This is a genomic window from Mesorhizobium sp. B1-1-6, assembly GCF_006443035.1.
GTDB lineage: Bacteria > Pseudomonadota > Alphaproteobacteria > Rhizobiales > Rhizobiaceae > Mesorhizobium.
Map to the genome: position 1 here is coordinate 1 of NZ_VFWR01000011.1, position 104626 is coordinate 104626.

143 protein-coding genes and 2 tRNA genes (1 of these 145 cut by a window edge) are annotated in these 104626 nt (G+C 62.5%); 75 read left to right on the forward strand and 70 right to left on the reverse strand.

All coding sequences use genetic code 11. The features are described from left to right. From ssb to FJ979_RS21365, 3 genes are all read right to left on the reverse strand, one after another. The coding region (gene ssb / locus FJ979_RS21355; RefSeq protein ID WP_140583529.1) for a single-stranded DNA-binding protein at window positions 1–454 on the reverse strand (454 nt) is incomplete at its 3' end. Next, the gene (locus FJ979_RS21360; protein ID WP_140583532.1) at window positions 454–1023 is read right to left on the reverse strand and encodes a hypothetical protein; all 570 of its coding nucleotides are present in this window, start codon (window positions 1021–1023) and stop codon (window positions 454–456) included. The genes FJ979_RS21360 and ssb, both read right to left, overlap by 1 nt. Further along, a tRNA-Gln gene (locus FJ979_RS21365) sits at window positions 990–1063 on the reverse strand. Before FJ979_RS21365 ends, FJ979_RS21360 begins: the two co-directional genes overlap by 34 nt. A 101-nt stretch (window positions 1064–1164) precedes the next feature. Between FJ979_RS21365 and FJ979_RS21370 the strand changes: the two genes are divergently transcribed. Beyond that, window positions 1165–1689 (forward strand): hypothetical protein, encoded by a 525-nt coding sequence (locus FJ979_RS21370; RefSeq protein ID WP_140583534.1) that lies wholly within the window; start codon window positions 1165–1167, stop codon window positions 1687–1689. A 459-nt stretch (window positions 1690–2148) separates the two neighbouring features. Here FJ979_RS21370 and FJ979_RS21380 read toward each other — a convergent pair whose 3' ends face one another. From FJ979_RS21380 to FJ979_RS32635, 22 genes are all read right to left on the reverse strand, one after another. Then, the gene (locus FJ979_RS21380; RefSeq protein ID WP_140547354.1) at window positions 2149–2340 is read right to left on the reverse strand and encodes a hypothetical protein; all 192 of its coding nucleotides are present in this window, start codon (window positions 2338–2340) and stop codon (window positions 2149–2151) included. A gap of 45 nt (window positions 2341–2385) precedes the next feature. After that, entirely contained in the window at window positions 2386–3513 is a 1128-nt protein-coding gene (locus FJ979_RS21385; protein WP_140583537.1) for an AAA family ATPase, read from the reverse strand. Further along, window positions 3506–3721, reverse strand: a complete 216-nt coding sequence (locus FJ979_RS21390; protein WP_140583539.1) for a helix-turn-helix domain-containing protein — start codon at window positions 3719–3721, stop codon at window positions 3506–3508. The genes FJ979_RS21385 and FJ979_RS21390 overlap by 8 nt, the downstream gene beginning before the upstream one ends. Before the next feature lie 2 nt (window positions 3722–3723). Continuing rightward, window positions 3724–4122, reverse strand: coding sequence for a hypothetical protein (locus tag FJ979_RS21395; protein WP_181175169.1), 399 nt, complete (start codon window positions 4120–4122; stop codon window positions 3724–3726). After that, window positions 4122–4913 (reverse strand): exodeoxyribonuclease X, encoded by a 792-nt coding sequence (locus FJ979_RS21400; protein ID WP_140583542.1) that lies wholly within the window; start codon window positions 4911–4913, stop codon window positions 4122–4124. The genes FJ979_RS21395 and FJ979_RS21400 overlap by 1 nt, the downstream gene beginning before the upstream one ends. Continuing rightward, entirely contained in the window at window positions 4906–5121 is a 216-nt protein-coding gene (locus tag FJ979_RS21405; RefSeq protein ID WP_140583544.1) for a hypothetical protein, read from the reverse strand. The genes FJ979_RS21400 and FJ979_RS21405 overlap by 8 nt, the downstream gene beginning before the upstream one ends. Continuing rightward, entirely contained in the window at window positions 5121–5354 is a 234-nt protein-coding gene (locus tag FJ979_RS21410) for an acyl carrier protein (RefSeq protein WP_140583547.1), read from the reverse strand. The genes FJ979_RS21405 and FJ979_RS21410 overlap by 1 nt, the downstream gene beginning before the upstream one ends. A gap of 16 nt (window positions 5355–5370) precedes the next feature. Next, window positions 5371–5724, reverse strand: a complete 354-nt coding sequence (locus FJ979_RS21415) for a hypothetical protein (protein WP_140583550.1) — start codon at window positions 5722–5724, stop codon at window positions 5371–5373. After that, window positions 5721–6071, reverse strand: a complete 351-nt coding sequence (locus FJ979_RS21420) for a hypothetical protein (RefSeq protein ID WP_140583553.1) — start codon at window positions 6069–6071, stop codon at window positions 5721–5723. The genes FJ979_RS21415 and FJ979_RS21420 overlap by 4 nt, the downstream gene beginning before the upstream one ends. A gap of 3 nt (window positions 6072–6074) precedes the next feature. Continuing rightward, the gene (locus tag FJ979_RS21425) at window positions 6075–7274 is read right to left on the reverse strand and encodes a hypothetical protein (protein ID WP_140583556.1); all 1200 of its coding nucleotides are present in this window, start codon (window positions 7272–7274) and stop codon (window positions 6075–6077) included. 29 nt (window positions 7275–7303) lie between these two features. Beyond that, on the reverse strand, window positions 7304–8074 hold the full coding sequence (locus FJ979_RS21430) for a hypothetical protein (RefSeq protein ID WP_140583558.1): 771 nt from the start codon (window positions 8072–8074) through the stop codon (window positions 7304–7306). Next, window positions 8061–8999, reverse strand: coding sequence for a YqaJ viral recombinase family protein (locus FJ979_RS21435; RefSeq protein WP_140583561.1), 939 nt, complete (start codon window positions 8997–8999; stop codon window positions 8061–8063). Before FJ979_RS21435 ends, FJ979_RS21430 begins: the two co-directional genes overlap by 14 nt. Continuing rightward, the gene (locus tag FJ979_RS21440) at window positions 8996–9412 is read right to left on the reverse strand and encodes a hypothetical protein (RefSeq protein WP_140583564.1); all 417 of its coding nucleotides are present in this window, start codon (window positions 9410–9412) and stop codon (window positions 8996–8998) included. The genes FJ979_RS21435 and FJ979_RS21440 overlap by 4 nt, the downstream gene beginning before the upstream one ends. Then, window positions 9409–9639, reverse strand: a complete 231-nt coding sequence (locus FJ979_RS21445; RefSeq protein ID WP_140583567.1) for a hypothetical protein — start codon at window positions 9637–9639, stop codon at window positions 9409–9411. The genes FJ979_RS21440 and FJ979_RS21445 overlap by 4 nt, the downstream gene beginning before the upstream one ends. Beyond that, window positions 9636–9782: a hypothetical protein gene (locus tag FJ979_RS32630; protein ID WP_181175027.1), complete on the reverse strand. Its 147-nt coding sequence runs from the start codon at window positions 9780–9782 to the stop codon at window positions 9636–9638. The genes FJ979_RS21445 and FJ979_RS32630 overlap by 4 nt, the downstream gene beginning before the upstream one ends. Continuing rightward, window positions 9779–9970 carry a hypothetical protein gene (locus FJ979_RS21450; protein WP_140583570.1) on the reverse strand — a complete coding sequence of 64 codons (192 nt, stop codon included), beginning with the start codon at window positions 9968–9970 and terminating at the stop codon, window positions 9779–9781. The genes FJ979_RS32630 and FJ979_RS21450 overlap by 4 nt, the downstream gene beginning before the upstream one ends. After that, a complete protein-coding gene (locus FJ979_RS21455) occupies window positions 9967–10284 on the reverse strand; it encodes a hypothetical protein (protein WP_140583573.1) in 318 nt (105 codons plus the stop codon). Before FJ979_RS21455 ends, FJ979_RS21450 begins: the two co-directional genes overlap by 4 nt. After that, window positions 10284–10478, reverse strand: coding sequence for a hypothetical protein (locus tag FJ979_RS21460; RefSeq protein ID WP_140583576.1), 195 nt, complete (start codon window positions 10476–10478; stop codon window positions 10284–10286). Before FJ979_RS21460 ends, FJ979_RS21455 begins: the two co-directional genes overlap by 1 nt. A gap of 3 nt (window positions 10479–10481) precedes the next feature. Then, complete coding sequence (locus FJ979_RS21465) at window positions 10482–10754, reverse strand: hypothetical protein (protein ID WP_140583578.1); 273 nt, start codon at window positions 10752–10754, stop codon at window positions 10482–10484. Window positions 10755–10845: 91 nt separating this feature from the next. Continuing rightward, complete coding sequence (locus FJ979_RS33380; protein ID WP_281406008.1) at window positions 10846–10971, reverse strand: hypothetical protein; 126 nt, start codon at window positions 10969–10971, stop codon at window positions 10846–10848. A gap of 359 nt (window positions 10972–11330) precedes the next feature. Continuing rightward, the gene (locus FJ979_RS21470) at window positions 11331–11747 is read right to left on the reverse strand and encodes a hypothetical protein (RefSeq protein ID WP_140583581.1); all 417 of its coding nucleotides are present in this window, start codon (window positions 11745–11747) and stop codon (window positions 11331–11333) included. Next, window positions 11744–12418: a LexA family transcriptional regulator gene (locus FJ979_RS32635; RefSeq protein ID WP_181181806.1), complete on the reverse strand. Its 675-nt coding sequence runs from the start codon at window positions 12416–12418 to the stop codon at window positions 11744–11746. The genes FJ979_RS21470 and FJ979_RS32635 overlap by 4 nt, the downstream gene beginning before the upstream one ends. A gap of 72 nt (window positions 12419–12490) precedes the next feature. Between FJ979_RS32635 and FJ979_RS21480 the strand changes: the two genes are divergently transcribed. From FJ979_RS21480 to FJ979_RS21600, 25 genes are all read left to right on the forward strand, one after another. Beyond that, a complete protein-coding gene (locus tag FJ979_RS21480) occupies window positions 12491–12763 on the forward strand; it encodes a hypothetical protein (protein ID WP_140583583.1) in 273 nt (90 codons plus the stop codon). Beyond that, window positions 12760–13602: a hypothetical protein gene (locus FJ979_RS21485; protein ID WP_140583586.1), complete on the forward strand. Its 843-nt coding sequence runs from the start codon at window positions 12760–12762 to the stop codon at window positions 13600–13602. The genes FJ979_RS21480 and FJ979_RS21485 overlap by 4 nt, the downstream gene beginning before the upstream one ends. Beyond that, window positions 13595–13984: a hypothetical protein gene (locus FJ979_RS21490; RefSeq protein WP_140583588.1), complete on the forward strand. Its 390-nt coding sequence runs from the start codon at window positions 13595–13597 to the stop codon at window positions 13982–13984. Before FJ979_RS21485 ends, FJ979_RS21490 begins: the two co-directional genes overlap by 8 nt. Then, window positions 13981–14574 carry a GcrA family cell cycle regulator gene (locus FJ979_RS21495; protein WP_140583591.1) on the forward strand — a complete coding sequence of 198 codons (594 nt, stop codon included), beginning with the start codon at window positions 13981–13983 and terminating at the stop codon, window positions 14572–14574. The genes FJ979_RS21490 and FJ979_RS21495 overlap by 4 nt, the downstream gene beginning before the upstream one ends. Then, complete coding sequence (locus FJ979_RS21500; protein WP_140583594.1) at window positions 14574–15080, forward strand: hypothetical protein; 507 nt, start codon at window positions 14574–14576, stop codon at window positions 15078–15080. The genes FJ979_RS21495 and FJ979_RS21500 overlap by 1 nt, the downstream gene beginning before the upstream one ends. Window positions 15081–15223: 143 nt before the next feature. Next, window positions 15224–15832 carry a hypothetical protein gene (locus FJ979_RS21505; protein ID WP_140583598.1) on the forward strand — a complete coding sequence of 203 codons (609 nt, stop codon included), beginning with the start codon at window positions 15224–15226 and terminating at the stop codon, window positions 15830–15832. 1 nt (window position 15833) lies between these two features. Next, a complete protein-coding gene (locus FJ979_RS21510; protein WP_140583600.1) occupies window positions 15834–16148 on the forward strand; it encodes a hypothetical protein in 315 nt (104 codons plus the stop codon). 50 nt (window positions 16149–16198) lie between these two features. Beyond that, window positions 16199–16396, forward strand: coding sequence for a hypothetical protein (locus FJ979_RS21515; protein ID WP_140583603.1), 198 nt, complete (start codon window positions 16199–16201; stop codon window positions 16394–16396). A gap of 118 nt (window positions 16397–16514) precedes the next feature. Then, the gene (locus tag FJ979_RS21520; protein WP_140583606.1) at window positions 16515–17234 is read left to right on the forward strand and encodes a response regulator transcription factor; all 720 of its coding nucleotides are present in this window, start codon (window positions 16515–16517) and stop codon (window positions 17232–17234) included. Then, on the forward strand, window positions 17231–17698 hold the full coding sequence (locus FJ979_RS21525; protein WP_140583609.1) for a hypothetical protein: 468 nt from the start codon (window positions 17231–17233) through the stop codon (window positions 17696–17698). The genes FJ979_RS21520 and FJ979_RS21525 overlap by 4 nt, the downstream gene beginning before the upstream one ends. Then, window positions 17695–17886, forward strand: a complete 192-nt coding sequence (locus FJ979_RS21530; RefSeq protein ID WP_140583612.1) for a hypothetical protein — start codon at window positions 17695–17697, stop codon at window positions 17884–17886. Before FJ979_RS21525 ends, FJ979_RS21530 begins: the two co-directional genes overlap by 4 nt. Beyond that, window positions 17883–18134 carry a hypothetical protein gene (locus FJ979_RS21535; RefSeq protein ID WP_140583614.1) on the forward strand — a complete coding sequence of 84 codons (252 nt, stop codon included), beginning with the start codon at window positions 17883–17885 and terminating at the stop codon, window positions 18132–18134. Before FJ979_RS21530 ends, FJ979_RS21535 begins: the two co-directional genes overlap by 4 nt. After that, window positions 18131–18772: an HNH endonuclease gene (locus FJ979_RS21540; protein WP_140583617.1), complete on the forward strand. Its 642-nt coding sequence runs from the start codon at window positions 18131–18133 to the stop codon at window positions 18770–18772. The genes FJ979_RS21535 and FJ979_RS21540 overlap by 4 nt, the downstream gene beginning before the upstream one ends. Beyond that, complete coding sequence (locus FJ979_RS21545) at window positions 18769–19599, forward strand: hypothetical protein (protein ID WP_210241478.1); 831 nt, start codon at window positions 18769–18771, stop codon at window positions 19597–19599. The genes FJ979_RS21540 and FJ979_RS21545 overlap by 4 nt, the downstream gene beginning before the upstream one ends. After that, on the forward strand, window positions 19596–21440 hold the full coding sequence (locus FJ979_RS21550) for a ParB N-terminal domain-containing protein (protein WP_140583620.1): 1845 nt from the start codon (window positions 19596–19598) through the stop codon (window positions 21438–21440). The genes FJ979_RS21545 and FJ979_RS21550 overlap by 4 nt, the downstream gene beginning before the upstream one ends. Window positions 21441–21444: 4 nt before the next feature. After that, window positions 21445–22506: a phosphoadenosine phosphosulfate reductase family protein gene (locus FJ979_RS21555; RefSeq protein WP_140583622.1), complete on the forward strand. Its 1062-nt coding sequence runs from the start codon at window positions 21445–21447 to the stop codon at window positions 22504–22506. Continuing rightward, window positions 22503–22793 carry a hypothetical protein gene (locus tag FJ979_RS21560; protein ID WP_140583625.1) on the forward strand — a complete coding sequence of 97 codons (291 nt, stop codon included), beginning with the start codon at window positions 22503–22505 and terminating at the stop codon, window positions 22791–22793. Before FJ979_RS21555 ends, FJ979_RS21560 begins: the two co-directional genes overlap by 4 nt. After that, on the forward strand, window positions 22790–23557 hold the full coding sequence (locus tag FJ979_RS21565) for a hypothetical protein (RefSeq protein WP_140583628.1): 768 nt from the start codon (window positions 22790–22792) through the stop codon (window positions 23555–23557). Before FJ979_RS21560 ends, FJ979_RS21565 begins: the two co-directional genes overlap by 4 nt. A gap of 28 nt (window positions 23558–23585) precedes the next feature. After that, window positions 23586–25826: an AAA family ATPase gene (locus FJ979_RS21570; protein WP_181181807.1), complete on the forward strand. Its 2241-nt coding sequence runs from the start codon at window positions 23586–23588 to the stop codon at window positions 25824–25826. Further along, window positions 25823–26329, forward strand: coding sequence for a GIY-YIG nuclease family protein (locus FJ979_RS21575; RefSeq protein WP_140583632.1), 507 nt, complete (start codon window positions 25823–25825; stop codon window positions 26327–26329). The genes FJ979_RS21570 and FJ979_RS21575 overlap by 4 nt, the downstream gene beginning before the upstream one ends. Beyond that, on the forward strand, window positions 26326–26640 hold the full coding sequence (locus FJ979_RS21580; RefSeq protein ID WP_140583635.1) for a hypothetical protein: 315 nt from the start codon (window positions 26326–26328) through the stop codon (window positions 26638–26640). Before FJ979_RS21575 ends, FJ979_RS21580 begins: the two co-directional genes overlap by 4 nt. Next, the gene (locus FJ979_RS21585) at window positions 26637–27377 is read left to right on the forward strand and encodes a site-specific DNA-methyltransferase (RefSeq protein WP_140583637.1); all 741 of its coding nucleotides are present in this window, start codon (window positions 26637–26639) and stop codon (window positions 27375–27377) included. Before FJ979_RS21580 ends, FJ979_RS21585 begins: the two co-directional genes overlap by 4 nt. Then, the gene (locus tag FJ979_RS21590) at window positions 27374–27802 is read left to right on the forward strand and encodes a hypothetical protein (protein ID WP_140583640.1); all 429 of its coding nucleotides are present in this window, start codon (window positions 27374–27376) and stop codon (window positions 27800–27802) included. The genes FJ979_RS21585 and FJ979_RS21590 overlap by 4 nt, the downstream gene beginning before the upstream one ends. A 280-nt stretch (window positions 27803–28082) precedes the next feature. Beyond that, entirely contained in the window at window positions 28083–28688 is a 606-nt protein-coding gene (locus FJ979_RS21595; RefSeq protein ID WP_140583642.1) for a DUF6362 family protein, read from the forward strand. Window positions 28689–29094: 406 nt separating this feature from the next. Next, on the forward strand, window positions 29095–29424 hold the full coding sequence (locus tag FJ979_RS21600; RefSeq protein WP_140583645.1) for an HNH endonuclease signature motif containing protein: 330 nt from the start codon (window positions 29095–29097) through the stop codon (window positions 29422–29424). Here FJ979_RS21600 and FJ979_RS21605 read toward each other — a convergent pair. Further along, window positions 29421–29615 carry a hypothetical protein gene (locus FJ979_RS21605; RefSeq protein ID WP_140583647.1) on the reverse strand — a complete coding sequence of 65 codons (195 nt, stop codon included), beginning with the start codon at window positions 29613–29615 and terminating at the stop codon, window positions 29421–29423. The two genes, FJ979_RS21600 and FJ979_RS21605, sit on opposite strands and share 4 nt — an antisense overlap. Before the next feature lie 177 nt (window positions 29616–29792). Here FJ979_RS21605 and FJ979_RS21610 point away from each other — a divergent pair, with 177 nt between their 5' ends. The 27 genes from FJ979_RS21610 (at window position 29793) to FJ979_RS21735 (ending at window position 56196) form a co-directional block, all read left to right on the forward strand. Further along, window positions 29793–30239, forward strand: coding sequence for a hypothetical protein (locus tag FJ979_RS21610; protein ID WP_140583650.1), 447 nt, complete (start codon window positions 29793–29795; stop codon window positions 30237–30239). After that, the gene (locus FJ979_RS32640) at window positions 30239–30400 is read left to right on the forward strand and encodes a hypothetical protein (RefSeq protein WP_181181808.1); all 162 of its coding nucleotides are present in this window, start codon (window positions 30239–30241) and stop codon (window positions 30398–30400) included. The genes FJ979_RS21610 and FJ979_RS32640 overlap by 1 nt, the downstream gene beginning before the upstream one ends. Next, window positions 30401–32176 (forward strand): terminase large subunit, encoded by a 1776-nt coding sequence (locus FJ979_RS21615; protein ID WP_140583651.1) that lies wholly within the window; start codon window positions 30401–30403, stop codon window positions 32174–32176. It abuts the gene before it with no gap. 15 nt (window positions 32177–32191) lie between these two features. After that, complete coding sequence (locus FJ979_RS21620) at window positions 32192–32425, forward strand: hypothetical protein (RefSeq protein WP_140583654.1); 234 nt, start codon at window positions 32192–32194, stop codon at window positions 32423–32425. Continuing rightward, window positions 32425–33729, forward strand: coding sequence for a phage portal protein (locus tag FJ979_RS21625; protein WP_140583656.1), 1305 nt, complete (start codon window positions 32425–32427; stop codon window positions 33727–33729). The genes FJ979_RS21620 and FJ979_RS21625 overlap by 1 nt, the downstream gene beginning before the upstream one ends. Window positions 33730–33731: 2 nt before the next feature. After that, window positions 33732–34442: an HK97 family phage prohead protease gene (locus tag FJ979_RS21630; protein WP_181181809.1), complete on the forward strand. Its 711-nt coding sequence runs from the start codon at window positions 33732–33734 to the stop codon at window positions 34440–34442. A gap of 10 nt (window positions 34443–34452) precedes the next feature. Beyond that, entirely contained in the window at window positions 34453–35835 is a 1383-nt protein-coding gene (locus tag FJ979_RS21635; RefSeq protein WP_140583660.1) for a phage major capsid protein, read from the forward strand. Window positions 35836–35935: 100 nt separating this feature from the next. Then, on the forward strand, window positions 35936–36361 hold the full coding sequence (locus FJ979_RS21640) for a hypothetical protein (protein WP_140583662.1): 426 nt from the start codon (window positions 35936–35938) through the stop codon (window positions 36359–36361). A 94-nt stretch (window positions 36362–36455) separates the two neighbouring features. Continuing rightward, complete coding sequence (locus tag FJ979_RS21645; RefSeq protein ID WP_140583664.1) at window positions 36456–37142, forward strand: Rho termination factor N-terminal domain-containing protein; 687 nt, start codon at window positions 36456–36458, stop codon at window positions 37140–37142. Between the two features lie 23 nt (window positions 37143–37165). Then, window positions 37166–37819, forward strand: a complete 654-nt coding sequence (locus tag FJ979_RS21650) for a hypothetical protein (RefSeq protein WP_140583666.1) — start codon at window positions 37166–37168, stop codon at window positions 37817–37819. Beyond that, window positions 37819–38166 carry a hypothetical protein gene (locus FJ979_RS21655; protein ID WP_140583668.1) on the forward strand — a complete coding sequence of 116 codons (348 nt, stop codon included), beginning with the start codon at window positions 37819–37821 and terminating at the stop codon, window positions 38164–38166. Before FJ979_RS21650 ends, FJ979_RS21655 begins: the two co-directional genes overlap by 1 nt. Beyond that, window positions 38166–38786: a hypothetical protein gene (locus FJ979_RS21660; RefSeq protein ID WP_140583670.1), complete on the forward strand. Its 621-nt coding sequence runs from the start codon at window positions 38166–38168 to the stop codon at window positions 38784–38786. The genes FJ979_RS21655 and FJ979_RS21660 overlap by 1 nt, the downstream gene beginning before the upstream one ends. Next, window positions 38786–39199 carry a hypothetical protein gene (locus FJ979_RS21665; RefSeq protein WP_140583672.1) on the forward strand — a complete coding sequence of 138 codons (414 nt, stop codon included), beginning with the start codon at window positions 38786–38788 and terminating at the stop codon, window positions 39197–39199. The genes FJ979_RS21660 and FJ979_RS21665 overlap by 1 nt, the downstream gene beginning before the upstream one ends. After that, window positions 39196–39378, forward strand: a complete 183-nt coding sequence (locus tag FJ979_RS21670; RefSeq protein WP_140583674.1) for a hypothetical protein — start codon at window positions 39196–39198, stop codon at window positions 39376–39378. Before FJ979_RS21665 ends, FJ979_RS21670 begins: the two co-directional genes overlap by 4 nt. 74 nt (window positions 39379–39452) lie before the next feature. Beyond that, window positions 39453–40916 carry a phage tail tube protein gene (locus FJ979_RS21675; RefSeq protein WP_140583676.1) on the forward strand — a complete coding sequence of 488 codons (1464 nt, stop codon included), beginning with the start codon at window positions 39453–39455 and terminating at the stop codon, window positions 40914–40916. A 98-nt stretch (window positions 40917–41014) separates the two neighbouring features. Next, complete coding sequence (locus FJ979_RS21680; RefSeq protein ID WP_140583678.1) at window positions 41015–41452, forward strand: hypothetical protein; 438 nt, start codon at window positions 41015–41017, stop codon at window positions 41450–41452. After that, entirely contained in the window at window positions 41392–41817 is a 426-nt protein-coding gene (locus FJ979_RS21685; protein ID WP_140583679.1) for a hypothetical protein, read from the forward strand. The genes FJ979_RS21680 and FJ979_RS21685 overlap by 61 nt, the downstream gene beginning before the upstream one ends. Beyond that, the gene (locus tag FJ979_RS21690) at window positions 41810–45670 is read left to right on the forward strand and encodes a hypothetical protein (protein WP_140583681.1); all 3861 of its coding nucleotides are present in this window, start codon (window positions 41810–41812) and stop codon (window positions 45668–45670) included. The genes FJ979_RS21685 and FJ979_RS21690 overlap by 8 nt, the downstream gene beginning before the upstream one ends. Before the next feature lie 3 nt (window positions 45671–45673). After that, window positions 45674–46429 carry a hypothetical protein gene (locus FJ979_RS21695; RefSeq protein WP_140583683.1) on the forward strand — a complete coding sequence of 252 codons (756 nt, stop codon included), beginning with the start codon at window positions 45674–45676 and terminating at the stop codon, window positions 46427–46429. 3 nt (window positions 46430–46432) lie between these two features. Continuing rightward, on the forward strand, window positions 46433–47065 hold the full coding sequence (locus tag FJ979_RS21700) for a hypothetical protein (protein WP_140583684.1): 633 nt from the start codon (window positions 46433–46435) through the stop codon (window positions 47063–47065). Between the two features lie 7 nt (window positions 47066–47072). Further along, entirely contained in the window at window positions 47073–47480 is a 408-nt protein-coding gene (locus FJ979_RS21705; protein ID WP_140583686.1) for a hypothetical protein, read from the forward strand. After that, window positions 47465–49750 carry a hypothetical protein gene (locus FJ979_RS21710; protein WP_140583688.1) on the forward strand — a complete coding sequence of 762 codons (2286 nt, stop codon included), beginning with the start codon at window positions 47465–47467 and terminating at the stop codon, window positions 49748–49750. The genes FJ979_RS21705 and FJ979_RS21710 overlap by 16 nt, the downstream gene beginning before the upstream one ends. Window positions 49751–49826: 76 nt before the next feature. Then, entirely contained in the window at window positions 49827–51812 is a 1986-nt protein-coding gene (locus tag FJ979_RS21715) for a hypothetical protein (protein ID WP_140583689.1), read from the forward strand. A 112-nt stretch (window positions 51813–51924) separates the two neighbouring features. Further along, on the forward strand, window positions 51925–53157 hold the full coding sequence (locus tag FJ979_RS21720; RefSeq protein WP_140583691.1) for a glycosyltransferase family 4 protein: 1233 nt from the start codon (window positions 51925–51927) through the stop codon (window positions 53155–53157). Further along, the gene (locus FJ979_RS21725) at window positions 53154–54728 is read left to right on the forward strand and encodes a glycosyltransferase (protein ID WP_140583693.1); all 1575 of its coding nucleotides are present in this window, start codon (window positions 53154–53156) and stop codon (window positions 54726–54728) included. Before FJ979_RS21720 ends, FJ979_RS21725 begins: the two co-directional genes overlap by 4 nt. Beyond that, window positions 54725–55018, forward strand: coding sequence for a hypothetical protein (locus tag FJ979_RS21730; protein WP_140583694.1), 294 nt, complete (start codon window positions 54725–54727; stop codon window positions 55016–55018). The genes FJ979_RS21725 and FJ979_RS21730 overlap by 4 nt, the downstream gene beginning before the upstream one ends. Window positions 55019–55047: 29 nt before the next feature. Then, window positions 55048–56196, forward strand: a complete 1149-nt coding sequence (locus FJ979_RS21735) for an acyltransferase (RefSeq protein ID WP_140583696.1) — start codon at window positions 55048–55050, stop codon at window positions 56194–56196. A 15-nt stretch (window positions 56197–56211) separates the two neighbouring features. Here FJ979_RS21735 and FJ979_RS32645 read toward each other — a convergent pair whose 3' ends face one another. Both FJ979_RS32645 and FJ979_RS21740 read right to left on the reverse strand, forming a co-directional pair. Further along, window positions 56212–56364, reverse strand: coding sequence for a hypothetical protein (locus FJ979_RS32645; RefSeq protein ID WP_181181810.1), 153 nt, complete (start codon window positions 56362–56364; stop codon window positions 56212–56214). A 13-nt stretch (window positions 56365–56377) separates the two neighbouring features. Then, entirely contained in the window at window positions 56378–56596 is a 219-nt protein-coding gene (locus FJ979_RS21740) for a hypothetical protein (RefSeq protein WP_140583697.1), read from the reverse strand. A gap of 56 nt (window positions 56597–56652) precedes the next feature. On the opposite strand from FJ979_RS21740, the gene FJ979_RS32650 reads away from it, so the two are divergent. From FJ979_RS32650 to FJ979_RS21760, 4 genes are all read left to right on the forward strand, one after another. Further along, complete coding sequence (locus FJ979_RS32650; protein ID WP_181181811.1) at window positions 56653–57837, forward strand: N-acetylmuramidase domain-containing protein; 1185 nt, start codon at window positions 56653–56655, stop codon at window positions 57835–57837. Continuing rightward, on the forward strand, window positions 57834–58130 hold the full coding sequence (locus FJ979_RS21750; protein WP_140583699.1) for a DUF6527 family protein: 297 nt from the start codon (window positions 57834–57836) through the stop codon (window positions 58128–58130). The genes FJ979_RS32650 and FJ979_RS21750 overlap by 4 nt, the downstream gene beginning before the upstream one ends. Beyond that, the gene (locus FJ979_RS21755) at window positions 58130–58429 is read left to right on the forward strand and encodes a hypothetical protein (RefSeq protein WP_140583700.1); all 300 of its coding nucleotides are present in this window, start codon (window positions 58130–58132) and stop codon (window positions 58427–58429) included. The genes FJ979_RS21750 and FJ979_RS21755 overlap by 1 nt, the downstream gene beginning before the upstream one ends. 149 nt (window positions 58430–58578) lie before the next feature. Beyond that, on the forward strand, window positions 58579–58974 hold the full coding sequence (locus FJ979_RS21760; protein WP_140583702.1) for a hypothetical protein: 396 nt from the start codon (window positions 58579–58581) through the stop codon (window positions 58972–58974). A gap of 207 nt (window positions 58975–59181) precedes the next feature. On the opposite strand, the gene FJ979_RS21765 is transcribed toward FJ979_RS21760, so the two are convergent. Continuing rightward, window positions 59182–59409 (reverse strand): hypothetical protein, encoded by a 228-nt coding sequence (locus FJ979_RS21765; RefSeq protein ID WP_140583704.1) that lies wholly within the window; start codon window positions 59407–59409, stop codon window positions 59182–59184. Window positions 59410–59486: 77 nt separating this feature from the next. On the opposite strand from FJ979_RS21765, the gene FJ979_RS21770 reads away from it, so the two are divergent. Further along, window positions 59487–60365: an ATP-dependent DNA ligase gene (locus FJ979_RS21770; protein ID WP_140583705.1), complete on the forward strand. Its 879-nt coding sequence runs from the start codon at window positions 59487–59489 to the stop codon at window positions 60363–60365. Beyond that, the gene (locus tag FJ979_RS21775; protein ID WP_140583823.1) at window positions 60365–60586 is read left to right on the forward strand and encodes a hypothetical protein; all 222 of its coding nucleotides are present in this window, start codon (window positions 60365–60367) and stop codon (window positions 60584–60586) included. Before FJ979_RS21770 ends, FJ979_RS21775 begins: the two co-directional genes overlap by 1 nt. Here the strand turns inward: FJ979_RS21775 and FJ979_RS21780 are convergent. The 6 genes from FJ979_RS21780 to FJ979_RS21810 form a co-directional block, all read right to left on the reverse strand. Next, window positions 60583–60828 (reverse strand): hypothetical protein, encoded by a 246-nt coding sequence (locus FJ979_RS21780; protein ID WP_140583707.1) that lies wholly within the window; start codon window positions 60826–60828, stop codon window positions 60583–60585. The genes FJ979_RS21775 and FJ979_RS21780 overlap by 4 nt on opposite strands. Before the next feature lie 3 nt (window positions 60829–60831). Beyond that, window positions 60832–61095, reverse strand: a complete 264-nt coding sequence (locus tag FJ979_RS21785) for a hypothetical protein (protein WP_140583709.1) — start codon at window positions 61093–61095, stop codon at window positions 60832–60834. A gap of 193 nt (window positions 61096–61288) precedes the next feature. Further along, window positions 61289–61477: a hypothetical protein gene (locus FJ979_RS32655; protein WP_181175116.1), complete on the reverse strand. Its 189-nt coding sequence runs from the start codon at window positions 61475–61477 to the stop codon at window positions 61289–61291. Between the two features lie 18 nt (window positions 61478–61495). Beyond that, window positions 61496–62200, reverse strand: a complete 705-nt coding sequence (locus tag FJ979_RS21800; RefSeq protein WP_140583713.1) for an SOS response-associated peptidase — start codon at window positions 62198–62200, stop codon at window positions 61496–61498. Between the two features lie 9 nt (window positions 62201–62209). After that, window positions 62210–62590, reverse strand: coding sequence for a hypothetical protein (locus FJ979_RS21805; RefSeq protein ID WP_140583714.1), 381 nt, complete (start codon window positions 62588–62590; stop codon window positions 62210–62212). Continuing rightward, the gene (locus tag FJ979_RS21810) at window positions 62590–63177 is read right to left on the reverse strand and encodes a hypothetical protein (RefSeq protein WP_140583716.1); all 588 of its coding nucleotides are present in this window, start codon (window positions 63175–63177) and stop codon (window positions 62590–62592) included. The genes FJ979_RS21805 and FJ979_RS21810 overlap by 1 nt, the downstream gene beginning before the upstream one ends. Window positions 63178–63337: 160 nt before the next feature. Between FJ979_RS21810 and FJ979_RS21815 the strand changes: the two genes are divergently transcribed. Continuing rightward, window positions 63338–63598: a hypothetical protein gene (locus FJ979_RS21815; protein WP_140583718.1), complete on the forward strand. Its 261-nt coding sequence runs from the start codon at window positions 63338–63340 to the stop codon at window positions 63596–63598. Window positions 63599–63800: 202 nt separating this feature from the next. After that, window positions 63801–63877 (forward strand) — tRNA-Pro (locus tag FJ979_RS21820). A 46-nt stretch (window positions 63878–63923) separates the two neighbouring features. On the opposite strand, the gene FJ979_RS21825 is transcribed toward FJ979_RS21820, so the two are convergent. Next, the gene (locus FJ979_RS21825; protein WP_140515717.1) at window positions 63924–64385 is read right to left on the reverse strand and encodes a YbaK/EbsC family protein; all 462 of its coding nucleotides are present in this window, start codon (window positions 64383–64385) and stop codon (window positions 63924–63926) included. Window positions 64386–64523: 138 nt separating this feature from the next. Further along, window positions 64524–64808 carry a helix-turn-helix transcriptional regulator gene (locus FJ979_RS21830; RefSeq protein ID WP_140493999.1) on the reverse strand — a complete coding sequence of 95 codons (285 nt, stop codon included), beginning with the start codon at window positions 64806–64808 and terminating at the stop codon, window positions 64524–64526. A gap of 285 nt (window positions 64809–65093) precedes the next feature. On the opposite strand from FJ979_RS21830, the gene FJ979_RS21835 reads away from it, so the two are divergent. Both FJ979_RS21835 and FJ979_RS21840 read left to right on the forward strand, forming a co-directional pair. Continuing rightward, window positions 65094–65705: a hypothetical protein gene (locus FJ979_RS21835; RefSeq protein ID WP_140583720.1), complete on the forward strand. Its 612-nt coding sequence runs from the start codon at window positions 65094–65096 to the stop codon at window positions 65703–65705. Between the two features lie 220 nt (window positions 65706–65925). Further along, a complete protein-coding gene (locus FJ979_RS21840) occupies window positions 65926–66111 on the forward strand; it encodes a hypothetical protein (RefSeq protein ID WP_140494001.1) in 186 nt (61 codons plus the stop codon). Window positions 66112–66394: 283 nt separating this feature from the next. Here the strand turns inward: FJ979_RS21840 and FJ979_RS21845 are convergent, their stop codons facing one another. The 7 genes from FJ979_RS21845 to FJ979_RS21875 all read right to left on the reverse strand — a co-directional run bounded on the left by FJ979_RS21845 (window position 66395) and on the right by FJ979_RS21875 (window position 71250). Next, window positions 66395–66697 (reverse strand): hypothetical protein, encoded by a 303-nt coding sequence (locus FJ979_RS21845; RefSeq protein ID WP_140494003.1) that lies wholly within the window; start codon window positions 66695–66697, stop codon window positions 66395–66397. Between the two features lie 100 nt (window positions 66698–66797). Beyond that, on the reverse strand, window positions 66798–67337 hold the full coding sequence (locus tag FJ979_RS21850) for a MerR family transcriptional regulator (RefSeq protein ID WP_140494005.1): 540 nt from the start codon (window positions 67335–67337) through the stop codon (window positions 66798–66800). A 224-nt stretch (window positions 67338–67561) separates the two neighbouring features. Continuing rightward, on the reverse strand, window positions 67562–67885 hold the full coding sequence (locus tag FJ979_RS21855) for an integration host factor subunit alpha (RefSeq protein ID WP_140494007.1): 324 nt from the start codon (window positions 67883–67885) through the stop codon (window positions 67562–67564). Window positions 67886–67985: 100 nt separating this feature from the next. Next, window positions 67986–68957: a beta-ketoacyl-ACP synthase III gene (locus tag FJ979_RS21860; protein WP_140494008.1), complete on the reverse strand. Its 972-nt coding sequence runs from the start codon at window positions 68955–68957 to the stop codon at window positions 67986–67988. A gap of 9 nt (window positions 68958–68966) precedes the next feature. Continuing rightward, complete coding sequence (gene plsX, locus FJ979_RS21865; protein ID WP_140494009.1) at window positions 68967–70037, reverse strand: phosphate acyltransferase PlsX; 1071 nt, start codon at window positions 70035–70037, stop codon at window positions 68967–68969. Window positions 70038–70156: 119 nt separating this feature from the next. Further along, a complete protein-coding gene (locus FJ979_RS21870) occupies window positions 70157–70705 on the reverse strand; it encodes a DUF177 domain-containing protein (protein WP_140515709.1) in 549 nt (182 codons plus the stop codon). Continuing rightward, window positions 70702–71250 carry a ubiquinol-cytochrome C chaperone family protein gene (locus FJ979_RS21875; RefSeq protein WP_140494013.1) on the reverse strand — a complete coding sequence of 183 codons (549 nt, stop codon included), beginning with the start codon at window positions 71248–71250 and terminating at the stop codon, window positions 70702–70704. The genes FJ979_RS21870 and FJ979_RS21875 overlap by 4 nt, the downstream gene beginning before the upstream one ends. Window positions 71251–71364: 114 nt before the next feature. Between FJ979_RS21875 and FJ979_RS21880 the strand changes: the two genes are divergently transcribed. Further along, a complete protein-coding gene (locus FJ979_RS21880; protein ID WP_140494015.1) occupies window positions 71365–71880 on the forward strand; it encodes an outer membrane protein assembly factor BamE in 516 nt (171 codons plus the stop codon). A 243-nt stretch (window positions 71881–72123) separates the two neighbouring features. On the opposite strand, the gene FJ979_RS21885 is transcribed toward FJ979_RS21880, so the two are convergent. Then, window positions 72124–74265, reverse strand: a complete 2142-nt coding sequence (locus tag FJ979_RS21885; RefSeq protein WP_140521791.1) for a sodium-translocating pyrophosphatase — start codon at window positions 74263–74265, stop codon at window positions 72124–72126. Between the two features lie 230 nt (window positions 74266–74495). Further along, complete coding sequence (locus tag FJ979_RS21890; protein ID WP_140494019.1) at window positions 74496–74996, reverse strand: DUF2165 domain-containing protein; 501 nt, start codon at window positions 74994–74996, stop codon at window positions 74496–74498. Between FJ979_RS21890 and FJ979_RS21895 the strand changes: the two genes are divergently transcribed. Continuing rightward, the gene (locus tag FJ979_RS21895) at window positions 74968–75309 is read left to right on the forward strand and encodes a hypothetical protein (RefSeq protein WP_224519177.1); all 342 of its coding nucleotides are present in this window, start codon (window positions 74968–74970) and stop codon (window positions 75307–75309) included. The two genes, FJ979_RS21890 and FJ979_RS21895, sit on opposite strands and share 29 nt — an antisense overlap. A gap of 25 nt (window positions 75310–75334) precedes the next feature. On the opposite strand, the gene FJ979_RS21900 is transcribed toward FJ979_RS21895, so the two are convergent. From FJ979_RS21900 to FJ979_RS32660, 5 genes are all read right to left on the reverse strand, one after another. Next, a complete protein-coding gene (locus tag FJ979_RS21900) occupies window positions 75335–76084 on the reverse strand; it encodes an ABC transporter permease (protein ID WP_140583722.1) in 750 nt (249 codons plus the stop codon). Then, a complete protein-coding gene (locus FJ979_RS21905; RefSeq protein WP_140583723.1) occupies window positions 76081–77019 on the reverse strand; it encodes an ABC transporter ATP-binding protein in 939 nt (312 codons plus the stop codon). Before FJ979_RS21905 ends, FJ979_RS21900 begins: the two co-directional genes overlap by 4 nt. Then, complete coding sequence (locus tag FJ979_RS21910) at window positions 77016–78179, reverse strand: ABC transporter permease (protein ID WP_140583725.1); 1164 nt, start codon at window positions 78177–78179, stop codon at window positions 77016–77018. The genes FJ979_RS21905 and FJ979_RS21910 overlap by 4 nt, the downstream gene beginning before the upstream one ends. A 316-nt stretch (window positions 78180–78495) precedes the next feature. Then, window positions 78496–79407 (reverse strand): ABC transporter substrate-binding protein, encoded by a 912-nt coding sequence (locus tag FJ979_RS21920; RefSeq protein ID WP_140515701.1) that lies wholly within the window; start codon window positions 79405–79407, stop codon window positions 78496–78498. Window positions 79408–79486: 79 nt separating this feature from the next. Continuing rightward, window positions 79487–79696 carry a hypothetical protein gene (locus FJ979_RS32660; protein WP_181165181.1) on the reverse strand — a complete coding sequence of 70 codons (210 nt, stop codon included), beginning with the start codon at window positions 79694–79696 and terminating at the stop codon, window positions 79487–79489. Here FJ979_RS32660 and FJ979_RS21925 point away from each other — a divergent pair. Then, the gene (locus FJ979_RS21925) at window positions 79613–80185 is read left to right on the forward strand and encodes an NADPH-dependent FMN reductase (RefSeq protein WP_140494031.1); all 573 of its coding nucleotides are present in this window, start codon (window positions 79613–79615) and stop codon (window positions 80183–80185) included. The genes FJ979_RS32660 and FJ979_RS21925 overlap by 84 nt on opposite strands. A 14-nt stretch (window positions 80186–80199) precedes the next feature. Here the strand turns inward: FJ979_RS21925 and FJ979_RS21930 are convergent, their stop codons facing one another. The 13 genes from FJ979_RS21930 to FJ979_RS21990 all read right to left on the reverse strand — a co-directional run bounded on the left by FJ979_RS21930 (window position 80200) and on the right by FJ979_RS21990 (window position 92798). Then, window positions 80200–81414 (reverse strand): MFS transporter, encoded by a 1215-nt coding sequence (locus FJ979_RS21930; protein WP_140494033.1) that lies wholly within the window; start codon window positions 81412–81414, stop codon window positions 80200–80202. Then, window positions 81411–81911: a transcription antitermination factor NusB gene (gene nusB / locus FJ979_RS21935; RefSeq protein WP_140494035.1), complete on the reverse strand. Its 501-nt coding sequence runs from the start codon at window positions 81909–81911 to the stop codon at window positions 81411–81413. Before nusB ends, FJ979_RS21930 begins: the two co-directional genes overlap by 4 nt. Then, entirely contained in the window at window positions 81908–82402 is a 495-nt protein-coding gene (ribH, locus tag FJ979_RS21940; protein WP_140494037.1) for a 6,7-dimethyl-8-ribityllumazine synthase, read from the reverse strand. Before ribH ends, nusB begins: the two co-directional genes overlap by 4 nt. A gap of 237 nt (window positions 82403–82639) precedes the next feature. Beyond that, a complete protein-coding gene (locus FJ979_RS21945) occupies window positions 82640–83257 on the reverse strand; it encodes a riboflavin synthase (protein ID WP_140494039.1) in 618 nt (205 codons plus the stop codon). Window positions 83258–83268: 11 nt separating this feature from the next. Then, window positions 83269–84399 (reverse strand): bifunctional diaminohydroxyphosphoribosylaminopyrimidine deaminase/5-amino-6-(5-phosphoribosylamino)uracil reductase RibD, encoded by a 1131-nt coding sequence (ribD, locus tag FJ979_RS21950; RefSeq protein ID WP_181165168.1) that lies wholly within the window; start codon window positions 84397–84399, stop codon window positions 83269–83271. Beyond that, window positions 84396–84875, reverse strand: coding sequence for a transcriptional regulator NrdR (gene nrdR, locus FJ979_RS21955; protein ID WP_010915593.1), 480 nt, complete (start codon window positions 84873–84875; stop codon window positions 84396–84398). The genes ribD and nrdR overlap by 4 nt, the downstream gene beginning before the upstream one ends. Window positions 84876–85014: 139 nt before the next feature. Next, entirely contained in the window at window positions 85015–85599 is a 585-nt protein-coding gene (locus tag FJ979_RS21960) for a hypothetical protein (protein ID WP_140494043.1), read from the reverse strand. An 81-nt stretch (window positions 85600–85680) separates the two neighbouring features. Further along, the gene (gene glyA, locus FJ979_RS21965) at window positions 85681–86994 is read right to left on the reverse strand and encodes a serine hydroxymethyltransferase (protein WP_140494046.1); all 1314 of its coding nucleotides are present in this window, start codon (window positions 86992–86994) and stop codon (window positions 85681–85683) included. A 181-nt stretch (window positions 86995–87175) separates the two neighbouring features. Further along, window positions 87176–88816, reverse strand: coding sequence for a Na+/H+ antiporter (locus tag FJ979_RS21970; protein ID WP_140583727.1), 1641 nt, complete (start codon window positions 88814–88816; stop codon window positions 87176–87178). A 163-nt stretch (window positions 88817–88979) separates the two neighbouring features. Further along, on the reverse strand, window positions 88980–90233 hold the full coding sequence (locus tag FJ979_RS21975; RefSeq protein WP_140494050.1) for a murein L,D-transpeptidase: 1254 nt from the start codon (window positions 90231–90233) through the stop codon (window positions 88980–88982). Between the two features lie 349 nt (window positions 90234–90582). Continuing rightward, window positions 90583–91098, reverse strand: a complete 516-nt coding sequence (locus FJ979_RS21980) for a winged helix DNA-binding protein (protein WP_013896002.1) — start codon at window positions 91096–91098, stop codon at window positions 90583–90585. Between the two features lie 237 nt (window positions 91099–91335). Further along, on the reverse strand, window positions 91336–91758 hold the full coding sequence (locus tag FJ979_RS21985; RefSeq protein ID WP_140515691.1) for a DUF6163 family protein: 423 nt from the start codon (window positions 91756–91758) through the stop codon (window positions 91336–91338). After that, a complete protein-coding gene (locus tag FJ979_RS21990) occupies window positions 91755–92798 on the reverse strand; it encodes an enoyl-CoA hydratase/isomerase family protein (RefSeq protein ID WP_140515689.1) in 1044 nt (347 codons plus the stop codon). The genes FJ979_RS21985 and FJ979_RS21990 overlap by 4 nt, the downstream gene beginning before the upstream one ends. Before the next feature lie 220 nt (window positions 92799–93018). Between FJ979_RS21990 and FJ979_RS21995 the strand changes: the two genes are divergently transcribed. From FJ979_RS21995 to FJ979_RS22005, 3 genes are all read left to right on the forward strand, one after another. Continuing rightward, on the forward strand, window positions 93019–93849 hold the full coding sequence (locus FJ979_RS21995; protein ID WP_140515687.1) for a DUF2066 domain-containing protein: 831 nt from the start codon (window positions 93019–93021) through the stop codon (window positions 93847–93849). A gap of 88 nt (window positions 93850–93937) precedes the next feature. After that, entirely contained in the window at window positions 93938–94969 is a 1032-nt protein-coding gene (gene hemB / locus FJ979_RS22000; protein ID WP_140515685.1) for a porphobilinogen synthase, read from the forward strand. A 243-nt stretch (window positions 94970–95212) separates the two neighbouring features. Further along, entirely contained in the window at window positions 95213–95860 is a 648-nt protein-coding gene (locus FJ979_RS22005; protein WP_140515683.1) for a dihydrofolate reductase family protein, read from the forward strand. 90 nt (window positions 95861–95950) lie between these two features. On the opposite strand, the gene ppk2 is transcribed toward FJ979_RS22005, so the two are convergent. Further along, window positions 95951–96871: a polyphosphate kinase 2 gene (ppk2, locus tag FJ979_RS22010; protein ID WP_140583728.1), complete on the reverse strand. Its 921-nt coding sequence runs from the start codon at window positions 96869–96871 to the stop codon at window positions 95951–95953. 240 nt (window positions 96872–97111) lie between these two features. Here ppk2 and FJ979_RS22015 point away from each other — a divergent pair, with 240 nt between their 5' ends. Further along, entirely contained in the window at window positions 97112–98155 is a 1044-nt protein-coding gene (locus tag FJ979_RS22015) for an aldo/keto reductase (protein ID WP_140583730.1), read from the forward strand. An 80-nt stretch (window positions 98156–98235) separates the two neighbouring features. Next, on the forward strand, window positions 98236–98382 hold the full coding sequence (locus tag FJ979_RS22020; protein WP_140494066.1) for a hypothetical protein: 147 nt from the start codon (window positions 98236–98238) through the stop codon (window positions 98380–98382). Window positions 98383–98409: 27 nt separating this feature from the next. Here the strand turns inward: FJ979_RS22020 and FJ979_RS22025 are convergent, their stop codons facing one another. Next, window positions 98410–98643, reverse strand: coding sequence for a DUF982 domain-containing protein (locus tag FJ979_RS22025; RefSeq protein WP_246670991.1), 234 nt, complete (start codon window positions 98641–98643; stop codon window positions 98410–98412). Between the two features lie 130 nt (window positions 98644–98773). Continuing rightward, window positions 98774–99439, reverse strand: a complete 666-nt coding sequence (locus FJ979_RS22030; protein WP_140494070.1) for a GntR family transcriptional regulator — start codon at window positions 99437–99439, stop codon at window positions 98774–98776. A 118-nt stretch (window positions 99440–99557) separates the two neighbouring features. On the opposite strand from FJ979_RS22030, the gene FJ979_RS22035 reads away from it, so the two are divergent. After that, the gene (locus tag FJ979_RS22035; protein WP_140583731.1) at window positions 99558–100811 is read left to right on the forward strand and encodes a multidrug efflux MFS transporter; all 1254 of its coding nucleotides are present in this window, start codon (window positions 99558–99560) and stop codon (window positions 100809–100811) included. A gap of 36 nt (window positions 100812–100847) precedes the next feature. Beyond that, window positions 100848–101213, forward strand: a complete 366-nt coding sequence (locus FJ979_RS22040; RefSeq protein WP_140583733.1) for a DUF423 domain-containing protein — start codon at window positions 100848–100850, stop codon at window positions 101211–101213. 15 nt (window positions 101214–101228) lie between these two features. Here the strand turns inward: FJ979_RS22040 and FJ979_RS32665 are convergent, their stop codons facing one another. Further along, window positions 101229–101369, reverse strand: a complete 141-nt coding sequence (locus FJ979_RS32665) for a hypothetical protein (RefSeq protein WP_181167406.1) — start codon at window positions 101367–101369, stop codon at window positions 101229–101231. Between the two features lie 73 nt (window positions 101370–101442). Further along, window positions 101443–101586, reverse strand: a complete 144-nt coding sequence (locus FJ979_RS22045; RefSeq protein ID WP_140583734.1) for a hypothetical protein — start codon at window positions 101584–101586, stop codon at window positions 101443–101445. Between the two features lie 164 nt (window positions 101587–101750). Between FJ979_RS22045 and FJ979_RS22050 the strand changes: the two genes are divergently transcribed. After that, window positions 101751–102827 (forward strand): LacI family DNA-binding transcriptional regulator, encoded by a 1077-nt coding sequence (locus FJ979_RS22050; RefSeq protein WP_140583736.1) that lies wholly within the window; start codon window positions 101751–101753, stop codon window positions 102825–102827. 18 nt (window positions 102828–102845) lie between these two features. Here the strand turns inward: FJ979_RS22050 and FJ979_RS22055 are convergent, their stop codons facing one another. Continuing rightward, window positions 102846–104024 carry an OpgC family protein gene (locus FJ979_RS22055; protein ID WP_140583738.1) on the reverse strand — a complete coding sequence of 393 codons (1179 nt, stop codon included), beginning with the start codon at window positions 104022–104024 and terminating at the stop codon, window positions 102846–102848. A 201-nt stretch (window positions 104025–104225) separates the two neighbouring features. Here FJ979_RS22055 and FJ979_RS22060 point away from each other — a divergent pair, with 201 nt between their 5' ends. Continuing rightward, window positions 104226–104626 carry the 5' portion of an alpha/beta hydrolase gene (locus FJ979_RS22060; RefSeq protein WP_140583740.1) on the forward strand. Its footprint extends 259 nt past the window's final position, so only the first 401 of its 660 coding nucleotides appear in the window; it begins with the start codon at window positions 104226–104228; its stop codon lies off the right edge, out of view.

The following is a 104626-nucleotide window of genomic DNA, read 5'->3' on the forward strand; positions in this document are numbered from 1 at the left end:
ACCCTCCCCCACCGAAGTCGCTCGATCGACCTCCGCCTCCGCCACCACCATTGGATCTGCTGTATCCGCTGCGATCATCACCGCGATCGCCGTCTCCACCATTCTTGGTATCGAGCATCTGCAGTTCGCCCCGGAACTTCTGCAGCACGATTTCCGTGGTGTAGCGGTCCGCTCCGGATTGGTCCTGCCACTTCCGGGTTTGCAGCTGGCCCTCGACGTAAACCTTGGCGCCCTTCTTCAGGTATTGCTCCGCGACCTTGGCGAGATTGTCGTTGAAAATTACAACGTTATGCCATTCCGTTTTCTCCTTGCGTTCACCGGAATTCTTGTCGCGCCAGGACTCCGAGGTCGCTATGCGGATGTTGACGACCGGATCGCCGCTGTTTAGGCGGCGGATCTCGGGGTCGGCGCCCAAATTGCCCACCAAAATGACTTTGTTGACGGAACCGGCCATCAGATATCTCCCATGATTGCAGATGAAAGTCGGTAGAAGCCGCGCTCTGGCTCCTCGATGAGGTCGTTGCTGCGGACGCGCGATAGATAGGTACCGAAAGTGCCGCCGCCGGGCGCCAGGCCAAGTCTGAATGCAAGGTCAGTGCGGCTGATCAAGTGTGGATAGTGATTGCGCAGCGCATCGAGCATCGGTCCGACGCCGGCGATCTTGCCCTTCCACATCGCGAGGCGTTCATCCGGGGTGCGCGGCATCGTCGGCACATCACCGCCGATCGCGTCGACGCCGGCTTGCGTCGCGAACCACAGATCACCGCGTTGCTCGATCGCCGCCTTGGTCCGGAGCCGGCTCTTGTAGGTCGACCAGGTACCGCCGGTCCGCTTGAAGCCAGCCAGGCTCGCCCATTGCGCCTCCGTGTAGCCGGCCGGATAGGCAGCGGCGAGCAGCGCCAGAGGCTTCCGTTCCGCGCCGAGGCCGATCGACGCTTCAATTTTCGGGACGATTGTGCACGGGCGCTTGAGTTGATTGTCGGGTGAAGTGGTTCCCTCCCGTGGATTCGAACCACGATTCACGGCGTCAAAGGCCGATGTCCTACCGTTAGACGAAGAGGGAAAAGCAGTCGAAGCAACATCGACGACCATATCGGGTATGCGAAGCGCTTCCAATGCGTTTCGAACTGCAGCGAGCGCAACGGCGGCGCCGACGCTCTTACCGTGGTCGATGCCTTCGTTCCTGCCTTGGGCCAAGCCGCGTTCAAAGGCCCGCTTTTCAGCCGCCTCGATCTCGGCCGGCGTCGTTCCGCTACTCAAATTCGAGGCGTCTTCAATGCGCGGCGCCGCCTTCAGGGCGGTGCGCAGCGCGTCGACGTCAACAGCGGTCAGCGCCGGCGCAACCACGCTTTCGCCGTCGCCAGGGGTCCGACTGGAATCGAAGGTGCGGATCGCGGGGAACTCGACACGCTCGAGCAGATCGTCCGCCGGCGACCACACCCACCCTTCACCGCGCTTCAGAGTCGGCAGGCTCGACATCACAGCGCGAGCCTGGCCGGCGTCGGCGTTTCCCTTCACCCACTCCTCGATCGCCTTGCGGTCCTGTGGACTGGTCAGCTTCATCGCGATCAGGGTGCCGATCTGCGAGAGCACGTTCTTGTGAATCACCGCCGGCCGCTGCGAGATCATCAGCGGGCGAAAGCCTTTGATGCGGCCGCGACGGACGATCTTGTCAAAGGCACCGAATAGCCGCTGTTCTCCGTCGGCGAGGCGCTGCGCGGCGACCTCGTCGGCTTCGTCGACGACGAGATGGAGCGCCGCCTTGTTGCGGGCGTAGAGGTGCTCCAGGAAAGGCGTGAGGAATCGGTTCTTCTCGCCGCCGGTCATCTCCGATGTATCGATGATGGCTTGGACGTCACGTTCTGCGAGTGCCAGAGCGAGAGCCTTACCGGCCTCGCCGGTCGGGTCGATCGGGATATCAGCGTGGTCGCCGCCGAAGATCAAGACGGGAAAGCCGCCCTCGGCGCCACCATCGGCCCCGGCGCGCAGCCCGTACCATGCGCCGGTTGGATCCAGGATGATGACGCGGCGGCCGAGCTCGAGCAGCCGTTCAACCGCGCCCTTCGCGGCAAAAGTTTTACCGGCGCCGGTTGTGCCGACGATGGCGGTGGGCTTGTCCAGGAAGGGCGCGATATCCATCGTGGTCCCTCAGCTCGAAACCAGTTCGAAGCGGGTGCCGGTCTTGTCGGTGACGACAGGACCCTTTCCCTTCTTGCCGGCTTCAATGATGGGAACACCGGTGATCTTCAGCACTTCACCTTTGGCGTTGAAGCCGTTGATCGTGATCGATGCGCTGGCCCGCTTTGCCGACCAGTTCATGACCTTCTTCGGTACTGCCATTTCCATGCTCCTCATGCTCACCGCCGGCGTCATGCCGGTCGGGATTCACATCACAACGGTGATTTTCTCGGCCGCGCGGGTCAGGCCGGTGTAAAGCCAGCGCGCGCGGTCGGATTGGAAGTTGGGGCTTTCGTCGAACAGGCAGACGGTCTCCCATTGGGAACCCTGCGCCTTGTGCACTGTCAGCGCGTAGCCGTAGTCGAACTGCTGGGTTCCGTTGAGCTCGCGCCACGGGATCTCATTACCGGCGCCCTCGAAGAACTCCTTCCGCACTTTGATCTCCACGGGCTCTGTCGAATCGAAATCGAGCGAGGAGACATGCATGCGGATGCAGTGGTCATTGAGGTGACCCTTGCGGCGCTTCAGCAGTTCGATGACGCGCCAGAGACCGCCGTTGAAGATGCCCTTGTTGCGGTCATTCTTCAGACACACCAGCTGGTCGCCGGGCTCCGGCATCGTACTGGAGCGGCCGTGGAGCGCCCGCATCCTGGTATTGTAGCTCGCTCGTGTCTTGTTCAGGCCGACGAGGACCTGGCCGGCCTTCATGACGTGATCCTGCGTCAATGCGGAACGGCGGATCACCTCGCTGATGCCGTAGACGCCATAATCGAGCCGACCGCCCTCGCGGATCGTCGTCGCCATCCTGACGATAGGATTCTCCGCGGCTTGCCGGTGGATCTCGGTCAGCATGATGTCGGGGTCGGCGTTCGTGAAGAAGCCGCCGCCCTTTACCGGCGGTAGCTGGGCGGGATCCCCCAGCACCAGCACGGGGACACCGAACGAGAGGAGGTCCTTGCCGATCTCCTCGTCGACCATGGAACACTCGTCGACCACGAAGAGTGCGACGTCGGCGAGCTCGTCGACATCCTTGACGACGAACTTCTTGACGCCGGTCTCGTGGTTGAATTCGACATCGTAGATCGAGGCATGGATCGTCATGGCGTTGCGGCAACCGTTCTTGCGCATCACCATCGCGGCCTTGCCGGTATAGGCCATGTACATGACGGCACCCTTCAGGGCGTCGGCGAAATGGCGGGCCAGTGTCGTCTTGCCGGTGCCGGCGTACCCGAAGACGCGGAAAACTTGACGTCGCGCCAAGCCGCTCCCGTACCAAGCGGCGACTGCCTTCAGCGCGCCATCCTGTTGCGGCGACCAAATCGGGGCGTCAGCCACGGCTCGCCTCCGCCTTGCGCTTCAGCATGTATCCCATCCCGGCCTCGGACAGGATAGGTGCGCCGGCGGCGCGCAGCTGGCGGATATAGCGATAGATCGTCCGCTCGCTGACTTTCACGTGCGCCGCCAGCTTGTCAGCCGTCGTGACCTGGTAGTCGCCAAGCGCGGCGAGAACCTCGTCTTTCTTGGCTTCGCGGAGGCCGGGCATCGTCACCACCTCGGCCCGTCGTCGTCACGATCAATGAAGGGATCGTCATCCGAGGGAGCCGGCGGCGGCTCTTCCTCATCCGGCGGCGCCAGATACAGGGCAGGCTTCGCGTACGGCGCATTACGGACCAGGACGGTCCGCTCGTCCGTCAGGGTGTTGGAGAAGATCGAGGCGCCGCCATAGAAATGCGTCACCCAGCCTGTGGCGATCGGCTCCGGCGCCGGCTTCTCCTCGGTCGGAGTCGTCCACTCCACCTGCGGGACATCGATGCGCAGCATCTTGGCGCCGAAGCGTTCCACCTCGATTCCTCGACCCCAGTGGGTGCGGTGACCGAAGATCTCCACCAGCATCCATTCGAACGGCTGCTCGTCTGCCTGCACAGTTTCAGCGACAGTTTCCATCAGAAGGCCTTCCCTATGTCTTTGCGCCACGCATCTGGGTCGACGACTTCGAACTGTGGCCGTGGCTGTTGCGGTTGGGGATCGGAGGTCCGCTTCACCCATTCCAGACGAGCGGTATGGACGACATCGACCCGCTTTGGGTCCTTCGGCATGTCCGATTTGTGCAGGATCCAATCGAGATACGAGGTCGGGATCTCGGAGAACCGCTTTCCCTGATGCTCACCGAAATCCATCTTCAGTAGCAGCACCGGTTTCGCCGAGATCTCGATCAGGGTTTCCGGCGGATAGAGCTTGAGGAGATCGAGCAAGATATGGGCGGTGACCCAGGTGTCAGGGCCGGCGCGATGCGACGGCTCCGTCCTCGGATCGTCGAGGCAGAGCCCCCGCTCGTACCGGATCGAACCGTTCTTATGACTCTGGAGCTCCGGCCAAGCGGTGCGCGCCGCTTTGAATGAGCAAATCCACGGCAGATCGTGACCGCGAATGAAGCGGCTGTCGAACTCGACGTTGTGAGCGCAGAGGGTATCGGCGCCGGCGACTACATCCTTCCGCGCCAGGTCAGGGTCCATACCCCCGCCCGCTACCGCGTCGGTGATGTGGTGCACCGCCATCGCGGGGAAGCTGATCGGCATACCCGGGTTGACGAGGCGGGAATGCGGCCCGGTCTCGATGGCCCAGCCGGTCGGGAAGAGGCGGACATCGGTCCAGCCCACTTCGACCATCTCGGCAGGATCTTCCATCGATGTTGTTTCGACGTCGACGACGCGGATGAGGGTGAGCGGCTCAGTCATCGGACTTGCTCCCGAAGGCCGATCCATCGCCGTGGGTTACTCTGACCTGGTCGATCTTGCGCTCCAAATCGACGATGAACTCCTCGCGGAGATCGTCGACATGCGTGTCGATCAAGCGCGCCAAGAGGCGGTGCAGACGCTCTCCCGGCTCGATCGTGATGTATGTGTCGAGATGCTCTGGATCGATGGGCAGGAGTTCGTCGGCCATCAGCCGATCGCCTTCTCGACGTAGGTGACGGCGTCACCAACGGTTAACCAGGTCTCGGCCTCGGCATCCGAGATCTCGATCCCGAATTCCTCCTCGCAATCCATCACGAGTTGGACGAGATCCAGGCTGTCGGCGTTGAGGCCGTCGATGAAACCGGCTTCCTTCGTCACCCGATCGGCGGCGACACCCAAGGTCTCGACGATGATCTTCTTCACGCGGTCTGCAATGGTCATTGCTTTTCCTCGGGGTTCAGGTCGCTACGGCGACGGCTTCAACGGGTTCAGGCGTAGGCTCCGGTGCCACCACCTGCGCGGCGAACCCAATTACTGCGGTCGCCAGCGCGCGCAGAGAATGGCTGTCGGTCACCGCGCCGGAGTGGCCCTCGATGACGGCCCGAGCGAGGTCGGTGGCGCCGGCGAAGCTAAGCGGCGTCACGATCGCGCGACCTCCGGCTTCAACGAGCATGACGTCGCCGACATTGAACGGCTGATCGATTGGGCCGGTATTGCTTGGCACCTTCATGGTGCCGGGCCGGGTCACGCTGACGACTTTGCGGCCGTTCGCGAACTTGGCGACAGCGGCGGCGTGAACCTCGACCGTCATGCCCGGATGTCCTTATGGACTTGGACGACGGTGTCCGCTGCATTGGGGACGGCACGCGGGACCAGCCTGCCGACCTTCTTCGACGCCGATTCCTGCACGGGCCGCTTGCCGCCCTCGATGATGGCACCGGCGGCATCAAAGGCGGTGATGGCAACACGAGTCTGGCGAAGCCGCTCGGTCATATCGGCGATGTCGCGTTCAAGCGCGACCTCATCCGCCCGAAATCGGTCCAGCATGTTGGTGACCGAATTCGCGCTTCTATCGAGAAGCGAGACGAGCAGCGTGTCCGGCTTCAGGTCGGCCTCGGTGAGCTCGACCTCGCGCATGGCTTTGCGGAGCTTGAACATGGCTCACTCCTCCTCCACCGAACCGGGCTCCGGCGCCTCGGCGTCCTCCTCGGCGGCGAAGCCGTCGAGCCAGGCCTGCCGCTCCGCCTCCCTGCCCTCAGTCTTGAAGTCGACCGGGATAGCCTTCTTCGACATGTTGCGGCGGTAAGCGGCGCGGCCCATGCGGGTCGCCTTCGCGATCGGGTCGCCGTCGTCCGGGTCTTGGGAGGGTTTCTGGCCGGACGACGGCTGGTTTCCGGTAGCAGTCGCCTTCGGCGTGGAGGCCTGCTTGCCGGACTGCTCGGAGCCGGCCGGAGAGGAACCGGCATCCGATTTTGTCGCCGCTTTGTCTGCGGCGGGCTTCTTGTCGGTGGCATCGCCGGCGAGCTGGTCGAGCTTGCCTTTGAGGCCGGCGGGCTGATCTCCGGTTTTCTTGACGGCCGGGAAGACCTCGTCGACGTCGGTCTCCTTGCTTTTCACACCCTGGTACATCGCATAGAGATCGGTGAGCTCATCGAGACCGATCTCCTCGATCCCGGCGACGCCGACTGCAGCAAACACGCGCTCCGGAGTGACGCCGATGCCGGCGAGCGCCTTCATGGCGTCCTCGCGGCGCTCCACGAGCGTGGTGACATCCCCCCTGATGACGTTCTCCGCATGCTCGAAGGCCTGCCGCCAGACCGCCTTAGGGACGCCCTTCAGGATAGCTTCGCGCATGCCGATCGAGGCCGCCGCGTTACCAGCCGTCATGATCATGTCCTGCGAATATAGGCCGCCGTCGCGCTTCGAGATATTCTTGCGGGTCCGCGCGGTGCGCTTCAGGCCGGTCTCGAGGTCGTGGAAGATACCTTCCGATTCGACGTACTTCTCGATCTTGTCGACGTGAACCACGCGGGAGGCGCAGTGGCAGTTCCCCCATTGAGACGCGATGATCTCGGCAAGGCGAATCGAAGGTCCGCGGATCGTCTTGCCGTCGCGCGGCACCGCATAGACGCATTCCTTGGCGGTCTGCTCGTCGAGCATGACGAGCTCGGTGATATTGCGCATCACTGCGGCGACGGACCGCGGGAACGCGCGGGCCGTGGTGACATCCTGATTGAGCTCCGCCATCGCCAGCTGGACGGCGAGGCTTTGATTGCTGCCCGACATGCCTGGTGGCAGCGTGGTGAGTTCGCCGGTGGCGCGGTCGACTGTCTCGACGGCCTTGCCTGCTTGGGTGTTCATGGTGTCGGTCTCCTGTTGGCCGCCGGCGATCAGCCGCGGAATGAGGTCTTCTGATCCTGGAAGATTTCGACGCCGGGCAATGGCGCCGTGTTCTTGTTGGCGCGGACATAGGCCCGGACGAACTTGTCGATGTCGTCGATACTCATGTACGGCCGAAGCCTTTCGAGCGGGATCTTCGACGGCTCCGTGATGCGGTGCGTCCATTTCGCTGTTGCCGACACCGTGCCGACTTCGGTGCGGGTCGGGCCCGATCCCGCGGTGATCGCTTCGTTGACGAGCACGGCCGCCTTGTGCTCCGCATCGACAGCTTCCTGCATCAGGACGTCGCCGAGGACGCTATGGCTCGATGAAGCGGCCTCCTCGAGCTTGCGCTTGGCTTCCTCCTGGGCGCGCTGCGCTTCCGCGGCGGCGGCGATCCTGGCCTCCTCCCGCTTCTTGGAGTCGTACTTGCCGACGATCGTCTCGAAGGCGCTCTGGATGGCCTCCGGCCGGACAATGACTGTATCGAAGAACCGGTTTGTTTCGGTGACCTCATCGCGAAGTGGCTTTGTCGTCGCCAGCTTGGTTTCGGCGAGACGCTTTGCCAGTTTTCGGGCCTCGATGCCGAGCGCAATGAGGGGGTCGCGCTCGTTGTCATTGGCGATGGCACCGTCGGTCAGGGCGTTTTTTGCCGCGGTGGCGCGCTTCGCGAGATCCTCGACCTCATCGAGCACCGGCTTGAAACGATCGCGGAGGATATCGGCCGTCGTCGCCAGATTGTGCCCTGGTCCAACGATCGATGGGGCTTCAGAAACTTCCATTGAGATCTCTCCGTGGTTTGACGCGCAGCACGCGCGATTGCGATCCCGACCGGAACGTCGTCCTCGCGGAGACCTCCCAGTTGGCGGTCAGGCCGATTTCGGCGTTGCCTAGCGAGTGGATGATGTGCGGCCGCAGTTGGTCGACCACCGCCTTCGCGCCGGCGGCTTCAACCCGGGCGCGGTTGTACTGATGGATCAGCATGTCGAGCTCGCGGTCAGCGCTGAGATCGCGCCGCTCCGGCATGCTGTCGCGGTAGACGTCCGTGACGACGTCGCCGTCGCGCTGCCAGTCCGGGGAAGGCTCCTCGCCGCTCGCCACCATCGCCCAGAACTCGTCGACCTTGGTGACGAGGCGATTCCAGAGACGGAGGTGGATCGGGATGTCGATGATGTGCAGCTGGAAGGTGCCGCGCCAGGTGATCACCACCAGTGCGACGCAGGCCCACGCGCAGCCGGTCAGCTGTGCTTCCGTGATCGCCTGGACGGCGATCCATGTTGGGGGGACGACCTCGTCGGTGTCCGGGTCAAGCCAGAACTGCTTGAAGGCGTCTTCCGAACAGGTCTTGATCTGGCAGTTCCCGGTACCGGCGCGGTCGGCGCGCACGATGAAGGCGTCCGGGGTGGCGCCGATGCGCCGGTCGGGATCACGAAAGTAGGCGCGGTCGTTCTCATAAGTGACCAGCCACACTGGGAACCGCTTCCGGATCATCGCGACGACGACCGGCTCCATCAGGTTGCCGCGCTCCATCGCCTCGGTTTCTTCATCGTCAGGCGAGAGACGGCCGGTCTTTTCGGCCCAGAGGGCATAGGGCGTCGTGTAGGGGTGTGCGCCGAGGACCGCGGCCACGACTGAGGCGGTAACGTCATACTGCCGGGCGGCAAGCCAAGCCTGGCGGTCGGCTGGTCGGATAATTTCGATGGTCATAGCTGCGCATCCAGCGCTGAGCGTCCGACGTCGGTGCGACGGCACCGGCCTTTCTGCCACTCGACCGCGCCCTTGTTGCGGACGCTGTCGGCAACGTGGATGTCCATCGTCTTTCTGACGTCGAGGTCGGGATCGTATTCGTTGGGGACGGAGGCGATGAACGCCAGTTCCTCAGCGGAAAAAACCGGTGGGGTATTCAGTCGATCAATCGCCTCGGCAAAGGTCGGTACATCCTCGCCATCCACGCGCCATGTGCTCGTGCTCGAGCGTGTTGCTCGCAGGTACTTATCGAAGCGCGACAGCCGGGGTTGTTCAACACAGCGATGCAAATAGGCGAAGAACACCTTGCCGCCATTGTAGTGCGCGGCCTCTTGCATGTGCCAGCCGCCGGCCTGTTCGAGGGTTATGCTCATGGCCGCGCCTCCGCATACTTGCCGTAGCTGTCCATCTCGGCGATGCGCAGCTGGCAGCTATCGAAGCCGGAGTAGCTCTGCCATGCGGTCTGGTTGCGGCGGGCATCATCGAGGGCGCGTTCCCGGTATCTGACGCGATCGCGCTCGGTCTTGCCGTCATCGATCGGAACCGAGGTTACGTTCAGCCAGTCTCTTCCGCGCAGGACCTGGACGTAAAGCTTCGTCATTTTCTGGTCCTCCGGCGGATATGGCAGCAACCAAGCCGGCGCCAGAACGCGACGTAATCGTCGGCATCGATCGGCCGCGCGAACTCGCGGCGGAACATCGGCGCCGGCGGCATGCTGAGTGAGAAGATGGTGACCACGGTCATTCGGCGGCCTCCGCTGGGCGGACAGGCTCGCGATATCCAAGACGAACCTCGAAGGTCCGGACGAGCTCGGCGACCTGGGCATCCTTCCTGAGGCCGTTGCGCTTCGCCCAATTCAGGACATCAAACGCATCGTCGGCGAGCTCGAGCAACTGCGCGCCGGTCAGGCGGTCTTGGGGATCCACCCTCATGGCCAAACCACCCAGAGCGCGATGGCCGCAACCGAAGCCGCCGCGATGGCGAGGAGCCAAACCACGCGTGGTGGTGGTGGCATCGGGCCGATCGGGTCATCGTTGAAGTCCGACAGATCGAGATCCAGGGAGTTGTCGTGATGGAGAAAGGGGATCGCGAGATCGTCGTCGAGCGCGTAGTCGAGCGGCGGGGCGTCGACTGTGGCGCGACAGGCTCGGCGCTCCATTTCCTCGACGAACCGAGCGGACGATATCGCCCTGCAGTCCGCCATCGCACGAAGATCGCCTTCTGGGATTTCTGAGAGCGAGGCCATTAGTTCCGGCCCTCCGCGTCGTGGAGAACGGCTATCTGCGTCTTGATGGCGTCACGCCGGCGACGCGCCTCATTCATCTCGATCTGCCGACGTTGCCCGTTGTCGATCATGTCCGCGCAGACGAGGTCACGTTCGGCGCGGGCGAGTTCGCTGCGGAGGTCGTCGAGGTTGGGGACGAGGGGCGGCGTTTCCATCGGTCAGCCCTCCGCCTTGGCGATGGCGGCGCGAACGGTTGCCAGCGCGGCGACCTCCTGTCGCACTTCGGGGGCCCAGCCGTCCGTCGCGGAGCCCGCCTCATATCCGCGAGCCTTCAAGGTGCCGGTGAGCGCGTCAGCGGCGATCTTGAGCGTCGCCAGCATGCCTGGCGCTGCGTCGATCAGCCTGAAGTTCGCCGCCTGCTCCTCCTCGCTTGGAAGGCGAAACTCAGCTGGGTCGCCGTCGATTCTGCGTGGCCGAATCGCGATAATCATCGTGCCGCCTCCACCGAAGGTCCGCACTCCGAGCTGGCGCAAGCTGTTGAAGGAACACCATGGGGCGGGCGTGTGCTTGGGAGTACCCATCTCAGCGCACCATCTGCGCGAGGCAGTACGCCGCGACGGTCAGCGTCGGCGGCAGCACAAAGAACACGACGAGGCATTTCGCGAATTCGGAAATATTCTCGGCGATGACGCGGGATGGTTTTGGCATCGGATGTCTCCTACTGCCATAACGATAAGTGGGTTTATTCCTACTCGTCAAGCGGAAAATAGGAATGATCCTACTTTTTCGAAAAGCTTGGAAAGCCTCGCGCGCGCAGCGCTAAGTTCTGATTCGTAGGGCGCGGCACAGTGATTGCGTCAAGCAATCACCCTGAATCGCTGCGGGACACGGGATCGTTTCAGGATGTAGCGGGAGACAGAATCGTAGAGCTCAACCTGAAACGGTGAATCGTAGAGCTCTATGATCTAAGGTTAGAGTTAATCTCCAACCGGGCGCGAGGACGCGCGCGGTTAGACCGCGCGCTCGGCGCTTGTCAACAACGCCGATTTCAATCTCGACGGAGAAATTCAGGCGATCGGAATGCCAGCTGCTCGGCAGGATCCGGCTACCATCAACGCCGCATTCGGCGTTTCGTCCCCCATGGCGATCAGGTCGAAGTCACCGTTCAAATCATAGACCTTGCCGATGTAAGGTACGGCTCCGGTGTAGCCGCCAAATGAATTTTTCGAATTGATGAAACCACAGACCACGATCTCTTTTCGACTATTCCAGACCCGGCCGGACGCCCGGATTGGCCCGAACTTGGCCGAATCAGGATCTTTCATCCGACGCCTCATGCCTTGCTCAACCTGGGCGGCAAGCCCAGGAGTGATACCTATTTCGACGCCTGGAGCTGCTGGCGCGACCTGCGAACCGGCCGATTGACAACCCTCCAGGCCGATGAGCGACGCGGTGAGAACCGCCCAAATAGCTGCCTGCCTCATTCCCGGCTTACCGCGTATACGACCCGTCCGACGACACGCACGGTGTCGTCCTCGCCGCCTTCGATCGGAATCGGCTCCTGAAACCGGGGATCGTTTGATTCGGGGAGAAGCCAGACCTTGCCACCCTCATCTCGCCAGAGCGTCTTGACCGTGGCTTCGCGAAGACCGTCGGCCCGCTCACGTTCGACGATGTAGCGTTTCCCGAGATCGAGCGACGCCCCTGTCTCGACCACGTCGGTGAACACCAAGACGGTGCGTTCCGGGTACCTCTTGTCCATCGACGGCCCGCGCGTCTCCGCGGCGTGGAGCATGAAGGGGCGCAGCGCGGGATCATTAGGCACCGGAACGGAATAGACGTCGTCGTCGCCCCACTCCCAGGTCTCCGCCCAATGGCCGGCCTGGACGAAGCCTTTGACCGTCACGTTGCGGACAGTGCTATCCACCGCAGTCGATTTCGAGTGGCTTAGATCAGCGGCGTCGAGCTGCAATGCGCGCGCCAACGATTCGAGCTTGTCGGTTCGCACCGAAAGCTTCTTCCCTTGGACGATATCGCGGATATAGGTGCGCTCAAGCCCTGCCTTTGTGGCAGCCTCGACAGGCCCAAGACCGAGCTCATCTAGCCGTCGCACAACGATTTTTTGTAACTCATTCTCCATGTAGGAATTATCCAACTCACGCTCCTGACACGCGAGGGGGAAGTTTCCTATTGACGAAGTGGGATTGTTCCTACTATCGTTTCCCCTATGGAAGCCGAACTCATTCGCCATCTTCTGACACTTCTCGATCGGTTCCGGGCCCACCGGGACCGCGAGGAATCGACAATCGGCCGACACTGCGCCGCTGATGGCGCATTCTTTTCCCGTCTTCGCGAAGGGAAAACGCTGACCGCGCGCAAGTACGATTCAGTCGTTGGCTGGTTTTCCGAGAACTGGCCAGAAGGCGCGGAATGGCCGGCCGATGTCGCGCGGCCGGCGAAGGCGGAAAGCGCGCCGGTCGCGAATGAGGCAGCAGAATGAGCGCCTCAGTGCCCACCCCTCGCCAAGCTGACTCGACCTTCGACGAGCAGCTTCCGGAAGGCCTCGTTGCTCATGACAAGATGAGCAGCCGGATGTCGATCGGATTTCCGGTCTCCGTCCTCTGTCGCGAAGCCGACGAGGTGGACAAGCCCTTCATCCAGCACCAACTTTATCTCTCGAACAAAAAGCGCTGGCTGCATGATTTCCTCCCCGTGATGCACTCGGCCCGAAAGAGCCAGTCAGATCACGGGAAGAATCGGCGTGAAACAATCCGTAAAGCGGTTTGCACAGCTTTTTTCGAGGATAGTTTCCAAGCTCTTTCAGTTCCGGCTTCTCCCGATCTTGCGACCGTCAGAGACGAACCGCCGGAAGATCTTCTCCGGCATCGCCATTCGTGCTTGAAGCCGGGCCTGATGCTCCTGCCCACCTATGGCGGGCAGCTCGGTCCAGAACAGCAGCCGGACAATATTTTCTTCGACGACCTGGATCGCATATCCGCTCACAAAGAGACTGGGGAGCGGTTCCGGTTCCGTCAATGTCGGCGTGTCGCCGTGGCCGTCGGTCTTCATCTGCTGCAATCCTTATTCTCGATTTCGCGCGTGTCCCAAACCCTGGCGCGCGATCGCCGGCGCCACCCCGCCGGCATGGTGGCCCTGTCTGTCCCGTCTGACATGGGCCACCGCTCTTTTTCGCTCGTCCGGCCATTGGTGAAGTCTCCGTGTGTTTCCGTCGCTGGAAATGGAGATAGCAATGTTCGGTTCTGGAAACTCGGAACAGCCTTCCAAGGTCTCAGAATTCCATTCAGAGGCCCAGAAGCGCCGCGGTGGTCTCATGTCTAGCGTGGCCACCGCCCAGTCGCTCACCAAAGAGATCGGCGACATTCTTGCCCCTGGTGAGAAATGGAAACGGCAGATCAGTGCAGTGCATCGGGCACTGACCTCAGATCACTTCGAGCATGCGCTTACCGGCCTCACTTGGAGCCGCGTGAAGACATGGTTCTATGGCGAGGCCAGGCGTGTAAACTATGAAGAGGTTGTGGCCCTGCGAGAGCTGCGGGCCATTGAGGAGGCTAGACGTGCAAGGCTCAAACTCGCCGCCACGGCGAACATTCTGGCAGCTCATCTTGCCGCGGAGGGTGCGCCTCTGGATAGCCACCAGATGCGTGCTCTGGGCCGACTCGCTGGCGCGGTGGATCTATCCGGAAGCGGAGCCGCCAGATGAGTGGGCTCCCAGACTGGACGAAGATCCCACGGGATGAACGCAAGCAGCTGCTCGCCGCCTACTGCGATGAGGGCCTGACCGCCCAGAAGATCGCCGATAAGTTTTTCAACTGCACCCGATCCGCCATAATCGGCCAGGTCCAGCGCCTCGGACTTCAGCTGAACAACGGCAAGCCTCGCAAGGGTAAGGTCGGCAGACGAGCGAAGCCAGGCACCGAAGCCGCGCCAAATGTCGCGAAGCCAGCGATACGCCGCGCCTCCAAGCTCGTCCAGCAAACCAGTTCCTGGCGCGGCGCCAACAATCCACCGGCGATGGATTTCAAAGCACGTGCCGAACAGCGCGCCGCTTCGCCGGGCATCGTGATCAAGCGCGAAGACGCCTTCCAGCCCATTCCCGGTGTTGACCCCGTCGCCTTCGGCTCCGCCGGTTGCCGTTGGCCGGTGGATGGCACCAACGGTCAAGGTCTTCTCGCCTGCGGCGCCACGAAGGAGCCTGAGCGCTCCTACTGCGAAGCGCATCGGCGGCTCTCCTACACCCCACCAACCATCCGTCAGCACGCCGGTCTTCGATCGGCGGAAAGGATCTCCTGATGACGAAAGTGCATGAGCGCCCTAACCGCGCATCCCCTTCTGAGGCGGGTTCCTTCGTCGAGGAGTTCGATCGCCTCGAGCAGGAGCGCGAGGAGAAGCTCCGCGTTCTCGACGCCGAATTCAAGGTCAAGAAGCGAGCGATCCAGAAGGCGACCGACACGGATCAGAAAGAGATCCTGTCCGACGCGAAAAAGCACGGCGTCAACAAGGGCGTCATCCGGGCGATCGTCGACGCGCAGAAGCTGAAGCGCAAGGCCGAAGCCATGATCGAGCGCGCCGACGGCAAGGTCGACGGTCTGGAAGACGACGATCGCGAGTTCGCAACGGATATCCGCACCGCCTTAGGCGACAACTTCGCCAGCTTTGGCCTCGGCGCCGCCGCGGTGCAGCGCGAGGGAGCCGATGAAGAGCCGGACGAGACCACATCGGCCGTCGTCAATGCCGTCAAGGGCAGCATGACCGATGACGAGTGGAACAAAGCCGGCGGTGCCGGCGCGCCACACTGAATTCAGAGGCAGCGGGAAGACGTCGTGTTCCCAGCGTGAGGGTCAAAGCTCTTAGGAGCCTCCCGAGCAACAGCGCAACACCATCGGCGTAACAGGGCGGAGAGACGCCCACCAATCAGCCCGAACGGGCACGAGGACCTGGGATGACGGCTCCACGCATTCTCGCGATCGACGCGGCCAGACGCCTTGGCTTCGCATATGGCGCCGCTGGCTCGAAGCCGACGTCGGGCTCGATCGAGTGCGCCAGCGAAGGTGCTTCACGCGGTGCGATCTTCTCCGGCGCCGGTCGCTGGATCACCGGCTTCATCTCGGCGAACCCGGTCGATGTTCTCGCCATCGAGGCGCCGCTGCCGGGTTCATTCGTCCAAGGCCAGACCAACATCAGCACGGCCACCATCCTGCTCGGCCTTCCTGCTGTCCTGGAATTCATGGCGTACCAGCTGAAGGTCTATCGCCATATCCGTATCAACCAGTCCTCGGTGAAGAAGCATTTCGCCGGCCACGGCCAAGGCGACCAGAAAGCGGCGATCATGGCGAAATGCAGGGCGCTTGGCTGGATCGACAAGGACGATGCCGACCAGTCGTTCGATCGTAGCGACGCCCTCGCGGTCTGGTCGTTCGTCGAGGCCGACGTCGCGCCGAAATTCACGCAAAGCGTTGACGATCTCTTCATCGCTTCGGAGCGCCGCAAGCGCGAAGCCGAGGAACTCAGCCGCCGATATGCCCCTGCCCAAATCCCGGAAAGGTTCTGAAGTGGACTACCAGGTCAGCAAGCTCGTCGCCTGCATCGACGATGATTTCAGGTTCACGCGGGAATGCGAGCCCGGCATGGTGATCCCGCACAAAGGGACTGTTTACCGCGTCCGGACCGTCGATCTGTTCCGGGTGCGCGGTGTCGACAAGGCCCTGACGTTCCTGCGGTTCGACGAGATCCACAATCCAAGGTACCCGAGCATCGTGGGGCCCTACGAACCCGTCTTCGACGCCCGATCTTTCCTGCCGCTTGACGATCGGCGGCTCGACGCCCTCCGTCGGCATCTCGCACCAGTCGATCGGGTGCCAGCATGAACCTCCGACATCGCCTAATCAGATACCTATCATTTGGCGACCTCATATTGATGAACGCCGAAATCAGCCTAGCCGGCGTGCTCAGGACGCGAGAGGCGGGCGGTTTCCTGATCGACAATGTACGTATCGATCACCAGCGTACCGCAGCGATCGGGTTCAACTATCCGGACGCCGGTCTTGCACTCGAGATGACGCAGACGCAGCAGTTCGTCGCGCGTGAGTGCTTATTTAGGTCGGTGCCATCGTGAGCACGCGCCCATCGAACGGTCGTATGCGCGGCAACCATTCCCTCAGCATGGCTCTGGCTCTCAGCATGCTGTTGGCCTCGGTCGCGTTCATCGTCTTCGTGATGTGCGGTGGCGCCTGATGCGCGTGCTCGTCTCCGCCCCATCTCGCGAGATCGAGCGCGCGCTGCGGACCGCCGCGGAAAGCGCCGGTTTCGAAACCGCCGGCGAAACCCTTCCTCAGGATCTCTGCAGCGCCCTCTTCCGCGATCCCGATGGCATCGGCGTCATCCGTGCGCTGAACAGCGCCTATGCCGCGGTGGTCTGCCGGGATTTCCGTCGCGCCGACGTCAAGAACATCCTGTTCGTGCTGCTCGACGCCGGCGAGTTCAACAGTGGCGCGGCGTCATTGATCCTGCGTTGCGGTGCCGATGATGTGCAGCCCGCCCCGATCCACACCGACGAGTTCATCGCCAGGCTGAAGGCGCTGGTGCGGCGTGGCAGCTACAACGACCATCTCTTTATCAAGATGCCGGGGTGTGTCTACGACGCCGAGACCGGCCTTGTCGAAGGCGGTGACAGGAAGAGCCGGCTGGCGCCGGCCGAGGCAAAGCTGCTCACCACACTGGCGCTCGATCCCGGCAAGGTGTTTTCCAAGGCCGACCTGATGGATCACATCTACGGTGGCGAAGAGGAGCCGATGGAGAAGATCATCGACGTCTTCGTCTGCAAACTTCGCGCCAAGCTGCTCGAAATGAATGATGGCCTCGATGTCGTCCGCACCGTATGGGGTCGCGGCTATCAGTTCGAGCCGAAGGGCTTCGAGCCAGTGTTCCGCCATCGCGTGAGGGTGCCGCGATGAGAGCGGTCCGCGACATCCTCGCCGAAGGGATGCGACGTGAGCGCTACGGCCTCATTCGGCCTTTGTGGGCAGACGCCGACGACGACAGCCGTGAGGAGGTCCGCCGCCGCGCCGATCACCTTATGCGCATACTTTCCGATTACGGCGTCCAGCTTGTGCGGACCGGAGAGCCCGCCCCGATCGCGGCACCAACATCTCCCACGATCGTCGCCAACCAGATCTATGCGCAGCCCGACACGATGCGGGAGGTCCGGGCTGAGGCCGGCAAGTTCTCGATCGTCACCGTCAAAGGCGGCGACGCCACCGTAGAGCAGACCTTCTCCCTCAACGACGTGATGCTCAACGCCGGCCTGGTGCTGACCGGCGATCCCGTAGCCAAGACGATCAAGGATCTCGGCAAGCAGCTCGCCGCCGCGGTCGAGATATTCAGGCTGAACGCCGCCGGCCTGGGTGGCGGCAAATGACAGGCCCACTCTCCACCGCCAGCCGACAGCTCGAGGAACTCGTCGACGTCACCGCCGACTGGTCGTCTGAACTGCTGCGTCGCGCCGCCGACGACATGGTGACCGCCCTCGACCGCTCGGCGATGCGAGACGTGGAGGGTGCCGAGGAATGGCGAAATCTCACAGCCGATAGGAGTTACCCATTATGAAAAACCGCATCACCGACCTCAACGATCATCTCTTCGTCCAGATCGAGCGGCTGTCCGTTGAAGGTCTATCCGGCGAGCAGCTGGAAGCCGAGGTCCAGCGCACCGACGCGATGGTCAAGGTTGCCGATATGATCGTCGACAACGCCCGCCTCGGCATCCAGGCCGCAACGCTTGTGGCAAACCACGGCGATCGTTTCCGCAAGGACCTCCCGATGCTCTCCGCGCCGAAGGAGATCGAAGGCAAGTGAAGGGCCGGCAGATCCGCTATAATGACGAGGAGCTCTCGTTCATCGAATGGCGACAGGCGATGAGCCGCCGCGCGCTTCATGCCGCTTTCGTCGTGCAGTTCGGTCGCCCCGAAGTCACGCTCGACCATATCAAGGCGCTGTGCTCTCGCAAACGTTGGAACACCGGTCGCGATGGCTGCTTCGTCAAAGGCCAGACGCCTTTGAACAAGGGGAAGGCCTGCCCGCCCGGGAAGGGCGGTCGGCACCCGAACGCACGGAGGACGCAGTTCAAAAAGGGCGGCATGGCTGGCGCAGCAGCCGCCAAATATAAGCCGATCGGCACCGAGCGTTTCAACAAGGATGGCTATCTGGAGCGCAAGATCCACGATGGCATGCCTCCCCAGTCGCGGTGGCGACTGGTGCACGTCCTCCGCTGGGAAGAGTTGAACGGCCCCCTTCCTGGAGGGGAGGCCCTCAAATGCCTGGACGGCAATCGCCGAAATACGGAGCCATCCAACTGGCGTCCGGTCCCTAGGGCTCTGCTTGCCCGCCTGGCTGGACGCTACGGCCGCGATTATGACGCCGCACCATCGGAGCTCAAACCTACAATCCTGGCGATCGCCGAATTGGAACATGCCGCCCGGGAGCGGGCGTCATGAGGCGGAGCCGCATCGCTTACAGCGCCGCTGAGATGGCATGGCTCGAAACCAACCAGGACATGGTGATCAGCGACTACCACCGCGCCTTCCAGGCAGAGTTCAGCCGCCCTGATGTGCTGCAACAGAACCTTCACGGCCTCCGCAAACGGCTGGGCTGGAAGGTCGGCCGCGACCACGCCCGTTATAAGGGCCGCCGCTTGAAATATACCGAAGCCGAGATTGCGTGGTTACGCGACAACTCCACGATGGAAATCAATGTTTGGTGCGCAGCTTTCCGAGCGGAGTTCGGACACGAGGATACGACGCCCGCCAAGCTGCACAGTCTACGTAAACGCGAGGGCTGGAAGACAGGGCGGACCGGGCAGTTCGAAAAAGGTTCGGTGCCTTCGACCAAGGGCAAGAAGATGCCCTTCAACCCGAACAGCGCAGTTACCCAGTTCAAGAAGGGGCAGCTGCCACACAACCATCGTGGCCCCGGCCACGAGTCGGTCGGTGACGATGGATATATCTGGATCGTCACCGACCAACGGAACCCATGGACCGGCGCGTCGACGTGGCGTGTCCACAAGCACCGATGGCTATGGGAGCAGGCCAACGGCCCGGTGCCGCAAGGCATGGTGCTGAAATGCCTTGGCGAGAAGTCGAACCCTGATCCGTCGAATTGGGCGCCGGTCCCGATTGGGCTTCTGCCCCGCCTGAACGGCAAATCCAACCGCGACTACGACCGCGCGCCGGCAGAGCTGAAGCCGGTCATCATGGCTGTGGCCAAGCTTGAGCACGCCGCAGCAGCGCGCCGCAAAACCAAATCAGAAAGGACCCCGACATGACCTCTCGCGTTATCCCGCTCGACCAGCTCCGCTTCGGCCACGAGGCGGAACCGCCGATCAACGCCCGGCGCGTCGGTCGCGACGACAGCATCGCAGAGTTGGCCGCTTCGATCGCGGCCCACGGTCTACAAACGCCGCTGAAGGTCAAGGAAGGTCACGATAGCGATGGCGTCGTCGGCGTCTTCGTCGGCACCGGCAACCGCCGCCTCGCCGCGCTGCGCCTTCTCGTCGAGCAGGGCCAGACCGCACCGGATGCTCCGATCGAGTGCGGGGAGTTCGATATTTCGGTCGACGCCAGGGAAGCCGCATTGGCGGAGCAGATCCACCGCGTCGAATTTCACCCCGCCGACGAATATATCGAGTTCCGTGAGCTCGCCGACCATGGGCTCGACGAAACCGCGATCGCCACCAGGTTCGGCATCGATCCGAAGCGCGTGAAGCGCATCCTAGCGCTGGGTCGTTTGTCGCCGGTCATCATCGAATGGTGGCGCGGCGAAGCACAGAGCAACGAGGTCTTCGCGACCGTCTGCGCCTTCACGCTGGCGCCGTCGATCGAGGACCAGGAGAAGCTTTTCAAGAAGCTCGAGAAGCAACGAGATCTCCGCGCGTGGGCGGTCAAGGACGCCCTCGGTGCCGGCAACCAGAAGGCAGCTCGGCACATCAAGATTGCCGGCCTCGAAGCCTACAAGGCCGCCGGCGGGCACATGACGACGGATCTCTTCGGTGACAATCACGTCATCGCCGATCCCGACATCGCGGAGAAGGTCGCCGAGGAGAAGATCGCGGCGGTCATCACAGGGCTGAAGGCTGAGGGCTGGTCTTGGGTGAGCATGGGCGCCGACCTCGACTATTACTGGGAGCATGGCTGGAAGCGCGAGAAGGCCGGCGACGGAAAGGCGACCGCCGACGAGAAAAAGCTGATCAAGAAACTCGAAAAGGCAGCTGCCAAGAACACAGCCGGCGCCGCCGCTGAACTCGCCAGCCTTCAGAAGTCGATCGCCGATCGGCAATGGACACCGGACCAGCTCGGCAAGTCCGGCGCCGTCGTCAAGATCGGCCACCACGGCGACGTCGATATCGTTCGTGGCGTCGTGAAACCGCAGGCGGAGAAGAAGGCGGCGTCGGCGTCTGGCGCGCCGAAGGAGAAGGGCCCGCCGACGATCTCGAATGCGCTTCATCAGCGTCTGAGCGCGCAGGCCACGCTCGCGGTTCGGCAAGCTCTTAAACAAGAGCCCCACGTCGGCCTCGTCGCGCTGCTGGCGGGCTTCTTCGTGCACCGCCATCTGCATACCGACAGCCCTGTCAGGGTCTACCACGACGGTTTCGGCAAGACGCACAGCCAGGAGAAGGAAAGCTTCGCCTCGGTGTTTGCGCGGCTGATGGACATGACGGATGAGGAATTGTTCCAGGTCGCCGCCGACTGTGCCGCCGAAGCCGTGCACATGGAGCGCGGTCATATCGGGCGGCCGCCGTTCGATGCCGACGCCGCACCTCTGGCCGCCGCGATCGATGCCGATCATTTGACGTTAGCTCTGGCCGAAAATTTTGACACCGCCGATTACTTCGGCGGCGCCTCGAAGCCCTTCGTCATCGCCGCGATCCGCGAGGCGCTCAACGACGATGAGGCGCGCAAGGCCGAGAAGCTGAAGAAGGCGGAGCTCACCGCCTTCGCCCTCGCCAACGTGCCGCAGACCGGCTGGCTGCCCCCAGAACTGCGCGCGCCAACCTACAGCGGGCCAGGTGCGATACCGGCCCTGGCCGAGGCGCCTCCAACGGAGCCCGACCCCGACTTCGACGAGATCGAAGGCTTCGAAGACGAAGACGAGATGGAGGACGCCTGACCTCATGCCAGTCATCGCTTCAGTCCCCGCGATCGACGAGTTGATCGCCGCCGGCTCTCCGGTGGCGATCGGCGTTTCAGGCGGCAAAGACAGCCAGGCCGCCGCCCTGGCGACGGTTGCACACCTCGACCGCATCGGCCATGCCGGTCCCCGACTTCTGATCCATAGCGACCTCGGTATCGTCGAGTGGAGCGATTCGCACCCGATGTGCGACAAGCTGGCCGACCACATCGGCATCGACCTTGTCGTGGTGCGGCGCAAGGCCGGCGGCCTAATGGAGCGTTGGGAATCGCGGTGGGAGAGCAGCCGCGTTCGCTACGAGACGCTTTCCACGGTGACCTTGGTCCCATGCTGGTCGACACCGGACATGCGGTTCTGCACATCGGAGATGAAGACGCACATCATCGTCGCCGAGCTTCATCGTCGATTCAAAGGTCAGACCGTCATCAATGTGACCGGCATTCGTCGTCAAGAAAGCCGGAAGCGAGCGATGGCAACTGTCGCGACCCGTCAGAAAGACGGCCGGATGTGGGATTGGCGGCCTATCATTGATTGGACAGTTGACGAGGTGTTCGCTGAAATTGATCGCCACGGACTCCATCCGCATCCTGCATATCGTGGTTTCGGCATGAGTCGTGTCTCCTGCCGGTTCTGCATCATGTCGAACTTGGCAGATATAGCGGCGGCAGCAGCTCAACCCGAAGCGCACGACCTCTACCGCCGCATGGTCGGGCTCGAGTCGACCAGCAGTTTCGGTTTTCAAGGCGCTCGATGGCTGGGCGATATCGCACCACATCTCCTTGATGCTGGTGCCTTGCAGCGTTTTGCGGATGGCAAGATCAAGGCCCTGCATCGCATCGCCGCAGAAGCCAGGATCGCACCAGGCATGCTCTATGTGAAGGGTTGGCCGACCCGGATGCTGACCGATGCCGAGGCCGACATCCTGGCAGAGACACGTAGCAGGATCACCAACCTTTTCGGCTTCAGCTCCGCATGCCTCGATCGCGCCAGTATCCACCATCGATATTCCGAGTTGCTCGCAGAGCATGAAAGGCGGGCAGCATGAACGGCGTCAACGCACGTGCAGTCCCGATCTTCGGCGGCTACGAAGGCCAGTTCCGCAAGGTCCACAAGGCGGACTGGGAGCCGGTCCAGGTCAACGGCATCCCTCAACTCTACGATACCGCCGACGCCGCCGAATGCGCGGCCTGGCGCGCGCTGCTCGCCCACCTACAGGGTGACATCGTCGGCAGTGGCGACCGCGCCTCGATCGAGCGTACCCAGGCGGAGGAGCGCTTCGGCAAGATCTTCCTCGGTCACGGCAAGAAGCCGGTGGTGGTGGAGCGCAAATGACGAAGGAGAACTTCTTCAAGACCGAGGCAGAGCTCTGCGCGGCATTCGTCGCCGCGTTGCCGGCGGGCTGGACAGCCTACGCGGAGACCGCCGGCTACGACATCCTGCTGGTGCGCGCCGACGGCGTGCAGGTCGGTGTCGAGGCGAAACTGCGCCTCAACGCCGAGGTCGTCGTTCAAGCGGCGAAGGAGTGGGGTCACCATCCCCATGCCGAGGGTCCTGATTTCTGCGCCGCCTTGGTGCCCGCCGGTCACGTGCAAAACCATATGGCCGCGATCTGCGCCATGCTTGGCATCACCGTCATCACGGTCGCACATCCAGACGATCAAACGGAAGAACGCTACGGCTGGAGGTCGCCACCTTTCCGGCCCGATCTGCCGAACCTCGATTCCCGCATGTATTGGAGCGGCCGCGAGCACGACTGGTATGATCGTTGCCCCGCCTCGCGCTGCGGCCTCCCGGAGTATGTCCCGGATGTCGGTGCCGGCCACTCCGCGCCGGTAGCCCTCACGAACTGGAAGATCCAGGCGATCAAGCTGCTCATCATCATGGAGCGGCGCGGCTTCGTCACCAAGGGGGACTTCAAGCATGTCAAGATCGATCCGAGCCGCTGGACGCGCGACTGGCTGGAGCGTGGTGCCTCCCGCGGCCAGTTCATCACGGGGCGATACACTCCAGACCTGAAGGCGCAGCATCCCGTGAACTGGGCACAGATCGAGGCCGACTTCGACAAATGGAAGCCGGCAGACGAGGTGCTTGCCTAGCATGTCAGGATTCGATTTCGGAGCATTGATGCCAGAGGTCGCCAGCATGTTGCTGGGCGCGCCGAACCCACACCACAGCAAGGGCAACGATCATCGCTACGGGACCAACGGGTCCCTTTCCGTTGATCTCGAAAAGAACACCGCCTTCGACCACGAGAACAGCGAGGGTGGCGGCGTCCTCTGGCTGGTCTCCAAGCTGACCGGCTGCGGTGATGACGGCGCCGTGGACTGGCTGAAGGCCAACGGTTTCGAAATCCCCGACACCCGAGCCGCCCCGGGCTCAAACCAGAACGCCGGCCCCGGCAAAAAGGAAATCGTCGCCACCTACGACTATGCGGACGCAGACGGCAACCTCGTCTTCCAGGTCGCCCGGATGCAGTACAAGCAGCCCGGTGGGTCCTGGCGGCTCAACAAGCACGGCAAGATCGACAAGACCTTCGCGCAGCGTCGCCGTTTCACCGAGGAGAAGGACGTCTGGATCAACGGCCTCCTCGATGGCGAATACATGCGCAAGGGTCCCGGCCAGAACTGGACCCGATACGATTCCAAGACCTTCGACAAATGGGGGATGAAGGAGCGCCGCGAGTTCGATGGTATCTCGCAGCTGCCGCTATACCGCTGGCCGGAGGTCGCCGAGGCGATCAGCATGGGTCAAGCGATCTACCTCGTCGAGGGCGAGAAAAAGGCCGATGCCCTTTGGCAAGCCGGGATCGCGGCGACCTGCAACGCCGGTGGCGCCAAGAAGTGGACGCCCTATCATGCGGAGCAGCTGCGCGGGGCCCACATCATCCAGATCCCGGACAACGATGACGCCGGCAGGATGCACATGCAGATCGTCGGTTCCCGAATGAAGGAGATCGCGGCGTCGGTCATGATGCTCGATATCCGGTCGTTTTGGCCCGAGGTTCCGGAAAAAGGCGATATCTGGGATTGGGTGCAGGCTGGTGGTGACGCCTCCGATCTGTTCGATCTCGTCGACCAGCACGCCCGACCATGGACGAAGGAACCGCCGAAGTCGCGGTTCGGCGCCGTCACCTGGGACCGGCTCGATGAAGTCGGCCAGGAGCATGAGTACCTCATCGAGGACATCCTGACCCGGCATGAGGTCGCTGTGATCTACGGTGAATCCGGATCCGGGAAAAGCTTCGAGGCCATCGACATGGCGATGGCGGTGGACCGCGGCGTCCCCTTCAACGGCAAGGAGGTCAGACGAGGTGGCGTCATCTACCAGGCCGGCGAAGGTGGCATCGGTGTAAAACAGCGCCTCCGCGCCTACCGGCAGACCTACATGGAGCCCGGCGAACGTGTCGACTTTGTCCTGCTGCCATCCCGCGTCGATCTCTTCGCCAAACCCGGGGAGCAGGATGTCGAAACCAGCCGCGGCACCGATGCCCTTATCGCCGAGATCAAGGCGTGGTCGGAGACCTTCACCGTTCCGCTCGAGCTCGTCGTCATCGACACCCTGGCGACGGCGACGCCCGGCGCCAACGAGAACGCCTCCACCGACATGTCCGTGGTGCTCACCAACCTGGAGAGGATCCGCGACGAATGCCGGTGCACCGTGCTGATGGTCCACCACAAGCCCAGGAACGGCAACAACCCGCGCGGGCATTCCAGCTTGTTCGCCAACGTCGACAACGCGATCGAGTTGGAGATCACGCCCCGGCTCGACGTCGCCTTCCGCGAGGACGGCACCCAACTCGCCCGCCAGATCCACAGGGCCACGATCCAAAAGAACAAGGATGGTGAGCGTGGTCACGGCTGGGATTTCATCCTGAAGCAGGTTGTCCTCGGCACGCGACCAAACGGGAAACCGCTGACCTCGGTGGTTTGCGCCGCACCAGGCGGTCAGGGCCCGGAGGTCACCGACGACAAGAGGCTTAGCGATCAGCAGGCCATCGCGATGCAGGCGCTGATCAACGCGCTGGAACGGCATGGTGAGGACACCCCGGAGATGCTCAAGCTGCCGCGCAGCATCAAGACCGTGGTGCGCATGGGCCACTGGCGCATCGAATATGCGGCACTCTCGATGCAGGACGACGAGGATCCGAAGAAGAAGCAGGAGCGCATCAAGAAGGCGTTGCAGCGTGCCGGCGAACGGTTCTTCGGCGCGAAGTGGATCGGGCGCGCCGAACCGTATGTGTGGCTCACCGGCAGACCGGTGCCCGGGTTCAAGCGCGATACCGCGATCGACTTCAGCCAGCTTTCGAGGCCCGAGCCAATGAGTGATGGCATGGCCGAGGTCATTGATGGAGATATCCAGTTTTGAGCCCCTACACTCCCGAGCAGGTCAGCAGGATCGACAAGCTGATCCGAGCCAATGGCATCGGTGTCGTCTACATCATCGCTCATGACCTCTGTGGGCCGGTCAAGATCGGCAAATCGACCTTTCTGGGTACGAGGTTGGACGGCCTGCAGACCGGTAATCCGAATAAACTGCACGTCTTCGCCGCGTTCCTTGCCCTTGGATCGGCCCACATTATGGAAGCCCGGATCCATGCCGCACTCAGGGATGTTCGTCTCAATGGCGAGTGGTTTGCGATCCCTGTTGACGAGGCAAAACGCTCGTGTCGTGCGGCGATCAGAAAGCCAGCCTATACGGCACCGAAAAACCAGATTGAGGGACAAGGCGGGACATCGGAGCCAAAACCGAAGAAATCCACCTCCCACGCGGCTTTGAAGGCGATTTACAAGAAGAGGATTGCGGAATGGTCCCGCAATGTCCCCTCAAGTCCCGCCGATCGGTCCCGCAATTCCTTGGTGCGGAAATGACCGAAACCCGCATCGAAGCAATCGGCTTCGGCGCCTACTATTGCGCCGCGTACCGGCGTGACGGCGCCCCTGACGTCCTGCTCGACGACGCGGATGGAAAGCCGCAGCGCTTCGCCTCCGCAACGGCGGCCATCAAGGCCGCCGAGCTCGCCTTGCACTTCAGGCCTGAACAGCCGGTTGAGCCGGATATCCTCGGCGCCGGCTCGTTTCATGAGGTCCGCGCCGCCACTGAAGCCGCGCTTCAGATCGAGGCGCTTGGTGGCGTCGTCGTCGACGGCCGCGTCGTCCCGGTGGAGGTCCGCCGGCGATGAGCATCACCCTGATCACCGGCGACTGCATGAAGGTGCTGCCCTCGTTCTCCGACGAGAGCTTCGATTGTGCCGTGCTCGACCCGCCCTACAACGAGACCGCGCTAACCTGGGATCGGTGGCCGCCCGGCTGGCCTACGGCCGTCCGGCGCGTCCTGAAGCGAACCGGATCGATGTGGGTGTTTGGTTCGCAGCGGATGTTCCTGGAGCGGATCGGCGAGTTCGCGGGCTGGCGCTTCGCCCAAGATGTGATCTGGGAGAAGCACAACGGATCCAGTTTCAAGGCCGACCGATTCAAGCGGGTGCACGAATGCGCGCTGCAGTTCTGGCGTGATGATGCCCCTTGGGCAGGTGTCTATCGGAAGCCGCAGTTCACCAACGATGCGACAGCACGAACCATCAAAACGCGCGGGCAGACGCCGCACACCGGCCGGATCGGTAACGACGTCAACTATCGCACCGTCGAAGGCGGCCCTCGCCTGCAGCGCAGCGTCATCTTTGCCCGCTCGGAGCACGGCCGCGCCGTTCACCCCACCCAGAAACCGATCGAGATAGTCGAGCCGCTTCTGCTCTATTCGTGCCCAATCGGCGGTGCCGTGCTGGATTGCTTCGCCGGTTCAGGGACTGTCGGCGTGGTCGCGCAGCGCCACGGCATCGATGCGACACTGATCGAAGGTGACCAAAAGTTTGTCGCCATCGCCTGCCAACGGCTTGGCCTCGATCGAGGTGCCGCCGCATGAAGCACCGCTGCGACATCTGGCGCGTCGCCGAACAATGCGGGGTCCGCCTCGTCGATCCCGATGCCCATGCCTGGCGCCAGCGGCGGCCGCGGGAGTGCTTCGCGAAGAAAACGCTGAAGAAGATTGGGCAACGGCATGGCGAAGCCCATCTTGCGCTGACGCTCCGTCTCATCGTGGAAACCTACGGCAACGCGGCGGAGCTCTACTCGGAGACCATCCAGGCGGTTTCCGCCATGGTGGCGAACCCAGCGATCGAGGCGCGTGGCGGCCACTTGTTCGAGCAGTTCGACAGGATCAGCCTCGCCGAGATCCGGCATCAGGCCAGGGTTCTTGACGTCGGGCTGCCCTTGGCGCACGTCATGCGCGTGCTGCTGGCGGTGCGGTTGAGCGATGGTATAGTTCGGGATGACAGGAGGGCAGCGTGAAACAGCGATCAGCGATGTGTGTTGGTGGCCCACTGGACGGCGAGTGGTGGCCGCTAGATGGAGGCATAGCCCCTGTGTCCGCCGTTCGCGAACCTGCTTCTTTCGAATGGACGCCGGGAAAGCCGCAGGCCAGCAGCTGGATTGTCCACTATCGCAGGGAACACATGACCCACCAGACGTCTGGCACTACAGCGGTGTTCTTCGTGGCCGAGGATGTCTCTTTCGAGGACGCAATCAAGATTGTCGACGAGCGGTTCCCGGCTGGAGCACCTCAGTCAGCATGAGCGCATGGACCGCCAAAGCCGTCGAATACCGCGTCCTCGAAGCCGCGGAAACCCTCATGCTGACCCCGAATGTCGGTGGTGGTACGGGCTCCGCCTGGCCGGAATACATCCCGCATTACCCCAGGGCGATGAAGATCAGGATCCGCCCCTCCCCGGGTGCGCTGACCAGAATGCTTGCAACCTGGGCATGGATAAACGCGTTGCAATCCGAGAAGGATCGGCGTCTCCTCTACGCTTGGGCCTGGACGAAGACCCGCAAGGGCCGCTTCCTCAACGATTTCGCCTCCCGGGAAGGCGTCAATTCCCGAACGCTCCGCTGGACGATAACCCGTATCTGCCAAGACATTGCGGATCAATTGGAGCAAGCGAAAGTTCCCTGCTTCGACCAAGCCGTTGACGACGTTGCCGAAATCGAGCCAGAACCCGCATCACAAACGGTATCTTCCGAGACGTCTGCAAGGGTCGAAGTCGATGGCATCGTGAGCTCGATCGAACCCGGCGCCCGCCCTCGCTACCCCACCCGAGAAGAGATCGCCGCCTTGGTGCGGCGCCTCGAGAAGGCGAACAAGCTGAGGCGAAGGAAGGCCAAGGTCAGCGTGTGAAGTAGCTGATCAGCTATCGATTAGTTACTGATTCGCGGGCCCTCTGCCGGAACCGGTCAAGCTAAATCGCTCTCGATAAGCGGGACCGATCGAGGGACGGAGCGGGACCACCTCACCGCAGCCACGCGGTCTGCGGCATGTCCCCCGGGACATCGGGCGGAGTGCGAAAAACGTGATTGGACTTCCCGCCTCGAATTCGTGCATCTCTTCGCGTCTCCCTCCCCTCGCGTAGACGCCAAGTCCTGGTGAGTGCAGCCTGACGGCGAGCGCGAAAGCGCGCAGCCGCCGTCGTAGAGCTCTACGTTCTCAAGGCTGGCTCTACATCAAGAACCGTAGAAGAGAAGAGCGCTCGCTTGCGCGAGCTCCTGCCCGTCAGGGGATCGCTACCGGAGAGGCCACCACCAGTATGGCGAAGCAGATCGGCCCCCAGGTCCGGCAGCTCGACATGCGGACCGCGATGCCCGCAGCGAAGAAGGCGGACGCCGAGCTGCTCACTCCTCAGCATAGGGCATGGCGAGACCAGGTCCTGCGTCGTGCCAACCATAGATGCGAAGCCATCGATGATGGACGTCGCTGCGCTACATCGGCACCATCACGCCTCTTCGCCGACCACATCATCGAGCGCAAGGATGGTGGCGCCCCCCTCGACGTCGCCAATGGGCAGTGCCTCTGCGGTAAGCACCACACCTTGAAGACCGCGGCAGCTCGGGCGGGACGTATGAAAGAGCGATACTAACTCTCCCACTGTTCCGTACTGCGATCGTATCGGACCGTTCGCATCTCTACCGTGGACTGGCGCGGATAGCAGTCGATTGCCACCTCGGCCGCGGTCGATACGATGTGCTCATCGGCCCTTGCTTTCGCCGCCTCAAGCGCGTCGAAAGGGGGTGCGATCATATGGCCGTCCAGCGTAATGAAATATTGCATTTGGTCCGATCTCCTTCAGCCCCGCCGATCTTCCGGCCAGGTGATCCTCGCCGTCAAGGGCGGGGGTATCGAATCTCTAGGGCCTTTCGGGGGTCGAACCGCTCGGGGCTCATGTTCACGAAATTTTTTCCGCCGCCCATAAAATCCGGCTGATTTGCCGAAAGTGACCGAAAAAGCATGGCGAAACGAGGAAGGCCGCAGTGGAAGCCGACGGCGGCGATCCGGCGCACCGTGGAAGAGATGCGGTCATGCGGCGAGAGCGAGGCCACCATTGCGCGGTCGCTGGGCATCGACGCCGACACGTTGCGCAAGCATTGCGCCGATGAACTCGACAATGGATTCTCTCACCGCCGACGCGAGGTCATCGGACTGCTCTACAAAAGTGCGCGCGGCGGGAACGTCACCGCGCAGAAGCGCCTCGAAGAGATGACGCGCCTCGCCGGCGCCGCGGCCGAGTTCGACGACAAGCAGAAGCAGGCTGGTCCCACGGCACCCCAACCGGTCGCCACGAGGTCGCCGAAGCGCGGCAAGAAGGAAGTCCAGCGTGACGAAGCCTTCACCGCCGGCGCGAATTCGGAATGGGGCGAGGATCTCGCCCCGATACCGGGCACGAAGCCGAACTGATGGAACAGCCCTCTCCGGCGCCGATCTGCTGCATGTGCGAGCAGGAGCCGGCCGATCTCGATATCGGGCCATCCGAGAACGGCGATCCGCTGCCGGTCTGCGAGCACTGCCTAAAGGCCACGTTCGAACAGATGTTTGCCCCCGCTCCCGCGGTGAACTGAATGCAATGGTCGACGGCGTGTCTGGACTGGGAGACCCGCATTGTCGCCGGTAGGAGCCTTATCCCGGACGGCCTACCGATTGATATCGCGCGCGCCGAGAAGGCGCTGCGCATCTTCAAGCGGCTGAAGGTGAAGGACATCATCGGGAAGCCGACGCTCGGCGAGGTCTGCCCGCAGTGGATCTTCGATCTCGTCTGGGTGGTGTTTGGTGCCCACGACAGCGCCGCGAAACGCCAGCTGATCCGGGAATTCCTCGTTCTGATCAGCAAGAAGAACGCGAAATCGACGATCGCCGCCGGCATCATGGTCACCGCGCTGATCATGAACCAGCGCGCCATGGGTGAGTATCTGATCCTAGCGCCGACGAAGGACGTCGCGGATAACAGCTTCCTGCCGGCGCACGGCATGATCACGGAGGACGACGCGCTCTTCAAGCGCTTTAAACCGAGCGATTCGACGCGGGAAATCACGAACCGGCTCGATGGCGCCGTGCTCGCTGTGAAGTCCGCTGACGCCGATGTTGTCGGCGGACAGAAGGCGATCAGCTCGTTCATCGACGAGCTCTGGCTCTTCGGCAAGAAGGCATCATCGGCAAACGTCCTGTCTGAGGTCACCGGCTCGCAGGCGTCACGGCCGGAAGGCTTCACTATTTACGCGACAACGCAGAGTGACGATCCCCCCACAGGAGTGTTTGCTCAGAAACTGCTCTACCACCGCAGCATTCGCGACGGAAAGATCGAAGATCCAACCTCCCTGCCGCTGATCTACGAATATCCGGAACGGATGGTTAAGGCGCAGGCTTGGCGCGATCCGAAAACATGGCACATCCCGAACCCCAGCCTCGGCTACTCCGTCGACAAGCAGTGGCTGACCACTGAAGTCAAGAAGAAGGAGCTTGAGGGGCAGGATGCCCTCAGCCTCTTCGTTGCCAAACACTTCAACATTCAAGCCGGTCTCGGGCTGAAGGATGAAAATTGGGCAGGAGCCCAGTTCTGGACCGCGGCGGCCAACAGGCGATTGACCCTCCAGGAGGTCATACGGCGATCTGATGTGATCGTGATCGGAATCGATGGCGGCGGCCTCGACGATCTCCTCGGCCTCGCCATGATGGGCAGATGCAAGATCACCCGCAAGAATCTGCTTTGGTCCCACGCTTGGGCCCATGAAATCGTGAAGAAGCGCCGCACCGAGATCGCGACGAGGCTCGACCAATTCGCCGGGCTTAAGCAGCTGACGTTCGTTAAGCTGCCAGGCGAGGACGTCAACCAGCTCGCGGACATCGTGATGGAGGTTGAAGCCTCGGGCTTGCTGGCGGCTGAAAACGCGATCGGCGTCGACTCCTTCGGCGTCGCCGCGATCACCAAAGCGCTGACCGGCGAGGACCGCGGGATCGCTAAGGAGCGGATCGTTGGCATCTCGCAGGGCTGGAAGTTGAACGGCGCCATCAAGGACATGGAGCGAGATCTCGCTGGCGGCCAGCTTGTCCATTCCGGACTCGAGCTCATGGATTTCGCAGTCGGCAACGCCAAGATCGTTCCGCGAGGCAACGCGATCTCAATCGACAAGCAGGTCAGCGGGTCGGCAAAAATCGACCCGCTGATGGCAGGTCTGCATGCGCAGGTTCTCATGGGCCTGAACCCTATCGCCTCCGGTGCCTCGGGCTGGGACACTGATGATCTCGATGCTCTCGAGGCGAAGATCGAGGCGGAAGTTGCCAGAGCTGAAGCGGATGGGCTGGCGCAAGCCAAGGCCGACGCAGTTTCCCACGTTTACTGACCGCTGGAGCAGCAGATGCGCTTTGTTTCCGCCGCCGCGCGCGGTATCGGCCGCGCGGCCGCCGTGGCGATCGCGGTGGTCCCGGCGCTGCTGCGCGATCTCGTCGGCATCGCTGGCGCCGGATCGATCGTGTACGGGATCTGGCAGATCTACGCTCCCGCCGCCTTCATCGCCGGCGGCATCATGTTGACCGGTGCCGCTCTAGTGCTGGCGCGCCGTGCATCGCCGCGGCCGCAGGATAACGCTTGATGCGCGGCCTCTTCGGGGCTCTCGCTGGCGGGGAGCGAAAGGACCAGGGCGGAAGTCGATATGGCTTGGTCGACGAGATGTGGGCGGATTTCTTCGGTGGGTACCGGTCATCGAAATCCGGTATCTCGGTAAACTGGAAATCCTCTCTGTCGAACACGACGGTCCTGGCGGCTTGCCGCGTTCGTGCTGATGGCCACGCCACGGTGCCATGGAAACTCTACCAGCGCACCGAAAAGACGAAAAACGGGCGCGTTGTTGTGGGCCGCCGTGAAGCTCGCGACCATCCGCTCTATGATTTGCTGGCGACGGCGCCTAACGAATGGATGACAAGCCTCGAGTTCCGGGAAACGCAGAGTTTTCACGTCGATCTGGTTGGTCGCTCTTACGCCTTCAAGAACATCGTACGCGGCGAGATTGTGGAGTTGATCCTCCTCGATCCGGGCCGTGTCACCAAGCGCACCAATAGCGACTACTCACGCGTGTATACGCTTCACGGCCTCGACGGCACCACGGAAACCGTGACTGGCGACCAGATTTGGGAGGTGAAGGGCCCATCCTGGGATACGATCGACGGGCTCGATGTTGTCCGTCTCGCCGCGGAGGCCATCGGCCTGGCTCTGGCAACTGAGGAGAGCCATGCCGCGTTCCATCGCAATGGGGTGAGGCCAAGCGGCATGCTGTCGGTCGAAGGCAACATGAATGAGGCCGGTTTGATCCGCCTCGCCGCATGGGTTCGTCGGAACTTTGGCGGCGCCAACAACACCGGGCGGATGATGGTGGTCGATCGGAACGCCAAGTTCCTTCCGATGCAGATGACCGGCGTCGACAGCCAGCACATCGAGACCAGAAAATTCCAGGTGGAGCGGATCTGCGAAGTTCTGCGGGTAATGCCGATCATGATCGGCTTCTCCGGCGACAAAAATGCAACCTTTGCCTCAGCGGAACAGATGTTTCTCGCCCATCTCGTCCATTGCGTCCGGCCGATCCATCGTCGCTTCGGCGGGTCCGCAGATCTGCATCTGCTGACGAAAAAGGAACGGCAGCAAGGTTTCTACACCGGATTCGTGGATTCCGATTTCCTCAGCCCCAGCGTCGAGGCGAAGGCAAAATACAACCAGATCGCACTCGGCGGACCGAATAACGCGGGTTGGGTAACGCAGAACGATGTCCGTGGCTGGGACGAGATGGACGCCGTCGACGGTGCCGACACCTTGTTCGTGCCCGCCGGCATGGCCGCGCTGGACGAGAACGGCAAACTTGTTCCGATCACCGCGCCGGCGAAACCGGCGCCATCTGGAGAATGAAGATGGAACATTTCACCTCCGATCTCTGCGAGGTCAAATTCGCCAACGGCGCGCAGGACGGCACGTTCTCCGGCTATGGGTCCATTTTCGGAAACGTCGACAGCCACGGCGACGTCATCGAAAAAGGTGCCTTTAAGGAATCGCTGCGGGCGTGGGAGGCCAAAGGCAAGCTCCCGCCGATGCTCCTGCAGCACGGCGGTTTCTTCGGTCCCGTCGACGATATGCTGCCGATCGGCAAGTGGAACTCGATGGAGGAAAACTCCAAGGGTCTGAAGGTTGAAGGCCAGCTCTTCGCCCTTGGTACCGACCGCGGTCAGCTGATCTACGAAGGCATGAAGGCGGGGTCGCTTGACGGTCTTTCGATAGGCTATCGTGCCAAGAAATACACTGTCGGCACGAAGCCGACCGATCCGTCACGTACCTTGCACGAAATCGACCTGGTCGAGCTCAGCGTCGTCACCTTCCCCTCCAATGACAAGGCCACGGTTGGCGCGGTGAAATCCGCTGACATCGATGCCTTGAAAACCCTTTCGGACTTCGAGGACTTCTTGCGCGAGGCAGGCGGGCCGCGATGGACGAAGAACACGGCCCGCGATTTTGTCGGCCGTCTGACCAAGATCGCACGGCGCGAGGCTGGGGGCGATCTGGACGTAACTGGCTTGCTGGAAGGACTTCGGTCCACGCGCAAGCTGATCTCCCCCAACCAGGCATAAGGAGGGCGACATGCCCGAACTGAAAGACGTGCTGGAAGATGTCCAGCGCGAGGTAAAGAAGTTTGGCGACGACGTCGGCACGCTGAAGACCTCGATGGAAAAGGACCTCAAGGAGGTCCGCGAACTGGCCGAGAAGGCCGGCAGGGCCGCAGGCGAAGGAACTCAGCTCAAGAAGGACCTCGAAGCGCTCACCGCCGGCGTGACCGCGAAACACGAGGCCATCGAAAAGCAGGTTAAGGACATCATGGACAAGGCCGCCAAAGAGGCGGACGCGATCCTCGAGATCCAGAAGAAGCTCGGCCGCCCCGGTCTCGGCGGCAACGTTGACGACCAGGCGAAGTTCCTGAGAGAAGCCACCGAGTTCAAGCGCGTCGCGATGTCTCGTCGGGGCGAACTGAAGGCGACCACGATCCTGAAGCCGGAAGACGTCAATCCGGACGAGTACAAGGCCTATCAGGAGGCATTCAAGCAGTCGTTGCGCCGGGAAGTGAATTTCCTGTCGCCTGACGAGCAGAAGGCCATGCTTGTCGGCTCCGATCCCGACGGCGGCTACCTGGTGCCAACGCAGACCTCTTCGCGTATCATCACCAAGGTCTACGAAACCAGCCCGATCGACGAACTCGCATACCATGAGACCGTCTCGACGGACGCGCTGGAGATCGCCGTCGACACCGATGAGGCCGGCGCCGGCTGGGTTGGTGAAACGGAGGCGAGACCGGAGACCAGCACACCGCAGGTCGGCGTGCAGCGCATCCCCGTCTTCGAGATCTATGCGAAGCCGAAGGCGACGCAGCAGCTGCTCGAGGACGCCGGGATCGACATCGAGGCATGGCTTGCCAACAAGGTGTCGGAAAAGTTCGCCCGCATGCGCGCCCTGGCCTTCGTTTCCGGCAACGGCATCAAGAAGCCCCGGGGCATCCTGACCTACCCGTCCGGCTCCAACGGCGTCCGCGGCACCATCCTGCAGGTTGCATCCGGCAATGCGACCGCTCTGACGGCGGATGGTCTCGTCACGATGACCTTCTCCCTGAAGGACAAGTATCTCGCCAACGCGACCTGGCTGATGAAGCGCCAGACGGTTGGCGCCGTGATGCTCTTCAAGGATCTAAACGGCCAGTACATGTGGAGGCCCGGCCTGGAGGCGGGCAAGCCCTCGATGCTGCTCGGCTACAACATCCGTCGCGCCGACGACATGCCCACCGTCGGCGCCGGTACGCTGCCGGTCGCCTTCGGTGACTTCCGAGCCGGCTATACGGTTGTCGATCGCCTCGGCATCCGCACGTTGCGCGACCCGTATTCCTCGAAGCCGTTCGTCGAATTCTACACGCGACAGCGTGTTGGCGGCGATGTCGTCGACTTCGAGGCCTACGCACTTCAGGTCGTCTCGGCCTGATCCCTCACCGAACCCCTGCGAGGCGCGACGCCGCGCCTCGCTTTCCGAAACTCTCGACCGGGCGCGTAGCGTTTCCGGCGAAACCTTAATGGAGGTTCCCGTGCGGGACATCATTTCACATATCAACCCAAAGCGCGGCATCTCGCCGGCCGCCGCGGTAGTCGATAACACTGCGATCGTTTCGCAGATCAACAACAGGCTCGGCGCCGAATCCGTGGCCTTCCTGCTCCTCATGGGCTCGATCGCCGATGCCGATGTGACATTCACGTTCCTAATGGAACATGGCGACGCCGCAGATTTGTCCGACGCCGCTGCGGTTCCTGACGACATGCTGAACGGCACCGAACAGCTGGCGACACCTCTCTTTTCGAGCGACGATAAGGTGTTCAAGATCGGGTACACCGGTGGCAAGCAGTATCAGCGGGTCACGCTGACTCCCGCGGCGAATGCCGGCAACATCTTCGCCGCCGGCGCCTGGATCAATGGCTTGCTCAACCAGGGTCCAGCGGCGAACCCGCCGGCATAAGTCGAGCGCCGTTCTTTTTGAGGGGCGATCAGCCGGTCGGCGTTCCATCTGAACGCCGGCCTTTCATCCATTGCAACCATGAGGATTGACCGCCATGAAAACCGGCAAGGTCACAAAGACATTTCCGTTCGCATTCGACGGTATCAATGTGCAGCATCTCCCGGAGGGCTCCGATTTCCCACCGGCAGGCTATTCCGTCACCGATTCCGCTTTCGGCGGCTTGGTTGCTTCAGGGTATATCGAAGAGAGCAAGAGCGGTGTTCCCGAAGCTGAGCAGCTGAACCGGGACATCATCGAGGCTTTCGATCGAAAGATCTCCGCCGTTTCCGACGAGGAACTGAAGGCCATCATCGCCCGCTCCGGCAAACCGTACAGCGGTAACCTCGTTCATGCTCACCTTGTCTTCGCGGCGAAACAGCAAATGCTCCGAGAGCTCCAGGGGGCCACACCCATCTTTTCAATCGATCCCAACGCAGGTGTCACCGAACAGCCGTTAGCGAAACCAGGTGAGGCAACGCCCCCCTCTGCCGCGGCCGCGGTCGAGAAACAGAAGGCCGAAGTCGAAGCCGCCAACGCGGCCGGGGAGAACAAGGCGACCAATCAATTCGGCGATCCGCTGCCGGCCGGCGGCGCTAAGCCGACAGCCGAAGCCGAAGTCGACCTCGAGAGCCTGAAGAAGGATGAACTCGAGAAGCTCGCAGCCGATCGCGGTGTCGATATCAGCTCCGCGAAGACGAAAGCCGACATCATCGAAGCGATTAACGCCGGCAAGTCGGCCTGATCGAAGATTCCGGAGCGGGCCGCATGCGTTCGACATTCACCGTGGTTACGCCTGCGGCCAATTATTCCTTGCTGACTATCGAACAGCTGCGCGTCGCCGCAGGTCTCACCGCCGGCGACGCGAGCCGTGATGGCGAGCTGACGGAACTCGGAGCCAGGGTGTCGGCCGACATCGCATCGGCCTGCCAGGTTCGAGGCGACGGGGTGCACGTCCCTACCCTCAGAAGCGAGACCGTCCGCGAAACCTTCCGGCAGGGCGGGTGCGACGACATGCTCTTTCTTGCTCGTCGGTTCGTCTCTGATTTGGTTTCGGTCAGCGACGCCGGGACGACACTGATCACGGATGACACGGACTTGGACGCCGAGGCTGGGCTGCTCCAGAGAATATGCGGTACTCGTACGCTTGTGTGGACCCGCGGAGACGCGATCATCGAGTACACCGCAGGTCTCACAGACGTTCCGGCCGACCTCGCCGGCGCCGCGATGGATCTCGCTCGATTGCGCCTCTCCACCGATGCCCGGGATCCGCTCGTCAAGAGCGAGAGCGTCGAAATCCCGGATGTGCGAACCGTCAGGCAGGACTTCTGGGTGGGCGCCATCCCCGGTTCATCGGCGGGCCCTGTGCCCGCCGACATTCTCGCTAAGCTGTCGCGGTACATAAATGTTGCGGTTGTGTAATGACGAATCCCGCATCGCTCATCGCCGACCTCGACGCCGCGCTTGCAGATGCCGGCGAGACCGTCACGATCCGGCGCTATACCGCACCGACGGGGACACCGCGGCCGAAGATCGACGTCGCGGCCGTTCCGGCCGCTGTTCGTCCGGTGAAGCCAGATGAGCTCGTCGGCGACGTCCAGCAATCGGATCGTGTCGTCGTCGTCAGTCCGATCATGATCGAGGCGCTGTTACCGCTGAAGATTGGCGACAAGGTGCTGATCGCCGGCGCCGAAGCGAACGTGCAGTTCGCCGGGCATATCCGGGTCCAAGACGTCGTCGTCCGCCTTAAGCTGATGGTGCGGGGCTGATGGCCAGCTTCGCCACCTTCGAGCGCGACCTCAAGGTTGCCACAGCCCGCCTGGAGCCGGCTGCAATCAATGCAGCCGTCGCCAAGTTTGCTCGCGAGGAGATCGCACGCGTAGTCGCGTCCGGCGAGGGTAGCGCGAATTTCGACCGCTTCGTCAACGGCCGCGCCGGCGCCGCCGAGGAATCGGTGCAGGCGCCAGGACCGATCCTTTATGTCTTCAACTGGTGGGCGGACATAATCACCGCAGCGATCGAGGAGCTCGTGAAGCGAAGCCCACGGAAATCGGGGCGCTACGCCCGCTCGTTCCTGGTTGTCGTCGGCGGCAGGAACGTCGTCACCGATTTCACCAAGCTTCGCAGCGACGCCGAGGTCGTCATCTTCAATCCGCAGCCGTACACACGCCGCATCGAAACCGGATCGATGTCGCTATCGGTGCCGGCACGTCATTTCGAAACGGCCAGAGGCGCGCTGCGCCGGCGCTTCGGCAATTCGTACCGCGTCGAGATGAAGTTCGTTGACGTACCAAGCGGGATCTCCACCATGGCGCCCTACCGGCTTCGAACGGGCAAGCGAGCCGGCGCCATGCTGACCTATCCCGCACTCGTGATGAACGCGCTCTGATGTCCAGTCCCGAAGCCTTTGACGGCATCCACGACTACCTGTTGGCGGCCTGGGCCGGCCGGACGCCGATGGTGTTTGAAAACGAGCCCTCCCCGATCGGCGACACCCCGGAGGCATGGGTGCTCGTCGAGATCTTCGGCGACTTCTTCGATCTCGCCTCGATCGGCGCCGAACCCGTGCTTGCGAATCGCTGGCGCGAAGGCGGCCAGGTTCTCATGCATGTTCTCACTCCGAACGAAACCGGCTCCCGGGCCGGCCGCGTCTACGCCAAGCAGCTGGTCGATCTCTTCCGCGGCCAGGAAATCGCCGGCATCCGCTTCCGCGACGCCTCGATCGGCGCCGGCGAGCGGGGAACGCAGGATGGAAACTACTACCGCATGACCGCAACAATCGACTGGGAGCTCGACCAATGAACAATGTTCTGAAGCCCTTCAACTCGACGTCACGCCGGTTTGCTGTTGGCGATCCGGTCCGCGAAACCGACGATCTCTCGCCACACTCCTTCGATGACCTGAAGGCGCGTAAATTCATCGGTACGCCGAAGCCCGCCTCGGCCGAGAAGGCCGCCGCGCCATCCTCAAAGGACAAATAGTCCGCCTCACCTTCCTAACCACCAGAACCGCCCGCTCGGCCCCGCCGTAGCGGGGTTTTTCATGGAGAAACCCAGTGACAGATTCCAATCGTCTGCGCCTTACCACCGTGCGGGAATCCTCGCTCGGCGTCACTCCCGTTACCCCACGCATGCGCACCATGCGCATCACCGGCGAGGGTTTGAAGTACGAGCCTCAGTTCGTGCAATCCGCCGAGCTGCGGTCCGACCGCATGAATGCCGACCCGATCAAGATCAACGAGCAGAACTCGGGTCCCGTGAATTTCGAATTCTCCTACCCCGTGCAGGATGGATCGCTTGCCGACTTCATGCAGTCCATGATGTTCAATCCTTGGGTCAACACCCCGACGCGTGACAACGACGGCACCGCCGACAGCGTCATCACGGCGCTCACCGGCACCACGGATGTGGTGACCTGCACGAGTGGCCCCGCCTTTGCCGCGGGACAGATCGCTAGGTTCTCCGGGTTTGCTACCGGGGCGAACAACGGTGTCTTCAAGTGCACCACTGGCGGCGCCACCGCTCCGGCGTTCCTCGGCGCCGGCTTCGTCACGGAAGCGGCGCCGCCGGCGCCGGCACGCATCAAGGTGGTTGGCTTCCAGGGTGCCTCTGGAGACGTCACCGCGCTGGCCGATGGTCTGGGATCGACCGCGCTCGATTTCACCACTCTCGGGCTGGTGCCCGGTCAGTGGGTCAAGATCGGGGGCAGCGCGGCAGGCGATAAGTTTGCGGCTGCGGTCTGCAACGGATGGGCCCGGATTTCCGGAGCCATCACGGCGACCAAAATCCCGCTCGACAACCTGCCCGTGGGCTGGACCACAGATGACGGCTCCGGAAAGACGATCAAGGTGTGGTTCGGCGATCAGATCAAGAACGGCGTCACGATGACGTCGCAGACGATCGAGCGTGGCTTCATGGGCCAGGCCGTGCCGACCTATATCGCGCAGCGCGGCATGGTCGTTGGCCAGGCCTCCTTCAACTGGACCACGGAACAGGTGATCTCGGGTTCGTTCACGATGAACGGTCTCACCGGCGAGCAAGGTACCACGCCGCTCGATGCCTCCCCGGATGCAGAAACCACCAATCGCATCATGGCCGCCAATGTCGACGTCGGCCGCATCGCTGAATCCGGGGCATCTGTGGTTTCACCGAACTGGATCCGGGCGTTGACGATGAACGTCAACAACAATCTCCGCATGAAGACGGCGGTTGGCAACATCGGCTCCGTCGATATCGGCGTCGGCGAACTCGCGATCGACGTCACGCTGGAGACCTACTTCGGCGACAACGCGCTTCTCACCAAGCTGCTCGCCGGCACCGTCGGCAACCTGAACTGCCGCACCGCCAAGGACGGCCAGGCCGTCGTCATGGCGCTGCCGCGGCTGACCTTCACCGGCGGCGCCCCGTCTGCCGGCGGCAAGAACCAGGATGTCACCATGGCGCTCGCCGGCATGGTGTCGAAGGATGCCCTGACGGCTGCCAGCCTCATCTGGGACCGGTTTGAGTATTTCGAGGCCTGATCCCAAATCCCGGCCCGACACCGGGGAACGTTTGCGCGCGAAGGCGGGCGGCGCTGTCGGGGCGTCGCCCGTTTCCTCCCGACAAAGGATCCACCGACATGACCATCAAGCTAGGCAGCCTTGCTGCTGATCTCAAAAAAGAACGCGAGGGCGACTGGATCGAGCCCAGGGAATGGGGCGGTCTAAACCCGGAGAAGCCTTATGAGCAGACAGCGCTGCCGGGTCTGGCTTTCTTGGTGCGCTCGACAAACTATCCGCCCTACACAACGGCACGACAGGCCGCGCTGGAGGATCTGAAAAAGAACTATCCGGACGACAAGGTGCCGCCGGAGGTGCAGGCTCGGATTGAGGGAGAGCTATCGGTCCAGCATCTTCTGCTTGGCTGGAAAGGTCTCGATATCGAGTATTCAACCGAGTTCGCAGGCACGATTCTTGTCGCCGAGGAGCATCGCGTCATGCGCGGCATGATCTTCTGGTGTGCCGGCCAGGTCGGCAAAAAGAAGGTCGAATTCGTCGAGGCCGCCACAAAAAACTAACGGCGGCCTTCCGCTACGATCTGAAGCGGAAAGGCCTTGATACCTGGCTGCTGAAACTGGCGGCCCAGTATCCGAACGAATTCCCGCAATCGCAGCTGCCGTCGCGTCCCTCCGAAGCGAAAGCCGAGGCTTGGCACAGCTTCTACTGGCGAGCCTGGGAAGCGCTTCGGTTCGACCGCCAGTACGGCGCCTTCGGTGGTGAAAGCCCGATCAGCTTCGTCACCCTTGATACCTATGCGCGTCGCTACGGGATCGAGGGCGAAGCCTTCGAGAACTTCCATCGGTTCATGACTGCCATCGATACGGAATGGCTGCTCTATAGGGCAGAAAAAGACAAGGAAGAGGAGGCTGCACGAAATGAGTAACGTTCAGCTCTCCAGCCTTCGTGTCTCCGCCGATATGGACGCCGGCAAATACAAGGCCGGCGCCGACCAGAAAGTGGCGGCCGATGCGGCGATGGTGGCGTCGTCGCGCGCGGTCGGCGAGGCCATCGCACAGACCGACACGAAAATCAGTGCCTCCGGCAATGTGGTTTCCCTCCTCAGCCGAAAATACGTCGATGGCCAGAAGGAAGCACAAGCCTTCGAGCGGGACCTGCGCGGTCTCAACAAGCAGCTTGAGACCGGCAAGGTGTCCGTTGAGCAGGCCGCTACAATCCTTGTCGGCATGAACCAGAAGCTCGGCATCACAGCCGATCAGTCAGAGATCGCAGCAAGGGGCCAGGTGCAGCTTGCCGCGGCTGTGGGGGCCGCCAACGCCCAGATACAGGGGCAGACCGCCGCACTGACGCGGGCTTCGGCAGCCCATCAGGCGTTCATCGCCCAGGCCCGGGCTGACCAGCAGGCCGAGAACAGCCGGCAGAGCGGTGCCGCCAACCAGAGCCGGTTCAACAGCTTACTCGGCGTCCAGACCACGCCGTCATCCGGCGCGCGCTCGTCGGCATCGGTCTTCGAGGCTCAATTCGCGCAGATCGAGCAGATGGCGCAGTTGCGGGCTCAGCACGCCGGGGCACTGTTCGCCGACAATTTCAACTCCTCGCTCATGATGAATTCGGGGAAATCGGCGAGAGCCTCCGCATCGGTTTTCGAGGAGGCCGGACGCGAGGCCGACCAGATGGCGGCGAAAGTCGCCGCGCTGCGCGCCGAGCTGAACCCGCTTGGTGCCGCCCAGGACCGCGTCAACGCCGAACTCGCGGAATACTCCGCGTTGGCCGCAAAAGGAGCGATTTCCGCAGAAGAGCTGGCGCGCGCCCAGAACTTGGCCAAAGGACGTCTTGCCGCCAATCAGAACGGCCATGGCGCCGGCAACTTTGCCGCATTCAATTCAGGGCAGCAGCTGCAGGACATCGCCGTCACCGCCAGCATGGGCCAAGGTATCGGCACCATTGCGCTCCAGCAGGGTCTGCAACTCGGCACCGCCTGGCAGATGTCGATGGGGGAAAAGGGCGCGACCGGCGTCGTGAAGACACTCGCCGGCGGCATCACGAGTCTCTTCTCTCCTCTCAATCTTGCTGCAGTTGGCTTCACTGCGGTTCTCGCCGCCGGCATCCAGTTTGGATCTAAGCTTCTGCCGCAGGTGAAGTCGGTCGACGATGCGATTCAGGCTCAGAAGAAGTCGGTCACCGAATTGGGAGAAGCCTACGGTGTCACGGGGCTGAAGGCGGACGATTTTGGCAAAAAGTCCGTTATCGCAGCGGAAGCGGCGGCAAGGCGTGACACCGCTGCGCTGCGTCTGTCCGCTGCCGCGGCCGACAAGGCAGCGCTGTCGCAGCTCACAACCTTTGTTACCCCGGGTCGCAGCGCCGGCGGCTTCTTCGGTCCAACCGAACCTGAGTTCCGCGCCTTCGATTCTGCGATCCAGACGTTACGAAAAAGCAGCCATGATTTCGCGGCTTTCGAACAGTTCGAGAGGTCGGTCACTGGCGTCGTAGCCAACAATCCCGGCCTTCAAACTACAGGCGACAAAATCCTCGGCATCGTTGCGGCTGCCACCGAGGCGGCTAAGCAGCTGCAAAAGACCAACGAGATCATCAAGGACATCAATCGCGGCTCCGTGGGCGGTCCCGCCGCGATGGATCGCGCTCAACAGGCCGGCCGTGACGAATTGGAACGCCGCCGCCGCGTAGGGACAGATCCCTTCGCGACGATCCGGATTGACCCCGCCGCCGATCAAGCCGGCATCGCGCAGCGCCGCGAGGCAGCGGCGGCCCAGCTGCAAAGCCTGGTCGCTAAATCGCCAGCGGAAAAAGAGATGGCAGCACGCGCTGAAGCCGCGGCACAATACGTCAAGGGCGAAAGTGAGGTCGCTCGAGCAGACCGTATCGATCTCGCCGGCAAGATTGCGCTGGCCCAAGCAACGAACGCGCTGTCTGAGGCCCAGAAGGAGCGCGGCCGCTCACTCGAAAACACGCTGGCATCGGGCAAGCTCGATATCGACCTGATCGGCAAGACTACTGCGCAAGTCGAAGCCTTGCAAATGGCATTCCAGTTGGAGCAGCAGGTCCGCGACGAGGCCGCCCGAAACAATGTCGCCGTCGACCAGGCCGAACTGGCAGCCATAAAGGCCAAAGCGGCCGAATACGGCAAATTGCGCGCGCTGCAACAGGCTCGTGACACCATTTTCACCCAAAGCCAGGATATCGACCTGCAAAGGGCCGAACTCGGTCTCATCGGTCAGAACACGCTCGCGCACGACCGCGCCATCGCCAGCTTTAAGGCTGAGCAGCAAATCCGCCAGCTTGGCATCCCGCTCTATGGTGCCGAGGCCGAAGCCATCCGCAAAAACACCGCCGAGCTGGCGGCGATGGCGGAAGCCTCCGCAAAGGCGAAGCTAGCGCAAGACCTGATGTTTGAACGCGACCAGCTCGGCCGCACCTCGCAGGAGCAGGACATCGCGTCCCGTCTGCGCGGCGCCGGCTTGCCCGTCGATCTCAACTCGCCCGAAGCGCAGCGGATGCGTTCCAACCAGGTGCTCTCCGACAACAAGGAGATGGCAACCGGCTTCCTCAACGACTTCAAGAGCGAGCTTCTCAATAGCGGCGGCAACATCGGCAAAGCGCTTGGAACCTCGATCCTTAACGCCCTGACGCATTCGATGGATAAGCAGTGGGAAGCCATCTTCGACAGGCTCGGCACCGCCTTTGCCAACTGGATGAGTGGCGGCAAGGGCGCCGGCGGCGCACTCGGTGCGGGGTCGAGCATCGTCGGTGCCGTGCTCGGTGGTGCCAACGATAACTATGCGCCTGGCGCCGTCACGCGCGCGCCGCTGGGCGCGATCGGCGGCAGCATGGCGCAATATGCCGCCGCGATCCGCTCGATCGAGAGCGCCGGCAGCGGTGGATATTCAGCGCTGGGGCCAGTCCTGAAGAACGGCAACCAGGCGCTCGGCGCCTATCAGGTCATGAAGAGCAACCTGCCGTCGTGGTCGCAGGATGCCCTTGGCAAGACCCTGTCGCCGAGCCAGTTCCTCGCCGACTCCGGCGCGCAGGACGCGATCTTCGCGAAGCAGTTCGGCAAATACCTGTCGAAGTACGGAAATCCGCAAGATGCGGCATCAGCCTGGTTCACCGGCCGGCCGCTATCGAGCGGCGCCGGTGCCAAGGATGTCCTCGGCACCACCGGATCCGTCTATGTCGACAAATTCAACGCCGCGGTGGACAAGGCCGCCGGAAGCCTTGGTGGCCTGGATAGCAGCGTCACCAACACAGTGCAGGCGCTCGCCGGCGGGATTGGCGGCAAAGGCGGTCTCGCCTCCATCCTGGACGGCCTGAAGCCTTCGAATTTCCAGGCCAACACGACGCTGTCGGACATTCTGGGATATTCGGGAGGCGGCGCCGCGGCACCTAGCGGCGGTGGCGGTGGCTTCCTAAGCTCGATCTTCAGCTTCATCCCGAAGTTGTTCGGTTTCGCCGATGGCACCGAATCGGCACCAGAGGGCTGGGCATGGGTTGGCGAGCGCGGTCCGGAACTCCGCAGGCTTCGCGCCGGCGACACCATCCGCAGCAATGCGAGGTCGATGCAGATGGCCTCTGCCGGCAACTCGAACAGGCAGCAGCCCAACGTCGAGCTGCACGTCCACGTCAACGGCGCCAGCGGCGATGACCATATCCGTACGCTGTCCAAGCAAGGCGCCCAAGAGGCGATCGGCGAGTATCATCAGGGCCAGGTGAATGGTGGGTTCGGTGACACGCAGCGCCGCTACACTTCGCAGAAGGGGTGAGGCATGGGGTACATAAATCTCCCCACGCTCGATATCGACTTTCTTCGGCCATCCAAGATGTCCTTCGACACCAAAGGCGGCGGCCTGGAAGGCGGCCGCAACGGGCTGGGCGAATCGATCACGATCGAAACCAGCGGCGGCGGTGTCCTCATCGGCTCCTACGAGGAGTGCTTCGTACAGGCCAGAGAATCGCACGAATACATCAACTGGGTGGCGGCCCGCATGAACAGCTCGGTCCGGTTCATGAACGTGCCGATCAAATCAGATTGGATGGGGCCTTTCCCGGTCGATACGAGGAGCATCCCGCGGCCGATCATCGACGGCATCCCGCATTCGGATACCTCGCTGTTTTCCGACGGCGCCGGCTACAGCCAATTCTCCGTATTCGGCACTATGGGGGCCGACGCGGCTCTCAACGCGGGGCAGATCACGCTCAACCTGTATGGCGCCGAGCGCAACCTGCGTTGGTCGGACTGGTTCTCGATCTATCATCCAATCAAGGGCTGGCGGGCCTATCGCTACTGGGAGACCACCGACCCGGTTCCGATTACCGAAACGGTTGAGGGTGTCGTCTACACCGGTTCGCAATACGTGCTGTCGCTCGACAGGCCGTTGCGGGAAGCGGTACCGGCGGGGACCCGCATCGAGTTTGCGAGGCCGCGCTGCGTCATGAAATTCCCGTCAGGTTTCACCCTGCCGTGGGATGCACAAGGGTTCTGGCAGTCTTCGCCGACCATCCAATTCGTCGAAGGTTTCTAATCGATGGCCTGGCAGGATCTGATTGGCTCCTACAGCCTCGAGTATGTGCCGCAATCGGTGCTCGATCGCATGGCGTCGAGCCATATCCTGGGGATCTTCTTCCGGCTCGACAGCGATCCCGGCCTGCATATCTGGGCAGGCGTCAACGACATTCCGGCCGGCTTCGACAGCCTCGACGAGGATGGCACCGTCTATCTCGGCGGCGGCAGGCTGCTCAACATCCCGACGCTCGAGGTGCTCGTCAACGGCCAGAGCTCCAGCGTGGAGTTCGGGATTTCGGGCATCGACCCGGATACCGCAGCCAATGTTCTTGACACCATGCCCGACATCCGCGGCAAGGATTTGAAGATCGGCTTCACCACGCTGGATGACTATTACCAGCCGACGACGCCGATCATCGCGCTCTGGACCGGAACGGCGTCGCATCCCACCGAATCCATGCCGCCAGTCTCAGGCACGGACAACCCGACCACGACCCTGACGCTTGCCGTGGTTTCCGGGTCGAACACCAGGTCGCGCGCCTCGCTGGTGCTTTGGTCGGGACCACACCAGAAGGCGATGTATCCGACCGACAAGTTCTGCGATGGCACCGCGCGTCTGGCGCGAGGCGTCGCACCGGCCTGGCCGAACTACTGAGGCACCAATGACGCTGGAACAGTATATCCGGCTGCCGCACCGCTGGCAGTGGGGGTTCACCGACTGCACGCTGTTCGCGGCCGACTGGGTGGTCGAGGCGACTGGCAAGGACCCGGGCGCCGATCTGCGCGGCACCTATTTCGACGCCGATGGTGCGGAAGCCATCCTGCGGGCCGCTGGCGGGTGCGAAGCCCTTGTCGGGGCAAAGCTCGGTGCCCTCGGCTTCCAGCGCGTCCAGCAGCCGCAGGACGGCGATATCGGCATCATCAGCACCATGACCGGATTCGACGCCGGCGGTGTCGCCATCAAGGACATCCCGGCGATCAGGTTCGGCCCGCTCTGGGCGGTGATGTCGGCGCGCGGGGCGATGGTGAAGCATCTAGACTGGACCGGCGTGGCATGGCGCATAGCGTGAACCCGTTCGACGATGCCTTGCGCCAGGCGCTGGCCAAGGTTTCGCGAGCGCGCACCTATAATCCCGTCATCGGCGCTTTCGAGACAGCGTCGACGCAGGAGATCATCGCAGAGGGCTGGCACGGCACATATCGCTGGCCTGTCCGCAAGGATCCGATCTTCACGCCGATCTTCACCGCCATTCTTGGCTCTGGCGGGTTCACGCTTTTCGGCACGACTGTCTCCTATGCGGCGATCGCCTCGGCTATTGCCACCACGGCGATCGTCGCCGGCGTGCAGTACCTGCTGACACCCAAACCGCCGAAGCCGGAGGACGGCCGGGCGCCACTGACGCAGCCGATCCCGTATAGGTTCTGGGGGGTCGGCGAGGCCAGGCTTGCCGGCGCAATGATGCTTTGGGAAGCGGTCGACAACCGGATGTATTCGGTGCAGGCCATCGTCGGCCATCGGATCAATGCCTACACCGGCTACTACCTGAATGACGACAAGGTCGAGCTCGACGGCGACACCGTCATCAGTCCTGACGGCGACAGATACGCTAGTGCCGATCCGGTGCGCATTTACCGGCGCCTGGGGCTGACACCGGAAACCGCGATCGCCGAGATCGTCGCCGATCTTGGCGCCGAAGGCGTTTGGACGTCGGATCATCGCGGCGACGGCCAGGCGTCGGTCGGCATGACATGCCGCGCGCCTGGTGCAGAAAACTTCCAGAAGCGCTATCCGTACGGCAAGCCTGCTCTGTCAGTCGTCGCCGAGCTTGCGCTGTGCTGGGATTTCCGCGATCCGGCGCAGGACCCGGAAAACCCGGAGACATGGCTCTTCACCAAGAATTCGGCCCTGGTTTTGGCCTGGCATGAATGTTTCAATCCGTTCGGCACCAAGCGAGATTTTCGCAAGGCGCTGCTTCCGGTTCTCGACATGTGGCAGGAAGAGGCCGACGTCTGCGATGAGGACGTGCCCCGGGCCGCTGGCGGCACGGAGAAGCGCTATGAGTGCGGCGGCTTCGATACCACTGACCATGATCCGAAAAGCGGCACAAATGCCATCCTCGCCTCCTGCGACGGCTGGATGTGCGAGCGCGGCGATGGCGCGCTGCTATTCGTCGCCGGCAAGTTCAGGGAAAAGTATGTCGCCACGCTGACTGATGCCGATATCGTGGGCCACACCGTGCAGCACGATGTCCTGTTTGAGGAAGAGGTCAATCAGTTCATCCCGAAATTCACCTATCCGGCCACGGATTTCACGACGACCGACACCGACTTTTTCGAAGATACGCCGGCACAGATCGAGGCCGGTCGCGTCTTGCCACAAGACGGCAACTATATCTGGGTGCAGCAATGGCGGCAGGCTCGCCGACTCGGCAAGCGGGAGTTCGCGCGTCTGCGGGAGAAGAAGCGCGGCACGTTCGACGTCCGCTTCACCGGCATCAACGCCGTTTACGCGCCATGGGTCAGGCTGGCGACACCGCGGCGGCTGCCTTCGATGGATGGCAAGCTGATCGCCAACCGCCGGTCGGCCCTGTCGGTCTCGCGCGGCGGTTTTCAGATGACATGGATCAAGATGCCGGGTTCCGGACCGGAGATCGACGACTGGAACCCGGCGGTCGATGAAGGGGCTGCGCCACCCGTGCCGGCGAAGCCGGTTTCGGACGGCATCCCGAAGCCGATCATCGATACCGCGGCGGCAATATCCGGCAGCGGGACCGTCTACATCCGCCTCGCCTTGGTTGATCCGAACCGAAGTGATCTCACGCCGGCCCTGCGCTATCGCGTCGCCGATGTGGGCGGCGGTGTTCCTGGGGCCTGGATCGAGCAGAAATTCCCCGGGATCGCACCGGATGCCGGTCTCATCGTGCTGAACACCAATCCGGTTCCCGCCGACACATCGATCAACATCGAGGCCGTCTATATCGGGTCGAACGGCAGCTATGGCGATTACTCCGATAGCGAAACGGTGGTCTCCACCGTCGACAACACACCGCCGGCCGCCGTTTCGGGTGTGGTCGCCACTGGCGGCGTCGGCCAGGTTGCCTTGACCTGGAATACCCCGAACTCCGGCAATTATGTCGCCACCAACATCCGTCGAAACACCGTCAATAACGAAGGCGCCGCAACCGTGGTCCGCACCGAATATGGCGCGCCGTCGTCGTCCGATGCCTGGACCAATACCCCGCTCGCCGCCGGCACATATTACTACTGGCTGCGCTCGGTGAACGGCTCTGGCGTGGAAAGCACGTCCAGCGTCGCCACCGGCCCGAAAGTCGTCACCTAACCCCCGGCCCATCTACCCGTTTCCACGAATTTCACCCTTGCCGTTCCGGTGGGGTCTCCAGCCCTGGAGCTTTCGCATGCCCGAACTGATGAATACGATCATGGCCGATGGGCCGTCCTCCAATCCGTCTCAGCCGGTCAAGGCGCTGTTGCGGGCATGGGGTACCTGGGTCGAGAGCATCATCACCGCCTTCCTGTCGAATGGCGGTTTGATCTATGACACCAAGGCGCACATGGATGCCGATCTCGCCCACGGCGCCAATTCGTCGGCATGGGTGGTGGGTGATGCGACGGTCGCCAACAACGGCATCTATCGCAAGCTCGGCGCCTCCGGGGTGGGGTCCTGGACTCGCGTTGCTGACCTGCCCTACAGCTTCATCGCGGCGACCGATGCCGGGGCCGGCACGGCTAACGCGATCGTGGCGACAACAAGCATTCCGTTGCCATCGGCGAACGGTGCGGCGCTCATCTCGCTCAACATCTTCGAGAACAACACCGGACCTGCGACCGTATCCTTCAACGGTGGCGCCGCGCTGGCCATCAAGACCAATGCCGGCAATGACGTGCAGGCCAACTATCTGGTGGCCGGCATGATCGTTGCCGGCTACGTGTCCGGCTCGACATTCCGGCTCATCTCGGAAATCGGCACCGCGGCAGATCGGGCCGCCGCTGAAGCTGCTGCTGCCGCTGCCGCTGCGTCTGCGGCGAGCATCAACCTGCCAGCGATTTCAGTGGCGGATGCCGGCAAGACGCTTTTCATCAATGCAGCCGGCGATGGCTATGACGTGGACGAGATCAACGCAGATCGCGTCACACAGACTTCCACCGATGAACTCCGCATCACGATCGGCAATCTGGCGTATCCTGCCAAATATGGAACGTACGATCCTACAGGCGTGGCGCTCAGCACGGCAGCTTTACAAGCAGCGGTGAACAGCAAGAAATATGTTGAGGTGGGTGAAGGCACCTTCAAGATCGACGCCACCATCGCCTTGCGCAGCGGCTCCAAGCTCATCGGCTATGGTCGTGGTACAAGCAAGATCAACATCGCCTCCACGACGCTGCCCGCGATAACCCTTCCTTCAGCCGGCATCGAAATCGACATCAAGGACCTGTCGATCACACGAACCGGCACGCCGGTCGCCGGGGCCCATGGCATCCTATGTGTTGATGCCGTCAGCCTATGCAAGCTGAACAACCTCTATGTGCAGGGCCACTATAATGGGCTCCACTTGCGGACCACCGGCTACTCCGAGGCGGCGGATATCATCACCACGAACAATCTGAACAACGGCCTCTATATGCAGAATACAGCCGGCCAGAATGCCATTCAGTGGTATCTGGACCGCATCCTGGCGCAGGTTAACGGCAACCATGGCCTCTATGCTGAGGCGCTCAATGGGGGCGGGACACAGGTTGCGCTCGGGGATTGGGCAAACATCCGATCTTTTGCCAATAGCGGCGCTGGCGTCGCCGTAAAGGGATACGTTGGGGCAGAGGTTAATGCACTTCGTCTCCGTGGTGGCTTCCTCGGGGAAGATGGCCTCGCTTGCATATTCCTGGATAGCCGGGGCTTCGGCCACAAGATCGAGAACATGTTCCTCGAAATCGCAGGTACTCGCACCACCGGACCAAACCTTACAACACCTGCGACAGGCACGGCGCCGGGAATTCAGATAAATGTCAATGAACAAGACGTGAAAGTCGCGGACTGCTATGTTTCAGGGAACTCCGCGCATGGCATCGTATCGAACGTTACGACATTGCTCCGGGTTGCGACCACCACGTTCAAGTCCAATACGGGGTTCGGCGTCGTTGCGGCCGACGGTGCGAAATACGCCGAGACTGGCTGCGATTTCATTACCAACACGACGGGCGCTCGGTCTTTCACGGCCAATAGTCAATCGGCGCTCATCGTCGGCAGCACCCCGGCCACCACTAGCCCGACGCAAATCCCAGGCGGCGTCGCTGTCGGTGCGCCTACCGGTGGGACGCCGTCCGCCGGACTGATAAACGTGTCAGCCGGGTTGCTGAAAAACAACACTGCCTACACGAACCCATAGGGAGCGATGGCCGTCTGTGGTTCGTGGCGTCGTTGCCCACAGCAAAAGGTTGTGTGTTCAATCTTCCTCGCGCTATAGAGCCACATCATCTTAGGGGGCGAGACGGCAGACATTGCTCAAGCACATCACGATCTTTCTGCCGATCCCGTATCGGGGCGGCTCTCTGCGTGTCACCAAAACCATTGCGCGCATGATCAGCAAAGGCAGCCAACATGCCGGGACGCCGTGCCGCGTCAGAGTGGCGGTGCTGGCGGGAGAATATGACCTAGACGCTGCGTTCGCCGATCTCGCAGACGACGGCATTGAGGTTCGAGAGTTCTCGTGGCGAACAATCCCGCGAAAAGAAGCGGAAGCAATTAAGCGCAATCAGAATGAAAGCGCCGTTTTAGAGTTCGATCAATACCAACTTCCAGAAGACGGTATCGACAATTTCTGCGATTCCGATTGCTGGTTTGTCGTTTCAGATCGTCTGGCGCTGCCGCTGGCGCCTGTGAAGCCTTACCTCGTGTTCGCGACCGACTACATACAGCGTTATTTTCCAGGCATTTTTCCGAAGTCGGGGTGGGGGAAGATTGATCATTCGTTTCTTCAAGCCGCTCGCCTTGCCACCGCAGTGATCGCCACAACTCCCCAAACAATGCAGGATGCCATTACATATGCTGGCGTTCCGGCTTCGAAGGTGCATCTGGCGCCGATGGATTTCGACCCGACTTGGATGTCGGTTGTGCACTCCGCCCAGGAACCAAAACGGCCGTACATTGTTTGGCCGACCAATCCAGCGCAGCACAAAAACCATGTCAGAGCATTTGACGCGCTGGTCCGCTACTACGAGGAACTGGAAGGTGCTCTGGATGTCAAAATCCTAGGTCCGAACAGCCGATGGCTTGACCCTAAATTTGGCGTCAATCCCCAGGTGATGGCTATAGACTATGTCAGAGATCTCCGAACCAAAATCGCAGATTCGCAGGTCATCAGAAAACATGTGCAATTCCTCGGGGAGCTATCCGACGACCGTTATGCGGCTACGCTGTCTGGAGCCGCATTCCTGTGGCACCCAACGCTGATCGATAATGGAACGTTTGTCGTTGCCGAGGCTGCATGGTGTGGTTGCCCGTCTCTAGCAAGCGGCTATCCGCAGATGCGATACATCGGCGAGAGGTTTGCTATCCCAATGGAGTTTTTCAATGCGTCTTCAGTACAGGCTATGGCGAACGCTCTAAAATATATGGAGAGCAAGGCCGATGAAATCAGGCAGAGTCTCCCGAGCCGAGAGTCTCTTGCAAGGCATTCCTGGCAAAACTACGCCTCCGAATATTGGGACATACTTCACAGGATTTTCGCGTGAAAAGGCTTGGTGTTTTCCTTGGCTTCACTCCCAAGCAACTCGCTCCACATGAAGGGATATCAAGGCTAATTGCCTTCATTGTGAAAGGTGCGGTTCAGTCGAAAGGCATTTCAGTCACGATCGCGGGTCCGTCTTGGTTGAAGGGCGAGATCATCGCGTTGCTGGAAGACGCAGGGATCGACCGCAAGAGCGTTGACATCGTCACCACCGCGAGCGAGCCCTACATTGTTAAGATCTGGCGGTTATGGGCGTACCTCCGAGCGTCACCTGATAAACCACGGCCGCGGCGGTTTCGACTTAAGCGCCTCTTGAAGAAATCGCTTTATCTAGTGGTATCGTGGCTCTCCACGACATCAACTGTCTTGTTCGTCCTGGGCGCTTTTCTTCTGGCAGCTTTGGCTATCGCATTCGCTGTACCTGGCATTGTCGTCGCCTTGTCTTTGGCGGCGGTTTTTCTGGCAAAGCGAGGCAGTGGGCGCGTCATGCGCCATCCGCTCGCCTACCGATTATTGCGGAAATATCGGGCGACAAAGAAGAGAGCGATAGTGGCCATGGGCATCGTCGACCGTGTCCGCGAGGCGGAGCTATCGCGATTGATACGCAAACTGAATCGTCGCAAAGGCATCGATGTCTGGTATGTGCCCTCGATGTTTTGGCCCGAGGTTGCTGCGCTTGACGGCAGGGTGGTTATGGCGGCGCCCGATATTGTCTTCTACGAGCACCCAGCTCAGTACACCGGGGAGGACTTTGAGGGTTCCCTTGAGCGAATTACTGCGAGCTTGGCGGCGGCCGATCATCTGATCAGCTATAGCGACTACGTGAAGCAGCATCACATCGTAGAACAACAAGGCATCCCAGCCGACAGGGTATCAGTAATACGCCATGGAATCATCGATACGCGCGACATTGAGGGGGACAAGGGGAGCAAAGAAGGAGCTCTCGATGTGCTTCACGGCTACCTAGATGAAAAAAAGAACGTCCTGCCAGAATATTTGGACGGTTTTCGGTTCGACGATGTGCCCTTCCTGTTCTATTCCTCGCAGGTGAGGCCTCACAAAAACATTGAGGGTCTGGTCGCCGCGTATGAGAAAATCCTTCGGGAGCACTATCGCCCTATCAAACTTGTACTCACTGCCAAAATCGCTGGGAATGAGCGCATCAGAGACTTCATTGCGGATCGTGGGTTGCAGCGGGACGTCATCTCGCTTCCTTCGGTGCCAAACCCCGTGCTGGCAGCGCTGTATCGGCTAGCTGCATTGTCGGTGACTCCAACCATGTTCGAAGGTGGCTTCCCGTTCACGTTCTCTGAGGCTTACTCGGTGGGTACACCCTCCGTCATGAGCCGGATACCAGCGGTGAGCGAAGTCATCCTTGACGAGAAGCTGCTCGATCTCATGACCTTTGACCCGCGCAATCGGAAGGATATGCTGAGCAAGATATTGTGGGGTCTGGACAACAGGGAAGCACTTTTTCAGGCGCAGCGCCCGCTATTTGAAATCCTCTCAGCTCGAACCTGGTCGAAGGTGGCCGACGAGTATTTGGACCTGATGCGGTCTGTCGAGGCAACATGAAGGGCAGCGACAAAGCGCCCGAGAACGACGAGATCAAGGCAGCGCTAGCCGCGCACCATCAGCAGATGGTCAGTATGCAGGCGGAATTGATGGCCATTCAGCTAGTCATGACCGGCCTGCTGAGCGAGCTGAAAAAGCGGCAAGATGGAAAACAGGCCATTTCCGCTGCATTCGACTTTGCCGCCGATGTCGCCGTTGCGGCTGCAAGCGGCCCGCAGAAACCCGTCACCCAGAAAAATGCGCTCGCGCTGAAAATGCTGGATCACTGGCGAAAGATGTTCCAAGCTTAGCAAGCAGTGTTTACGGCAATGAGGCTATCATGGACCAGACTACATCGCGGGTCGACTTCGCAAACACGTTGCGAGGCATTGCGGCCGTCTGTGTCCTAATAGCGCATTATACCTACAATTTCTGGACGTTGCGCGAAGCTGTCGCAAGCCTGGCCCACGCGCCAGTGCTGCCGGAGCACTTTGCATTTCCGATGTACCTGCGCTGGCTTCATGAGACAATTCCACAGTTCAATTGGGGTGCATTCGGCGTATCAGTCTTCTTTCTGGTGAGTGGCTTCGTCATCCCCTTTTCGCTTCGCAACATGACCTGGCAGGGATTTCTCGTCGGGCGCCTTTTTCGAATCATCCCGCTCTACATGGCCGGGTTTTCGATAACCATTCTTTCGATCTGGCTGGTCGGGCGATATTTCGGTGTTCAATGGCCGTTCAGCATCAGCGGAATCGCCATTCTGTATCTGCCAGGGCTTCGTGAGTTCTTCGGGATGCCGAGCATCGACGGGATCGTCTGGACGCTAGAGATCGAGATCAAATTCTATCTGGTCTGCGCTCTTGGCATTGCGCTGTTTCGGCGTGGCTCGATCTGGGTGTTTGCGATCCCAGCGGCGCTTGCGGCGTGTGAGTTCTACATGATCAGCAGTGGCTTCGGGCAGACCGCGATCCTGCCCATTCCATTCCTAATCTTCATGTTCATCGGCGTTGTTTTCCACTATCTGCACGTTGGTGCGCTCACCGCCGAACGGGCATTATTTCTCAATGCAAGTTTGTTCTTCGGGTTCTCGATCCTGCTCGGGCAGGCGATGCCCGGCCTTGCTTCGATGGCGTGGACCTATGGTTTCGCTGTGTTGGTTTTCGCCTTTGCCGCCAGCTTCCCGCAACTTTTCCAACGGACCCGTATCGGCAATTTCTTCGCCGACATCAGCTATCCGCTCTATGTGATTCATGGCGTCGCCGGCTATGCCGGCCTGCGGGTCTTGATCGATCTTGGCGTAAAGGCGTGGCTGAGCCTGATCATCATCACGGCCGGCGCAACCGGATTGGCGTGGGTGCTCCATGTAGTTGTTGAGACGCCCAGCCATAATCTCGGCAAGCGCCTGGCCGCGCATTTGCGCCTGCCGATCGTTTCGCAGTTGCCAGACATCGAGCCGGTTCCCGCCAGTGCTCTTCCTGCTGCTGCTTAATTTGGCTTGCGCGCTTCAGTACCCCAATAGGTGTCTCAATCCCACGATCGGCAGGTAGGCCGTCCAGACCAGGCAGACCAGGATGGCGGTAACGACGCCCGTGGCGGGCGCCCATTCCTGCCATAGTTTCAGCAGCCGGCCGCTCCAGACTTCCAGTTGAGTTTCCATCGCTATCCAGCCTTCAGTTCGGCCTGCGCAGCGCGTTGAGAACGACGGCGGCGTCGTTGTAATCGCCGCTCGTCAGCACTTCCCATAGGCCGTCGACCAGCATCAGACGCCCGCCGTCATAGGTGTGGATTTCGCCGGCTGACGCGGCGACGTCTTCGCGCATGACCTGCCGTAGCTCCAGCCACGGTTTCGGCAGCGATACCCAATCCCCTCGGGGTTCGTCGTATTTCATCCCCCTGGCCCTCCCGGGGCCGACAATAGCCAATCATCATCCCGAAAGGAAACCCCATGGACACCTTGTTCAAGGGCGCGGCCGTGCGCCTGAAAGACATCGACATTCCGCGCATCGGCGCCGAGATCGGCGTGGGCGAGGACGAGCTGCACGCGTTCATGGATGTCGAGGCGGCCGGATCCGGCTTCGACGGCGCCGGCCGGCCCAAGATGCTGTTCGAGCCGCACGTCTTCTATCGGCTGCTTGGCAAGGGCGCGAAGCGCGACGCCGCGGTGAAGGCCGGCCTTGCTTACCCAAAATGGGGCATGAAGCCATATCCGAAGGACAGCTATCCGCGCCTGGTCAAGGCGATGGCGGTCGACGAGGCGACAGCGCTGATGGCGGCATCCTGGGGCCTGACCCAGATCCTCGGTGAAAACCACCGCGACGCCGGCTACACCTCGCCGCAGGCGCTGGTGACGGCCTTCATGGCGTCGGAAGCCAATCACCTCGAGGCGACGGTGCGGCTGCTCGTCGCCTGGAAGGTCGACGACGATCTGCGCGCGCACCGCTGGCCGGTTATCGCCCGCACCTGGAACGGGCCGGGCTACAAGCAGAACCTCTACGATACGAAGATGGCCGCCGCCTTCGCCAAATGGCAGAAGATCAGGGACACGCCGTTTGCGCCTTCGGCTGCGGTTGGTCCGGCAGTTGCAGCCCTTTCGGCGACGATCGACACGGCTGCCTCTGCCGACAAGGACACGATCGAGCGCGTGCAGCTGCAGCTAAAAGGTCTCGGCTATACCGAGGTCGGCAGCGTTGACGGCAAGGTCGGCACCATGACCGCCACCGCCATTCGCGCCTTCCGCGCCGAAAACGGCTTGCCGGCCGCCGACGTCATTGATGACGAGCTGCTGCTGGCCCTCCAGAAGGCGAAGCCGCGCCAGATCGCGCCGGAGCGCAGCAACGCTCCGGCTGACGTGGTGCGCGACAAGGTGCCGGAAGTGAAGGCCAACTGGCTGTCCAAGGTAGGAGGCTACATCTTCGGCATTCCGGCGGCGATCGGGGCGCTGGTCAAGCCGACGCTCGACAACATTCCGGCCGCCAAGGAATACATCGACCCGCTGACCTCGATCGCCAGCGACGTGCCTGGCTGGGTGTGGCTCGCCGGCGTTGCCGGCATTGCCGGCGCCCTGGTGCTGGTCGCGCGTCATGGCGAGCAGAAGGGCGTCGAGGCGTTCCAGACGGGGGCGCGGCGATGAGCGAGGTAAGGACGCAGCCGGTTGTCGCCCAACTGGTCGACACCATCATCGACGGCCCTGCCGGCAGCATCAAGTTCTATGACGCCGAGGGCCACTCGCCATCGGGCTTCCACTTCCAATGTCCTTGCGGATGCGGCGACATCGGCGCGGTGAAGTTGGCTGGCGCTGGCGCTTGGACGTTCTGGAACGGCTCCCGCGACAAACCGACCGTCAGGGAATCGGTGGCTCTCACGACGAATGGCGGGCCGCATTGGCATGGCTATCTCACCGATGGCGTCTGGGAGAGTTGCTGATGCTCGAGCTCCTCACCGTTGCACTGAAGAACTGGAAGCTGATCGCGCTCGGCGCGCTCATTGCCGCGGTGCCCGCAAGCTACCTGGTCGGGCACTGGAAGGGCGATTCCCAGGGTTATAGCCGCCGCGTCGCGGAAGTCGCGGCGGCGGATGTCAAAGCCGAACTCGAAAGGAAGGGCGACAATGCGAAGCTCGCTGGTATGTCTGACTATGATCTTTGCGTTTCTGGCCTGCGCGGGAGCGGCATGCCAGTCGACGCCTGCGACCAGCTGCGCGGGGTTCCTCAAAGCAAGCCTTAGCCCGGCCGGCACGGTGGCGCTGATCGGCGCCGACCGGCCTGGTTACGAGCGCGTGCTGGGCAACGACCGCAACGGCCAGCGCCGCGGCTGCTGGAAATAACGACAACAGTGCATCAAGGGGCTTGGGAACGTTGAGCGAGGATAACCAGATGCCGAACACTTCGGAGAAGATTGCAGACAACGTCCTTCTTCTTGCAATAGCGCGCGTATCGATGGCGCTCGCGATGCCGACGCTCGGTCTCATCGTCTTTTTCGGATCGCAATGGCTGGACGGGCGTATAGACGCCGTCACCAAGACGGCCAATCAGGCGAACGTTGCGGCCGACAAGGCCAACGATGTCGCCGCCAAAGTGAATGACCGGCTGATCGCGGTCGAGACAAAGCAGGTGCAGGACATGGCCGCCAACGAGCGTTTCCAGAACGGGACGCTGACCAGGCTGGACCGGGTGCAGGATAGCATTGTCGGCCTCTCAAACGCCGTTGCGGCGCTTACCGCCACGCTCCAGGCTGTGGCGGAGGAGCGCGCCAGGAGCAAGCCGCCGTAGCGCCCGACCATTTTCCCGACGCCAGCAATATGATCGCCCGTCTCGGCTCACGCCGGGGCGGGCTTTTTGCGTTTTAGCGCGGAACAAACCGGCTGTGTGCTAGGTTTTGAGCGTCGGAAGCTTCGCAGCGATGACAACTCCCCAGGCTTCCGCAGCCCGTCTCGCTCCACGGCAATGGCTTCGAGACGGGCTGTTTTTGCGTTCAGGCTATGCCTTGATATTCGGCGCCGGCGGCTTCATGGTCGCTTGCAATTGCAATCTCTCTACCGTCGCCACGATTGCCGCTGAGATCGCCTCGGCCTCGCCCAGCAAATCGGGACCAAAGAGGCCGTTGACCGTCTCTTCGCTTGGCAGCACGCCCGGCGGGCAGTGTTCCTCGATCGTTCGCCGGATCATCGTCAGCGCCAACCGGCAATCGTCCACTTCGATATTCATTTTTCCCACATTCAATTTCGCTAAAATGCAACCAAAACGCCCCGCGCGCCTTGTGTCGCGGTTGGAGTAACAAGTGCATGCGTAACGCCGGAGAGCGGCTGAAGTTCATCCCGCCAATGGAGCCGGAGCTTGTCGACACCCCGCCCGAGGGCGACGACTGGCTGCACGAGGTCAAATTCGACGGCTACCGCACACAGGTCATCAAGGACGCCGGCGGCATCCGCCTGCTCACCAGGCGAGGGCACGACTGGACGGGGCGCTACAAGGTCCTCGCCGAAGAGGCCGCGGCGATCGAGGCCGATACCTTCATCATCGAGGGTGAAGCCATCATGACCAACGAGGCCGGCCTGTCGGACTTCCATGCCTTGCAGGCTGCCGTCAGCAAGCGCACCCCCTCGCGCGACCTCTACCTCGTCGCCTTCGATCTGCTCTATCTCAACGGCCACGACCTGCGAGATATGCCGGTGGAAGACCGCCGCGAGATCCTGCATGCGATGATCCCGGCCGGGGGCCGCATCCAGTTCAGCGAGGCGCTGCCGGGAACCGGCGATGCCGCCTATCACCTTGCCTGCGAGGCGAACATCGAAGGGATCGTCTCGAAGCGAAAAACCAGCGCCTACCGCAGTGGGCCGACGATGAACTGGCGCAAGATCAAATGCTTCGACGAAAAGGAGATGGACATCATCGGCGTGCAGCGAGAGACCGGGAAGCCGGCCATGGTGCTGATGGCCGACAAGGGCCACTACAAAGGCGGTGCCTTCGTCACCTTCAAGGCCGACAAGCGCCAGCGCCTGTGGGATCGCGTGCAGGGCAAGGTCGGCGGGCCGGTGCCAAAGGGCCTCAAGAAGGAAAAGGCCGAATGGCTTAAGCCTGGTCTTGTCGGCCGGGTGAAATTCCTCAAGGGTGAGGAAAAGCTGCGGCATGCGAAGCTGCTGGACTACAGGGAGAGTAAATGATGGCGGTAGCCAAGAAAGACCAGGAGCGCGTCACTTACGCCTGGATGTATGGTGCCCAGGCTCAAAAGGACGGCAAGGAGCGCGCGGTGCCGGCCTATTGGCAGGAGCACGCCGACGCCTGGCTACAGGGCTATGACGGGACCCCTCTGAACGGCGGGCCGAAGCCGATCAGTGATCAGATGGAAGCAGAGATCGACGAGGCCGGCGTCGAGAAAAGCTAAATCGACTTGCCGGCACGGATCATGGCGCGCGCTATTGCCAACTGTGCCTCCGTCTTGGCGTTCTCCTTCTGGGTCATATTGTCGGCCGCGATGAGCCGTCGCAGTGATTGCATGATTTCGCCTCGTGTCCATCCCACCTCGAGCATGCAATCTACGATGGCTTGAAATTCCGGCTCCATAGCCTCTTGGCAATCGATCGATCGGTCCGAATAGTCTTCCTGGCGCTTGGGCGGATTGATCATCGTTCATTCCATGTCCGGCACTTCGCCGCTGGTGAAAAGCACATTCGGCGGGCCGTAGTCACCCACCGCCGGGTCTGCATCTCGGCTCCAGGCTATGACACCGGCATGTTGTGCGGCAAGCGCCTTGGCCGTTCGAATGGCGCGCTCTTCACTCTGCTGATCTGTTGGGCCGTATGCGGTGAACAACTCACCGTCTTCGCCACGATCGAACGCGACGACAACAATCAGTTTTGGTTTCTTCTGGTTAGGCAGAACTTGATCGGACATTGCCGCCCCTAAAGGTAATGATCGCCATCAGCTCGATGCGCCAGACAGAACCAGTGTGGCTCTCGTCGCGGCCGAGCAAAGCCGAACGGCGCCCGCAGGCCGCACCCGGCATGTTCGCAGACGTGGTTCTCAATTCGTACCCGCTCGCGGGGTACCGCGGTCATGCCATCAGCAACTCTGGCCGGTTCGTCGCTCATCCGAAGCGCTTGCCGAGAGGAGAAGCCTCGAGCGCGTCGAGCTGATCCTGAAGGCGGCCGTTCAGCACGATCATTTCCTTCAGAGCCTTCATCGTATCGCCCTTGTGCTGGGCAACGAACTTGTCGGCTACGGCTTGCAAGGCTGCTTCCTGACGGCTGTCGAGTGTAATGATGCGGTCTGCCATGAGCGGAACCTCCACTGCTTAGAACAATGAGCCCTGCTGCGGCGCCTGTTGCGGAAACTTGATCTGGGTCGCTGGCTTGTCGACGATCACGAGGGCATCGTCAGGCGCGGGGCGCTGCAACTTCTTCGCCTCCGACCAGGGCGCGGTAAGCCAGGTCTCGATCTCTTCCTGGCTGGTCAGGATCACCGGCATGGCCTTCTCGTGGATCGGCTTGATCAGCGCGTTGGGCGCGGTTGTCATGAAGCCGTAGAGCTCGAAGTCTCCCGGGCCATCCTTGACCTTGCGCACGCCATGCCAAGGCGTCCAGAGGCCTGCGAAGAAGAACAAGGGACGCTCCTCGTTCAGCGCGAACCAGTAATTCCGCTGGATACCGGTTTCGGGGTCTTTGTCGCCGGGCGTTGGGGACGGCTCGGCAAAGCTGGTTACAGGAACCACGCAGCGATGCTCGATCCCGACATATTGCTGCCAGTGTCCATACTGTGGATTGCGAATGTTCGTGGTGCCGTAGTCGGCGGCGCCTTTCACGCGCTCGGCAGGCGTCGGCATGCCCCAGAGAAGGTTAGCGACCTCCCGCTGCCCATCTTGAGCGTTCCGAACCACCGGGCCCGGCCTGTTCGGGTAGATGTCGAGCGACGGTTCCAGGTTGCCGAGGACGTCGCGCAGCGCGCTCGTCCACTGGCGTATGGCCTCCTGGCTGGTCGTGAGATTGTAGAGATTGCACATGTCTTGCCCCTAGTTGCGCAGAATCTCGGGAACGCTCAAAGGCCCAAGGTCGAGGATGCGCTTGTATTCGCCCGTGCGGCGCCAGACACCCCGGATCTTCCCACCCTCTCGATCGCGTTTGGGATCGAACACGTCGCCGCCAAAATGGTCAAGGAAGGCCTTCGCCGCGGCGGGGTCGGCGAAGCAGTGGATGCGATAGTCCTCATATTTGCCGCTCGGCCATATCGCCTGCACCCGCCTTATCTGAGGCTTGACGCCGATGTCCTGGCAGAACCGCGTGATCATGGTCAGGTTCCGATCCGTGCAGATGTCATCCGGCAAGGCGACCTGGTACGGCCAATCCCGGTCGATGACCGATGGCGCCGGCGTGACGCGATTGCGTTTAGGCATCAGTGTAACGACGGCTTCTCGGTAGCTGCCTCCAGCGCATTGATTGCGTCGCGCACAGCCCGGCGCTTCGGCTCGATCGGTTCATCCGGGCGACGATGCGCAAGGGCTAGGACGGTGAAGGCCATAGACAGGTCGCCAATAAGGTCGCGCATTGAAAGCTGGCCAACGACCTCGGCAGCAACCCGCCAAGCCAAAACAGCGTCCTCCCCGTTCAACGTGTCCTTGCCATCTTGCTCGAGATGTTCGCGAAGCATCGCCAGCGCTGCCGAACGATCGGCGAGTTGCGTCTCCGCATCGGTCAGCAACTCCAGGCTGACCGAGATGGGCTTGCGGTTCTCCGGCCAGCCGTCACAACAGGCCTCCAATGCTGCAGCATGAGCTTGCGCCCAAGCACTTGCGGCGCGGGATGCCGAATGGTCAGGACCATCTTCGGGCGGACCGTTGATGTCCCAACCTTCAACGGTAAAGGCACCGTAAGCTGCTTCCTCGGCAGTGAAGCCAGCGCGCGCCAGGGCTTCCTCTGCTGCCGCTAGGCCTCGCGAAATTTCCTCGGGCGATGCGCCCGGAACTGACAGAACGAGGTCCATGTCATCCTCCTGTGGCTATCCTGCCGATAGTGAACGAAATGAGAACATTTGAGTCAAGCCCCCTCTTGACGAGTCAGGAATACGTTCCTCATTTCTGGGTATGCCAGAGACCTACGCGCCCAAAAGACGAGACTATCCGCTGTCAAATTTGAACGACGGCATGCGTCTGGTGCGCATCCGCTGTCGCTACTGCAAGCGGACCCACTGCTACTACCCCTCGGATCTCATCCAGATATTCGGGGACGTCGATGTCGATTCCCTGATGGAAAGAATGAAGTGCGAAAATGATCCAAGCCACGGCCGGCTCGATGTCGAGGCGTTCGCGCCGACGGGCAGAGAGGCCGTCGGGCTTCGGATCCGGCGCCTTGTTGCTCTCAAGATCCAGCGCGTTCCTGTCTGGCGAGAGGAGCCGCCGCGGTGACCGATCGCCTGACCGTCCGCCTAGCCTAGGCGGTTTGGCCCCGCTAGTTATCCACAGAACGACTCGCGAACGTCCGTGGGACTTCCCGTGGGACTTTTCGTCGGGTTCCCCCGATATCTGCCCAGATTGATCGGCTTCTGTTCTCATCGCGCTTTTTTGCTCTTGCACCGCAACGCCTGAGAATATAGGGCTTTGCGCGGTCCGGAGTGTAGCGCAGCCCGGTAGCGCACTTGACTGGGGGTCAAGGGGTCGTCGGTTCGAATCCGGCCACTCCGACCATTTTAAACAAGGACTTACCCCCAAAGTCCGTCTCATCGATCGCCATCTACCCCTGGCACACATCGACCCATTCGGCGCCGGTGAGATCAGCCATGCGTTGCGGTGCGATGCGCACCGCCGCGTTGGTGGCGCCGGCGGCGGGCACCACCTCTTCGAAACCGCGCAGCGACACGTCGCAATAGACCGGCAGCGGCGCCGGCAGGCCGAACGGGCAGACACCGCCGACCGGATGGCTGGTTGCCTCGATAACCTCAGCGGCCTCCAGCATGCGCGGCTTGCTGCCGAACCGATCCTTGAACTTGCGATTGTCCAGCCTGGCGGTGCCGCTGGTCACGATCAGCATGGTGCGTTCGCCGACGCGAAGGCAGATCGTCTTTGCGATCTGCGCCGGCAACACGCCGTGCGCCTGCGCAGCCAATGCTACGGTTGCCGAACTCGCGTCAGTCACGATCACGTCGATGTCAGGCGCCTTGCTGGCAAAGAAGGCACGAACGGATTCCAAGCTCATCGAAACCCCGCGGATCGAAATGTCGAAGCAGCAAGCTAGGCCGGCGCGTCCATAAACACGTGCCGAAGCCTTCAGTCACGGCAAACAGAAAACCCGCCAAGGTCCCCGGCGGGTTTTCGAACATGCATGGCACTGGCGCTACAGCGCGGGGCGGTCTTGCGCGGCCCGCGCCTGCACGGCCGTGCCGAGCAGCGCCTCCTGAGGAAGCCGAAGCGCCGACGCAATACGGCGCAGTTGCGACGGATCGGCCGTCCTGCCGTTCTCGATATCCTCGATTTCGTCGACCGACAGACCGGTTGTCAGGGAAAGCTCCTCGACACTGTATCCCCTGGTTTCCCGAATCGTTCTGAGGGCGCTATGGCCTTGCCCGGCTTCGCTGGCAACCAGTTCCGGGAGGGGTTCGCGCTTTGCACTGTATGGCATTGGCAACTCCGTTGGCTGAAAGAGTTTGATGAAAATGGTGTTGCCTGAGACGGCGAGAACATGCCCGCTTGCGGGTGATTTGCCAAGTCACAAACTGGCCGTCACAGCATCGTGAACCATGCCTGGCGGACGCCGCTCGCAACCGCTCTCGATCAAGTTCTTTTGAACACCTGATCACCTCGTCCCTCGATGATTTTTACGACCCCGTTCGTTGGTTCAATTGCGCCGGCGCGAAACCCAAGACGTTGCCGGCGCGGCTGTCATTTTCCTGAAAGGATCGATGCGATGAAATTGCGGACAATCATGATCGTGCTCGGCACGCTTTCCAGCCTTGGCCTTGCTGCAACCAGCGCGCCGGCGGCAGACACGGTGCGGGTGCGCGGCGTCGTGGCCAGTTCCGACCAATCCCAGCTGACGGTGAAAAACCGCCAGGGTGGCATGGATAAGATCAAGCTCGCTGCCGGATGGAAGATATCGGGCGTCGCGGGCGCGTCGGTAAAGGACATCAAGCTCGGCGATTTCCTCGGCATAGCATCCGTGTCGAAGGCCGATGGCGGCAGCGGCGCGCTCGAGGTCGTGGTGTTTCCCGCAGCCTTGAAAGGCACGGGCGAAGGCGACCGCGCCTGGGACCTCAAGCCCAACAGCCGCATGACCAACGGCACCGTCGCCGACGTGACCGACGTGAATGGCCGCGCGGTGACGCTGACCTATGACAACGGCCAGACAAAGAAGATCTCAATCCCCGACAAGACGCCGGTCGTCACCTTCGCGCCGGCCACGCCGGGCGATCTCAAGCCCGGCGCGCCCGTCGTGGTCACCGCGACGCGCGGCGCCGACGGCACGCTGAGTGCCAACCGCGTCGTGGTCGGCAACAATGGCGTGGTCCCGCCCATGTAAGCCGGTTGCGTCTGCGGCCCCGTACCGAAATTTCTCCCGCTCATCGGCGCTGTGGGCTCAGCCTGTCGGCGGAGCCCACAGGCTGCGCCGCCAGACACATTCCAGAAACAAAATTCTATATTCGGGAAATACTGACGAAAAAAATCGGGAGCGTAATCCCGCTCGCGGCGAACAGGCTGTTGGCCTGATTCAGATTGCCTGCGAAAAAAGGAAGATATCCATGAAGAAGTCCCTCCTCTCGGCCCTCGGGCTTGCAGTTGCACTTGCATTCACCATGCCAATCCTCGGCGCGACCAGCGCTGATGCGGCGCCGATGCACAAGCATCATCGTCATCATCGCAAGCACCATCGCAGCCACCACTACCATCATCACCACCACCACAAGGTTATGGGCAAGAAGGCCTGAGCTTAACCGACTGCCAATGAGAAGACCGGCTTTGGCTTCTTGTTCGAAGCCGGTCTTCTCCTGGTTTCCTCCGGATACGCGCCGTATCAGCGCGATCTCGCAGCGCTACAACGAGCGCCTGCTCTGACGAAAAAACCCCTGTTCGTGCTGCAGACCGACAAGCTGGGGCTATGGCCCTTTTTTCGTGGCACCCACAGGCGCCGCTGTCCTAAACCGGGTGCACTTTCGGGCAACATGAATCTCCCGCGCACCGATCCAGCGGAACCGAGGAATAAAATAAAGGTCAGCGCCGGCTGAACAGCAGACTGGCGACCAGACCAAGCACCACAAAGCCGATCGCTGCGGCCGCCGCCGGATGCTCGCGGGCGGATTTCTCGATCGCCCTGCCCCGCTCGCGGATCGCCGGCAACGCATCGTGCAGACGTTCCGCAAGGTCGGAATACGTGTCAAGCGCCGCGTCGCGACCGTCTTCGTAATAGGCGCCGCCCCGCCTGGACGCAGCCTTCTTCAGGGCCGCCAATTCCCTGGAGAGTGCAGCGACCCGCCTGTCGAGATCGACGTCCGAGAGGGTCGAGAATAATGCCATGATGCGTTTCCTTGTCTGCTCAAGCCTTGTCTTGCTCAAGAAAACGTAACGCATCACCCAAAGGCGGGTTCCCGTTCTTCAGGCGCCGGCCGGTTGCCCGTCAGCGCACTTGGTCGAGGAGGCGCTTGCATTCGAGGAGGTCGAACAACGCTTCCTGCAACAGCGCGCGATTGTCCCGCGACAGTTTCGAAGCGTCCGGCTGGACCGGGCCTTCCTCGTCGCTCTTGCCAAGACCGAAGAAACGGCGGCTGGGCTTGACCCTCGGCTGGCCAACCAGTTCGTCATCTCCGCCGCGCGGCTGCGCTGCCGCCGTCAACGGCACCTGGTCGGCCTGCTTTCGTTGCGAGATCGCCTCGACGGCGGCCATATCGCCATTGCCGATGGCAACCAGGAAATGGTTGCCGTTTTCGCGCAACAGCTTCTGCACGCCCTTAATGGTGTAGCCCTGGTCGTAGAGCATATGGCGAATGCCCTTGATCAGTTCTACATCCTGCGGCCGGTAGTAGCGGCGGCCGCCGCCGCGTTTCATCGGCTTGATCTGGTTGAAACGCGTTTCCCAGAAGCGCAGCACGTGCTGCGGCAGATCGAGGTCTTCGGCGACCTCACTGATGGTGCGAAAGGCGTCAGGGCTCTTGTCCATGGGCGAAATCCTCACACTGGAGCATGATCCCGGGACATGGGAACCGGCGTTCGAACGAGATTCCCTCGACAGGAGGGGAGCTCATTCCGGCTGCGCGTAACGATCACGCGGAACACCAATCCGGCCATGTTGCCGAATCGGGTCTCATTTCAGCGATTTGTGAGGCAATATTCAAGCCCGGCATCATCGCAAGGCCTGTTTTCAACCGTGCATTTGCAGCGAGCCTACTTGCCGCCCTTCGCCTTGCCGCTCTGGTGGGAGCGCAAGATGCGGTTCTTCAGCACGTTCGACGACTTGAAGGTCATCACCCGGCGCGGCAGGATCGGCACCTCTTCGCCGGTCTTGGGATTGCGCCCGATGCGCTCGTTCTTGGAGCGGACGTGGAACGTCGCGAAAGACGACAGTTTCACCGTCTCGCCACGGACGATCGCCTCGCAGATCTCGTCCAGCACCGCCTCGACGAGTTCCGCCGATTCAGTGCGCGACAAACCTACCTTGCGGTAAACGGCTTCGGCAAGGTCGGCGCGCGTAAGTGTCTTTCCCCCCATGCGACCGTCCCATCAGCTCAAACATAAAATCGACACAACAGCGGCAGAGCCTAAGTAATTGATCCGGCAAGGTCAAGGACCGAACCGGACCGTTCGGCACTTACCAGCGAAGCAGAACCGCGCCCCAGGTGAAGCCGCCGCCCATCGCTTCCAGAAGCACAAGGTCGCCCTTTTTGATGCGGCCATCGGCAACAGCCACGGAAAGCGCCAGCGGCACGGAAGCAGCCGAGGTGTTACCGTGCAGATTGACCGTCACCACCACCTTTTCCTCAGCTATCCCGAGCTTCCTGGCGGAAGCGTCAATGATCCGTTTATTGGCCTGATGCGGCACGAACCAGTCGAGGTCGTCGGCGGTGATGCCGGCCTGCGAAAACGTCGCCTCGATGACGTCGGTGATCATGCCTACCGCATGTTTGAAGACCTCGCGGCCTTCCATCCTGAGGTAGCCGACCGTTCCCGTCGTCGAAGGCCCGCCGTCGACAAAGAGCTTGTCCTTGTGCGCGCCGTCGGAGCGCAGGCTCATCGCTAGCACACCGCGGTCGGCAATACTGCCGCCCCCTTCGCCGGCTTCAAGAACCAGGGCGCCGGCGCCATCGCCGAACAGTACGCAGGTCGAGCGATCGGTCCAGTCGAGGATGCGCGAGAAGGTCTCCGAGCCGATCACCAGCACGCGCTTGGCCAAGCCGCCGCGAATATAGAGGTCGGCCGTGGTTACCGCATAGACGAAGCCCGAGCATACCGCCTGCAGGTCGAAGGCAAAGCCGTGATGCATGCCGAGCCGGTTCTGGATCTCGACGGCCGTGGCCGGAAAAGTATTGTTGGGCGTCGAGGTCGCCAGCACGATCAGGTCGATGTCTCCGGGCGTCAGGCCGGCATCGGCGAGCGCTGCGCGCGCCGCCGCCTCACCCAGCGAAGCGGTGGTCTCGTCGTCGGCCGCGATATGGCGCTGGCGGATGCCGGTGCGCTGGGCGATCCACTCGTCCGAGGTTTCGACCATGCCTTCAAAGTCGGCATTCTTCATGATGCGGCGGGGCAGCGCGGCGCCCATGCCGCGCACGACTGATCTGATCAAAGTTCTTTCCTATTCCTTTGCGTCGCTGACGACGTCGGATTTCCTAGATGTCTGGGCATGCGGATTGCGCGCATGGAACAAGTCCAGGTCGGCCTCGATGCGGTCGAGCAGATTGTTGCGCACCATATCGTAGCCGAGTTCGATGGCGGCGGCGAAACCATCCGAATCGGCGCCGCCGTGGCTTTTCACCACAATGCCGTTCAGCCCCAGGAAAACGCCGCCATTGGAGCGGCCGACATCCATCTTTTCGCGCAGGCGATCGAACGCGCCCTTGGCGAAGATATAGCCGATCCTGGCCATCAGCGTACGGCTCATCGCCGCCCGCAGGTAGCCGCCAATCTGGCGCACCGTGCCTTCCGCCGTCTTCAGGGCGATGTTGCCGGCGAAGCCTTCGGTGACGACGACGTCGACCACGCCCTTGCCGATATCGTCGCCCTCGACGAAACCGTGATAGTTCATCGAGGCCATATTGGCTTCACGCAGCATGCGCCCAGCCTCCTTGACCTCTTCCTGGCCCTTGATCTCCTCGACGCCGACATTGAGCAGGCCGACACTGGGCCGCGAGACGCCGAAGACCGATCGGGCCATGCCGGTTCCAAGGATGGCAAAATCGATGAGCTGGTGCGCATCCGCGCCAATGGTGGCGCCGACGTCGAGGACCACGCTTTCGCCGCGCAGCGTCGGCCAAAGTGCCGCGATCGCCGGGCGGTCGATGGTGGCCATGGTGCGCAGGCAGAATTTCGACATCGCCATCAGCGCGCCGGTGTTGCCGGCCGAGACGCACGCGTCCGCCGTACCCGACTTGACCGCCTCGACAGCCTTCCACATCGACGATTTCCAGCGGCCATGGCGCAGCGCCTGGCTCGGCTTGTCGTCCATCCTGACGGCCACCTCGCAGTGGAAGAATTCGCTCACACCGGCCAGCTTGGGAAATTTGGCCAGCTCGGGTCGTACGGCCTCCTCCCGCCCGTAGATGACGAAGCGGACGTCGGGACGGCGGGTCGCGACCGTCATGAGCGCCGGAATGACCACGGCTGGTCCGTGATCGCCGCCCATGGCATCGATGGAAATCCTGATCACGCGGTATTCATCTCACGGTTTTGCTTAGGCGGCGGATCGTTTTAGTGATCGCGAAGGTTCGGCGAAAATAGCGGTTTTGGACATTCGCACAACCGACTTTTCCGTCGCGGGTGAGGTTTTCAGGATTTTCCCAACAGCGACCGCAGTTTCTGCTGAAATTCATTCTCCACCGGTTCGGCCTCGCGGCCGGCATCAAGCGACGCACCCGGCTTGCGCGGATAAGGATCGATGGCCAGTCCGAAGAACTGCTCGGCGAGTGCCCCGACATCGATCGTGTCGCCTGAAAATGTTTCGGGACTGTCAGGTCCATCCGCGTCGAGCAGGATCTCGCCGCCGCCTTCGAATCCCTGTCGTCCAAGCTTGGAATCCTCGGGCAGGAACAGAGCCTCGAATGATTCGTCGATATGCGCCCCGACCGGATCGAGCGTGACGATACAGGCCTGGGTGATGTCGGCCTCGACCCGGCCGCTGACCTTCACGCCATTGCGTTTCCACGGCGTCACCAGGAATTCGGCACGGTAGGCTTCGACCGAGAGCAAGCTGTGCTCTTCGGCGAGTGTCGCGCGCTGGGTGGCGTCGGCCTCGATGACCACCGGCAAGCCCTTCTGCGGCAGGCGGGCGACGTTGGCAAAAAACGATACCGGACTTTGCGGATCGGCGTGCTTCATCGATCTGCCTCCTGGGCGAGCGGAAAGGTCACCGTGCCGGAGACGATCGCCCGGCACGGCTGCGTGGCCAGCCGGTTGCGGGCATCGGCGACATAGTCGGACAGTCGTGACGCTTCCGCCCAGGCCGCGGCGTCGGGCCGGACATTGCGTGCAAGGGCGGCGGTGAGCCCATCATGATCATTGCGCTCCAATGCGTCGTCATAGGCGGCGGTGCGGCCATAAAACATCTTCGCCAGCTTTTTCATGCGCTTGGGCACTCCGACATCGCCAATGCCGAGTTCCCGCAGCGAATGGTCGACGTCGAGGAAAAACTCGTCGATCAGCACCTGCGCGATCTCCTGCGCCACGCCGTCTTCCCCACGCAGCCGGTGCTGGACCAGGAACATGTGCAGCGACAGCATTTCGAAACGCCCAAGCGGCGTGTCCGGCACATTCCAGTGGGAATAAAATACGGTCTGCCGCGCGGCCGCCACGATTTGTGCGTAAAGCGCGTCGGTGATGGCGCGGTTGGCGTGGCGTTCGCGACCAAAAAGGCGCTGGAACATGGGGATGGTCTCCGGGGACCGTTTGTTGAATTGGCCTTGTTGCATCGGCAAGCAAGCTGGTTTACCGGTTTTGCGGCCCAGCGCAAGTTGCGGCGATATAATGGAGAATTGTTGTTGCGCGCGCTGAATTTCAAGTCGACCTTCTCTTCCAGGCCCGCTGGCGCGATCTCGCTGCTGGCCATCATTGCGGCGCTTTCGGCCTGCAACAGTTCCAAGATGATCGGTGATCTGAACCCCAGCGAAACGCTGACGCAGGGGTATGTCATCGATCAGCAGGCGATCGATTCGGTGCCGGTCGGCTCAAGCCGCGAGCAGGTGCTGCTCGCGCTCGGCACGCCCTCGACGACGGCGACCTTCGACAATGAAGCCTTTTACTACATCTCGCAGACTCGCAAGCGCTATGTCGCCTTCGACAAGCCCCGGCTGATCGATCAGCATGTGCTGGCGGTTTATTTCGGGGCCGATGGGCGGGTCACCCAGATCGCCAATTACGGCCTGAAGGACGGCAAGATCTTCGACTTCATCTCGCGCACCACGCCGACTGGCGGCAAGGACCAGAACTTCCTCAGCCAGATCATCAACGGCGCCAGCAAGCTGGCGCCCGGCATTCCCGGCGGCGGCACTCCCTGATCTCAGACCCGCCTCCCCTTGGGGATGGCAGCACCATCTCAGGCGACCAAAAACCCGTGGGAGCGATCCCACGGGTTTTTGTTATCATGGGGCGGGAGAGGCCGGCTCGTCGGCGATGGGCAGACAGCGACGGCAGGACGCGGACGCAGCCGTTGAAATTCGTTTTCCGCGTTCCAAAACCGCCGTCAAATAAAAACCCGCGGGGATTGCTCCCCGCGGGTTTTCATTGTCGAGCTTTGCCGCTCAGCCGTGCGCCAGCACCGCCAGCAGCAGGAGCGCCACGATATTGGTGATCTTGATCGCCGGGTTGACCGCCGGGCCGGCCGTGTCCTTGTAGGGATCGCCGACCGTATCGCCGGTCACCGAGGCCTTGTGCGCCTCGGAACCCTTCAGGTGCTTGATGCCGTCCTTGTCGGTGAATCCGTCCTCGAACGACTTCTTGGCGTTGTCCCAGGCGCCGCCGCCCGAAGTCATCGAGATGGCGACGAACAAGCCGTTGACGATGACGCCGAGCAGAGAGGCGCCGAGAGCCGCAAAGGCCGACGCTTTCGAGCCCGAGATCAGCAGCACGCCGAAATAGACGACGAGCGGCGCCAACACCGGCAGCAGCGACGGGATGATCATTTCCCGGATCGCCGCCTTGGTCAGAAGATCTACCGCGCGCGCATAGTTCGGCTTGGACGTGCCGGCCATGATGCCCGGGTCGTCACGGAACTGCTTGCGCACCTCCTCGACGATGGCGCCCGCCGCGCGGCCGACGGCCGTCATGGCGATGCCACCGAACAGATACGGGATCAAGCCGCCGAAGATCAGGCCGGCGACGACGTAGGGGTTGGAAAGATCGAAGGAGACCTCGCCCATGCCCTGGAAGTAGGGATATTTGTCGCCATTGGCGGCAAAGAATTTCAGGTCGTTCGAATAGGCCGCGAACAGCACCAGTGCGCCGAGGCCCGCCGAACCGATGGCATAGCCCTTGGTCACCGCCTTGGTGGTGTTGCCGACCGCGTCGAGCGCGTCGGTGGAGTGGCGCACTTCCTTGGGCAGGCCGGCCATTTCGGCGATGCCGCCGGCATTGTCGGTGACCGGGCCAAAGGCATCGAGCGCGACGATCATGCCGGCAAGGCCGAGCATGGTGGTGACGGCGATCGCCGTGCCGTAAAGGCCGGCGAGCTGATAGGTCGAGATGATGCCGCCGACGATGACGATGGCCGGCAGTGCCGTCGATTCCAGAGAGACCGCAAGGCCCTGGATGACGTTGGTGCCGTGCCCGGTCACCGACGCCTGGGCGATCGAGTTGACCGGACGCTTGTTGGTGCCGGTGTAGTACTCGGTGATCACGACGATGAGACCGGTCACCACGAGGCCGATCAGGCCGCAGATGAACAGGTTCTTGCCGGTGATGACCATGCCGGCGACAGTGCCGACCTCGCCCCAGCCAAGCGTGGCCGAGGTGGCGACGCCCAAGCCCACGATGGACAACAGGCCAGTGACGATCAGCCCCTTGTAGAGCGCGCCCATGATCGAACCGTTGGAGCCGAGCTTGACGAAGAAAGTACCGACGATCGAGGTCAGGATGCAGGCGCCGCAGATAGCGAGCGGATAGAGCATCGCGGCACTCAGAACCGCGGTGCCGCCAAAGAAGATGGCGCCCAGCACCATGGTGGCGACGACTGTCACCGCATAGGTCTCGAACAGGTCGGCCGCCATACCGGCGCAGTCGCCGACATTGTCGCCGACATTGTCGGCAATGGTGGCGGGGTTGCGCGGATCATCCTCGGGAATACCAGCTTCGACCTTGCCGACCAGATCGCCGCCGACATCGGCACCCTTGGTGAAGATGCCGCCGCCGAGACGGGCGAAGATCGAGATCAGCGAGGCGCCGAAGCCGAGCGAAACCAGCGAGTCGATGACGATACGGTCATTGGGCTGAAGCCCCATGAAATGGGTGAGGATCAGGTAGTAGATCGACACGCCAAGCAGGGCAAGGCCGGCAACAAGCATGCCGGTGATGGCGCCCGACTTGAATGCGATGTCGAGGCCGGCGGCAAGGCTGTTGGAAGCGGCCTGTGCCGTGCGAACATTGGCCCGCACCGAAACATGCATGCCGATGAAGCCGGCCGCGCCCGAAAGCACGGCCCCGATCAGGAAGCCGATCGCGGCGGTGATGGACAGCAGCCACCAGGCGAGCAGCAGCACGACCACGCCGACGATGGCGATGGTGGTGTACTGGCGCGCCAGATAGGCTTGCGCGCCCTCACGGATGGCGGCGGAGATTTCCTGCATGCGTGCATTGCCCTGGTCCGACGCGAGGACCGAACGTGTCGCCCAGATGGCGTAAAGGACAGAAAGCAGGCCGCAGGCGATGACGGCGGAAATTATGGTCATGCCGGGTTTTCCTCGATTGCTGGCCCAAAAGAACCCCTCCCTGGGCCGTTGAGACAAAGACGGAATCCCGTGCGCGGAATCCCCCTCTTCGCAGCGGTGTATGCGAAACAGGGCCGCGAACGTCAAGATATTGTTCGGTTTTTGCCCGGCTTTCGCCCAAAAGAGCCAGACGGCGGCAGGTGTCGCCATGCCGCTGCTGCTTTATATCGATTGAAATCACGGATCAGCACTCAGGTTTGGCGCAGATCACCGTCTGGCTGGATGACGAAGATCAGCACCGCCAGCATGGTCATGTAGAACATGAATGCCTTCTGCTGGCCGTTCCAGATGCTCGATTGCCACATGGCGAACCACTCGCCGCCCACCACCATAAATCCAAGATACCAGATCAGGAATCCCATCGTCGCGGCGATAACGGCGAATTTCTTGGCATCGTTGAAAACCTCTCCGCTGGCATTGCGCGCTTGCCACAGGTTCCAGGCCGCGATCAGGTAGAGCAGACAGGTCAGCGCCTCGCCGGCGATGATGAGCCAGTAGCCCGTCGTCCATAGCGAGGGGTTGGTGATCGAGCGATACATCAGCGCGTTGCCGGGAAAGGTCGTGTCCATGCTCAGCACGTGCTGGACAAAGGCGAAGTTTGAGCCGTAATCGGTGACGTTGCCGAAAGCGACAAGAAAGGCGAAAGCCGCCAGACAGAGACACATGACGATCTTGGAGAAGCGCAAGGTCATGGCAAGAACTCCTGCTGAAGGATCGGGGCATCGGCCCAATCAATCGCCGAGTCCCGAAGATCGCGCAACTGGCAGGCGGGTGTTGATTACGCTCACGGCCAGCGCAAGACATTATGCCGGCAAGCAAGTCATCGCCGAACCCATCGAGGCGCTCCAGCTCGGCAGCGATTGCGCCGTGGGTGATCTTGTCTCGCTCGTGAAAGCCGGCACACAACACGACTTTGCCGTCATCTGCCGCCGCTGGATCTGCAAAGAGCAAGGCATCGAACTCGAACTGACGCTCGACCACCCTGCCCGTTCAAGTGGACGTTGAAAGATCGGAGCACCGGGACAGAAGCCTACTCGGCCTGGCGCCCCATGCGCCGCGCGGCATAGCGTTCGACCGCCGACAACCCATCATAGATCAGCACGGCCAAGGCGGCGACGATCAGGCCGCCCTGCAAGATGAAAGCGAGATTGTTGGACAAGAGCCCGGCAATGATCACCTCGCCCAATGTCTTCGCTGCAACCGTCGAGCCAATGGTGGCGGTGGCCAGGCTGATAACCACCGACAGCCTTATGCCGCCGAGGATGACCGGCGCGCTGAGCGGCAATTCGACCTTTAGCAGCCTTTGCCAACCGGTCATGCCGGCACCGCGCGCCGCTTCCATGACATTGCCGGGCAACGTCGTCAGGCCGGTCAGCGCGTTCTCGAAGATCGGCAGCAGACCATAGAGGAACAATGCGATCAGCGTCGGCTTCTCGCCGAACCCGACCGCCGGCACGGCAAGCGCCAGCACCGCCACCGGCGGGAAAGTCTGGCCGATATTGACCAGGCTGCGTGACAGCGGCAGGAATTCGGCGCCGGCAGGTCTGGTGACCAGGATGGCGAGCGCGACCGCCGCGATGGTGGCGGCGAGCGTGGCGATCAGCACGGTGCGCAGGTGCAGCAGCATCAGCGTCAGCAGGCTGCCCTGATTGTAGATCACCGGCGCGCCGTTCTCGGTCAGCGGCTTGAGCAGCGGCTCGAACCAGCCGGGACTGGTGACGAAAGCGACCAGCAGCACCACCAGCGCAAGCCTGAGCAGCAACGGCAGCCAGGCTTTCATGCCGGCCTCGCCGCACGCTTCACCAAGCCGTCGACGGTAACCCGGCCGAGCGGCTTGCCGTCGGCATCCTTGACCGGCAGCGCCGGGCGGCCGGACCAGAGAAGTTCGGCCAGCGCGTCGCGCTGGCTGGCGTCGCCAGGAATCGCCTCACCTTCCGCCGCGCCCTTTTCGACTGCGTCGCGCACGCGGCCGAGCGACAGCAGCCGGAACGGTTTTTCGCTGGCGCCGACCAGGGTCTCGACGAAGCCGCTGGCCGGCCTCGCCAGGATCTCCGCCGGCCTGGCATATTGTACCAGCTTGCCGGCATCCATGACGGCGATCTTGTCGCCCATATGCACGGCCTCTTCCATGTCGTGGGTGACGAGGATGATGGTGGTGCCGAAGCGCCTCTGGATCGCAAGAAGGTCTTCCTGCGCCTTGGTGCGGATTATGGGGTCAAGCGCGCCGAACGGCTCGTCCATCAACAGCACGTTGGGTTCGGCCGCGAGCGCGCGGGCGACGCCGACGCGCTGCTGCTGGCCGCCGGAGAGCTCGTGCGGATAGCGCGGCCCGTAGGCCTGCGGGTCGAGCTGGTAGAGCGTCATCAGTTCGTCGACACGGGCCTTGATGCGATCCTTGTCCCAGCCAAGCAGCGCCGGCACGGTGGCGATGTTCTGCGCCACCGTGCGGTGCGGGAACAGGCCATGGCCCTGGATGGCGTAGCCGATGCTGCGCCGCAGCTCGTAGCCGGGCACCGAGCGGTTGTCGGCGCCGTCGAGCTTGATGACGCCGGAAGTCGGCTCGACCAGCCGGTTGATCATGCGAAGCAGCGTCGTCTTGCCGGAGCCCGAGGTGCCGACGATGACGCAAAGGGTGCGGGGCTCTATGATCATCGAGACTTCATCGACCACCGTGGTCGCATCGTAGCGCTTGGTAATGCCTTCGATCTCGATCATGCGGGGTCCGCCCTGCGCTTGGTTGAGGTCATTTCGATCACCGCGTCGAGAATGATGGCAGCAGCGAAGGCGAGCGCAACCGTCGGCACGGCGCCAAGCAGCACCAGGTCCATCGCGGTCTGGCCGACGCCCTGGAACACGAACACGCCGAAGCCGCCGCCGCCGATCAGGGCGGCGATGGTGGCGAGGCCGATGTTCTGCACAAGCACGATGCGGATACCGGTGAGGATCACTGGGAAGGCCAGCGGAAACTCGACGCCGAACAGGCGTTGGCGATCCGTCATGCCCATGCCGCGCGCCGCGTCATTGGCGGCACGCGGCACACCGGCAAGGCCGACCACGGTATTGGCGACGACCGGCAGCAGCGAATAGAGGAACAGCGCCACGAACGCAGGTGCCGTTCCGATGCCGCGGATACCGAGCGCGGCCGCTCCCGGCACATGCGCCGCCACCCAGCCGAGCGGCGCGATCAGCAGGCCGAACAGCGCGATCGAGGGAATGGTCTGGACGATGTTGAGCACGTTGAGCACGCCGGCGCGCAGGCGCTCGACGCGATGGCACAGGATGCCAAGCGGCAGGCCCAGTATCACCGCCGCCGCCAGCGAACCAAGCGCCAGCGTGACATGTTTGGCGCCCTCGGCCCAGAAACTGTCGGCACGGTTGAAATATTCCTTGAGGATCGAAAGGCTGTCCCAGGATCCCGATATGAGCAGCAGCCCGATGGCGAGCGCGGCAACGACAAGCACGCCGACACGTGACCAGGGAGACAGGTTCATTCTCGTCAGCACGTCGGCCAGCAGGAGGGTAAAGGCAAAGATCAGCAGCCAAAACCCGGAGGCCGGCGAAACGCGCGCGAAGGTATTGCCTGCCGGGGTCAGGAATGTCCCGGTGACGCCGATCAACAGCGCGAGAGCCGCCAGCGTGATCACGCTCGCGGCAAGGCGCAGGACGAGCGGCGTTTTCAGCAGCGCGACAAGCGCGGCTGCGACAACGATGGCCAAAAGCAGCGGGCCGGCCAGTGCCGGAAGTGCCTCTACGATCGAGCGCGCCTGGCCGGGCACGATGCGATTGGCGCGGAACGTGGCGAAGGGTGCTACGAAAGCCGCATAGGCAGCGATCGCGGCGATGACCACGCCGAGCTTGTCGAAGCGGAGGGTCATGGCTGCCCCTCAAAGGGGGAAATCTGCCACGAGGTACACAGTTGGCTGGCGACTGGCGAAAGCCGACGCGATTTCCGATCTCCCCCCTTGCGGGGGAGATGGCCGGCAGGCCAGAGGGGGGTGTGAAGGATCGCCAACTTTCGAGCGTCGGCTTGTTCGAAAACGGTCCTGTCCGAGCGCGCAGCTGTGACGAGTTGAGAGGTCGGCGGGACAGCACCCCCCTCTGTCCTGCCGGACATCTCCCCCGCAAGGGGGGAGATCGGCAGCTTCCAGAGGGGGGCGCCTCGCACCAGCATCACGGTCAGCTAAGCGCTGACTACTTCAAGAACCCATTCTTCTTCAAAAAGTCTTCCGCCACACCCTTGACCGGCTCTCCGCCGACCTGGACGCGGCCGTTGAGTTCCTGCAGCGTGATGAGGTCGAGCTTGGCGAAGACCGGCTTCAACAACGTCTCGATCTCGGGATGCTCCTTCAGCACCGCCTCGCGGATGATCGGCGCCGGCTGGTAGACCGGCTGCACGCCCTTGTCGTCGTCGAGCACGACCAGCCCGGAGGGCGCGATGCCGCCGTCAGTGCCGTAGACCATGGCGGCGTTGGCGCCATTGGTCTGGTTGGCTGCCGCCGCGATGGTCGCGGCCGTGTCGCCGCCGGAGAGCGTGATCAACTGGTCAGGCTTCAACGTGAAGCCGTAGGTGGTCTGGAACGCCGGCAGGGCCGCGGCTGAATTGACGAACTCGGCCGAGGCCGCGAGCACCACCTTGCCGCCGCCGGCGACATATTTGCCGAAATCGGACAGGGTGGCGAGCTTGTTGGTTTCGGCCACCTCCTTGCGCAGTGCGATCGCCCAGGTGTTGTTGGCCGGCGACGGCGACAGCCAGACGATCTTGTTGGCGTCGTAATCGAGCTTCTTGGCCGTCTCATACGCCTTGGCGGCGTCCTTCCAAACCGGGTCGTCGGTCTTCTCGAAGAAGAAGGCGGCATTGCCGGTGTATTCGGGATAGATGTCGATCTCGCCGGCGGTGATCGCCTTGCGCACCACCGGCGTGCCGCCGAGTTGGATGCGGTCAGTGGTCTTGATGTTGTTGGCGTTGAGGACGAGCTGGATGATATTGCCTAGCACGCCGCCCTCGGTGTCGATCTTTGAGGACACAACCACCTGAGCATTCGCCGATGCCGCCGTGATGCCGAGCGCGAGCGCCGCGCCAGCCAGAAGCTTGATTGAAAACATTGTGAAAATCCCTTGCTGTGAACCGGAATTCGGTGCCGCATATGAGCACGGCTCCAACGTCTCGTCGGGGCACACGGTTTCATAACAAGTGGTACAGACGCAATATTTTTGTTCGGAAGGCCAATTGCGACGCGACGCTGGCGATCTGCTGCCATCTGGCGGATAATGCGGTGAGGGTGCGGGTGGCAAACACGGAGAGCGTGTCATGGCCATACACAAAGTCGGTTACCTCATCGGCAGTCTTGCCCGGGAATCCATCAACCGCAAGCTCGCGAAGGCGCTCGTTCAACTTGCCCCTCCCGAACTCGACATGACCGAAATCGCCTTCAAGGATCTGCCACTGTACAGCTACGACTATGACGCCGACTTCCCACCGGCAGCCCGGGATTTCAAAAAGGCGATCGCCTCCGTCCAGGCCGTATTGTTCGTCACCCCGGAGTACAACCGCTCGATCCCTGGTGGATTGAAGAACGCAATCGACTGGGCCAGTCGGCCCTACGGCAAGAATTCGTTCGCGCGCAAACCGTCGGCCGTCATCGGAACATCGCCGGGCGCCATCGCGACCGCCGTTGCCCAACAAAGCCTTCGAAGCGTTCTGAGTTTCTGCAATTCGCCCCAGATGAACGCGCCTGAAGCCTACATACAGTTCACGCCGGGGCTGATCACCGACGACGGCGAGGTGACGGTCGAATCCACTGAGGACTTCCTGCGCAACTACATGGCTGAGTTTCACATGTTCATAGCGCGAGTGCTTCAGGTTCTGCCGCCGGACGCATAAATTCAAATTGGGCGTCAAGCCAGACGCAAGCTCGCAATCCTCAGCGCGCCGAGCGCGACGAAGCATAGCACGGTGACGGGAAAGATCATCCAGTTCAGCATGGTCCAGCCCCAGGCATTGTAGACCATGCCCGACATCAGCGAGGCGCAGGCCACGGAGCCGAACAGGACGAAGTCGTGGAACCCCTGCACCTTGCCCTTTTCGGAAGGCCGGTAGCTTGCCGCGACCATGGCCGTGGCGCCGATGAAGCCGAAATTCCAGCCGAGGCCGAGCAGGATCAGCGCCGTCCAGAATTGCCATAGCGCCAAGCCGGACAGCGCGACGACCGCACAGCCGATCAGCAGCAGGAGGCCGACCGCGACAATGCGTTCAGCACCGAAGCGATGGATCAGCGATCCGGTGAAGAAGCTCGGCCCGAACATTGCCATGACATGCCACGAAATGCCGAGCGTCGCATCGTCCTCCGACAGGCCGCAGCCGACCATGGCGAGCGGCGCGCCGGTCATGACGAAGCTCATCAGGGCATAGCTGCCGACCGCGCAGAAGAGTGCCGCGACGAAACGCGGCTGCGTGACGATCTCGGCCAAGGGCCGGGCATCGCTGCCGGCAATTTCCGTTCCGCCGGCGGCGGCCCTCGCCGGCAGGCGCAGCAATGACAGGATCGCCGCGCCGACGGCGGCTAGCACCAGGATGGATGCGAACGAACCGGCAAACATCACCGGTGCGAACAACTCGCGGGTGAAGATGACGATCTGCGGTCCGAGAATGGCGGTGATGATGCCGCCCGCCAGCACGAAGGAGATGGCGCGCGCCTTGAACTGCGGCGGCGCATTGTCGGCGGCGGCAAAGCGGAACTGCTGGACGAAGGCGCCACCGACACCGATCACCGTCAGGCCGAAGGCAAACAGCCAAAAACTGCCATGGAAGAGTGCCAGCGTCGCGACCAGACCGCCAAGCGCGGTGACGATCGTACCGGTCATGAAGCCGCCGCGCTGGCCCATGGCGCGGATGATGGCCGCCGCCGGCAGCGCACCGAGTGCCACGCCGAGATTGAAGCCGGTGATCGGCGCCGTCGCCAGCGACTTGTCCGGGCCGAGCAGATATTGACCGGCAAGCGCGCCCATGGAGATGGCGATGGGCGCTGCCGAACCAATGATCGCCTGCGAGGCGGCGAGGATCAACGCGGTGCGCCGCGCCTCCCTGGCCGCCTCGATGGCGACCGCCGTCATGAAGCGTCCTTGCCGCGTCCCTCGCCACGCACCCGACGGGAGACGCGATCGAGCACGGCGTTGACCAGCTTCGGCTCGTCTTCCTCGTAGAAAGCCTTGGCGATATCGACGTATTCGGAAACGATCACCGCCACCGGCACGTCTTCGCGCTTCATCAGTTCGTAGACACCGGCGCGCAGGATTGCGCGCAGTGTCGAATCGAGGCGCGACAGCGGCCAGTCATCGGTCAGCGCCTGGCGGATAACCGGATCGATGGTTTTCTGGTCCTCGACGACACCGGTGAGGATGGCGCGGAACCATTGGGCATCCGCCTCGCGGTAAAGCGCGCCATCGACTTCCTTGCCAAGGCGAAACGCTTCGTATTCGGCAGTGATCTCGAAGACGCCGCTGCCGGCGACATCCATCTGATAGAGGGCCTGCACGGCGGCAAGCCGCGCCGCGCCGCGCTTGTTGGCGTGGCGCACCGTGGGCTGTCCGGGCGAAGCGGGGTCGCTCACGATCGCGCTCCCAGTCGTTCCTTGAGCGCGATCATGGTCAGCGCCGCGCGCGCGGCAAAGCCACCCTTGTCGCCCTCCGAACGCTTGGCTCGCGTCCAGGCCTGTGCGTCGTTTTCCGTGGTCAGGATGCCGTTGCCGATACAGACCGAGTCCTGCACGGACAGGTCCATCAGTGCGCGGCTGGATTCATTGGCGACGATATCGAAGTGATAGGTGTCCCCGCGGACGACGGTGCCAAGCGCGACGAAGCCGTCATAGTTCATGCCGCCTTCCGCCGCGCCGTCCAGCGCGAAGGTAATGACGGCGGGAATTTCGAGCGAACCTGGAACGGTGACGACGTCGTAGGTCGCACCCGCTTCGTCAAGCGCGCTCGTCGCGCCTTCGAGCAGCGCGTCGGCAAGATCGTCGTGGAAGCGTGCCTCGATAACGAGAAGGTGGGCCTTCTTCTTCGGGCGAATGAACGCTTTGCCGTGTTGGGATGTGCCAGCCATAAATGTCTCCGGGATCGCCGGTGACTTAGGCCGAAGCCGGATTGATCGCAAGCACAAGATTGCCTCATTGGGACGGGGTACCGAGATCGGACAGTCTGTAGCGAGGCTTTGAGCCCAGGCAACAATGGCGTGGGCCACTACTCGGCCAGCATCTACATCGGCCACCCCAGCCGCGCTTGCACTTTGGAATTCCTGTTTTCCATCACCGCTAGTTCCTCATGAACAGCTCGGCGATGCTCAAAGCCCCTCTTTCGCCGCTTCCGCCAGGCGCGCCGCATAGCGGGCCATGGTATCGATCTCGAGATTGACGCGGTCGCCGACCTGGCGCTCACCCCAGGTGGTGACGGTCAGCGAATGGTGGATCAGAAGCACGTCGAAGCGGGTGCCTTCCACCTTGTTGACGGTGAGCGAGGTGCCGTCGAGCGCGACGGAGCCTTTCGGCGCGATGAACTTCGCCAGCTCGCGCGACGCTTCCAGCGTGAAGCGCACCGCATCGCCCTCGTCCTTGCGCTCGACGATCTCGGCGGTGCCGTCGACATGGCCCGACACGATATGGCCTCCAAGCTCGTCGCCGATCTTCAGCGCCCGCTCAAGATTGATGCGCGTGCCTGACTTCCAGCCCATCGCCGTCGTCAGCCGGAGCGCCTCCTCCCAGGCCTCGACTTCGAACCAGCGCGCGTTCGAGCCGCTGTCGGGCAAGGCCGTCACGGTAAGGCAAACGCCGCCGCATGATATCGAGGCGCCGATGGCGATGGTTTCGGGATCATAGGCGGTGTCGATACGCAATCCCACGCCTTCCCGCAGCGGCTTGACGGCCGCGACGGTGCCTATGTCGGTAACAATGCCGGTAAACATCGGTGTTGATCCTAAAAGTCTCTTATCCACTCGGCGTAGCTGTCCTCGCCGAACCGCATCTCGCGCAGTTTGCGAAATCCCGCCGGGACATGGTTGGCATCGATGGGCGATGCAATGCCCCCCTTGCCAATCGCCTCCGGTCCTCGGAACAGCACGATGCGGTCGACCAGGCCCTCCGACAGGAAGGCGCTGGCCACCTTGGCTCCACCTTCGACCAGCACGCTGGCCATACCGAGCGCAGCAAGATCCTCGAGCAGTTCCGGCAGCGCCACGCCGCCTTCATGCGTCTCGGTGCCGATGAAACGCACGCCGGCGCGTTCGAGCGTTGCCCGCCGCAGAGGATCGGCTTCCAGGCAAGCCGCGACGTAGAGCGGCACCCTGTCGACACCGGACACCAGTTTCGAAGTCTCAGGCAGCCTGATCTGCCTGTCGAGCACAATGCGCGCCGGCGACCGGTTCTCCAATCCCGGCAAGCGCACCGTCAGCGCCGGGTCGTCCTCCAGCGCCGTGCCAATGCCGATCAGGATGGCATCGGCTTCGGCGCGCATTAGATAGACTTCACGGCGCGCAATGTCGCCTGTGATCGACACCTGCCCAACACCTTCCATGCCGATCTTGCCGTCGCTGGAAAGCGCTAGCTTGAGAGTCACTTCCGGCCGTTTCCTAAGCGATCGAATGAGATAGCCGGCCATCTGCTCGGCGGCCTCCGCCGCCAGGACATTCTCCACAACATCGACGCCCGCGGTGCGCAGGATCGCGTAGCCTTGGCCTGACACGCGCGGATCGGGGTCGCTGGCGGCGCCAACGACGCGCGCGATGCCGGCATTGACCAGAGCGTTGGCGCAAGGCGGCGTGCGTCCGTGATGCGCGCAAGGCTCCAGCGTGACGTAGGCGGTGGCGCCGCGCGCCAGTTCGCCCGCTTCGGCGAGCGCCTCGGTCTCGGCATGCGGGCGGCCGCCGACAGCGGTGACGCCGGTGCCGACAATCATCGGGCCCAAGCCATCGTCGCGCACGATGAGTGTACCAACGGAAGGATTGGTTGAGGTCCGGCCCGCATTCCTGCGCGACAGTCTGAGTGCGGCTGCCATGAAACGGCGGTCAAGGGCTGCCTGTCCGGCCTCGCTGTGTTCCGCCATGCTCAGCCAGCGTCCTCTTCGCTCTTGTCCTCGTCGCCTTTCAATTCCCCCAGCAGCTCATGGAAATCCTTGGCCTCGCGGAAATTGCGGTAGACCGAGGCGAAGCGGACGTAGGCGACGTCGTCGAGCGACTTCAGCGCTTCCATGACCAGCCGCCCAACCTCGCCCGAGGCCACTTCGGTCTCGCCGGAGCTTTCCAGCTGGCGCACGATGCCGGTCACGGCACGATCAATGCGCTCGGGATCGACATTGCGCTTGCGCACCGCGATCTCGACGGAGCGCAAGAGCTTGTCGCGGTCGAAAGGCACTTTTCGCCCCGACTTCTTGACCACGACGAGGTCGCGCAACTGCACGCGCTCGAAGGTGGTGAAACGGCCGCCGCAATCGGGGCAGACGCGACGCCTGCGGATCGCCGCGCCATCCTCGGCGGGGCGCGAATCCTTCACCTGCGTATCTTCGGACTGGCAATAGGGACAGCGCATTGAGAGCCTTGGGTTCACGAATCTGGTGAGGCGAAAAGGCTTAGAGCCTTTTGCCACGATGGCAAGGCACGCAGACCCTTTCGCGTCAGAGATAGCGAGCCGCGAGGCAGATTGCCAGCACCCGCCTTCGCGCGCTTGGCTAGGGTGCAACGTCCTTGGTCGGAAAGCCGCATGATGTGCCGAGGTTGCGGTAGGCTTTAGTGAAGCCGTCCATCGGAATGCTGGCGAAAGCCTCTTTGCCGAAAGCGACATCGAGCGAGGTGACTTTGCGCATGGCTCGCAAGAGCGCGAGACTGGTCTTGGGCTGGTTGTCGACCGTCCAGCTGGGACGGCCGTTCACGGCATCGTTCGAATAGACGGTGGCGGAAACCTTGACGCCAGGATCACCAAAAGTCGCGGCGATCTTCTTGCCAGTGGGCAGGTTCCGGTTGTCGACAATAAGCATGATGGCCGGGTAGGCGTCCGGCGGCATGGCGTCGCCGTTCGAGATCGACAGCGTCAGCGTGCCCGAATTGCCGCTGGCATCGAAAAAGGCAGTCGAAGCGGCGCAGGTCTTGCGCGCATCCTGCCCGGTGTCGAGCGTATCGACGATGGTTGTCCATCTGCCGAAGGTAGCGGTGGCGGGCACTTCAGGGGCGGTCTGCGCAAGGGCAGTCCCGGGCAATGTCAGGGAAACGGCCAGCAAGCCATGGGCGCCAAGGATGGCGGGACGGAAATTACGCATCGTCTGGTCTCCAGTTCGGCGCGTCGACCGATCGGGGGTCGGCGCGCCGCTGGCGGATAAGAGATGACGCGTGGCGCGAGGTCAACCGAGATAAGGGTAGAGCGGGAATCGATCGGTCAGCGCCACGACCTTGGCCTTGACCGCGGCCTCGACCGAGGCATTGCCCTCATCGGAATTGGCGGCCTTGAGGCCATCCAGCACCTCGGCGATCAGCTTGCCTATTTCGCGGAACTCGGCCTGGCCGAAGCCGCGCGTTGTGCCGGCGGGCGTGCCGAGCCGCACGCCGGAGGTGACGAAGGGCTTTTCCGGGTCGAAGGGGATGCCGTTCTTGTTGCAAGTGATGTTGGCGCGCCCAAGCGCTGCCTCGGCGCGCTTGCCGGTGGCATTCTTGGGGCGCAGGTCGACCAGCATCAGGTGGTTGTCGGTGCCGCCCGACACGATGTCGAGGCCAGTCTCCTGTAGGCTGGACGCCAGCGCCTTGGCGTTGGCGGCGACGCTCTCGGCATAGAGCTTGAAGCTCGGCTTCAGCGCCTCGCCGAAGGCAACCGCCTTGGCGGCGATGACATGCATCAGCGGTCCGCCCTGCAGGCCGGGGAACACCGCCGAGTTCATCTTCTTGGCGATCTCCTCGTCGTTGCACAGGATCATGCCGCCGCGCGGGCCGCGCAGCGACTTGTGCGTGGTGGTCGTCACCACATGGGCATGCGGCAGCGGCGAGGGATGCACGCCGCCGGCGACGAGGCCGGCGATGTGGGCCATATCAACCATGAGGTAGGCGCCGACCGCATCGGCGATCTCGCGAAAGCGCTTCCAGTCCCAGATGCGCGAATAGGCGGTGCCGCCGGCCAGGATCAGCTTCGGCTTCGTCTCATGCGCCGTCTTCTCGATGGCGTCCATGTCGAGCAGGTGGTCGTCCTTGCGCACGCCGTAGGACACGACCTTGAACCATTTGCCGCTCATGTTGACTGGCGAGCCGTGCGTCAAATGCCCGCCGGAATTGAGGTCGAGGCCCATGAAGGTGTCCCCCGGCTGCAAGAGAGCCAGGAACACCGCCTGGTTCATCTGGCTGCCGGAATTGGGCTGCACATTGGCGAAGTTGCAGCCGAACAGTTTTTTCGCGCGCTCGATCGCCAGCTCCTCGGCGACATCCACGAACTGGCAGCCGCCATAGTAGCGCTTGCCCGGATAACCCTCGGCGTATTTGTTGGTCATGATCGAACCCTGCGCTTCGAGCACGGCGCGCGAGACGATGTTCTCAGACGCGATCAGTTCGATCTCGTGGCGCTGGCGTCCGAGTTCGTTGCGGATCGCGCCGAAAATTTCCGGATCGGCATCTTCCAGCGTGGTTTCGAAGAAGGATTCGAATTTGTTCGACGCTGCCGCTGCTGTTGCCATGGCCTGAATTCCTTAGGTCCGGAGGTCGGTTTTGTCTTGCGCATGCCGTTGTCCCAAACCCCTGCACATTTTTGTGTGACAGGATTGGGTTCGCCGCGCCATTAACACAGTTGTTTTCGCCTCGCCACGTTTGCGGCGCGAAATTTGCTGGCCGGATTGCGGCAAGCAGAGCGGCGAACCGTTATTTCCTGTCGCGCCGCTGCTTCAGAAGAGCCTCGGTCAAGGTGATCTCGGAAAACAGCGCCCGCATCGTATGGTCATTGATCTCGCGGCTGAGAAACATGGCGCGTAGCGCGGCGCGCTCGGCTTCTATGCCGGCCGCCCTGAGTTCAAGCTCCAGACGGCTCGCCTCGCGCGCCTCGGCACGCGCTTCGTCGGCCTCGTCGGAGGCGGCGATGCGGCGCCGGTAGCCGGCGACGATGCTGTCGGCAACGGCGAGCCGTGCCTCGACGGCCCCGCCCTCGCCTGCCTCATTGGCGATGCTCTCGATCCTGGCGATCGCCGCATTGGCTGCGCCGACCCGCGCCCGGCGCTCCTCGGCCGCTGCCAGGTCCTCGCCCGGTTCGACCAGCCCGCGAGCGATCTTCGGCAGCGCGAGGCTGGCGATGGCCAGCGAGCAGATGATGACCCCGGCGGCGAGGAAGATCACCACGTCGCGGGCCGGGAACGGCGAGCCGTCCTGCAAGGTGAGCGGCAGCGACAGGATACCGGCCAACGTGATCGCTCCGCGCACGCCGGCGACCGATCCGGCGAGCCGCACGCGCAGGCCGAACGGCTCGGCCTTTCGCTTGCCGAGCCGCGCCGCCATGGCGCCCGCCATGTCGCCGATCCATATCCACAGGAAACGCAGGCCGATCAGGCAAAGGGTCAGCAGCAGGACTGTCAGCACCGGCTCGATGATCCAGTGCCGGCTGGACAACTCCGGCGGCACCTTACGGATGATATCGGGAAATTGCAGGCCAAGCAGGATGAAGAGCGCGCCGTTGAAGACGAAGGACAGCGTCGACCACAGCGACATCGTCTGCATGCGCGCCGAGACACCGAGAAAGCGGAACATGCCGGAAACTCCGGTCAACAGGCCGGCGGTGACCGCCGCCAGGATGCCCGAGGCGCCGATATGCTCGGCGCCGAGATAGGAGACGAAAGGCACCAGGATCATGACCAGAACCTGCGCCTCCGCCGGCACGCCGCCGATGCGGTTGAGCAGTTGCAGCGCCTTGGCGGCAACGAACAGCGCCGCCATGCCGGCGAGGATGCCGGCAGCCACGGCATAGAGAAAGCTCAGCGAGGCCGCGGCGAAGGAAAAGCTGCCGGTCAATGCCGCCGCCACGGCAAAGCGGAACATGACTAGGCCCGAGGCGTCGTTGAGCAGCGACTCGCCTTCCAATATATGCATCAGCCGCGCCGGAACGATGTTCCTGTCGACTATGGAAGACACCGCCACCGCGTCAGTCGGCGACAGCACCGCGGCGAGCGCGAAAGCGACGACGAGCGGGATGCTGGGCACCAGCCAATGCAAGGCGTAGCCAAATCCGACGATGGTGAAGAAGACCAGTCCGATGGCAAGGTCGAGGATGGGGCCACGCAAGGCGACAAGCTCGCGCTTGGGCGCAGCAAAGGCATCGGCGAACAGAAGCGGCGGAATGAATACGAGCAGGAACAGTTCCGGATCGATCTCGACATGCAGCCCGCGCGCCGGCCAGGCCAGCGCAGCACCCATGGCGATCTGCAGCACCGGCAGCGGCAGCCGCACCAGCCGCACCAATGCACCGGAAAGCGCCACCAGGACGAGCACTACGAGGATGAAGACGGCAACTTGCATGGTCCGATTTCCGGCAGTTTTGCCGACCATGCGCAATCGCCCGCGCTTCGTCCAGCCGGAGCGCGCCTACGCAGAGTTGGAGGTCAGCGGCGGTGTGAACGGCTTGGCGACGGCGACAGAAAAAGGCCGCTCAAGAGCAGCCTTTTTCTGAATAATCAATCGCTTAAAGCGACGAAGTGATCTGCAGCTCGTTGTTTCCGTCGAGGCCATATATGTCGTCGCGGAACTGGACGACGCCGGGGCCCGTCGACCAAGCCGAGAGATAGAGGAAATGCACCGGCACCGGGTTGGTGACCTGGACCGGCGTGTTTTCGCCGGTCTTGATCGCAGCCTCGAAATGCTGGCGGTCCCAGCCGGGCGTGTCGCGCAGGATCCAAGTGACGAGGTCGCGCACGTTTTGCACGCGTACGCAACCCGAGGAATCGAAGCGCATCATCTTGCCGAACAGGCTCTGCTGCGGCGTATCGTGCATGTAGACGCCGTCCGGGCTCGGGAAATTGATCTTCACCGACGCCATGGCGTTGTCCGAACCGGGATCCTGGCGGAAACGGTACTTGGCCGCGTCGTCGGTCGACCAGTCCACATTCATCGGATCGACTTCGCTGCCATCTGGCGCAAACAGGCGAATATGGCTGTTCTTGAGATAATCGGGGTCCTTGCGCATCAATGGGATGATGTCCTTGCGCACGATCGACACCGGCGCGTTCCAATATGGATTGACGATGATCTCGTTGATCTTGGAATTGACGATCGGTGTCTGGCGATCGATCTTGCCGACGATCGCGGTATGGCGAAGCACGACGCGATCGTTCTCGACCGCCTCAACCTGCGCTGCCGGAATATCGACCAGCACATAACGGCTGCCAAGCGTGCCCGCCTTCTCCTTCAATCGCTGGAGATTGGTTTGCAACTGGCCGAGCCGGATCTGCGCCGAAACGTTCATCGCCGCGTAGGTATATTTGCCCAGCGCTCCGTCGGCCGGCAGGCCGTGGCGCAATTGGAAGCGCTTGACCGCCGAGTCGACATAGGAATCGAAGGCCGTCGAGATGCCGGCGCTCTGCGACAGGTCGCCGGCGACCATCAGGCGCTTGCGCAGCGGCACGACATCGGGATCGTCGACGCCGAGCTGCAGTTTCTTGGTCGCGGGAACCTCGACCCAGCCGCCCTGCCCGACAATGTTCTGGTACTGCGCCACAGCCTGCTCGGTGAAGGCGACGGTCTGCGGGCTGAAGATCGGCAGCGTCGAGGCCACCTTGCCGCCTGCGCTGGCGCGGGCGTCGAACTGATCGTCCCAGTTGCCGCGCGCCGAGGACTTCAGGATGTCCCCGATCACATCCTGCGCGCTGGCGCGGCCGGCAACAACGGCGGCTGCGAGCGCGGAGGCTCCGGAAAGGAAGAAACGGCGGCTGGTTCTCATGGACGTTCCAGACATTTGTAGCAGTTCGAACACTTGCTGCGTTGATCATCGGGCGATCTCGCCCGCACTCTAAAATTGGCAATCTTAACAATTAGCCAACCATGGTCCGCATCACCTCGGTGTGAAAACGCGCAAGGCTACGCGGCTGCTGGTGAACTCATGGTCTTCACCACAGCATCACTGCCATCTTCGGTTCCATTGGAATATGGCGGCAACGTGGCCTTGGCCCGCAATTTGCTTCGGCCAGCGCAACGAAAAGAAAAGACCGATGCTTTTCGGCACCGGCCCTGACTGGAGGTCGCTGTTGCGGCCGCGCTTCTGTGGCGCGGCTTCTGATTGGGGATGTGGCTTACATCCGGTAAGCGATGGTGTCGTTCCAGAAGCGGTCGAGGCGCTGGAGGGCGCGGTTCATCTGCTTGAATTCGTCGGTGTTGATGCCGCCGACCTGCTCGATCGAGCCGACATGGCGCTCATAGAGACCGGCGACCACGTCCGCCACCTCGTTGCCCTTCGGCGTCAGCGAGACGCGGACCGAACGACGGTCGATGCGCGAGCGCTGGTGGTTGATGAAGCCGAGATCGACAAGCTTCTTGAGATTGTAGGAGACGTTCGAGCCGAGATAGTAGCCCCGCGAGCGCAACTCGCCGGCAGTCAGCTCCGAATTGCCGATGTTGAAGAGCAGCAGCGCCTGGATGGCGTTGATGTCGGAACGGCCATTGCGGTCGAACTCGTCCTTGATCACGTCGAGCAGACGGCGGTGCAGGCGCTCGACCAGTTGGAGCGATTCCATGTAAAGGGAACGGATTGCCTCGCGGCGATCGTCGGAAACGTTGGCGGTCTTTGCCGCCGGACGCGAATTGATCATTGTCTTTGCCTCTCGTTTGTCGCCCTGGTGATTTTTTGTTTTTCACCTTGATCGCGACACTATCGAATACTCATAAAATTCGACTTAAACGCCAAGGCTAACAAGAGCTTACCGGTAATAGGTTTCGCAAGACGCTTAACGAACGGTCACTCGAGCAAGGATAATTAACCTAAAGATTTAGCCAATGATTTCAGGGCGAAATCCGATCCGCCGGATCGCCGGCGGCGCGTGCCGGCTTCAGGTCCGGGGCGTCCGCTTCTGCAGATAGATGACGAGGCGGAAAACGACATAGAGCAGCGCCACCCCCGCATGCGAGACGACGATGAGCGGGCGGCGGCCGAAGAGTTCGGGAAAGCCGGCATACATGACGATCTCCGTCGCGGCGCAGATGAACCAGATCACCGGCCCCCAGGAAGCCAGCATCCATAGGCCGGCTGCGGCAAAGGGAAAAAACACGGCGAGCATCACCGCTGTCACCTGCCAGTGGACCGGCATCAGGTCGAAGCGCCACAGCGAGCCGGGATAGAAGCCGATAAGCCTGATCCAGTACAGGATACCGAACAGCAGGCAGTATCCTGATATGATTCGCTGGAACCAGGCGAAGATAACCTCCACCCCTGAAGGCTGAAGCACGACGCGTCTGGACGTCACCTCACTCATAGCGCGAGTTCCCGTTCACCGAGCGAGGCAAAATAGGCATCGACATCCGCGTCGTCGACCGCATCGAGGGTTGCCGGCAGCCATTGCGGCTTGGAACCCTTTTCGATGATGGTGGCGCGTATGCCTTCGTAGAAATCGTGGCCCGCGAGCATCCGGTTGAGGATGCGGAACTCCATCTTCATGCATTGATCCATCGGCAGCGTCAGGCCGGCAGTGATCTGGCGCCAGGCGACACGAAGGCTGGTCGGCGAGCGCGTCAGGATCGTCGCCAGCGTCCTTGCCGCAAACTCATCGCTCCCTGCCGCCTGCTCCAGGCTGCCGATGATATCGGCAAGCGACGCCTGCGCGAAGTGGTGGGCGATCGCCTCCAGCACCTGCCTGTCCGTCTCGCGCTTCGCCGGGATGAAGAAGCCGCGCAGCACCGATTCGGGATCGCCGGTGGCGGCGAGCTGGTCGAGAAAGCCAGCCTGGTCCTGCGCCTTGATCGTATGCGTGGCCAGCCCGGACCACAACGCGTCGCCATAGCGGATACGATTGCCGGTCAGCGCCAGGTACATGCCGAAGGAACCGCCAAGATCGGGCAGCAGATGGCTGGCGCCGACATCCGGGAAAAAGCCGATTCCCACCTCCGGCATGGCGAACTGCGCATTTTCCGTCATCACCCGATGCGATCCATGAAAGGAGATGCCGACGCCGCCACCCATGACGATGCCGTCGATCAGCGCCACATAAGGTTTTTTGAAACGCGCGATTTGGGCATTCAGCCGATACTCGTCGGTGAAGAACTCGACGGGCGGCTTGCCGGCCCGGCCGGCCTCGTAGATGTGGAGAATGTCGCCGCCGGCCGAAAACGCCCTGCCCTCGGCCTTGACGACGACGACATCGACGCTCCAGTCCCGCTCCCAAGCGTGCAATGCCTTGGCGAGCGCGTTGACCATCCCGTGCGTGACCGCATTGAGTGCCCGCGGCCGCGTCAACGTGACGATGCCGGCCCGGCCCAGATGTTCGAAGCGGATCTCGTCGCCTCCGCCAAAATCCATCGTGAAAGAATCCCTCCCCCGCTCCGCCGGGACTGAAGTGCTAAAGCGTGGCCCATGGCCGCGTCAATGCCGGCATGCCGGCAGCGCGTCTTGGCCGGCATGCCGGCAGCGCGTCTTGGCTCGTGCCGGAGCCTAGTGCTAAAAGAGCCGTTGTGGCCGCAACGCCGGGAACCGCACGGCGACTGCGCAGCTGTAGCGGGTTTCCAACGGGGTGTTGCTCATGGCTGGATTTGCGCGCCTCGTGCCGATGACGATCGGGCTGATCATCATTTGCCTGGCTTTGCAACCGACCCTGGCGGCAAGCCTCGCTGATCTTTATCAGTCACAGACCATCGTCAACGGTCGGTACGAGAAGAACCGTCAGGCCGGCTTCAAACGTTGCCTCGACGCGGTTCTGGTCCGGGTTTCCGGCGACCAGCGTCTGCCGGCGAAACCGGAGATGGCGGCGCTGCGCGACAAGGCCGGCAGCTTCGTGGCGGGCTTTCGCTACCGCGATCGCATGGAAGGCATTCCAAACCATGACGATCAGGGCACGTATGATCGGCCTCACAATCTTTACTGCCAGTACAGCCCGGCGATGATCGATCCGGTGCTGGCTTCGCTCGGCAGCAGGCCATGGCTGACCGAAAGGCCACGGCTGGCGGTGTTCTTGTCGACCGAGCGCGGCGTCAGGCATTTCGCGCTCGATGCCGATGACGAGCGCGGCGTGCTGATGCGCGAGTCGTTCGGCAATGCCGCCGCGCCGATCGCCATGCAGGTAACCTTCCCAACGGCAGCGCTGCTGTCGAAGGCGGGGCTGGACGACAGGATCATGCGCGACGCCGACATGGCGAAGCTGGACAGGGTTGCGAAAACGGCCGGCGCCGACCAGGCGCTTTCCGGCAGCATCGTCTGGAGCGACAAGGAGTTGGGCTGGATCGCCGACTGGCGGCTGGCGAAGGCCGGCAAGACCTACGCCTGGCAAGTGCGCGGCGTCGGCTTCGACGAGGCGTTCCGTGTCGGCATGCGCGGTGCGGCGCAGATCCTTTCGGGCAACGGGAAACCCGAATAAGGACCCGACCGGATTGCTGGCACAAACGTGTCGCATTGGTCAGCACCACGGGTGCGTGATAAAAGCCGGCCAAACGAGAGTTTTGGCGATGAACAGATTCACCCCCGCAAAACCTGCCGGCGCGCGCAGCGTCGACGACATCACCGGCAGCCGCCGCTTGCGACGCATGCGCAAGGCCGACTGGTCGCGGCGCCTGGTGCAGGAGAACAAGCTTTCCGTCGACGACCTGATCTGGCCGATCTTCGTCGTCGACGGCAGACAAGTGCGCGAGCCGATCGCCGCCATGCCGGGCGTCTTCCGCCTGTCGATCGACCTTGCCGTCAAGGAGGCCGAACGCGCGGCGAAGCTCGGCATCCCCGCGCTTGCCACCTTTCCCAATGTGGACATTTCGCTGCGCGACGAGACCGGCTCGCATATCCTCGATCCCGACAACGTCATCAACCGCGCCACGCGCGCGATCAAGGACGCGGTGCCTGAGATCGGCGTCATCACCGACGCCGCGCTCGACCCGTTCACCAGCCATGGTCATGACGGCATTCTGCGCGACGGTCTCATCGTCAATGACGAGACGGTGGAACAGGTGACCGCGGCGGCCGTCATACAAGCAGCGGCCGGCGCCGACATCATCGCGCCGTCCGACATGATGGACGGCCGCATCGGAGCGATCCGCGACGCGCTCGACGCAAACGGTTTTCAGGACGTGGCGATCATGTCCTATGCGACGAAATTCGCCTCCGCCTTCTACGGGCCGTACCGCGAGGCGGTCGGCACGGCCGGCCTGCTCAAGGGCGACAAGAAGACCTATTACATCGACCACGCCAATTCCGACGAAGCGGTGCGCGAAGCCGAGCAGGACCTGGCCGAAGGCGCGGACATGCTGATGGTCAAGCCCGGCCTGCCCTATCTCGATATCATCCGCAGGCTGAAGGACGAATTTGCGATGCCGACCTTCGCCTACCAGGTGTCGGGCGAATATTCGATGATCAAGGCGGCGGGCGCCAATGGCTGGATCGACGGCGAAAAGGTCATGCTGGAATCGCTTCTTGCCTTCAAACGCGCCGGCTGCGACGGCATTTTGACCTATTTCGCCCCTGAGGTGGCGGAGATGCTGAGAGCATAGTTTCCCCAGCGCCTTCAAACCATATGCTCTTCATGGACCCACCGGCAAATGAGCCGGTATAGCGGCTGTCTCGGCAGCCGCCATTTTGGCATCCGAACCAACCATCAGGCAACACTCTGGACATCGCATAGGCGAAGTACGGATATGCATCTTTTCGATCGCGGAAAATACTACTTGCAATTTGCAATCGGTTTGCTAGAAAGTAACTGCTTGCAAAATACAACTGGTCTGAGGAGGCTTTCCATGTCCAGACTTCGCGTCAACGCATTCACCTTGTCGCTCGACGGTTACGGCGCCGGTCCCGACCAGGATTTGAAAAACCCGCTCGGCGTCGGTGGGGAAGCCCTGCACAAATGGATGATCGGTACCCGCACCTTCCGCAAAATGGTGCTCGGAGACGATGGCGGCACAACCGATATCAACGAGGCGTTCGCGGCGCGCAGCTTCGAGAATGTCGGCGCCTGGATCCTCGGCCGCAACATGTTCGGGCCGATCCGCGGCGAATGGGCCGACGAAAACTGGAAGGGCTGGTGGGGCGACAACCCGCCCTATCATGTGCCGGTCTTCGTGCTGACCCACCATGCGCGCGAGCCCATCGTCATGGAAGGCGGCACGACCTTTTACTTTGTTACGGATGGCATCCATTTGGCGCTCGAGCAGGCAAGGGCAGCGGCTAATGGCAGCGATGTGCGGGTCGGCGGCGGCGTCGCCACCGTCCGGCAATATATTCAGGAGAGGCTCATCGACGAGATGCATCTGGCGATCTCGCCGGTGCTGCTCGGCTCCGGCGAGCACCTCTTCGCCGGGATTGATATGCCGAAGCTCGGCTACGCGTGCAGCGAACAAGTAGCGACGCCGCTTGCCACGCATGTCGTCATCAAGCGGACTTAGGAATTAGTTGTCTGCGACAGTGGGAATTGGCAACCCTTGGTGCAGATCCTTTCTCCCCGTCACTATACGGGGAGAAGGACAAACTCTCGTTCAATACTTCTCGGGCACGTAGAGCTCGCTCGGCAGCACCTGGCGCTCGTATTCGGGATTGAAGACGCGCTCGGGCAGCTTGATCTCCTCGTGCGGCACCTCTTCGTAGGGAACCTGCTGCAAGAGGTGGTCGATGCAGTTCAGCCGGGCGCGCTTCTTGTCGTTGCCCTCGACGATGAACCAGGGCGCCTCCGGAATGTTGGTACGGGCGAAGGTCTCTTCCTTGGCCTTGGTGTACTGTTCCCAGCGCACCCGCGACTGCAGGTCCATCGGCGACAGCTTCCACTGCTTCATCGGATCGTGGATGCGCATCAGGAAGCGCATCTGTTGTTCCTCGTCGGTGATCGAGAACCAGTATTTGACCAGCGTGATGCCCGAACGGACCAGCATGCGCTCGAACTCCGGCACGTCACGGAAGAATTCCTCCACCTGATCGGCCCCGGCGAAACCCATCACCCGCTCGACGCCGGAGCGGTTGTACCAGGAGCGGTCGAACAGAACGATCTCGCCGCCGGCCGGCAGGTGCGGCACATAACGCTGGAAATACCATTGCGACGTCTCTCGCTCGGTCGGTGCCGGAAGCGCCACGACGCGGCAGATGCGCGGGTTGAGCCGCTGGGTGATGCGCTTGATGACGCCGCCCTTGCCAGCCGAATCGCGGCCTTCGAAGATCACCACAAGCTTCTTCTTGTGGTAGGCGACCCAGGATTGCAGCTTGATCAGCTCGGATTGCAGCCCGATCAGGTCGCGAAAATACTGCATGCGGTCGATAGAAGGCGGATGCGCGTTCTTGTAGATCCTGGCGAACTCCAGCGACAGCGCTGGTTCCGACATCTCCAGTTCATAGTCCTCGTCGAGCGTGTCGGCGAGTTCGGCTTCCAGCCAGTCCCGGGCGCCGGACTTGGGTATGGATTCATTCATCTGGTGTTCCTCCATCTGCAAGCTGCCGCCTCCGGCAACGACCGGGCGCACTGGTCGCGTCCTGACGGCGGCGCGCAACGCCCTGATCGACTGAGTATAGGCCGGCAATGACGGTTTTATTGCAGGGGCACGCCACGGCCGCTCATCGGTGTGCTGGGGCCGGAGGGCGACAAGCCGCACGGATTGTCCTACAAATCCAGCAACCTGATCGGGCCATTCTTCTCAATCGCGAGGACTGACATGGAATACCGCACTCTCGGCCGTTCCGGCCTGAAGGTTTCGGCGCTGACGATGGGCACCATGACCTTTGGCGGCGCCGGCCCGTTCGCGGCTGTGGGCAACAGCGATCTCGCCGAGGCGAAGCGCATGATCGATCTGTGCATCGATGCCGGCATCAATCTCATCGACACGGCCAATGTCTATTCGGACGGCCTGTCGGAGGAGATCATCGGCGAGGCACTCGGCGGCAAGCGCAGGAACGACGTGCTGATCGCCTCCAAGGCGCGCATGCGCATCGGCGACGGTCCCAATGACGAAGGCCTGTCGCGCCATCATTTGATCCGCGAATGCGAGAAGAGCCTGAAGCGGCTCAAGACCGACGTCATCGACATCTATTTCCTGCACGAATGGGACGGCGTGACGCCACTCGAAGAGACCATCGCCGCGCTCGACACGCTGGTCGGCCAGGGCAAGATCCGCTATATCGGCTGCTCCAACTATTCCGGCTGGCAGGTGATGAAGGCGCTCTCCATCAGCGACACCCGCCATCAGCCGCGCTTCGTCACCCAGCAGATCCACTACACGCTCGAAGCACGCGAAGCCGAATACGAGCTGCTGCCGATCTCGGTCGACCAGGGATTGGGCGTGCTGGTGTGGAGCCCGCTGGCGGGCGGCCTGCTGTCGGGCAAGTATCACCGTGACAGCCCGACCGCGCGCAAGGTCGCCGGCTGGTCCGAACCGCCGATCCGCGACGAGGACCGGTTGTGGCGGATCGTCGATGTGCTGGTCGAAATCGGCAAGGCCCGCGGTGTGTCCGCCGCACAGGTGGCGCTTGCCTGGCTGCTTGGCCGGCCGGCTATCAGCTCCCTGGTGATCGGCGGGCGCAACGAGGCCCAGTTCAGGGACAATATCGCGGCGGCCAGCCTGACGCTGACCGGCGAGGAACGTGATCGCCTCGACGCGGTCAGCCGCCCGCCCCTGCTCTATCCCTATTGGCATCAGCAGTTGACGGCAAAGGAGCGTTTCGGCGCCGCCGACCTTGTGATCGACCGAAGCAGCTTATAGGAACCCTGGTGCCGGCTCCGAGACGTCGGAAGGCGAACGACGCGTAGTCAGCCCACAAGAACAGCAAAAAAGGAGCCGCTATGGCACGAGCACCAAATTACGATCAGGAACGCAAGGAACGCGATCGCCAGAAGGCGGCCAAGAAGGCCGAAAAGCTGGCGGCCAAGGCTGCGGCGCGGGAGCGTCAGAAACCCGAGACTGACGCCGAGATTGAAACAGAGGAATGACGGCGCGCGGCGGCAATCCGGCCTGGATCAGGCCGGCGCCTTGTCGCTGACGAAGACGTCCACTTCACGCGCCGCCGCGATAAAGGCGCGCCTTGCGTTCATGGCCGGCTTGTCGCCGGCCAGCGCATCGTGGCAGGCCTGCAGCGCCGCGCGATGCTTGGGGGTGCGCTTGCCGGGCCAGCTGTTCATGAGATAGTCGGAAGCCTCGCGGGCCGAGCGTAAGAGCTGTGTACTTCCCGCCGTGACTGATTTGACGGTCACGGGTACTTCAAATCGGTTGTTTTCCATCGCCCGGTCCTACGCCATCGGCGTCCGCGAAGCGAGGCCGAAAGTGGGGCTCGGGGCCGGTGGTCCTTTTTTCGGCGGCGAGTGGCCTGCCCTGCAGGCCGCATTATGCCGCCACGACGGCAAATCCCCTGGCGCGAAGGCCGCGGCGATCATTGGCCAGCGACGTCAACAGACGGTCGCGACTGCCCACGATATGCTGCGAGAGCAAGCGCGCGGCTTCCTGTGCATCGCCGCTCCGCACGGCGGCCAGGATGGCATGATGTTCGGCCCAGGCGCGGCCAAGGGCCGCTCCATCGCGTACCTCCAGCCAACGGGCGCGCGAAAGCCTGGTCATCGCGTCGCGGACGGCCCGAAACAGGAATTCATTGCCGGACAGTCGCGCCAGCTCGATGTGGAAATCCATGCCGACGCGATGCCATTCCTCGCGCGGAGTGTCGTCGTCGCAGGAGACGAGCATAGCCTCGATGACATCGACGGCACTTCTGTCGGCAAGCCCGCATGTCAGCCGCAAGGCCGCGACCTCGACCGCTTCGCGGTAGACCGCGATCTGCTCGAGTTCGGCCAGGTTGATGGGCGAGACCGTCCAGCCGCGCCCGTCCCTGCCGACCAGCCCTTCGGTTTCGAGCCGCAGCAGCGCAGCCCTGACCGGCGTGCGCGAGGCGCCGAAGCGGCTTTCGATCCAGCGCTCGGTGAGTTTCTCACCCGGGCCGATCTCAAGTCCAAGGATCATCTCGCGGAGCTGCCGTTCGACGTTGTGCATCTGCGACATCGTTGTTGCCTTTTCACGTGCCCGCATTGACAGCGGTCGGGCTGTGGGTCCATGACGGATACCGACTTGGTATCCCAAAATGGTATCCACAACAATCCCTGGCACACGCAGGCACGGCATGACGCAGAACGATACGGAACAGGGCGGCTACAATATCCACTGGCGGCGCAATCTCGCCGTCTGCTTCGCGGGTTCGTTCAGCACGCTCATCGCCATGACCCTGCTCTTGCCGTTCCTGCCGCTCTATGTCGAGCAACTGGGCGTCGAGGGCCATGCGGCGATCGTGCAATGGTCGGGCGTCGCCTATGGGGCGACCTTCTTCGCGGCGGCGCTCGTTGCGCCGTTATGGGGACGGCTCGGCGACCGCTACGGCCGCAAGCTGATGCTGGTGCGCGCCTCCTTCGGCATGGCGATCTGCATGTCGCTGACCGGAATGGTCGAGACGGTCTGGCAATTGGTGCTGCTGCGCCTGCTGATCGGCTTTGCCGGCGGCTATTCCTCCGGCTCGACCATATTGGTGGCCATGCAGACGCCGAAGGACCGCTCCGGCTGGGCGCTCGGTGTCTTGTCCGCTGGCATCACGGCAGGTTCGCTGGTCGGCCCCTTGCTCGGCGGCGCGCTGCCGCCGGTAATCGGCATCCGCGCGACCTTTCTGTTGTCCGGCGGCGTCATCTTCCTTGCCTTTCTGGCGACGACATTCCTGATCAAGGAGAACCAGCGCCCGCAAGCAAGCAAAGCCGCGACGGCGGCAAAGCCGAAGAGCGGCTGGTCGCAAATTGCCGACAAGCGTCCGGTCGTGGCCATGCTGACGACCGGCATGCTGCTGGCCTTCGCCACCATGTCGATCGAGCCGATCATCACCGTCTATGTGCAGCAGCTGATCGAGGACCAGAGCCGGGTGACGCTCGTTGCCGGCGTGGTGATGTCGGCGGCCGCCCTTGGCGCAATCCTGTCGGCGTCATGGCTTGGCAGGCTCGCCGACCGCGTCGGTCACTGGAACGTCGTCGTCGGCGCGCTGGCCGTGTCGGCGCTGCTGCTCATTCCGCAGGCCTTCGTCACCGACGGCTGGCAACTGATCGGGCTGCGCTTCCTGATGGGCCTGGCGCTCGGCGGTTTGCTGCCTTGCATCACCAGCGTCATCCGCCACAACATTCCCGACGGCGTCGGCGGCAACGTGCTCGGTCTTTCGATCTCGGCCCAATATGTCGGCCAGGTCGCCGGACCGCTTGCCGGCGGTTTCGTCGGCGGCCATTTCGGCATGCGGGCGGTGTTTCTCGGCACGTCGGTGCTGATGGCGCTCGGCGCGGTCTACAACTGGATTGTCCAGGCGCGGCGGACGCGGAATATGTTGATGGAAGCGGGCAAGCCCTGACGAACTGCCCAGCCGATCAACCGAAGGAGCGTCGACATGAACCTGACCGAAACGACCGGCAGCCGTCTGCTTGTGCTCGCCGCCGGCATCGTGGGCGCGGCCGGCGTGGCGCTGTCGGCGGCCGCCGCACATCTCGGCGGCGCCTTCACCGGTACGGCGGCATCGTTCCTGCTGATGCACGCACCGGTGTTTCTCGCCGTCGGTCTCCTCGACGCGAATCACCCGCTGCGGTTAGCCAGCCTGGTGCTGCTCGTCGGGCTCGTGCTTTTCACGGGCGATCTTCTCGCCCGCGATTTTCTCGGATCGAGGCTGTTTCCGATGTCGGCGCCGATCGGAGGCACCCTGCTCATCGCAGGCTGGCTGACCATAGCTGTCTCCGCCGTGGTGCGTCGGCGACCCTGAGATGCGCGGCCGGTTTCAATCCCGGCGACGTTCAAGTCGGATCCAAAGATCGCGGTTGCGCGCTGAGAGCGTCGCGCGGCGCGGCGCCTCTGGCCGCTCCGCGGCCGTGCCGATGCCCCAATAATTGCGATAAATGTCGTCGAACAGATGCTTCATGGGATGCATGGCTCTTCTCCTCTTGATTTGAATTGAATCGATCCAATAGACCGACGCAAAAAATTCACGCCAGTCAGCTCCGCTTGCGCGCCACCAGGAAGCGCAGATCGCGAATCCACGGGCTTGTTCCGCCGCGGCGCTTGGACTTGTTGGCGACCGACCCGATGCTCCAGTCGTTGCGGTAGATGTCTTCGAACAGATAGTTAACAGGATGCATGGCGCACCTCCCATCTAGGTTTAATCCAGCAGGCAGATCTTAGTTGGATCGATTCAAAGATAGGCCTATGGAAGCCGCCGGTCAAGCAAAATTTGAATCGATCCAACGAAAGTGCTAGATGCAAATCGGGAACGTGCTAAATGCATGTCAGGAGGCACGCGCAAATGGCGTCACTCACCGCAGGCAATCGACGACCCGTCCGGCTGGCCGACATCGCCAAGGCCGCCGGTGTTTCGCACGGCACTGCCTCCAATGTTTTCAGCCGCCCCGAGATCGTGCGCGAAGAGGTCCGCGAACGCGTTCGCGCGACAGCCGAGGCGATGGGCTATGCCGGCCCCGACCCCAAGGGCCGCCTGCTGCGGGCCGGCAAGGTCAACGCCATTGGCGTGGCCACCGCGGAGCCCCTCTCCTATTTCTTCGAGGATCCCTTCGCGCGCGTGATGATGGCGGGTATCTCGCAGGCCTGCGATGCGACCGGGGCCGGGATCTCATTGGTCTCGGCGGCCAACACCGAACAGCTTGCCTGGAATATCCAGAGCGCCCTTGTCGACGGCTTCATCGTCTTCTGTATCGAAGGCGGCTCGCGCCTTGTCGAATTGGCGCGTGAGCGCAAACTGCCCTTCGTGGCGCTGGACCTGGATTCGGAGGATGGATCCGTCGCGGCGATCGGCGTCGACAACATCGCCGGCGCCAGCCTGGCGGCGCGCCATCTGACGGAACTCGGGCATCGCCGCTTTGCCGTGCTGGCGCTGCCTTTCGCCGACGGCAGGACAGGCATCATTTCGCCCGAAGAGCTTCGCGCCGCGGCCTATGCGGGGACACGCGATCGCCTCACCGGCTACTTCCGGGAGCTTTCGCGGGTTGGCATCGATACATCCAAAGTGCCCGTCTACGAAACCGCCAACGATGCCGCCACCACAAAGGCGGGGCTGGAAACGATCTTTGCTTCCGGCGAACCACCCACGGCCATCCTGGCGATGTCGGACAGGATGGCCTTGGCAACGCTTGAATGGCTGAGCGCGCGCGGGCTGAATGTCCCCGATGATGTTTCGGTCATCGGTTTCGACGGCGTTCCCGAAGCAGAGTTGTCCGAGCCACCGTTGACCACGGTCGCACAGCCGATCGCCGAGATGGGCCGGCTTGCCGTCAAGGCAATCCTGGAAAGCGACGGCAAGGTCAGCCGGCAGTTGCTGCCGGTCGAACTGATCGTGCGCGCCTCCTCGGCTCCACCGCGCCGCTGAAACCGGGCTCGCTGACCCTCAGTGGTTGGCTCTAGCCACGGCCGAGATACCGAAAGACGGCTGGACGGGCTTGGCTTCCTTTTGCGTCGTCCTGGCTTTCCCCGAACCGCCGATGGTCGACAACCATTCGAGATAGAAAGCGAGCGCGAACTGCATGGCAATGCCGGCGGCGAGCAACAGGCTGTCATAGGCGAGGCCGCCGGGATTGATCAGCTTCATCACCTGGGCAACCATGGCGATCAGCGTGCCGGCGATGAACACCGGAAGCGAACGCTTGCCGAGTATCGCCAGCGGATGGTCGGGGCCGGTGCGGAACAGGTTCGAGACCGCAGGCAGTGCCACCACCAGATAGCTGACCGCCAGGATGTGCAGCAGCCGCGGGAGCGACAGGAATGTCTTGTCGAAGCCGGTCAGCACCACCGGCAGGTCGAACCAGGTCACCTGGCCCCAAAGCGGACTATGCACCCATGCCAACGCGGCCAGCACATAGGCCGCGGCGGCACCGATCAGCCAGCGGTTGGCTGGAATGACGCCGCCGCGCCTGACATGCAGCATGGCGGCAAGGCCGATGTTGAACAGGAACTGCCAGGACAGCGGATTGAGGAACCACAGGCCGGGCTCGGGATAGTTCGGCGGGGCGATCTGCCAGATGCCGGCTACAAGCCACAGCAGGCCGGACACGGTCAGCGCTGCAAGCGGCCTGTAGCTGATGAACAGCAAGAAGGCCGGCGCCAGCAAAAGCAGCACCGCGTAGACCGGCAGGATGTTGTTGTAGCCGAGTTGGTGGCCGAGCGTGACGATGCCGACCAGCACCTCGGGCGTGTCCTTCATCAGCGGTTCGATGTTGATCAGCTTCAGCAGTTCCGGCCGCCGGCCGAACACCGCCGCGGCACAGAACAATGCCATTACCGCCATCGTGGTGACGATATGGGCGATATAGAGCACGCCTGCCCGCCGCCACATTTTCAGCGTCGCGAGCAGCCGGCCTCCCGGGCGGAACTTCGTGCCATAGGCAAGCGCGACCGAAATGCCCGATATCAGCACGAAAGCCTCGGCCGCATCCGAAAAGCCGAAATTCTTGTAGGTCAGGGTGTCGAAAGCCGTGCCCGGCACATGGTCGACGAAGATCGTCAGCAGCGCGAGCGCACGCAGCACATCGATGCGCGTATCGCGCTCGGTTGGAACTGGGGTGGTCATCGACAAAAGGCCTCAAAGCTGGTTGTTCATGCCCAGCAATGCGACCCCCGGCGCACCGCTTCGATTCCTCCGCGATGGAGTATATCGGCGCAGAAACGGACTGAAATGCGCCCGGTTCAATCAACTTTCGCGGAGCATGAAAATATTGCGTTTTGAAGCCGGCAAATTGAGTGAAACGAAATGTAATCAAAAGGATACGGCATGAGCGATACAAGCGTCGAAAACAGCCTGCCGCGGCTGGATCTGGCCTTTCCCTATCGCTTCTTCGGATCCGGCGGGGCCAGCGACGAATGCCTGTTCCTGCTGCATGGATCAGGTGTCGACGAGACGACCCTGGTGCCGCTGGCGAGGCAGATCGCACCGCATGCCTGCCTGGTCGCCGTGCGTGGCCGCATCGTCCAGGAGGACGGCTTCCGCTGGTTCGAGCGGATCACGCCGACCAGCTTCGAGCAGGCCAGCATCCGCCGCGAGACGGCCGCTTTCGCACGCTTCATGGCCGAGGCCATGAAGCGGCACCGGATCGATCCGAAGCGCGCGGCTTTCCTCGGCTATTCCAACGGCGCCAATCTGGTTTCCAGCCTGATGCTGCTCCATCCCGGCCT

Excerpts from the sequence above, each read along its gene's own strand:
- FJ979_RS21380 (WP_140547354.1), bottom strand. The coding sequence starts at position 2,340 with ATGGCAGTACCGAAGAAGGTCATGAACTGGTCGGCAAAGCGGGCCAGC.
- FJ979_RS21390 (WP_140583539.1), bottom strand. The coding sequence starts at position 3,721 with ATGCCCGGCCTCCGCGAAGCCAAGAAAGACGAGGTTCTCGCCGCGCTT.
- FJ979_RS21395 (WP_181175169.1), bottom strand. The coding sequence starts at position 4,122 with ATGGAAACTGTCGCTGAAACTGTGCAGGCAGACGAGCAGCCGTTCGAA.
- FJ979_RS21400 (WP_140583542.1), bottom strand. The coding sequence starts at position 4,913 with ATGACTGAGCCGCTCACCCTCATCCGCGTCGTCGACGTCGAAACAACA.
- FJ979_RS21405 (WP_140583544.1), bottom strand. The coding sequence starts at position 5,121 with ATGGCCGACGAACTCCTGCCCATCGATCCAGAGCATCTCGACACATAC.
- FJ979_RS21410 (WP_140583547.1), bottom strand. The coding sequence starts at position 5,354 with ATGACCATTGCAGACCGCGTGAAGAAGATCATCGTCGAGACCTTGGGT.
- FJ979_RS21415 (WP_140583550.1), bottom strand. The coding sequence starts at position 5,724 with ATGACGGTCGAGGTTCACGCCGCCGCTGTCGCCAAGTTCGCGAACGGC.
- FJ979_RS21420 (WP_140583553.1), bottom strand. The coding sequence starts at position 6,071 with ATGTTCAAGCTCCGCAAAGCCATGCGCGAGGTCGAGCTCACCGAGGCC.
- FJ979_RS21425 (WP_140583556.1), bottom strand. The coding sequence starts at position 7,274 with ATGAACACCCAAGCAGGCAAGGCCGTCGAGACAGTCGACCGCGCCACC.
- FJ979_RS21430 (WP_140583558.1), bottom strand. The coding sequence starts at position 8,074 with ATGGAAGTTTCTGAAGCCCCATCGATCGTTGGACCAGGGCACAATCTG.
- FJ979_RS21435 (WP_140583561.1), bottom strand. The coding sequence starts at position 8,999 with ATGACCATCGAAATTATCCGACCAGCCGACCGCCAGGCTTGGCTTGCC.
- FJ979_RS21440 (WP_140583564.1), bottom strand. The coding sequence starts at position 9,412 with ATGAGCATAACCCTCGAACAGGCCGGCGGCTGGCACATGCAAGAGGCC.
- FJ979_RS21445 (WP_140583567.1), bottom strand. The coding sequence starts at position 9,639 with ATGACGAAGCTTTACGTCCAGGTCCTGCGCGGAAGAGACTGGCTGAAC.
- FJ979_RS32630 (WP_181175027.1), bottom strand. The coding sequence starts at position 9,782 with ATGACCGTGGTCACCATCTTCTCACTCAGCATGCCGCCGGCGCCGATG.
- FJ979_RS21450 (WP_140583570.1), bottom strand. The coding sequence starts at position 9,970 with ATGAGGGTGGATCCCCAAGACCGCCTGACCGGCGCGCAGTTGCTCGAG.
- FJ979_RS21455 (WP_140583573.1), bottom strand. The coding sequence starts at position 10,284 with ATGGCCTCGCTCTCAGAAATCCCAGAAGGCGATCTTCGTGCGATGGCG.
- FJ979_RS21460 (WP_140583576.1), bottom strand. The coding sequence starts at position 10,478 with ATGGAAACGCCGCCCCTCGTCCCCAACCTCGACGACCTCCGCAGCGAA.
- FJ979_RS21465 (WP_140583578.1), bottom strand. The coding sequence starts at position 10,754 with ATGATTATCGCGATTCGGCCACGCAGAATCGACGGCGACCCAGCTGAG.
- FJ979_RS33380 (WP_281406008.1), bottom strand. The coding sequence starts at position 10,971 with ATGCCAAAACCATCCCGCGTCATCGCCGAGAATATTTCCGAATTCGCG.
- FJ979_RS21470 (WP_140583581.1), bottom strand. The coding sequence starts at position 11,747 with ATGAGGCAGGCAGCTATTTGGGCGGTTCTCACCGCGTCGCTCATCGGC.
- FJ979_RS21480 (WP_140583583.1), top strand. The coding sequence starts at position 12,491 with ATGGAAGCCGAACTCATTCGCCATCTTCTGACACTTCTCGATCGGTTC.
- FJ979_RS21485 (WP_140583586.1), top strand. The coding sequence starts at position 12,760 with ATGAGCGCCTCAGTGCCCACCCCTCGCCAAGCTGACTCGACCTTCGAC.
- FJ979_RS21490 (WP_140583588.1), top strand. The coding sequence starts at position 13,595 with ATGTCTAGCGTGGCCACCGCCCAGTCGCTCACCAAAGAGATCGGCGAC.
- FJ979_RS21495 (WP_140583591.1), top strand. The coding sequence starts at position 13,981 with ATGAGTGGGCTCCCAGACTGGACGAAGATCCCACGGGATGAACGCAAG.
- FJ979_RS21500 (WP_140583594.1), top strand. The coding sequence starts at position 14,574 with ATGACGAAAGTGCATGAGCGCCCTAACCGCGCATCCCCTTCTGAGGCG.
- FJ979_RS21505 (WP_140583598.1), top strand. The coding sequence starts at position 15,224 with ATGACGGCTCCACGCATTCTCGCGATCGACGCGGCCAGACGCCTTGGC.
- FJ979_RS21515 (WP_140583603.1), top strand. The coding sequence starts at position 16,199 with ATGAACGCCGAAATCAGCCTAGCCGGCGTGCTCAGGACGCGAGAGGCG.
- FJ979_RS21520 (WP_140583606.1), top strand. The coding sequence starts at position 16,515 with ATGCGCGTGCTCGTCTCCGCCCCATCTCGCGAGATCGAGCGCGCGCTG.
- FJ979_RS21525 (WP_140583609.1), top strand. The coding sequence starts at position 17,231 with ATGAGAGCGGTCCGCGACATCCTCGCCGAAGGGATGCGACGTGAGCGC.
- FJ979_RS21530 (WP_140583612.1), top strand. The coding sequence starts at position 17,695 with ATGACAGGCCCACTCTCCACCGCCAGCCGACAGCTCGAGGAACTCGTC.
- FJ979_RS21535 (WP_140583614.1), top strand. The coding sequence starts at position 17,883 with ATGAAAAACCGCATCACCGACCTCAACGATCATCTCTTCGTCCAGATC.
- FJ979_RS21545 (WP_210241478.1), top strand. The coding sequence starts at position 18,769 with ATGAGGCGGAGCCGCATCGCTTACAGCGCCGCTGAGATGGCATGGCTC.
- FJ979_RS21550 (WP_140583620.1), top strand. The coding sequence starts at position 19,596 with ATGACCTCTCGCGTTATCCCGCTCGACCAGCTCCGCTTCGGCCACGAG.
- FJ979_RS21555 (WP_140583622.1), top strand. The coding sequence starts at position 21,445 with ATGCCAGTCATCGCTTCAGTCCCCGCGATCGACGAGTTGATCGCCGCC.
- FJ979_RS21560 (WP_140583625.1), top strand. The coding sequence starts at position 22,503 with ATGAACGGCGTCAACGCACGTGCAGTCCCGATCTTCGGCGGCTACGAA.
- FJ979_RS21565 (WP_140583628.1), top strand. The coding sequence starts at position 22,790 with ATGACGAAGGAGAACTTCTTCAAGACCGAGGCAGAGCTCTGCGCGGCA.
- FJ979_RS21570 (WP_181181807.1), top strand. The coding sequence starts at position 23,586 with ATGCCAGAGGTCGCCAGCATGTTGCTGGGCGCGCCGAACCCACACCAC.
- FJ979_RS21580 (WP_140583635.1), top strand. The coding sequence starts at position 26,326 with ATGACCGAAACCCGCATCGAAGCAATCGGCTTCGGCGCCTACTATTGC.
- FJ979_RS21585 (WP_140583637.1), top strand. The coding sequence starts at position 26,637 with ATGAGCATCACCCTGATCACCGGCGACTGCATGAAGGTGCTGCCCTCG.
- FJ979_RS21590 (WP_140583640.1), top strand. The coding sequence starts at position 27,374 with ATGAAGCACCGCTGCGACATCTGGCGCGTCGCCGAACAATGCGGGGTC.
- FJ979_RS21595 (WP_140583642.1), top strand. The coding sequence starts at position 28,083 with ATGAGCGCATGGACCGCCAAAGCCGTCGAATACCGCGTCCTCGAAGCC.
- FJ979_RS21600 (WP_140583645.1), top strand. The coding sequence starts at position 29,095 with ATGGCGAAGCAGATCGGCCCCCAGGTCCGGCAGCTCGACATGCGGACC.
- FJ979_RS21605 (WP_140583647.1), bottom strand. The coding sequence starts at position 29,615 with ATGCAATATTTCATTACGCTGGACGGCCATATGATCGCACCCCCTTTC.
- FJ979_RS21610 (WP_140583650.1), top strand. The coding sequence starts at position 29,793 with ATGGCGAAACGAGGAAGGCCGCAGTGGAAGCCGACGGCGGCGATCCGG.
- FJ979_RS32640 (WP_181181808.1), top strand. The coding sequence starts at position 30,239 with ATGGAACAGCCCTCTCCGGCGCCGATCTGCTGCATGTGCGAGCAGGAG.
- FJ979_RS21615 (WP_140583651.1), top strand. The coding sequence starts at position 30,401 with ATGCAATGGTCGACGGCGTGTCTGGACTGGGAGACCCGCATTGTCGCC.
- FJ979_RS21620 (WP_140583654.1), top strand. The coding sequence starts at position 32,192 with ATGCGCTTTGTTTCCGCCGCCGCGCGCGGTATCGGCCGCGCGGCCGCC.
- FJ979_RS21625 (WP_140583656.1), top strand. The coding sequence starts at position 32,425 with ATGCGCGGCCTCTTCGGGGCTCTCGCTGGCGGGGAGCGAAAGGACCAG.
- FJ979_RS21630 (WP_181181809.1), top strand. The coding sequence starts at position 33,732 with ATGGAACATTTCACCTCCGATCTCTGCGAGGTCAAATTCGCCAACGGC.
- FJ979_RS21635 (WP_140583660.1), top strand. The coding sequence starts at position 34,453 with ATGCCCGAACTGAAAGACGTGCTGGAAGATGTCCAGCGCGAGGTAAAG.
- FJ979_RS21645 (WP_140583664.1), top strand. The coding sequence starts at position 36,456 with ATGAAAACCGGCAAGGTCACAAAGACATTTCCGTTCGCATTCGACGGT.
- FJ979_RS21650 (WP_140583666.1), top strand. The coding sequence starts at position 37,166 with ATGCGTTCGACATTCACCGTGGTTACGCCTGCGGCCAATTATTCCTTG.
- FJ979_RS21655 (WP_140583668.1), top strand. The coding sequence starts at position 37,819 with ATGACGAATCCCGCATCGCTCATCGCCGACCTCGACGCCGCGCTTGCA.
- FJ979_RS21660 (WP_140583670.1), top strand. The coding sequence starts at position 38,166 with ATGGCCAGCTTCGCCACCTTCGAGCGCGACCTCAAGGTTGCCACAGCC.
- FJ979_RS21665 (WP_140583672.1), top strand. The coding sequence starts at position 38,786 with ATGTCCAGTCCCGAAGCCTTTGACGGCATCCACGACTACCTGTTGGCG.
- FJ979_RS21670 (WP_140583674.1), top strand. The coding sequence starts at position 39,196 with ATGAACAATGTTCTGAAGCCCTTCAACTCGACGTCACGCCGGTTTGCT.
- FJ979_RS21680 (WP_140583678.1), top strand. The coding sequence starts at position 41,015 with ATGACCATCAAGCTAGGCAGCCTTGCTGCTGATCTCAAAAAAGAACGC.
- FJ979_RS21690 (WP_140583681.1), top strand. The coding sequence starts at position 41,810 with ATGAGTAACGTTCAGCTCTCCAGCCTTCGTGTCTCCGCCGATATGGAC.
- FJ979_RS21695 (WP_140583683.1), top strand. The coding sequence starts at position 45,674 with ATGGGGTACATAAATCTCCCCACGCTCGATATCGACTTTCTTCGGCCA.
- FJ979_RS21700 (WP_140583684.1), top strand. The coding sequence starts at position 46,433 with ATGGCCTGGCAGGATCTGATTGGCTCCTACAGCCTCGAGTATGTGCCG.
- FJ979_RS21705 (WP_140583686.1), top strand. The coding sequence starts at position 47,073 with ATGACGCTGGAACAGTATATCCGGCTGCCGCACCGCTGGCAGTGGGGG.
- FJ979_RS21710 (WP_140583688.1), top strand. The coding sequence starts at position 47,465 with ATGGCGCATAGCGTGAACCCGTTCGACGATGCCTTGCGCCAGGCGCTG.
- FJ979_RS21715 (WP_140583689.1), top strand. The coding sequence starts at position 49,827 with ATGCCCGAACTGATGAATACGATCATGGCCGATGGGCCGTCCTCCAAT.
- FJ979_RS21730 (WP_140583694.1), top strand. The coding sequence starts at position 54,725 with ATGAAGGGCAGCGACAAAGCGCCCGAGAACGACGAGATCAAGGCAGCG.
- FJ979_RS21735 (WP_140583696.1), top strand. The coding sequence starts at position 55,048 with ATGGACCAGACTACATCGCGGGTCGACTTCGCAAACACGTTGCGAGGC.
- FJ979_RS32645 (WP_181181810.1), bottom strand. The coding sequence starts at position 56,364 with ATGGAAACTCAACTGGAAGTCTGGAGCGGCCGGCTGCTGAAACTATGG.
- FJ979_RS21740 (WP_140583697.1), bottom strand. The coding sequence starts at position 56,596 with ATGAAATACGACGAACCCCGAGGGGATTGGGTATCGCTGCCGAAACCG.
- FJ979_RS32650 (WP_181181811.1), top strand. The coding sequence starts at position 56,653 with ATGGACACCTTGTTCAAGGGCGCGGCCGTGCGCCTGAAAGACATCGAC.
- FJ979_RS21750 (WP_140583699.1), top strand. The coding sequence starts at position 57,834 with ATGAGCGAGGTAAGGACGCAGCCGGTTGTCGCCCAACTGGTCGACACC.
- FJ979_RS21755 (WP_140583700.1), top strand. The coding sequence starts at position 58,130 with ATGCTCGAGCTCCTCACCGTTGCACTGAAGAACTGGAAGCTGATCGCG.
- FJ979_RS21760 (WP_140583702.1), top strand. The coding sequence starts at position 58,579 with ATGCCGAACACTTCGGAGAAGATTGCAGACAACGTCCTTCTTCTTGCA.
- FJ979_RS21765 (WP_140583704.1), bottom strand. The coding sequence starts at position 59,409 with ATGAATATCGAAGTGGACGATTGCCGGTTGGCGCTGACGATGATCCGG.
- FJ979_RS21770 (WP_140583705.1), top strand. The coding sequence starts at position 59,487 with ATGCGTAACGCCGGAGAGCGGCTGAAGTTCATCCCGCCAATGGAGCCG.
- FJ979_RS21775 (WP_140583823.1), top strand. The coding sequence starts at position 60,365 with ATGGCGGTAGCCAAGAAAGACCAGGAGCGCGTCACTTACGCCTGGATG.
- FJ979_RS21780 (WP_140583707.1), bottom strand. The coding sequence starts at position 60,828 with ATGATCAATCCGCCCAAGCGCCAGGAAGACTATTCGGACCGATCGATC.
- FJ979_RS21785 (WP_140583709.1), bottom strand. The coding sequence starts at position 61,095 with ATGTCCGATCAAGTTCTGCCTAACCAGAAGAAACCAAAACTGATTGTT.
- FJ979_RS32655 (WP_181175116.1), bottom strand. The coding sequence starts at position 61,477 with ATGGCAGACCGCATCATTACACTCGACAGCCGTCAGGAAGCAGCCTTG.
- FJ979_RS21800 (WP_140583713.1), bottom strand. The coding sequence starts at position 62,200 with ATGTGCAATCTCTACAATCTCACGACCAGCCAGGAGGCCATACGCCAG.
- FJ979_RS21805 (WP_140583714.1), bottom strand. The coding sequence starts at position 62,590 with ATGCCTAAACGCAATCGCGTCACGCCGGCGCCATCGGTCATCGACCGG.
- FJ979_RS21810 (WP_140583716.1), bottom strand. The coding sequence starts at position 63,177 with ATGGACCTCGTTCTGTCAGTTCCGGGCGCATCGCCCGAGGAAATTTCG.
- FJ979_RS21815 (WP_140583718.1), top strand. The coding sequence starts at position 63,338 with ATGCGTCTGGTGCGCATCCGCTGTCGCTACTGCAAGCGGACCCACTGC.
- FJ979_RS21825 (WP_140515717.1), bottom strand. The coding sequence starts at position 64,385 with ATGAGCTTGGAATCCGTTCGTGCCTTCTTTGCCAGCAAGGCGCCTGAC.
- FJ979_RS21830 (WP_140493999.1), bottom strand. The coding sequence starts at position 64,808 with ATGCCATACAGTGCAAAGCGCGAACCCCTCCCGGAACTGGTTGCCAGC.
- FJ979_RS21835 (WP_140583720.1), top strand. The coding sequence starts at position 65,094 with ATGAAATTGCGGACAATCATGATCGTGCTCGGCACGCTTTCCAGCCTT.
- FJ979_RS21840 (WP_140494001.1), top strand. The coding sequence starts at position 65,926 with ATGAAGAAGTCCCTCCTCTCGGCCCTCGGGCTTGCAGTTGCACTTGCA.
- FJ979_RS21845 (WP_140494003.1), bottom strand. The coding sequence starts at position 66,697 with ATGGCATTATTCTCGACCCTCTCGGACGTCGATCTCGACAGGCGGGTC.
- FJ979_RS21850 (WP_140494005.1), bottom strand. The coding sequence starts at position 67,337 with ATGGACAAGAGCCCTGACGCCTTTCGCACCATCAGTGAGGTCGCCGAA.
- FJ979_RS21855 (WP_140494007.1), bottom strand. The coding sequence starts at position 67,885 with ATGGGGGGAAAGACACTTACGCGCGCCGACCTTGCCGAAGCCGTTTAC.
- FJ979_RS21870 (WP_140515709.1), bottom strand. The coding sequence starts at position 70,705 with ATGAAGCACGCCGATCCGCAAAGTCCGGTATCGTTTTTTGCCAACGTC.
- FJ979_RS21875 (WP_140494013.1), bottom strand. The coding sequence starts at position 71,250 with ATGTTCCAGCGCCTTTTTGGTCGCGAACGCCACGCCAACCGCGCCATC.
- FJ979_RS21885 (WP_140521791.1), bottom strand. The coding sequence starts at position 74,265 with ATGACCATAATTTCCGCCGTCATCGCCTGCGGCCTGCTTTCTGTCCTT.
- FJ979_RS21895 (WP_224519177.1), top strand. The coding sequence starts at position 74,968 with ATGACGATCTTGGAGAAGCGCAAGGTCATGGCAAGAACTCCTGCTGAA.
- FJ979_RS21890 (WP_140494019.1), bottom strand. The coding sequence starts at position 74,996 with ATGACCTTGCGCTTCTCCAAGATCGTCATGTGTCTCTGTCTGGCGGCT.
- FJ979_RS21900 (WP_140583722.1), bottom strand. The coding sequence starts at position 76,084 with ATGAAAGCCTGGCTGCCGTTGCTGCTCAGGCTTGCGCTGGTGGTGCTG.
- FJ979_RS21905 (WP_140583723.1), bottom strand. The coding sequence starts at position 77,019 with ATGATCGAGATCGAAGGCATTACCAAGCGCTACGATGCGACCACGGTG.
- FJ979_RS21910 (WP_140583725.1), bottom strand. The coding sequence starts at position 78,179 with ATGACCCTCCGCTTCGACAAGCTCGGCGTGGTCATCGCCGCGATCGCT.
- FJ979_RS21920 (WP_140515701.1), bottom strand. The coding sequence starts at position 79,407 with ATGTTTTCAATCAAGCTTCTGGCTGGCGCGGCGCTCGCGCTCGGCATC.
- FJ979_RS21925 (WP_140494031.1), top strand. The coding sequence starts at position 79,613 with ATGGCCATACACAAAGTCGGTTACCTCATCGGCAGTCTTGCCCGGGAA.
- FJ979_RS21930 (WP_140494033.1), bottom strand. The coding sequence starts at position 81,414 with ATGACGGCGGTCGCCATCGAGGCGGCCAGGGAGGCGCGGCGCACCGCG.
- ribH (WP_140494037.1), bottom strand. The coding sequence starts at position 82,402 with ATGGCTGGCACATCCCAACACGGCAAAGCGTTCATTCGCCCGAAGAAG.
- FJ979_RS21945 (WP_140494039.1), bottom strand. The coding sequence starts at position 83,257 with ATGTTTACCGGCATTGTTACCGACATAGGCACCGTCGCGGCCGTCAAG.
- nrdR (WP_010915593.1), bottom strand. The coding sequence starts at position 84,875 with ATGCGCTGTCCCTATTGCCAGTCCGAAGATACGCAGGTGAAGGATTCG.
- FJ979_RS21960 (WP_140494043.1), bottom strand. The coding sequence starts at position 85,599 with ATGCGTAATTTCCGTCCCGCCATCCTTGGCGCCCATGGCTTGCTGGCC.
- glyA (WP_140494046.1), bottom strand. The coding sequence starts at position 86,994 with ATGGCAACAGCAGCGGCAGCGTCGAACAAATTCGAATCCTTCTTCGAA.
- FJ979_RS21970 (WP_140583727.1), bottom strand. The coding sequence starts at position 88,816 with ATGCAAGTTGCCGTCTTCATCCTCGTAGTGCTCGTCCTGGTGGCGCTT.
- FJ979_RS21975 (WP_140494050.1), bottom strand. The coding sequence starts at position 90,233 with ATGAGAACCAGCCGCCGTTTCTTCCTTTCCGGAGCCTCCGCGCTCGCA.
- FJ979_RS21980 (WP_013896002.1), bottom strand. The coding sequence starts at position 91,098 with ATGATCAATTCGCGTCCGGCGGCAAAGACCGCCAACGTTTCCGACGAT.
- FJ979_RS21985 (WP_140515691.1), bottom strand. The coding sequence starts at position 91,758 with ATGAGTGAGGTGACGTCCAGACGCGTCGTGCTTCAGCCTTCAGGGGTG.
- FJ979_RS21990 (WP_140515689.1), bottom strand. The coding sequence starts at position 92,798 with ATGGATTTTGGCGGAGGCGACGAGATCCGCTTCGAACATCTGGGCCGG.
- FJ979_RS21995 (WP_140515687.1), top strand. The coding sequence starts at position 93,019 with ATGGCTGGATTTGCGCGCCTCGTGCCGATGACGATCGGGCTGATCATC.
- hemB (WP_140515685.1), top strand. The coding sequence starts at position 93,938 with ATGAACAGATTCACCCCCGCAAAACCTGCCGGCGCGCGCAGCGTCGAC.
- FJ979_RS22005 (WP_140515683.1), top strand. The coding sequence starts at position 95,213 with ATGTCCAGACTTCGCGTCAACGCATTCACCTTGTCGCTCGACGGTTAC.
- ppk2 (WP_140583728.1), bottom strand. The coding sequence starts at position 96,871 with ATGAATGAATCCATACCCAAGTCCGGCGCCCGGGACTGGCTGGAAGCC.
- FJ979_RS22015 (WP_140583730.1), top strand. The coding sequence starts at position 97,112 with ATGGAATACCGCACTCTCGGCCGTTCCGGCCTGAAGGTTTCGGCGCTG.
- FJ979_RS22020 (WP_140494066.1), top strand. The coding sequence starts at position 98,236 with ATGGCACGAGCACCAAATTACGATCAGGAACGCAAGGAACGCGATCGC.
- FJ979_RS22030 (WP_140494070.1), bottom strand. The coding sequence starts at position 99,439 with ATGTCGCAGATGCACAACGTCGAACGGCAGCTCCGCGAGATGATCCTT.
- FJ979_RS22035 (WP_140583731.1), top strand. The coding sequence starts at position 99,558 with ATGACGCAGAACGATACGGAACAGGGCGGCTACAATATCCACTGGCGG.
- FJ979_RS22040 (WP_140583733.1), top strand. The coding sequence starts at position 100,848 with ATGAACCTGACCGAAACGACCGGCAGCCGTCTGCTTGTGCTCGCCGCC.
- FJ979_RS32665 (WP_181167406.1), bottom strand. The coding sequence starts at position 101,369 with ATGAAGCATCTGTTCGACGACATTTATCGCAATTATTGGGGCATCGGC.
- FJ979_RS22045 (WP_140583734.1), bottom strand. The coding sequence starts at position 101,586 with ATGCATCCTGTTAACTATCTGTTCGAAGACATCTACCGCAACGACTGG.
- FJ979_RS22050 (WP_140583736.1), top strand. The coding sequence starts at position 101,751 with ATGGCGTCACTCACCGCAGGCAATCGACGACCCGTCCGGCTGGCCGAC.
- FJ979_RS22055 (WP_140583738.1), bottom strand. The coding sequence starts at position 104,024 with ATGACCACCCCAGTTCCAACCGAGCGCGATACGCGCATCGATGTGCTG.